Origin of the sequence: Pseudarthrobacter albicanus (assembly GCF_018224015.1) — a bacterium.
GTDB classification, from domain to species: Bacteria; Actinomycetota; Actinomycetes; order Actinomycetales; family Micrococcaceae; genus Arthrobacter; species Arthrobacter albicanus.
Map to the genome: position 1 here is coordinate 57,672 of NZ_JAGPOT010000001.1, position 83,082 is coordinate 140,753.

Below are 83,082 nucleotides of genomic sequence, written 5' to 3' on the forward strand. Positions count from 1 at the left end.
TGGCGCGGCGGCGGCCCGTCCGCGGTACAGGAGTAATGTTTTATCGACATGCAGTCCACGCAGGGAAGGGGGAACAATGTCACTGGTCCGCCGTGTCGCGTTCCTCTCCCTGCACACCTCCCCGATGGAGCAGCCCGGCTCGGGCGACGCCGGGGGCATGAACGTGTACATCCGGGCGCTGGCCGCGGCCCTGGCGGAGACCGGCGTCGAGGTGGAGATCTTCACGCGGTCCACCGCCGCCGGGCAGCCCGCCGTCGAGCATCCCTCCCCGGGCGTGTGCGTCCACAATGTCCTGGCCGGGCCGCCGCGGAAGCTGCCCAAGGAGGAGCTGCCGGAGCTGCTGCACACCATGGTGGCCGAGATCGACCGGATCCGCCAGCTCCAGCCGCACGGCCGCTACGACCTGATCCATTCGCACTACTGGGTGTCCGGGGTCGCGGGCCTGGAGCTGTCGCAGCTGTGGGGGCTGCCGCTCGTGCACACCATGCACACCATGGCCAAGGTCAAGAACCTGCTGCTGGAGTCCGGTGAGCAGCCGGAACCTCGACGGCGCGAGGAGGGCGAGCACCGGATCGTCGACGGCGCCACCCGCCTGGTCGCCAATACGGGGACCGAAGCCGCCGAGCTCGTCTCGCACTACAACGCGGACATCGACCACATCGACGTCGCTCCCCCGGGCGTGGACCTGGCCGTCTTCACGCCCGCGTTCCGCAGCCGGGCACGGGCCGGGCACGGCGTGCCGCCGGGGAAGTTCCATCTGCTCTTCGCCGGCCGGATCCAGCGGCTCAAGGGCCCGCAGGTCCTGGTCAAGGCGGCCGAACTGCTGCGTTCCCGCCGCCCGGACATCGACCTGCAGGTGACCATCCTGGGTGCCATCAGCGGCGCGAAGGACTTCAACCTCAAGTCGCTGATCAGCGCAGCCGGGATGGACGACGTCGCCACCCACCACCCGCCGGTCAGCGCACCAGAGCTGGCCGGCTGGTTCCGCTCGGCCGACGTCGTGGTGATGCCCTCGTACAGCGAATCCTTCGGCCTGGTGGCCCTGGAGGCGCAGGCCTGCGGGACGCCCGTGGTCGCCACCAAGGTGGGCGGGCTCTCCCGCGCCATCTTCGACGGCCGGACCGGGCTGCTGGTGGAAGGACACAAACCCGGCCACTGGGCCGACGCCCTCGAGGCCCTCTACGACGATCCCGCCACCCGGGAGGATATGGGCCGGGCCGCCTCGGTGCACGCCGAGGGGTTCGGCTGGCAACGCACCGCCGCCATCACGCTGGAGAGCTACCACACCGCCCTGAGCCAGCACTTTGGAAGCCTGCACATCCCGGTGGGCCACGCGCCCTGAGCCGGACCCACTGGCCGGCAGCACCGGACCGGTACACCGCCGACGCCACGAACCGAAGGACAACGATGTCTGACACCGCACCCGCTGGAAGCGCCTCGGCAACTGCCCCGGCCACGGCCCTGAGCGATCTGGAGATTGCGCAGCGGGCCACCATCCGGCCGATCGAGGAGGTCGCAGCCGCGGCCGGGATCAACGCCGAGGCGCTCGAGTTCTACGGCCGCTATAAGGCCAAGATCGACCCGGCAAAGCTGAGGGTCCCTGCTTCCGGCGCTGGCCGCGCCCCCGGCAAGGTGGTGCTCGTGTCCGCGATGTCGCCCACGCCCGCGGGTGAAGGCAAGTCCACCACCACGGTGGGTCTGGCGGATTCTTTGGCCCGCGCAGGGCATCGGGTCATGATCGCGCTGCGCGAACCGTCCCTGGGCCCCATCCTGGGCATGAAGGGCGGTGCGGCGGGCGGCGGCTACTCCCAGGTCCTGCCCATGGACGAGATCAACCTGCACTTCACCGGCGACTTCCACGCGATCACCTCGGCCAACAACGCGCTCATGGCCCTCGTGGACAATCACATCTTCCAGGGCAATGAGCTGAACATCGATCCGCGCCGGATGACCTTCAAGCGGGTGCTGGACATGAATGACCGCTCGCTCCGGGAGGTCGTGATCGGGCTGGGCGGGCCTGCGCAGGGCGTGCCGCGGCAGGACAGTTTCGACATCACGGCGGCCTCCGAGATCATGGCCGTCTTCTGCCTGGCCACGGACCTGGACGACCTTCGCGAGCGCCTGGGCCGCATCACCTTCGGCTACAGCTACGACCGCCAACCGGTCACGGTGGCGGATCTGGGCGTCCAGGGCGCGTTGACCATGCTGCTCAAGGACGCCCTCAAGCCGAACCTCGTCCAGACCATCGCGGGGACGCCCGCCCTGGTCCACGGCGGCCCGTTCGCGAACATCGCGCACGGCTGCAACTCCCTCATCGCCACCCGGACCGCGCAGCAACTGGCAGACATCGTCGTCACGGAAGCCGGCTTCGGCGCAGACCTGGGCGCCGAAAAGTACATGGACATCAAGGCGAGGGTGGCCGACGTCGCGCCGTCCGCCGTCGTGCTGGTGGCAACGGTCCGGGCGCTCAAGATGCACGGCGGCGTCGCCAAGGACCGGCTCAAGGAACCCAACGCGGAGGTGCTGGCCGCCGGCGTCGCCAACCTCCAGCGCCACATCCGCAACGTCGGGAAGTTCGGCATCACCCCGGTTGTGGCGATCAACAAGTTCGCTACGGACACCCGGGAGGAGCTGGACTGGCTGCTGGACTGGTGCGCCGCCGAGGGTGTGCCGGCCGCCGTCGCCGATGTCTGGGGCCGCGGCGGTGGCGGCGACGGCGGGGACGAGCTGGCCGCAAAGGTTGCCGCTGCCCTCGACGCCCCGCACACGTTCCGGCACCTGTACCCGCTGGAGCTGTCCGTGGAGGACAAGATCCGCACGATCGTGCAGGAGATATACGGCGCCGACGGCGTGGACTTCTCCGTCCCGGCGCTCAAGCGGCTCGCCGACATCGAGAAAAATGGCTGGTCAGGCCTTCCTGTCTGCATGGCCAAGACGCAGTACTCGTTCAGCGACGACGCCACCCGGCTCGGCGCCCCGAAGGGCTTCACGGTCCACGTCCGGGACCTCATTCCGAAGACCGGGGCCGGTTTCATCGTGGCGCTGACCGGGGCCGTGATGACCATGCCGGGCCTGCCGAAGGAACCGGCCGCGATGCGCATGGACGTCGACCCCGACGGCAATCCCGTCGGCCTCTTCTAGACCCTCCCTCACCTCCGTTGCCCTATCACTTTTGGCTGCCATTCCCCCTTCTTGACGCCCGTAAGTGATAGCGCAACGGGCTTGGGCATGGCTGTGGAGGACTGGTGCCGTCGGATTGTGGACAACTTCTGCGGGAGCGGCGGCGTTAGGGCAACAATGGTGCGCATGCGTCCATCTGCGCCTCTACCGGCCCACCTTTCCGCCGCCCCGTTCACTGTCCAGGAGGCGAGGGCTGCCAGTCTGAGCAGCGGCCGGCTCCGTTCCTCCGACCTCGTCTCAGCCGGCCGGTTGGTGTATCTGCCCGCCGGCTGGGAGTTTGAAATCCGCAGCCTGGCGAGGGCACTCTCGGCGGCAACACCGGGCGCATGGATCTCGCACGTGACCGCCGCAATACTGCTTGGGCTGTGGCTTCCGTCCTGGTTCCGTGGCTGCCGGGAACTCCATCTCAGTAAGCCCAGGGCGCTGCCCCCGGTCCGGCGCGAGGGTGTGGTCGGGCATACCGTGCTTGCTTTCGAGGACGAGGTCATGGTGCTGGACGGCACCCGCATTTCAACCCCGGCCCGGACCTGGCTTGACCTTGCCCGCGTCCTGCCACTTGAAGATCTCGTAGCGGTCGGCGACCAGCTGGTCCGTCGCCCCCATCCGGGCCTCGAGGACCGCTCGGAGCCGTGGGCAACACTTCCCCAGCTGCACGAAATGCTGAGGCGCCACCCGAAACTCAAAGGAGTCGTGAAGGCGCGCCAGGCGACGGAACTGATCCGTCCCGGCGCCGACTCCGCGCCGGAGACTTTCCTGCGCCTGGCCCTGACATCTGCCGGACTCCCGGAACCCGAACTGCAGCTGCGGATTGTCCAGGGTGACCCGTATTCACCTGCCGCGGACCTCGGCTATCGTGAGCATCGGGTTGCCATCCAGTACGACGGCGGCCACCACCTCACGCGCGAACAGCAGTCCCGCGACAACCGCCGCGACGAATCGTTCAACTCTGCGGGCTGGCGGTATTTCAAGTTCAACGCAGACGATCTGGCCGATGACTTCCGGGGTGCCGTCCGCAGAGTCCGCCGCGCCCTTCGTCCCTGTTAAACGCCGGTTGCCCTATCACTTGCAGCAGCCAAACCAGGCGTTTGGGGACCACAAGTGATAGGGCAACCGGGGGAAACGGGGTGAAAAAAGGGGGTTAGCGCTCGAGGTCGCCGCGGATGAAGGCCTCGACCTTTTCACGGGCGAGGTCGTCGTTGAACTGCTCCGGCGGGGACTTCATGAAGTAGCTCGACGCCGAGAGCAGCGGGCCGCCGATGCCGCGGTCCAGGCCGATCTTGGCGGCGCGGATGGCGTCGATGATCACGCCGGCGGAGTTGGGCGAGTCCCAGACCTCGAGCTTGTATTCCAGCGATACCGGGGCGTCGCCGAAGTTGCGGCCCTCGAGGCGCACGAAGGCCCACTTGCGGTCGTCCAGCCACTGCACGTAGTCGGACGGGCCGATGTGGACGTCGCGCGGCGCGATGTCGGCCTCGACGTTGGAGGTGACGGCCTGGGTCTTGGAGATCTTCTTGGACTCGAGGCGGTCGCGTTCCAGCATGTTCTTGAAGTCCATGTTGCCGCCGACGTTGAGCTGGTAGGTGCGGTCCAGCGTGACGCCGCGGTCTTCGAAGAGCTTGGCCATGACCCGGTGCGTGATGGTGGCACCGATCTGGCTCTTGATGTCATCGCCCACGATCGGCACGCCGGCGGCGGTGAACTTGTCCGCCCACGCCTTGGTCCCGGCGATGAAGACCGGCAGCGCGTTGACGAAGCCCACGCCGGCGTCGATGGCGCACTGGGCGTAGAACTCGGCGGCTTCCTGGGATCCGACCGGCAGGTAGCAGACCATGACGTCGACCTTGGCGTCCTTGAGGACCTGGACGACGTCCACGGGCTCCTCGGCGGACTGCTCGATGGTCTCGAGGTAGTACTTGCCGAGCCCGTCGAGGGTCGGCCCGCGCTGGACGGTGACGCCGGTCGGCGGGACGTCGGCGATCTTGATGGTGTTGTTCTCGCTCGCCAGGATGGCCTCGGACAGGTCCAGGCCCACCTTCTTGCCGTCGACGTCGAAAGCGGCAACAAAGTCAACGTCGTTGACGTGGTACTTGCCGAACTCCACGTGCATCAGACCCGGGATCGTGGCCTGGGGGTCGGCATCCCGGTAGTACTGGACGCCCTGGACCAGCGAAGTGGCACAGTTACCTACGCCAACGATTGCAACACGAATCGGATTTGAAGACACGGAACTCCTTTAGGAACAAACTTCACGCACCCGGTGGGGACGCACTCTGATGTGCGACGGCGGCAGACGGGCACGGGGCCATACGGCACCCTAGCATTGTAGTCAACGCCGCGGCGGCCGCGCTTGTTCCCGTCCTCCGCCGGCTTTTCTGTTACGTTAGCGGGTCCGGCTCTTTCTGGGCCCACAGGTTGATGTCCGACTCGACGGCGAACTCGTCAATCGAGGTGAGCTCCGCTGCCGAGAAGTCGAGCCGTTTGACGGCGGCGAGCGTGTCCTCAAGCTGCCCGACGGTGGAGGCGCCGACGAGGGCGGACGTGACGGAGGAGCCCCTGGACTGCCCGCGGAGGATCCAGGCGATGGCCAGCTGGGCCAGCGACTGGCCGCGGCCTTCGGCGATCCGGTGGAGCCCCCGGACACGGTCCAGCCTGTCCTCGGTGATGGTGGATCCGGCCAGGGATTTCGCCTGGGCGGCGCGGGAGCCGGCCGGAATGCCCTGGAGGTAGCGGTCGGTGAGCAGGCCCTGCGCCAGCGGGGAGAACGCGATGGAGCCCGCGCCCACCTGCTCCAGTGCCTCATAGAGGTTGGGTGTGCCGTTTTCGGTCCAGCGGTTCAGCATGGAGTAGCTGGGCTGGTGGATCAGCAGCGGGGTGCCCAGGTCCTTCAGGATCCGGGCCGCTTCCAGGGTCTGCTCCGGGGTGTAGGAGGAGATGCCGGCGTACAGGGCCCTGCCGGAGCGGACGGCCGAATCCAGGGCGCCCATGGTCTCCTCCATCGGCGTCTCCGGGTCGGGGCGGTGGCTGTAGAAAATATCCACGTAGTCCAGGCCCATCCGTTCCAATGACTGGTCGAGGCTCGCGAGCAGGTACTTGCGGGACCCCCATTCCCCGTACGGGCCCGGCCACATGTTGTACCCGGCCTTGGTGGAGATGATGAGCTCGTCCCGGTAGGGCCCGAAATCGTCCCGCAGGTGTCGGCCGAAGTTGGTCTCGGCGGACCCTGCCGGGGGGCCGTAGTTGTTGGCGAGGTCGAAGTGGTTGACGCCGAGGTCGAAGGCGCGGCGCAGGATGGCCCGCTGGACCTCGAAGGGTTTGTCATCGCCGAAGTTGTGCCACAGGCCCAGGGAGATGGCCGGGAGTTTCAGGCCGCTGCGTCCCACCCGCCTGTAGGGCATGGAGTCGTAGCGGGTGTCTGCTGCGGAATAAACCAAGGGTACTATCCTGTCGTAGAGGGTTACGGGGTGAGAATTGCGGCGCTGTGGCCCGGAAGGTCCAGCCGGCCGGACGGCCCGCCGGACAGCCCTGCCGGGTCAAGCCGGACGCCGTCGTCGGTGGCCAGCGCGAGCCGTGCCCCGGCGACGGCAACCCGGCGCGGTTCGGCGGAAAAGTTCATCGCCACCTGGACGGCGCCGCGCCGCAGCAGGAGCCAGCGGTCCTCCTCGCTGAAGTCCACCTCGGTGCCGTCGAAGCCGGGTCCGGCGAGCTCCGGCGTCGCACGGCGCAGCGCGATGAGTGCCCGGTAGAGCTCCAGGAGCCGGGCGTGGTCGCCGTCGGCGGCTTCCGACCAGTCCAGCTTGGAGCGGGTGAAGGTGTCCGGGTCCTGCGGGTCGGGCACGACGGCGGGATCCCAGCCCATCCGCTCGAACTCCCTGATCCGGCCCTCCGCGGTGGCCTTGCCCAGCTCCGGCTCAGGGTGCGAGGTGAAGAACTGCCAGGGCGTGGTGGCGCCGTACTCCTCGCCCATGAACAGCATGGGCGTGAACGGGGACGTCAGGGTGGCGACGGCGGCGAGCGCCAGCGGCCCGTAGCCCAGCGACGCGGACAGCCGGTCCCCGGTGGCGCGGTTGCCGATCTGGTCGTGGTTCTGGCTGCAGACCACGAGGGCGGCGGGGTGGACCAGGGCGGTGTCGATCGGCCGGCCGTGGTGCCGTCCGCGGAAGCTCGAGTAGCTGCCGTCGTGGAAGAAGCCCCTGGCCAGGACCTTGGCGAGGGCCCCCAGCGAGCCGAAGTCGGCGTAATAGCCGGTGGTCTCGCCGGTGACGTTGACGTGGACGGCGTGGTGGAAGTCGTCGCTCCACTGCCCGGTGAGGCCGTCGCCGTTGACGCCGCGCGGGTAGAGCAGGCGGGGGTTGTTCAGGTCGGATTCGGCAATCATGGCGGCCGGGCGCCCTCTTTCCGCGGCGACGGCGTCGGCGAGGGCCCCGAATTCCTCGAGCAGGTGGACCGCCCGCTCGTCCTTGAAGGCGTGTACGGCGTCCAGGCGCAGGCCGTCCACGTGGTAGTCGCGCAGCCACATGGCGGCGTTGGCCAGGATGTAGCGGCGCACCTCGTCCGAGCCCGGGCCGTCCAGGTTGACCGATTCCCCCCAGGTGTTGCCCTCGCCGGACTTGAGGTACGGCCCGAAGCGGGGCAGGTAGTTCCCGCTGGGACCCAGATGGTTGTAGACCACGTCCTGGATGACGCCCAGGCCGGCGGCGTGCGCGGCGTCCACGAAGCGCTGGTAGGCGGCGGGGCCGCCGTAGCCTTCGTGCACCGTGTACCAGGCGACGCCGTCGTAGCCCCAGTTGTGGGTGCCGTTGAAGCCGTTGACCGGCAGCAGCTCGACGAAATCGACGCCGAGCCCGGCCAGGTAGCCCAGCTTCCCGATGGCCGCGTCCAGGGTCCCTTCGGGGGTGAAGGTGCCCAGGTGCAGCTCGTAGATCACGGCGCCCTGAAGCTCCCGTCCCGCCCACTGCCCGTCCGCCCACTGGTGGCTGCCGGCGTCGAACGTCCGCGAGAGGGCGTGCACGCCCGCGGGCTGGCGCCGGGACCGCGGGTCCGGCAGTGGCGTCGGGTCCTGGTCGAGTAGGTAGCCGTAGTCCACCTCGCCCGCGGCCGGGGCGCCGGCGGCGGTCCACCAGCCGGCTCCGTCGCAGCCGCCGCGCAACCCGCTGGCGCGGCTCATCGGGTACTTATGTCCGTCGGCGAGGAGGGTCACTGCCTCGGCGTCCGGCGCCCAGAGATCGAAGCGTCCGGTTCCGTGTACTGGCAAGGTCATGGCATTTTTCCGTTCCCCATGTCGGTTGTTCAAGGAGTCCCTAGGCCGTGGGTACCAGCAGGGCGACCGGGTAGGTCGCCAAAATCTGCCCGACTTCGACCTCGCCGGGGCCAAAGGAGCGGCCCGTCAGCTCGTCCGTCATCGCGGCACCAAGAACGACGGCGGTGCCCTGCCAGCCGCCCTTCTGCTCGAGTCCGCGGGGCAGCCGGGTGGCGAGCGTGAGGGCTCCCGCCGAGTTGCCGCCCCGGTTGAAGGCCAGCAGGTGCCCTGCCGCGGCGCCCGTGGCGTGCACCGGGGAGTAGCCGGTGAACAGCTCCGGCCGGTCCCGGCGCAGGCGCAGCGCCCGCGAGGTCACCAGCAGCTTGGCCGTTTCGTCGAGGAACGACGCCGGCCGGGCGCCGGCGTCGAGCGCGGCGAGGGCCTCGCGGCGCGCGCCGAAGTCGACCGGCCTGCGGTTGTCCGGATCGGTCAGCGAACGGTCCCAGAATTCGGTGCCCTGGTAGACGTCCGGAACGCCGGGCATGGTCAGCTGCACCAGCTTGGCCGCCAGCGCGTTGGAGGCGCCATAGGGTTCCAGCAGGCCCGCGAGGGCCTCCAGTTCCGCGCGCACCCCGGCGTTGTCGAAGGCGGCGTCGACGGCGGCCGCCAGGGCCTGCTCGAAGGCCGGGTCGGGGTCCATCCAGTTGGTCGAGTTGCCGGCCTCGCGGGCGGCCTTCCGGGCGTAGGACTGCAGCCGTTCCCGGTCCGCGGGCCAGACGCCGGCAACAGCCTGCCACAGCAGGTTCGCCAGCGGCCCGTCGGGCAGCGGTGCCAGCCGCCGAAGCCGGCCCAGCGAGGCCTTCCACTCCGGCGCCAGCTCCGCGAGCACCGAGATCCGCGCCCGGGTGTCCTCGCTGCGTTTCGTGTCGTGGGTGCTGAGCGTGGTCATGGACAGCGGGAGCGCGGCCGCCCGGCGCGCCATCCGGGCGTGGAACCCCTCCGGGGTGAGCGCGAATTCGGTGGGATCGGCGCCGACTTCGGTCAGCGTGCCGAGGCGGGTGTAGCGGAAGAACGCGGTGTCCTCCACCCCCTTGGCCATGACCATGCCGGAGGTCTGCTGGAAGCGGCGCCCCAGCTCCGCCTCGGCCCCGGGACCAGCATTGAGCAGGAGCGGCAGCAGCAGCCCCACGGCCGGTCCGAGCTCGGGCCGGCGGCGGACGGCGAGTTCGCAGGCCTCCTTGAGGACCTCTTCGCCTTCCGGCAGGTAGCTGCGGTAGACCGGGAACGCGGCAATGATTTCGGCCAGCGCATCGGCGGCCGGTTCACCGCCCAGGCCCGTACCGGCGGGTACCAGGCGGGCCAGCCGGAGCATCTCCGAATGCAGGATCCCGTCCGTGATCCTGCGCTTGGTTCCGCGGATCATCTCCTCGTAGTCGGCGGGCCGGCCCCCGCGGAGTTCGGCGTCGAGCGCATCGAGCGGTGCCTGCCCGGCGGCGTCGACGAAGACCCGGTCCACGTCCGCGAGGGCGTCGTAGCCGGTGGTCCCTTCGCAGTCGAAACCGGCGGGGAGCACCTCCCCCGGTTCGAGGATCTTCTCGATCAGCAGGTAAGCCCCGCCGGTGGCCTCCCGCAGGCGGCGCAGGTAGCCTTCGGGGTCGGCAAGGCCGTCCGGGTGGTCGATCCGCAGCCCGTCGACGAGCCCTTCCCGGAACCAGCGGAGAACCTCGGCGTGGGCTTCGTCGAAGACCTCCGGGAACTCGACCCGGATCCCGGCGAGGGTGTTGACGGCGAAAAACCGGCGGTAGTTCAGCTCGTTGTCGGCCCGCCGCCAGCCGATCAGCTCGTAGTGCTGCCGGTCGTGGACCTCGCGCGGGGTGTCGGCAGTGGAGTCACCTGCAGTGTAGCTGCCGTCGGCCAGCGGGAAGCGGTGGTCGTAGTAGCGCAGCTCCCCGTCCCGGATCTGGAGCGCGTCCAGGTCCGAGTCCTCCCCCAGCACGGGAATCCGGATGCGGCCGCCGCCGAAGTCCCAGTCGACGTCGAACGTCCGGGCGTAGCGGGACTGCCGGCCTTCCTTGAGCAGCGACCACCACCACGGGTTCTGCGCCGGGGTCGCGACGCCGACGTGGTTGGGCACGATGTCCACGAGCACCCCCAGGCCGGCCTCCCGCGCCGCCCGCGACACCGCGGCGAACCCCTCGGCCCCGCCGCGGTCGGGGTCGACGGCGGCGGGGTCGGTGACGTCGTAGCCGTGGTCCGAGCCCCGCTCGGCCGTCAGGACCGGCGAGAGGTAGACCCAGTCCACGCCCAGCGACTTCAGGTACGGCACGATGTCCGCGGCATCGGCGAGGGTGAAGCCGGGCCTGATCTGCAGCCGGTAGGTGGAGACCGGCGTCCTCATGAGTCTTTCTTCTTCGATCTGGCTTTCCTGGCCGCCTTGGGTTCGGGCACGGCCGGTGTCGTCAGCGAGGCGGTTTCAGTCGTGCTGGTCTGCGACAACGCAGCCAGCGAGGCCGCCACCGAGTGGTCGGGCTCCACCTCGGGTGTGCTGTGGGCGCGGAGCACCACCAGGGACTTGGCGTCCACGGACAGGACGCCGCCGGCCTTCACCGGGCTGCTGTCCGCATTCTGGCCTGCGGTGTCGATGATGACATCCCAGGCCGGGGCGTGCTCGTCCGAGGGCAGCGTGAATTTCACTTCGTCATCATGTGCATTGAAGAACAGCACGAAGTTGACGTCGGTGATGCGCCGGCCCCGCTCGTCCCGGCCCCGGATGCCGTCGCCGTTGAGGAAGACGCCAATGGACCGCCCCAGGCCGCTGTCCCAGTCTTCCGGCTTCATGGTGGAGCCGTCCGGGTCCAGCCATTCGATGTCCGGAAGCCGCTCTCCCTCGCCGCGCAGCACGGGCCTGCCGTCAAAGAACCGGCTGCGGCGGAACGTGGGGTGCTTGGCCCGAAGGGCGTTGACGGCGGCCGTGAACTCCACGAGCGGCTGGTCGACGTTGTCCCAGTTGATCCAGGTCAGTTCAGAGTCCTGGCAGTAGCCGTTGTTGTTGCCCTGCTGGGTGCGGCCCAGTTCGTCGCCGTGGAGCAGCATGGGGACGCCCTGGGAGAGCAGCAGCGAGGCGATGAAGTTCCGCTGCTGGCGGGCACGGAGCCCAAGCACCTTGGGGTCCTCCGTGGGGCCCTCGGCGCCGCAGTTCCAGGACCGGTTGTGGGATTCGCCGTCGTTGTTGCCTTCGCCGTTGGCGTCGTTGTGCTTCTCGTTATAGGACACGAGGTCCGCCAGGGTGAAGCCGTCGTGGGCGGTGACGAAGTTGATGGAGGCCACGGGCCTGCGGCCGGAATGCTCGTAAAGGTCCGCGGAACCGGTGATCCGGGAGGCGAATTCGCCCAGGGTGGACGGTTCGCCCCGCCAGAAGTCGCGGACGGTATCGCGGAACTGGCCGTTCCATTCCGTCCACTGCGGCGGGAAGTTGCCCACCTGGTAGCCGCCGGGGCCCACGTCCCAGGGCTCGGCGATGAGCTTGACCTGGGACACGACGGGGTCCTGCTGGATGAGTTCGAAAAAGGTGGACAGCTTGTCCACGTCATAGAATTCCCGGGCCAGGGTGGAGGCGAGGTCGAACCGGAAGCCGTCCACGTGCATCTCGGTCACCCAGTAGCGCAGGGAGTCCATCAGCAGCTGGAGGGAATGGGGCTGCCGGACGTTGAGCGAGTTGCCCGTGCCCGTGTAGTCCATGTAGTGCTTCTCGTCGCCGTCCATCAGGCGGTAGTAGGCGGCGTTGTCGATGCCCTTGAAGGACAGCGTGGGGCCCAGGTGATTGCCTTCGGCGGTGTGGTTGTAGACGACGTCGAGGATCACTTCGATGCCGGCCCGGTGCAGTGACCGGACCATGGCCTTGAAGTCCTGCACCTGCTGGCCGGCGTCGCCGATGGAGCTGTAGCCGTTGTGCGGGGCGAAGAAACCGATGGTGTTGTAGCCCCAGTAGTTGTTGAGGCCCTTGTCCTCCAGGATGCCGTCGTTGACGAACTGGTGCACCGGCATGAGCTCGATGGCGGTGACGCCAAGTTTCTGCAGGTGGGAAATGACGGCGGGGTGCGCCACGCCGGCGTAGGTGCCGCGCTGTTCTTCCGGCACTTCCGGGTGCAGCTGCGTCAGGCCCTTGACGTGCGCCTCGTAGATCACCGATTTGTGGTAGGGGACACGGAGGTTGTGGTCCCCATCCCAGTCGAAGAACGGGTTGATCACCACGCCCATCATCATGTGCGGGGCCGAGTCGGCATCGTTCCGGGAGTCGGGGTCCCCCATGTTGTAGGAGAAGAGTGCCGGATCCCAGTCGATCTGGCCGTGCACGGCCTTCGCGTAGGGGTCGAGGAGGAGTTTGTTGGGGTTGAAACGGTTGCCGGAGGCCGGATCATAGGACCCGTGGACCCGGTAGCCGTATTTCTGCCCGGGCTGGGCCTGCGGAAGGTAGCAGTGCCAGACGTACCCGTCGACCTCCACGACGTCGTACCGGGTTTCCGTTCCCGTCTCGTCGAACAGGCAGAGCTCGACCTTTTCCGCCCGCTCGCTGAACAAGGCGAAGTTTGTGCCAGTGCCGTCAAAAGTGGCTCCCAGCGGGTAAGCCGATCCGGGCCAGACTTCCATGTGTACTCCTCGTGCGTGGCGGTAATCTCTAGACAGACTACTGGTAAGTAGGGTTAGTATTCCTGTTTTGGCGCATCATGGCCCTTGATGACAGCATGCTTACAGCGTGCGGATCACCTCGGGAATGCTGCCGGCGATGGCACCTGCAGTGACCGGGCCGCCCGCGGAGGCCAGGGCCCCGGCACGGCCGTGCAGGCTTGCCGCCATGGCCGCGATCGCCGCCCACCTCGCGTCGGGATCGATGCCGCGGTCGGCGAAGCGCCCGACGTCGGCACCGAGTTGCGCCAGCAGCGCACCGATGACTCCGGCCAGGACGTCGCCGCTGCCGGCCGTGGCGAGCCAGGGGGTGCCCTCGGCCTGGCTGTAGAAGTCCTGGTAGGGGGAGGCCACGAGGGTGGTCGCTCCTTTGAGCAGCACGGTGGCTTCGGTCAGGCCTGCGGCGCGCCGCACAGCGCTGAGCGTGGCGGCTTCCACCGCGGGGCGGTCCAGTTCCACCCCGAGGCGCTTCAGCAGGGCCGCCAGTTCGCCGGCGTGGGGCGTCAGGACCACCTGCGGGGCCAGCACCTCAGGCAGGGCCGGCAGCGCGCCGGCGTCGGCAATCGTCGGCAGGCCCGAGTCTGCGGCGTCGCGGGCGCGCTGCAGCTGCTGCTCATCGGATTCGTCCAGCCCGGAGCCCACGAGCCAGGCCTGGACATGCGCATCGGCCACCGCCCCGGTGCTGCAGACGATCTCGGGGCACCACCGGCGGACGAGGTCGGCGACGTCGGGGGGCCCGAGATAGCGCACCATGCCCACGCCGGCGGCGAGGGCACCCCGGCAGGCCAGCACGGCGGCGCCCGGATAGGCGGCTGAGCCTGCGACCACCCCAAGCACGCCCCGGGAGTACTTGTGCGCCCGGCGCCCGGGGTGCGGCAGCAGGGCGGCGAGGTCCCCGGCCTCCAGCCGCTGCAGGGCCGGCCACGGAAGCCCGGCCTCGATGCCGATGGGGAGCACCTGCACGCGCCCGGCAAAGTCCGCTCCCGGGTCGGCCAGCAGGCCGGCCTTGGCGGCGCCAAAGGTCACTGTCACGTCGGCGGTGAGCACCGGCGCCGGCGATTCCCCGGTGTCCGCGTCCACCCCGCTCGGTATGTCGCAGGCAACCACCAGCCGGGGGCGTGTCCGTTCCAGGGCTGCCATCAGGGCGGCCGCGGGGCCCCGCAGGCCGCCCCGGGCGCCGGTCCCGAGGACGGCATCAATCACGACGTCGGTGCGGGCCGCGGCCGCCGCCTGCTCCGCGCCGTTCCCGGCCGTGAGTGCCACGGCGCGGCCGCCGGCCTTGCGGAACGCGGCCAGCCCGGCAGCGTGGGCGTCCCCGCCGGTGAGCACCGCCGTCGTCCGCATGCCCCGGCCGGCCAGCAGCACGGCGGCGAACAGCCCGTCGCCGCCGTTGTTGCCCTTGCCCGCCAGCACGGTGACGCTGGAGCCGTAGAGCCGCTGCCCGCGGCTGCGCAGCTCGCGGATCACGGTGTTGGCAAGGCCATAGGCGGCCCGCTGCATGAGGACAGCGTCCGCGCCGGCGTCCAGGCTCGCTTGGAGAAGGCGCTTTTCAGCCTCCCGTATCTGGGTTCCGGTGTAGGCGCTGATCATGGTTTTTCCGTCCATTCAGTGCGGTCGCTGGGAAGTCCGGATCTGTTCGGGCGGGTTCGGGCCGGCGCCCCGCGGGCCTTTCTCAGCCTTCGGCGACGACCGTCGCGGTGGCGATCCCGCCGTCGTGGCTCATCGACAGGTGCCAGCGCTTGACGCCCTTGGACTCCGCCACGGCCAGCACGGTGCCCTTGACCTGGACCGTGGGACCGTTCTGGTCCAGCCCGATCCAGCAGTCCTGCCAGTTCATGCCCGCCGGAGCCCCCAGCACCTTGGCCACGGCCTCCTTGGCGGCGAACCGGGCGGCCAGGGACCGGGTGTTCAGGTCACGTTCGGCCGGGACGAACAGCCGGTCGCGCAGCCCGGGGGTGCGCTCCAGCTGCCGGCCGAACCGCTCGATGTCTACGACGTCTACGCCGATGCCAACAATCATGGCGCTATTCTACGGTGACGCTCTTGGCCAGGTTGCGTGGCTGGTCCACGTCGTATCCCTTGGCGGAGGCGAGGGCGAGGGCGAAGATCTGCAGCGGGACCGTGCTGAGCAGCGGGGCCAGGAGGGTCGGGGTCTCCGGGATGTAGAAGACGTGCTCGGCGTACGCCTTGACGGCCTCGTCGCCTTCTTCGGCGATCACGATGGTCTTGGCGCCGCGCGCCCGGACTTCCTGGATATTGGAGACCACCTTGGCGTGCAGCGAATCCCGCCCGCGGGGTGACGGGACCACCACGAAGACCGGCTGGCCCTCTTCGATCAGCGCGATCGGGCCGTGCTTGAGCTCGCCGGCGGCGAAGCCTTCGGCGTGGATGTACGCGAGCTCCTTGAGCTTGAGCGCGCCTTCCATGGCCACCGGGAAGCCGACGTGGCGGCCCAGGAACAGCACGGACTTGGCGTCGGCCATGGACCGGCCCAGCTCCTTGATCTCGCCCTCGTTGTCGAGGATCCGCTGGATCTTGGCCGGGATCTTTCGGAGGTCGGCCAGGATGTCCTTGATCTCGCCTTGGAACTTGCTGCCGCGCAACTGTGCCAGATACAGGCCCAGCAGGTAGGCGGCCGTGATCTGTGCAAGGAACGCCTTGGTGGAGGCGACGGCGATTTCCGGTCCGGCGTGCGTGTAGAGGACGGCATCCGATTCACGCGGGATGGTGGACCCGTTGGTGTTGCAGATGGAGACCGTCTTGGCGCCTTGTTCCTTGGCGTAGCGGACGGCCATGAGCGTGTCCATGGTCTCGCCGGACTGGGAGATGGAGACGATCAGGGTGTTCTCGTCGACGATCGGATCCCGGTAGCGGAATTCGTGCGAGAGTTCCACCTCGGTGGGGATCCGGCACCAGTGCTCGATCGCGTACTTCGCGACCTGCCCGGCGTAGGCGGAAGTGCCGCAGGCCAGGACAATGATCTTGTCGACGCTCTTGAGCAGCTGCGGGTCGATGCGGACTTCGTCCAGCGTCAGCTTGCCGTGGATATCGGAGCGGCCCAGCAGAGTCTGCAGCACGGCGTCCGGCTGGTCGTGGATTTCCTTTTCCATGAAGGACGGGAAGCCGCCCTTTTCCGCCGAGGCCGGGTCCCAGTCAACCTTGTATTCCTTGCCTTCGGCCGGGGCACCGTAGAAGTCCGTGATCTCCACCGAATCGGCGGTGATGGTGACGATCTGGTCCTGGCCGAGCTCGACGGCGCGCCGCGTGTAGTCGATGAATCCGGAGACGTCGGAGCCCAGGAAGTTCTCGCCGTCGCCGAGGCCGACGACGAGCGGGGAGTTGCGGCGGGCGGCCACGACGACGTCGGGCTGGTCGGCGTGCACGGCGAGCAGGGTGAAGGCGCCGTCGAGGCGCTGGCAGGCTAGCTGCATGGCCCTTGTCAGTCCGCCGTCAGAGTCCCCGCCGCCGAGCTGGTTCCGGTAGATGTCGGCCAGCAGGGCGGCGGCCACCTCGGTGTCCGTCTCGGAGAGGAACGTCACACCCTTGCCCACGAGCTCCAGCTTGAGTTCGGCAAAGTTTTCGATGATGCCGTTGTGGATCAGCGCCAGCTTGCCGCCGTCGGCCAGGTGCGGGTGCGCGTTCTGGTCCGTGGGGCCGCCGTGGGTTGCCCAGCGGGTGTGGCCGATGCCGGTCAAGGCTTCAGGCAGCGGGCTGGCCTCCAGCTCGGCGATCAGGTTGGCCAGTTTGCCTGACTTCTTGCGGGACGAAATGGTCCCGTCCGACACGACCGCGATCCCCGCCGAGTCGTAGCCGCGGTACTCCAGGCGCCGCAGTCCTTCGAGGACAACGTCCAGAGCATTGTGTCCAGTATTTACCCGGCCAGCTGAGTGGCCCACATATCCAACGATTCCACACATGGGGACCAGCCTAGCGGGTTTCCCGGACAGAGAACGTAGGACCAGCCCGGCATGACGGGCCTGTCCATTTCGCTCTCGGCCCCGTCAAGGGCAGAATCTCTAGGGTGACTTTGCAACGCAATGAAGCGAACGGCGACGGCGTCTCCCCGTTCGTGGAGCTGGACCGGCAGACCTGGTCCCGGCTCGCCGCCCAGATGGAGCAGCCCCTCAATGAAGAGGACGTGCTCCGCCTGCGCGGCCTCGGCGACCCCCTCGACATGAAGGAGGTCAGCGAGGTCTACCTGCCCCTCTCCCGGCTTCTGCACCTCTATGTGGAGGCGGCGGGCCAGTTGCACGCGGCCACCACGACCTTCCTCGGCGAGCGGACCCAGCGCACGCCCTTCGTGATCGGCGTGGCAGGCTCCGTGGCGGTGGGCAAGTCGACCATCGCCCGCGTGCTCCGGGAAATGCTCCGGCGCTGGCCCGGCACCCCCAACGTCGAACTCATCACCACGGACGGGTTCCTGTATCCGCTGGCCGAGCTGCAGCGCCGCCAGCTGCTGGAACGCAAAGGCTTTCCGGAGTCGTATGACCGCAGGGCCCTGCTGCGCTTCGTGAGCGAAATCAAGAGCGGCGCGGAAGAAGTCCGGGCCCCGTGGTACTCGCACGTGACGTACGACATCGTCCCCGGCCGGGAAGTGGTGGTGCGCCGCCCCGATGTGCTGATCGTCGAGGGGCTGAACGTCCTGGCGCCGGCCCGGCCGCGGCAGGACGGCCGCCAGGGCCTGGCGCTGAGTGATTTCTTTGACTTCTCCATTTATGTCGACGCCAAGACGTCCTATATCGAGGAGTGGTACGTGGACCGCTTCCGCAAGCTGCGGAGCACGGCGTTCGCGCAGCCGGAGTCCTATTTCCACCGGTATGCCACGCTGTCCGACTCCGAGGCGGAGCAGACCGCCCGCGACATCTGGAAGCGCATCAATGAGCCGAACCTGGAGGAGAACGTCCTTCCCACCCGGGGCCGCGCGCAGCTGGTCCTGACCAAGGATGCGGACCATTCCATCCGCCGCATGCTGCTGAGGAAGGTCTGACACCGATGCGCCACGAGCGCGGCGGTGACGTGGAAGCGGAGCAGGGACCCCGCCCGGAGGCCCCGAGCCGGAGGGCCTTCAGCCGCCTCCTGATGGCCGGGTCCGGCCTCGCCCTCGGCGTCGTGCCTTTGGCGGGCTGCTCCCCCGAACCGGGCGGCCTGCCGTCGCCGGCCGCCGGAACGCCGCCCCCCTCCGCCGGGACCGTGCCGCCGTCACCGGCGGCGCCCGCCGAAGGAACGACGCCGCCCTCCGAAGGCACGACGCCGGCACCCGTGCCGGTAACCCCGCCAGGATCCGCGCCGTCGGCCGCGGCGCCGGGCGTACAGCATTCCCTCAGCGACCCGGCGAGCCCGTGGGTGGTGGTCAACAAGCACCGCCCGCTCTCCCCCGCTGATTATGTCCCGGCCGATCTTGTCCGGCCGGCGGTGCGCCTGGCCGTCTCGGGCGAAGCGGCGTTGCTGAACAGCACGACGGCGGCAGCGGCGGAGCGGCTGTTCGCGGCGGCGGCGGCCGACGGCGTCGTCCTGACCCTGGCCAGCGGATACCGTTCCTTCGCGACCCAGACGGCGACGTATGGCGGCTATGTGAAAACGCGGGGACAGGCCGACGCGGACACCGCGTCCGCCCGGCCGGGCTATTCCGAGCATCAGACGGGATGGGCCTTCGACATCGGCGACGGCGGCGGGGCCTGCAGCTTCCAGCCCTGCTTCGCCGAACAGCCCGCGGCCCCCTGGGCCCGGGACAACGCCCGCCGCTTCGGCTTCGTCGTCCGCTATCCCCCGACGTTCGAGGGAATTACCGGGTACTACTACGAGCCGTGGCACCTGCGCTACATCGGGGTGGAGGCGGCAACGGACATGGCGAACCGCGGAATCGCGACCCTCGAGGAGTACTTCGGCCTGGAAGCCGCGCCGGGGTACCTCTGAGGCTGCGGTCCGGCGGTTGCGGCGCGGCCCTACGTCAGTCGGCGACGAGCGCCAGGGCGAGTTCGGTCCGCACAACCTGCGCCAGGCGTTCGGCAACGTCCTGGGCCGTGGCCTGCTCCGCGGCCTCGACCATCACCCGGACCACGGGTTCGGTTCCGGACGGGCGCAGCAGGACCCGTCCGGTCTCGCCCAGCTCGGCTTCGGCAGCCGCCACCGCCGCGGCGACGGCTTCGTCGCCGTTGACGCGGGTGCGGTCAACCCCCTTGACGTTGATCAGGACCTGCGGAAGCTTGGTCATCACCGTGGCGAGCTCCTTGAGGGGCCGCCCGGTGAGGGCCACCTGGGCTGCGAGCTGCAGCCCCGTCAGCACGCCGTCGCCCGTCGTGGCGTGGTCGGCAAAGATCACGTGGCCGGACTGCTCGCCGCCGAGGTTGAAGCCGCCGTCGCGCATTTCCTCCAGGACGTAGCGGTCACCCACTCCGGTTTCGCGCAGGCTGATGCCGGCATCGCGCAGCGCGATCTTCAATCCGAGGTTGCTCATCACCGTAGCCACCAGGACGTCGTCCTTAAGCTTCCCCGCTGCCTTCAGCGCCACAGCGAGGATCGCCATGATTTCATCGCCGTCCACCTCGTTGCCTTCGTGGTCCACGGCCAGGCAGCGGTCGGCGTCGCCGTCGTGCGCGATGCCCAGATCCGCGCCATGCGCCAGGACGGCACTCTTGAGCGGACCCAGGTGGGTGGAGCCGACGCCGTCGTTGATGTTCAGGCCGTCCGGTTCGGCACCAATGATCACCACGTCCGCGCCCGCATCCTTGAACACCTGCGGGGAACAGCCGCTGGCCGCACCATGGGCGCAGTCCAGGACCACCTTGAGGCCATCCAGGCGGTGCGGGAGCGTCCCGAGCAGATGCACAATGTAACGGTCCTCGGCATCGGAGAAGCGCTGGATGCGCCCCACTTCGCCGCCCACGGGACGGAACGCTTCCTTCCCCATCTGTTCCTCGATGGCGTTTTCGACGTCGTCGGGGAGCTTCTGGCCGCCGCGGGCAAAGAACTTGATGCCATTGTCCGGTGCAGGATTGTGCGAGGCAGAGATCATCACGCCAAAGTCCGCGTCCAGGTCTGCCACCAGGTAGGCCGCGGCAGGCGTGGGGAGCACTCCGGCGTCGTACACGTCGATCCCGGAGCTGGCCAGCCCGGCTTCAACCGCGGCGCCAATGAATTCGCCGCTGGCGCGCGGATCACGGGCCACCACGGCGCGTGGCCGGGTTCCGCTCGTATTGCGGGCGTGGCCAAGCACGACGGCAGCGGCCTGGGCCAGCTGCAACGCCAGTTCGGCGGTCAGCAGGCCATTGGCCAAACCCCGGACACCATCTGTTCCAAATAATCTAGACATCGGGTCAAGTTTAGTCGACGGGCTGGAGAAGTCCGGCACTTCGGCCCCGCTGCACGGGGGCCGGACCGGCAGATCCCCGTCCGATGACCAGCGTGCGCAGGTCAAGTGGCCCTGCTCCGTCACAAATCGACGGTGGACTACTTGGTTTATGCGTTTGAGTACTCTACTTTCCCAAAAAACCTCGCGTGCCAGCGAGATATCCACTTATGCTTCCGTTCATGACAGCTAGCTCTGGGGGCTTGGCGCTCGAAATCGTTGTACCGGTCTTTAATGAACAAAAGGTACTCGAAAACAGCATCAGAACACTCGAAAATTATTTGGTCCAGGAAATGCCTGCAACATGGCAAATCACCATCGCCGACAATGCCAGCACCGATAATACGGCCGTTATCGCCACGCGGTTGGCCGCACAATTGCCCAACGTGGTTTACCGCAGGCTTGAGGTCAAAGGGCGCGGCTTCGCTTTGCGGGATGCCTGGGGGGCCTCCACCGCCAAAGTCCTGGCCTACCTGGACGTGGACCTCTCGACGGATCTCGCCGCGCTGCCGCCGCTGGTGGCTCCGCTGCTTTCCGGCCATTCGGATATTTCCATCGGGACCAGGCTTGGGCAGAGTTCCCGGGTCAGCCGCGGTCCAAGGCGGGAGTTCATTTCGCGGTCCTACAATTACCTCCTCAAACGGACCATGCAGGTAAAGTTCTCGGACGCCCAATGCGGGTTCAAGGCTATCCGCGCCGATGTGGCCACGAGGCTTCTCCCCCATGTTGAGGACAACGGCTGGTTCTTCGACACGGAATTGCTGATCATCGCTGAGCGCTCCGGCCTGCGCATCCACGAAATTCCCGTGGACTGGGTCGATGACCCGGACAGCAGAGTCAATATCCGACAGACAGCGTTGGATGATCTCCGTGGCCTGGTACGCGTGGCGGTCTCGCTGTTGAAGGGGACCATTCCGGTCCAGGCGATTTATGCCGAGTTGGGCCGCAGGCCCATCATCCCTCCCGGGCGGCCGAGCTTCTTCGGCCAGGTGCTCCGGTTCGGGTTGGTCGGCGCGGCTTCCACCATCGCCTTTGCTTTGCTGTATCTGATCCTGCAGGCACCATTCGGGGCACAGCCGGCGAACTTCCTGGCGCTGCTTCTCACCGCCGTCGGAAACACCGCAGCCAACCGCCGGTTCACCTTTGGCATCAGCGGCCCGGTGAGGCTTTTCACCCAACAGTTCCAAGGGCTCATGGTCTTCCTGCTGGCCTGGATCATCACCTCGTCCTCACTGGGAGTTCTCCACGCTGTCAATGTCGATGCCCCTCCCAGCCACGAGTTGCTCGTCCTGACGGGAGCCAACATTCTGGCAACCCTTCTCCGGTTCGTCCTGCTGCGTCTCTGGGTCTTCCGGGTGCGGGGCGAGGATGACCGCGTCGCCGGGCGCACGCCCAGGCCCGTGGAAGAGCCGGCGCTGTGAGTACCACGGCAGCCCGCACCAGCGATTCAGCGCGGCGCGACGGCGCTACGGCGGGCCGCCGTGCGGCACGCCGACGGTGGACGCCACGGCGCGTCCCTGGATTCCTGCGGGGTCCGTCGGCGGATCCGGCCTGGGAACGGCCGGCGCTGGTGATCCTGCTGGCTTTCACAACGCTGCTCTACACCTGGGGGCTGGATCGCAACGGGTGGGCCAACTCGTTCTATTCCGCGGCAGCGATGTCAGGTTCCCAGGACTGGACCGCCTTCTTGTTCGGATCCTCCGATCCCGGCAACGCCATCGCCGTGGACAAGCCCCCTCTCAGCATCTGGGTGATGTCGTTGTCGGTCCGCATGTTCGGCCTGAACCCGTGGAGCGTGCTCCTCCCGCAGGCCGCCATGGGCGTCAGCTGTGTCTATCTGCTGTACCGCATGGTCCGAAAACGGCTCGATGCCACGACCGGACTCCTTGCCGGAGCATTCCTGGCGGTCATTCCCGTGGCCACGGTCATGTTCCGTTACAACAACCCCGATGCACTCCTGACGCTGCTCATGATCGGGATTGCCTACTGCACCCTGGAATCCTTGGATCGCGGCAAGCTTCGCTGGCTACTCGTGGCCGGGTTGCTGACGGGCGCCGCACTCCTCACCAAGCAGCTCCAGGTCTTGCTGCTTCTGCCCTCCATCGCGCTGGCCTATTTCGTGTTCGCCCAAACCTCAGCGTTGAAAAAGTTTTTGCATCTCTTAGCGTCGCTCGCCGCAGCCGCCGTCGCGGCCGGGTGGTGGTTCTTGTTGGTCCAGCTCACCGACCCGTCCCAACGGCCGTTCATAGGGGGCTCCCGGACCAACAGCGTCATAGAGCTCACTTTGGGCTACAACGGGCTGGACCGTCTTACCGGGGAAGACGCCACCCGGACAATGGGCGCCGGCGTCGCCGGGTCGGCTGACCAACTCGATAGCGGCTTCCAGCGATTCCTGCAGCCACAATTCTCCGGGCAGAGCGGGTGGTTCCTCCCGTTGGCCGTAGCGGGTCTTTGCCTGGGCATCTGGTGGGTGTGGCGGCGCCAGGCTCCCCGGGCGGCACGGGCCCTTCTCCTGCTCTGCTGCGTCTGGTTCGCGGGCGCCATGACGGTGGTCGCCTTCATGTCAGGCATCGTGCACCCTTACTACATCCTGACCGCTGTACCGCCCCTGTGCGCCCTGGCGGCGGTTGCCCTGGTGTATTTCCTGCGTAGGCTCCGCGAATCCCGCACACGTCTTTTCGCCGCCATCATCTTGACCGCAAGCATGATCTTTGCCTTCATCACTGTTTCCCGCTCCACGGCGGATTTTCCGGGTCTACCCCAGGCCATGCTGGTAATTTGGGGTGTTGCCATCGCCGGAGTCCTTCTACGGGCACCAAATCCCATAGTGGCGCGGGCCACCGGCGGGATCCTGGTTGCCACACTGTTTTTTGGCCCCCTTCTGTGGTCGCTGAACACGGTTCTGAGCCCTCATATCGGGGCCGGCGTAATCGGCGGCCCCAGCATCCTTGGCGCTCGCACGGACGACCGCACCCGCCCGTATGCCGACATGCCCCCGAGCTACCAGGCGGTTATGTTCGGCGACCTGCCGTCGCCCGTCGTACTTGAGAGGTTGCGCAGTCAACCGTCGTCAACGACGTGGGCGGCTGCCGTCGTCGGGTCCGAAACGGCGGCCAATTACCAGCTGGAGTCCGGCCGGGCGGTGCTGCCGCTCGGGGGCTTCGACGGCACGGACCCGTTTCCATCGCTGGAGCAGTTCAAGGTCCTCGTGGAACAGGGCCGGGTGGGCTCCATCGTGATCCAGAATCTTCCGCCGTTGACCTTGGAAGGCCGGGGCGAGTCCGCCCGAATCGTCGAATGGGTGAGGGCAGGCTTCACCGCTGAGCGCATTGGCGAGGCACAGTACTTCCGGTTAGCCGACTAGAGAGAGATATGAGCATGTCGAATTATTCTGCCCCGCCCGCGAATCGGATAAATTTCGCTAATAAGTTTCCTCTGGTGGCCCGGGCGGCAGTCATCCTGTTTTGGCTCTGGGGATTAGTCATGGCATACGTGGCCATTAAGGCTGCATTCCTCGACAATGCACTAGGGCAAGACGCCCATGCTTATTGGCTCGCCGGCCAGGGCGAACTGGTGTATGACAGAGTGCCCGGCCAGCAAGATGCATACCTCTACTCGCCGGCTTTCCTTACCGTGATCCTGCCCCTCGCCATGCTCCCTTGGCTGCTTTTCCTGCCGATGTGGATCTGCCTGGAGGCAGCGGTCCTCCTCTGGCTATTAAAACCGCTGCGAACCAGATGGTTCGTTCCAGTTTTTCTACTCTGCACGCCGGAACTCGTGGTCGGCAACATCTATATATTGCTTGCCGGCGCCGCTGTGATCGGCATGCAAAAGCCTGCCGCGTGGTCGTTTCCAATCCTGACAAAGATCACAGCTGGAGTCGGACTTCTGTGGTTTGCCGTGCGCGGCGAGTGGGGGCGACTACTGCAAGGTGTTGGCGGGCTGGCTATTGTCGTCATCGTCTCGTACGCTCTGGACCCCACGCAGTGGCATGCTTGGCTGCAGTTCTTACTCGAAAATAGGGACGGGACACCGGACAGCCGAACCAGTTTTCTGCTGCGTTGCTTCCTCGCCGTTGTTTTAGTGGTAATCGGAGCGCGAAAGCAATGGCCCTGGCTGGTCGCTCCCGCCATGGTCCTGGCTTCCCCGGTGCTCGTCGGTCTCATACCGCTAACGATATTGGCCGCAATCCCCAGACTTGGAAGGCTGGCTGCGCAAAACGCAGTCACTTCCAGTTCCCCGTTGCCCGATAAAGCGGTATTGGCGAGGAAGCCCTGACTACCAAAACGTCACTTGGTCTGCACGCATAAACAACGGAAGCCCGTCCAGCCAGAGATGGCGGGACGGGCTTCCGGGTAAGGGGGTTTAGCGCTTGGGAAGGCGCTTTTTAGCGCTTGGAGTACTGCTGAGCCTTACGGGCCTTCTTGAGACCGGCCTTCTTGCGCTCGATGACGCGGGCGTCACGGCGGAGGTAACCGGCCTTCTTCAGTGTGGCGCGGTTGTTCTCGGTGTCAATCTCGTTCAGCGAACGGGCGATGCCGAGGCGCAGGGCACCGGCCTGGCCGGAAATGCCGCCACCGTGGATGCGGGCAATGACGTCGTAGGCGCCGTCAAGATCGAGGATCTTGAAGGGCTCGTTGACGTCCTGCTGGTGCAGCTTGTTCGGGAAGTAGTTCGCCAGCTCGCGGCCGTTGATGGTCCACTTGCCGGTGCCGGGCACAATGCGAACACGGGCGACGGCTTCCTTGCGGCGGCCAACTGCTGCGCCGGCGACGGTCAGGGCCGGGCGTTCCTTCTTGGGCGCTTCTGCTTCCGCAGGACCGCTTTCCGAGGTGTAGCTGGTCAGGTTTTCCTCAGCCGGAATGGCCTCGGTGGTCAGTTCTTCGTTCTGAGCCACGATTCTCCTTGATTAAAAGTTGGTTGGTGGCCAGGACTACTGGGCGACCTGGGTGATTTCAAAAGTCTTGGGCTGCTGGGCGGCGTGGGGGTGCTCGGCACCCCGGTATACCTTCAGCTTGCCCAGCTGCTGTGCAGCGAGGGAGTTCTTCGGCAGCATGCCCTTGATGGCCTTCTCGACAGCGCGGACCGGGTTGGATTCCAGCAGCTCCGCGTAGTTCATGGAGGTCAGGCCGCCCGGGTAACCGGAGTGGCGGTATGCGCGCTTCTGCTCCAGCTTGGCGCCGGTGAGGGCAACCTTTTCAGCGTTGATGATGATGACGAAGTCGCCCATGTCCATGTGGGACGCGAAGGTGGCCTTGTGCTTGCCGCGCAGCAGGATTGCGGTCTGGCTCGCGAGACGACCAAGGACAACGTCTGTGGCGTCAATGACGTGCCACTGGCGGTTGATATCGCCGGGCTTCGGGGTGTACGTACGCACGGTGTTTGCCTCGTTCTTGTTCTGGCGTTCTTGTTTTAGGCGTCACTCGGAGGTGCACCTACTATCTATGCGCTACCGGAACAGAGGTGAGGGCTCTATGTAACCAGTCATCCTGAGGACTCGAATGTGCACGTTGAGTAGTCATCCTGCAACCGGATTCCCAAGCGGGCACGCATCATCGAGAAAGGACACGCACAACGACTACCAAGAATAGCCGAAGGCGGGTCTCTGGGTCAAAATGGGGTGTCCGGATGCATCCAGCCCGCCGCCGGCCCGTCGCATCCCTGGAGGAACCGTGTCCGATCCCGCCGCTGCCGGCTCCGCTTCGCTGCTATTCATTGCCGGAATCGGAGCCTTGGGCCTATGCCTCACACTGCTCGTCGAATTCCTCCTCCCCCGGGTGCTTCCCCGGCTGACGGTTTCGTCCGGCCCAGGGTTGAGAATCACGACGGCGGCCGCCGCCTTTGGACTCTCGGCACTCCTCGCATGGCGCTTCGGTACCTCTGCAGAGCTTCCGGCCTACCTGGTTCTGGCCGTCACCGGCGTACAGCTGGCCCGCATTGACATCCTGCACCACCTGCTCCCGAACCGGCTGGTACTCCCGTTGCTGGGTACCGGACTACTCCTTTTATCCTTCCCCGCGGCAGTAGCCGGCGAGGCTGGAAACCTGCTCCGCGGCGTCGCCGGCGCCGTAACATTGTTCGTTTTGTACCTCATCCTGGCCCTGACCAGCAGAAACGGCCTCGGAATGGGGGATGTGAAGCTCGCCGCGCCCCTCGGCCTGTACTTGGGCTACCTAGGCTGGTCCCAGCTGTTCTACGGCGGAGCCCTAGGCTTCGTTGCCGGCGGCATCGTCTCCGTGGTCCTCGTGCTGAAGAACCGCGGAAACAAGCCGAAGGAAGTCGCCTACGGACCGTCAATGCTGGCGGCCGGCCTGGCCGTCATCCTGCTGCTGCACTAGGCCGGCCAGGCGCCCCGGCGTGGGAAGCATCAGTAAGGCTGCTGAGTAAACCAAGTAGTTTGCCGCCGCACCCCGGCGCCAACTGAGTACATCACCATTTTGGCCTAAGTGGTGCCACAAATTTTCCGTATCTAAAGTCGAGTATCCGGTTTCATTGCCGGGCCGTTAATCGCCGTGCAATTGTTGTCCCAACGGAACTCCAGGGGATAGCAAACGGGGATTTGCTGGAATTCCGTAACAAATATTCGACACTCCGGAAAAGGAAATTCAAATGACTGGTCTCATGGTCTCAATGCTTGCTTTTGTCTCTGGCGTCAAGAACAAATTCGAATCCGAAAAGGGCGCGACGGCCGTGGAATACGGACTGCTCGTGGCACTCATCGCCGCCGTGATCGTCGGCGTTGTCACAACCCTCGGCACTCAGATCTTCACCGCGTTCAGCACGATCAGGAACGCCATCTAGTTCAACTAGTGGGAATGCCCAGGGGCGGGGCGGCGGCAGTCCGGGCGATAGTTCCGCTGTCACCGCTTCCGCACCTGGGCTTTTTCGATGAGCAGGGTTGTGCCAGGCCTCAAGTCTGGAGGGGTTGTGCAACGTCTCAAGGTGCCAGGGTCTCAAGGAATCCGGAGCGGCCGTGCGGCGGGCGTGGGAAGCCGGCCGAGGGAACTCCCGGGCGTGGGAAGCCGGCCGAGGGAACTCTCGAGCGAGGCGAGGGCGGCAGCCGTCGAATACGGTCTCCTGGTGGCGCTCATTGCCGTGATCATCGTCGTCACGGAGCCGTAAGCATTCGACTTTCAAAACAGGCTCTCGCAAGTCCTGAGCCATCACAGAAAGGCCTAGAAAGTGAAAACTCGCCTGCTGGGAGGCATCGTCGCATTTGTGCTGGCTATTGTCGGCACGCTGTTGTTGGTCTCATACGTTCAAGCATCCGAAGCCAGGGCCCAACAGGACCTGCAGCCCGTTGAAGTGCTCGTAGTCCAGGAGCAGATCCCGAGGGGATCCGATCTTGAAAAAATAAGATCCGCCGTCAAATCAACGTCCCTTCCCTCGGCTTCGGTCCCCAATGGAGCGCTCAAGAGCCTGGACGGGCTCAATGCGAAGGTAGCAGCTGTAGATCTGCTGCCCGGGGAGCCGCTGCTCGGGGCCCGGCTGGCGGATCCGGACACCCTGTCCGCGCCGGGGTCCGTCCCCGTTCCCGACGCAATGCAGGAGATCTCGGTGCAGCTGGAGGCCCAGCGGGTCGTCGGCGGACGCATCGCCGCCGGCGACACGGTAGGCATCGTCGTCCTCTTCGACAAGGGCGCACTGAAGGACTCCCCCGACGTCGAATCCGGCCAGCAGGTCTTTCACAAGGTCCTGGTGACCAGCGTCCAGCGGTCCACGGCCAAGGCATCGACGGGCGGCGACCCGGCCGCCCAAGCCAATACGGAACTGCCCACCGGCCAGCTGATCGTCACGTTCGCCCGGAACGACGCCGATTCCACCAAGATCGCCTTTGGTGCCCACTTTGGAAGCCTGTGGCTCACCAAGGAACCCTCAACAGCCGCCGAAGGCTCCCCGCTTGTGGTCAAGAAGCCGGAACTGTACCGATGAGCCGCTACGTACTGATCACCCCAGATCCAGGATTTGAACGCCGTGCGAGGCAGGCGGCATCCGGATTGCACGGCACCTTCCACGCGATCGCGGCCGACCACCTCCCGCCGGGTCCCGACGACCTGCTCAGGGTACTCAGCGGCGACCCCGTCGAAGTCATCCTGCTGGGACCCGGTTTACAAGTGGAAGACTCGATCCGTCTCGCCAGCCTTTTCGACCTCCAATATCCGGAAATCAGCGTCGTCCTGGTTACCGAAAGCGAAGAGGGGATTGCCCTGCCCGCGATGCGGGCCGGCATCAGGGATTTGCTCCAGCCAGGTTCCGATGTGGCCACCATCCGGTCGTTGCTGGAACGGGCCAGTCTCGCAGCCGCGGGGCGGCGTCGCGGGCTGGGCAGCTCGGTCGAGGGGTTGCCCCGGCGTGGCCGCATTATCTCGGTCATGTCGCCCAAGGGCGGGGTCGGCAAGACAACCATTACCACCAACCTTGCCGTGGGGTTGGGCAAGGAAGCTCCCATGGGCGTCGTGGTGGTGGACCTTGACCTCCAGTTCGGGGATGTGGCTACGGCGCTGATGCTGGAACCGGAAAGAACCCTCGCTGATGCGGTGGTCGGGGCCGCCGTTCAGGACAGCGTGGTGCTGAAGTCCTATTTGACGTTGCACCCATCCGGCATCTATGCGCTCTGTGCCCCGCTGCGCCCGACCGACGCCGACCAGATATCGGGCGAACAGGTAGGACGCCTCCTCAGCCAGCTCTCCAACGAATTCCAGTACGTCGTGGTTGACACGGCGCCGGGTCTGGGCGAGCACGTTCTGGCCACGCTGGAACTGGCCACCGACGCGGTGTGGATCTGTGGCATGGACATTCCCAGCATCCGCGGGCTTCGGACGGGGTTCGGCATCCTCGCCGAACTCGACCTTGTGCCTGAGAACCGTCACCTCGTGCTCAATTTTGCCGATCGACGGACCGGGCTGACGCTGCAGGACGTTGAGGCAACCATCGGTTCTCCGGTGGACGTGGTCCTGCCGCGGTCGCGGGCCGTGCCGTTTTCCACAAACAAAGGCGTTCCGCTGCTGCAGGACGGCACCAGGGATCCGGTGACAAAGGGACTGCGCCAACTTGTGGAACGGTTCAGCGCCGATTGGGAGTCCCGCCCCCACAAGAAACTTCACAGAAGGGCAGTGGTCCAATGAACCTCACCAAGCGTTTGGAATCTCTTCGCGGCGCCGACACCGGAGCGGCCCCAAGCCCAGGAGCCGCCAGCGGCCCCTGGGCCGGTGGAGCAGAGTCCGCCGGGGTTCGGTCCCTCGCACCGGAACCGAAGGCCCGCAGCACCGACGCCAGCGAAGCCTTGAATGCCATCAAGGACCGCGCCGGCACCGCCCTGTACGAACGGATGGGCAGCCGCATCACGGATGCATCCCTGGACGAGGCAGAGCTGCAAAGCTATGTCAAGGATGAGCTTCGGGCCATCGTGGACGAAGATGAAATACCGTTGACCGCCCCCGAACGGCACCGGCTCGTGCAGGAGATCATCGACGACGTCCTGGGACTCGGACCACTCCAAAAGTTCCTAAACGAGGTTGCCGTCACGGAAATCATGGTGAACGGGCCGGACAAGGTGTACGTGGAACGTGATGGCAAGCTGTTCCTGACCAATGCCAGGTTCAGCTCGGAAGACCACCTGCGCCGGATCATCGAACGGATCGTCACGAAGGTCGGGCGGCGGATCGACGAGTCATCGCCCATGGTTGATGCCCGGCTCTCCGACGGATCGCGCGTCAATGCGATCATTCCCCCGCTGGCAGTGAACGGGGCGTCGCTCACGATCCGTAAGTTCGGGCAGGTGCCCTTGACCGTGGACAACCTGATCTCCTTCGGAACGCTGACACCGGAAATGGCGGAACTACTTCACGCCTGCGTCCAGGCAAGGCTCAATATCCTGGTATCCGGAGGCACCGGCACCGGAAAGACGACCCTGCTCAATGTCCTCTCGTCGTTCCTTCCGGCCGACGAACGCATTGTCACCATCGAGGACGCCGTGGAACTCCAGCTGCAGCAGGAGCACGTCGTGCGGCTGGAAAGCCGGCCACGCAATATTGAGGGCAAGGGTGAGGTCGCCATCCGGGACCTGGTCCGGAATTCGCTTCGCATGCGGCCTGACCGGATTGTCATCGGCGAAGTCCGCGGCGGTGAATCGCTGGACATGTTGCAGGCGATGAACACGGGACACGACGGTTCCATTTCCACCGTGCATGCCAATTCGCCCCGGGATGCCATAGCGCGGCTGGAAACCTTGGTGCTCATGGCCGGAATGGACCTGCCGCTGCGCGCAATCCGCGAACAGATTGCGTCGGCGGTCAACCTCATCGTGCACATCTCCCGGCTCAGGGACGGGACCCGGCGGGTCACCCACGTCACCGAGGTCCAGGGGATGGAAGGGGATATCGTCACCCTCCAGGATGCGTTCACTTTCGACTACAGCGCCGGGCTGGATGCCGACGGGAAGTTCCTCGGACGTCCCACACCCACCGGGGTCAGGCCGCGCTTTGCCGACCGTTTTGCCGAGCTGGGCATCCAGGTGTCACCGGCTGTCTTCGGAGGCCTGCACGCGGGCGGTGGATACCGGTGACTGCTACAAGCCCTATCTTTTTCGCCCTGGGCGTTGGCCTGTGCGTCGTGGCCCTGTGCATCCTGCTGTTTTCGACGATAGGCATCGGCACGACCGGAATCGCCTTGTCCCGGCGCCGGCCGGGGATCAAGGATGAGCCTTCTCTTCTGACCCGCGTGGCCGACTCCGCCGTGGGCTTCGTGGATCGAAAGGTCGGCCGGAACGCCAGATTTGGTTCCAGGGAATCACTGGAGCAGGCCGGAATACGTCTTCGGCAGGCTGATTTCATCCTTCTGATCTGCTGCGTTGGCGTCACAGCGGGCATTGTCGGGTTCCTATTAGGCGGCGTCGCCGCGGCTCTGCTGTTCCTTGCGCTCACGCCGTTCGGTGCGATGCTCTTCCTGAAGATCCTCACCAACCGCAGACGTGCGAAGTTCGAGGACCAGCTCGCGGACACGCTCCAGATCCTGGCCGGAGGTCTGCGGGCCGGCCACAGCCTCTTGCTGTCCGTCGATGCCGTCGCCCAGGAGGCGGAATCGCCAACGTCCGAGGAATTCGCCCGGCTGGTGAATGAAACGCGGCTGGGGCGGGACCTGAAGGACTCGATGCTTGATGCTGCCAGACGCCTCAAGAGCGAGGATTTCGACTGGACGGGCCAGGCGATCGAGATCCACCGCGAGGTGGGCGGGGACCTGGCGGAGGTTCTCGATCACGTCGGTGAAACCATCAGGGAACGCTCCGAAGTCAAGGGACAGGTCCAGTCCCTGAGCGCTGAAGGCAAACTTTCCGCTTACATCCTGGTTGCCCTGCCGGTGGGCATGTTCCTGTATCTCAGCGCATCGAATCCGGCCTACATGGGCGCCCTGTACTCGAATTTTCTTGGCTGGGCAATGCTCGGCATCTCAGTGGTGCTGCTGGCCCTCGGGTCCTGGTGGCTCAGCCGCGTCGTAAAGATCAAGTTCTAGGAGGATCGCCGTGAGTGTACACGCGTGGCTGATGGTCGGACTCATCATCGTTCCGATTTCCGCAATGGTGTGGTCATTCATCTCAATCGACCGCGGCGGCCTGGCCGCGGTCCGCAGCAACCTGGGCCGGGGAATGCGCTCCGTGGAGGAACGCACCCCTGGCGCGGAGCCGCGCGGAGCCGCGCGCCTCGGCGTCCGGCTGACACCCAAGGGGTACGCGGGGTGGCTGGACAAACTGCTGGCCAGGGCGGGCCGGCCGGCAGTCATGCCCCTCGAACGCCTGCTGATCGCCAAGCCTGCCCTGGCCCTGGTGGGGGCATTCTTCAGCGCCCTGTTGGCTGCGAAGTCGCCCACCGGCGTCGTACTTCTGTTCACGATCCTCCTGCCGCCGCTCGCGTACTTTGTTCCGGACATCCTGATCCACGGCCGCGGCGCGGAGCGCCAGAAGGCCATCCAGATGGAACTGCCCAACACCCTCGACCAGATGCTGATTTCGGTCGAGGCCGGCCTGGGATTCGAAGCCGCCATGGCCCGGGCGGGTCAGAACGGTACGGGCCCCCTCGCAGCGGAGCTCGTCCGCACGCTCCAGGACCTGCAGGTCGGGCGCAGCCGCAAGGATGCCTACCTGGCCCTGGCCGAAAGGTCCGATGCACCGGACCTGCGGAGCTTCGTGCGGTCCGTGGTGCAGGCGGACAGTTACGGTATCGCCCTGGGAAGTGTCCTTCGGACCCAGGCAAAGCAGATGAGGGTCAAGCGCCGTCAACGCGCCGAAGAGAAGGCAATGAAACTGCCCGTCAAGGTCTTGTTCCCCCTCATGTTCTGCATCCTGCCCGTCCTGTTCATCGTCATCATGGGGCCGGCCGTCATCAATGTGATGGACAACATGATGGGAGCGTACTAGAGATGTTTAGGTTTCCGGCTGGAAGTCCACCGAATCGGAATGATCGGCAGCGGGGTGCCGCGGCTGTTGAATTTGCCCTCATCGTTCCCCTGCTCGTGTCCCTGGTCTTTGGGGTGATCGACTTTGGTATGGCGTTGGGGCAAAACATCAGCCTGCAGGGCGCGGCGCGGGAGGGCGCACGGCAGGGCGTAACGCAAGGCGACGTCCTCACGTCCATCAGCCAGGCGAAGGGCCTGCTGGACGATGCCAAGCTCCAGGCTGCGTTCAAAGTGGATTCCTCGGCAGGGGCTCCCGGCGTCATGGTTGTCTGTCTGCGCTATCCGCAGTCGTCCCTGTCCGGTTTCTACTCCTGGGCACTCGGCGGCTTCTTCGAGGCCAAAGCCGTCATGAAGATGGAAGGCACCGTGACTGCTACGTCCGGCGCAAAGAATGGAGGATCATGCACTCCGTAACGCCAGGATCGACCCGGGACCGCCGTCGTCACATCGAAAAGGAAGAGAACCGAATGATCCGCAAGGACCCGCACAGCCGTGCTTTCCGGGAGCGCGGGGCCGCGACGGTCATCTTTGCCCTGCTGCTTCCCGTGCTTTTTGGGTCTGTGGCCCTGGCTGTCGATTTCGGCCGGCTGGTCTACGAGCGCCAGCACCTGAGTAACGCGCTGGACGCTGCCGCGCTGGCCGGTGCCGCCTCGCTCCCGAGCGATCCGACCGCCGCCCGGAATGCTGCGGTGGCGTTTGCCAAGGCCAACGACCCTGCCGCGGACCCCACGGCCTCCTTCTGGTGCGTGGTCGCGTCCTCCGGGGCCGCCAAGACCGTGCTCAGCGGCCAGATCCCCAGCGTCTGCGACCCCGGACCGGTCACCGGGGCCAAGTGCAGCGAGACGATCTGCGCGATCCCGTGTACCCCGGCTGCCGGGCTCGCCTGCAACACGATCACCGTGACCGCTGCCAAGGATGTCCCCTTCGCCTTCGCGCCCGCGATCGGGATCAACACCGGAAACACCGGGTCGCTCGCCTCCGATGCGTGCAAGGGGTCGTGCGGCGCCCAGACCCCGAACCCCATGGATGTCGCCATAATCGCTGACCGCACCAGCAGTATGAGCACCGACGACCTTACCAATTTGAAAGCCGCGATTCAGACCACACTCAAGACCATGACCAAGGACCAACAATACGTGGCCCTGGGCACCATCGGCCGAAGCAGTGACACGCCCAGCGCTGCCTGTATCACCGACCCCTCGGGCTCCGCTACGAGTGGCCCTTGGATTCCCGTCCCGTTCTCCAACGACTACACCACAACAGGTGCACCGCCGGCGCTCAACAACGCCAGCCCCCTCGTCCAGGGCGTGCAATGCTTGCAGCACTCGGGCACCGGCACGTACCTCGCCTCGCCCATGAAGGCCGCGGCCCGATATCTGCTGGGCCTGGATGCGAACAACCTGCGGGACCTGCCGCCGCGTTCGGGGACTCCGCGCAAAGCCATTGTCCTGGAGACCGATGGCCAACCGAACGAGACAGGCATCGCGGGCGTCACCGACGTCGGCACGCCAGGGGACATCAAGAACTCAGATGGCGTGATCGCGTGCAATAACCTGAAGGCCGTCGCGGCCGACGCCAAGGCAAGGAGAATCCTGATCGTCACCGTCGGCTATAACTTGAGCCTCGCACGATGTGGGGGCACAGGCGAGTTTGTGCGGGACGTCCTCGCTGCCGCAGCCTCCGACAAGGCTCCGGGGGTACCAAGCACCGCCGGCAACGATTGTTCGTCGCCGGCGCTGATAGCTGCGGAGAACTCCGACGGAGATTACTTCTTCTGCGCCGCAAGCGGAACGGACCTCGGCCCGATCTTTGTCTCAGCGATCAATGCGATCAGCCCGAACTCCCGCCTGGTCCGGATCCCGTCATGACGGCCTGCCCTTCGCAGGCCTGCCGCAGCCTTCTCGCGGAGTACCGCAAGGTTTCCGCAGGAACCCCCGGCGTGCGGTGGGTCCGCGGGATCAGGCGATAGCGTAGGCACATGTCATTTCTTGCCACCGCCCCGGACGATGGACATGACGCTCCCCTCGTAGACCCGGCAACGCTCCAGGAGCTGGGGGCACAACTGGACAACCCCGTCGTGGCCAAGGACTTCGCGAGGGACTACGCCAGGATGTGGGACCAGCGCTACGGGTCCCTGGCTGCGGCCCTTGACCGCGGTGACGCAGCCGGATCCCTGGATGCCGTACTGAGCCTGAAAATATCCTCGGCGATGGTCGGCGGCCTCTGCCTGGCCCGCCTCGCCGGCGAGCTTGAGGATGCCATCCGAGGCGGCGACATGGACCACGCGCGGTCGTTCCTGCCCGAGGTGGCAGAGCGTGGCAGGGAAACAATGGACGAGCTGCAGGCCGGCCATGATTTCAGGGAAAGCTAATCCCGGCCGGGTGCCAGCCGGTACCCCACCCCACGGACGGTCTGGAGCCAACGCGGCTGCAGCGGATCCTCGCGCAGCTTCCGCCTGAGGTTACCGATGTGCACTTCGACGGCGCGTTCATCCGATTCGCTGATGTACGCATCCTCGCGGTAGTGCTGACCCCGGGCCACCCGGACCAGCTCGGCCTTGGAGCGGACAGCACCGCCCGCCTTCAGCAGTGCGAGAAGGAGATCGAACTCGCTGCGGGTCAGGCTGGCCGGCACACCGTCAAGGGCGACCGAGCGGGTGTCCGGATCCAGCGCGAGGCCGTTGTGGCGCAGCATCCGGTCCGGGGGCAGCGCAGGCCCGCGTCCCGCCGGGCCAGCCCCGGGGCCGGTCCCGGGGCCCGGCGTCGGGCTCCCGGCAACGGCTTCCTGCCTTGGCCGCCGCATCATCGCGGCCACCCGGGCACGCAGTTCGCGGGGCCGGAACGGTTTGGCCATGAAATCATCGGCACCGGTGTGCAGTGCCGTCAGGGTGTCCAGCTCGTCCGTCCGCGCCGTGAGCATCACGACGTAGGCGTCGCTGAACCCCCGGATCCGGCGGAGGACCTCGAACCCGTCAATATCGGGAAGGCCCACGTCCAGGGTGACGACGCTGGCTTCCCGGCGGCGGACCACATCGACCCCTTCCCGCCCGCCGGCGGCGGTGTGCACTTCAAAGCCCGCCTGGCTCAACACGGCTTCAACAAGGTTACGAACGTCCTCATCGTCCTCAACGACGACGGCGACTCCGAGCTCGCTCATGGCCCCCCTCCCATCTGGCACTGCTCCCCAACACATAGCGGACGCGCGGGTATTGTGACCGGCATCAGACCGCGCGGCTCTGTCAGAATACCCACGCCGGAGGGAAGATGCCGTTGCGGCACGGGCCGGGCCACAAAAACTTTAGTCATGTGTCAATACTCTGTGACGGGAGATGTTAAATTGAAGCGGGAGGAAAGGGCGCGGCTTCGTTGACTGAACAGCAGTGGGTCCGTCATGCGGACGGATGCTTCCGGGCCCTTGTCCCGCAGGCGAGGGTGGTGGCGTGCCAGCTTCCGTTGACCCTCATCATCGCCGGCCTCTATCTTGCCGCTCCCGGCGCCTGGCCCCAGCTTCTGGACAGCAGCCTGTTCCTGTCGGCGCTGGTCCTCCACACCGTGCTCCTCCTGGCCTGCCTCACCGTCCCCTGGCAGCGCTTCGGCCCGCTGGCTCCGCTCATCGTCCCCGTCGTGGACCTCCTGGTCATCGGCCTTACCCGCGCTGCCAACATTGAGAACCTGCCGGACCCAGGTGTGTTGTCGGTCCTCCCCGTGGTCTGGATCTCGGCCTCCCGCCTGTCGTCCCGGGCGAGCATTTCGTTGAGCTTCGCCGGCACCCTGCTGGCCGGCCTGCCGTACGTTTTCGCGCCCGGTCCCGCGCCCGCGCAGGTCCGGCTCGCCGGGGTACTCCTGCTGCCGCTGATGATGCTTGCCGTGTCCCTGGCCATGCGGTCCGCCAGGGCCCAGCTGCGCAACCAGCAGTCGCGGACGGCGTCCAAGGAGACCGAACTGCAGGCCCTGCTCGCGGACAGCCGGGATCGCGAGCGGCTGCTGAACACAATCCTGGACACGGTCGACGTCGGCATCGTGGCGGTCGATGCCGAGGGGCACCGGCTGCTGACCAACAGCTGGCAGTCCCAGCTGGAGGCCTCCGCGGCACGGTCCGGCGTGGCGGATACCATCGCGCCGGAGGCTGCGGAGGACGTGCCGGTACTGACCGGCCAGGACGGGCAGACGCCTCTCCCCCACGGGCGGCGCCCCATCCGGCGCGCGCTGAAGGGCGAATCCTTTGCCGACTATCTGGTGTACTTTGGCGAGGCGCCCGCCGGCAGGGTCCTTTCCACGGGCGGACGCCCGCTCAAGAACGACGACGGCGGCTTCCGCGGGGCTGTCATCGTGTTCAACGAGGTCACCGGCCTGGTCGAAGCCCTCGCGGCCAAGGAGGACGTGGTCTCCACCGTCTCGCACGAATTCCGTACGCCCCTGACCTCGATCATCGGCAACCTGGACCTGGTGCTCGGCGACGCGGAGGACCTGGCTGCCCCGGCCCTCCGCCGGATCGAGGTGGCCCAACGGAATGCCGAGCGGCTGCTGGCCCTCGTCTCGGATCTGCTGCTGTCCGCAAATTCGGCCGTCCACGTCTTTCCCCGCCGGACCGATCTGGCCAGCCTGGTGGAGGCCAGCCTCGGCTCGGCGCACGCCCATGCGGAGTCATCGAAAGTCGCCCTCTCCATGGACGTGCCTGCCCCGCTATGGGCCCATGTGGATCCGCTTCGGATCAGCCAGGCCCTGGACAACCTGGTCTCCAATGCCATCAAGTATTCGCCCGACGGCGGCTCCGTCAGGATCTCGGCGAGCACCGAGAACGGCTGGGTACGGCTTCAGGTGGTGGACGACGGCATGGGCATGACCGCCGCGGATGCCGGACGCGTGTTTACCCGGTTTTTCCGGAGTCCCGCCGTCCGGGAGGGCTCGATTCCGGGGGCCGGCCTCGGGCTGTCCATCACCAAGGCCATCGTGGAAGGCCACGGCGGATCCATCTCCTGCACCACGCTGCCGGGCTGTGGCAGTACGTTCACCCTGGAGCTTCCCGCCGAGGGCCCGCCGCCGGCCTTCTAGCCGCCCCGGCATCCGGCCGCCGGAGATCCGAGCTGCGGAGATCCTAGGTGCGCAGGGCCCGGGTCAGCTCGGCCCGGGCCAGCAGCTCGTTATCCGACGGATAGGCCACCTCCTCGAGCACCAGCGGATGGGGTGCCGAGAGCACGGACCTGGCGTCACGCTTCTTCGCCAGCAGCCGTTCGTACAGCCACCCCGGCTCCTCGATGCCGGCGCCCACGAACAGGGCGGACCCCACGAGGGAGCGCACCATGTTGTGGCAGAAGGCGTCAGCCTGGACGGTGGCGACAATGATGCCGTCGGAACCGCGGCCGAATTCAAAGCGCTGCAGTTCCCGGATGGTGGTGGCGCCTTCGCGGGGCTTGCAGTAGGACCGGAAGTCCTGGAGCCCGAGCAATTCCTCGGCGCCCTCGTTCAGCAGCCCGACGTCGAGCGGTTCCCTGTGCCAGAGGGTGAAGGCGCGGCCCAGCGGGTCCCACAGTGCCGGGCCGTCGGCGATCCGGTAGCTGTAGCGGCGCCAGAGGGCGGAAAAACGGGCGTCGAAGCCAACAGGGGCCAGTGCGACCCTGTGGACCTCGACAGCCCCGGTAAGGTCCCCCAGCCCCCGGCTCAGGGCGCCGCGGAGGCGGCGGAACAGGGCCACGGCCGGATCGAGCTCGACCCCTCGGTTCAAGCCCAGCCATTCCGCCTCGGTCAGGTCCAGATGGACCACCTGGCCGCGGGCGTGCACGCCGGCGTCGGTCCGGCCGGCCACGGTGACGCGGACCGGCCGGCGGACCAGCAGCGCCAGCGCTTCCTCCAGGACACCCTGGACGGTGCGGAGCGCGGGCTGCACGCCCCAGCCGCTGAAGGGGCCGCCGTCGTACGCAAGATCAAGCCGGATACGCAAAAACCCGCCGCCCCCCAGGACGGGGGCAGCGGGTTTCTGGTGGTTCATAGACTTAAGTCTACTGCGGCGAAACGGCCAGTCTTACTCAGCTTCAACTTCCTGCTCGGCGTCGCCGCCGGCAGGAACGAAGCCGGCAGCCTGTGCAGACTCAGCAGAGTCGAACCAGACTTCAGCGATCGTCGAGTCGTACCAGCGCGAGCCGGGAACGTGGTACTTCATGGAGTCCTCGTTGCCCTTGACCTCGAAGCCCTCGGGAGCCTCGTTGTCCTCGGTAGCGGCGTGCGAGCCGGCGAACTTGGCTTCAGCAGCTTCGGTCTCGGCAACCGGCGCAGCCTTGTCGGCGTCGCGCTTGGCAGCCTGGGTAGCCTCGGCTACCACGGCCTGCTTCGCGGAAACCGGCTCAAGGACCAGTTCGATGACAGCCATGGGAGCGTTGTCGCCCTTGCGGTTGCCGATCTTGGTGATGCGGGTGTAGCCACCGTTGCGGTTCTCCACTGCCTGTGCAATGTCGGTGAACAGCTCGTGGACGATGCCCTTGTTGCTGATCAGGCCGAGTACACGACGGCGGGAAGACAGGTCGCCGCGCTTGGCGAAAGTCACCAGACGCTCGGCGTACGGCTTCAGCCGCTTGGCCTTGGTCACCGTGGTGGTGATCCGCTTGTGCTCGAACAGTGCGGCGGACAGGTTCGCGAGCATAAGTCGCTCGTGAGCCGCTCCGCCTCCGAGGCGCGGACCCTTAGCGGGGGTAGGCATAATAGTTTCTCCTCATATGGAAGCCGTCGGGCTGCGCACACCATGGTGCATCCAGCCCCGCCGGCCAGGATCTGTTGGTTAGAGCTCGTCGTCGCTGAACGCGGCGTCGTCCTCTTCAATTGCTGCGGCGCGTGCTGCGAGGTCAAATCCGGGAGGCGAGTCCTTGAGGGACAGGCCCAGTTCAACCAGCTTTGCCTTGACCTCATCAATGGACTTCGCACCGAAGTTACGGATGTCCATGAGGTCGGCCTCGGAGCGCGCAACGAGTTCACCCACGGTGTGGATGCCCTCACGCTTGAGGCAGTTGTACGAACGGACCGTGAGGTCCAGGTCCTCGATCGGCAGGGCCATGTCTGCTGCCAGGGCAGCATCCGTCGGCGACGGGCCAATCTCGATACCTTCTGCTGCGGTGTTCAGCTCGCGGGCCAGACCGAACAGTTCCACCAGGGTGGTGCCTGCCGAAGCAACGGCATCGCGCGGGGCGATGGCCTGCTTGGTCTCGACGTCGACAATGAGCTTGTCGAAGTCAGTGCGCTGCTCGACACGGGTGGCTTCCACGCGGAAAGTAACCTTCAGCACCGGCGAGTAGATCGAGTCAACCGGAATGCGGCCGATCTCGGAATCGCCGGACTTGTTCTGAGCTGCCGAAACGTAGCCGCGGCCGCGCTCGATGGTCAGCTCGAGCTCGAACTTGCCCTTCGAGTTCAGCGTGGCGATGTGCAGATCCGGGTTGTGGAATTCGACGCCGGCCGGCGGAGCGATGTCCGCGGCCGTGACGACTCCCGGGCCCTGCTTGCGCAGGTAGGCGACAACCGGCTCGTCGTGCTCGGAGGAAACCGACAGGCTCTTGATGTTCAGGATGATCTCGGTGACATCTTCCTTGACACCCGGAACCGTGGTGAACTCGTGCAGCACGCCATCGATCCGGATGCTGGTTACAGCGGCACCGGGGATGGAGGAGAGCAGGGTACGGCGGAGGGAGTTTCCGAGTGTGTAACCAAAGCCCGGCTCCAGCGGTTCAATAATGAAACGGGAGCGGTTTTCGGAGACGACCTCTTCGGAGAGGGTGGGGCGCTGTGCAATGAGCACTTAGGTTTCCTTTCGGCGAGCATCCGCTATATGACGCAACACAGGTGGTGGAAAAATCGGTCTGAAGACATAACGCGGCTGGGCCTGCCCGGACCGGTGAGGGTCCGGGCAAGCTCCTGCTGCCGGAAAGACTTAGACGCGGCGGCGCTTCGGCGGACGGCAGCCGTTGTGCGCGGCGGGGGTGACATCCTGGATGGATCCAACCTCGAGGCCAGCGGCCTGCAGTGAACGGATAGCGGTCTCGCGTCCGGAACCCGGTCCCTTGACGAATACGTCGACCTTTTTCATGCCGTGCTCCTGCGCACGCTTTGCGGCGGCTTCGGCAGCCATCTGGGCGGCAAACGGGGTGGACTTACGTGAGCCCTTGAAGCCCACCTCACCGGAGGAAGCCCAGGAGATGACAGCACCGTTCGGATCCGTGATGGAAACGATGGTGTTGTTAAAGGTGCTCTTGATGTGCGCCTGGCCCAGCGCGATGTTCTTCTTGTCCTTCTTACGCGGCTTGCGAACCGCGCCACGAGTCTTCGGGGGCATTATTTCTCCTACAGAAAGTTATCGGGGAAGCCGAGTTAATCCCTCAGGGATTTAACGGGTCTTCTTCTTGCCGGCGACGGTACGCTTCGGGCCCTTGCGGGTACGGGCGTTGGTCTTCGTACGCTGTCCACGTACGGGCAGGCCCTTGCGGTGGCGCAGGCCTTCGTAGCTGCCGATCTCGACCTTGCGGCGGATATCAGCTGCTACTTCGCGGCGAAGGTCACCCTCAACCTTGTAGTTGCCTTCAATGTAGTCACGCAGCTGGACCAGTTCGGCATCGCTGAGATCCTTGACGCGGATATCAGCGCTGATGCCGGTGGCAGCCAGGGTTTCGTGTGCACGGGTCTTGCCCACGCCGTAGATGTAAGTAAGCGCAATTTCCAACCGCTTTTCGCGGGGAATGTCTACGCCAGCGAGACGAGCCATAGTGGCAGTGCTCCTTGAATAAACCGGAGGTCGTAGGCAGTACACCCGCACGTTCCGTGCGGCCCCAGCCTCCGACCGGGGGTTAGCTGTCCGGACTCGTTCCTGCTCAATGTCCCAGATCAGCTTGTGCTGCCTTTTATTTACTTGCGTGGGTTAGCAACCCAGGGTTTCCCGGAAGGGAAATTAGCCCTGGCGCTGCTTGTGGCGCGGGTTCTCGCAGATCACCATGACCCGGCCATTACGGCGGATCACTTTGCACTTTTCGCAGATCTGCTTGACGCTCGGCTTGACCTTCATGGCGTTCCTTTGCGTGTTGCAGTTGGTCAGCTGGACCGGCCTTCGGCTGTTGCCTTGGCCACCCAGTGTTTACTTGTAGCGGTAGACGATACGACCACGTGTCAGGTCGTACGGGCTCAGCTCCACCACTACCCGGTCCTCAGGGAGAATCCTGATGTAGTGCTGGCGCATCTTTCCAGAGATGTGTGCCAGAACGACGTGCTTGTTGGTGAGCTCAACGCGAAACATTGCGTTGGGCAGCGCCTCAGTCACAACGCCCTCGATCTCAATGACCCCGTCCTTCTTGGCCATACCCTCCGCTAACTGTTGTTTGCCACAGCCCTCCGGTTTGCACCGGAAATCACCGCGGACGTTTTTTGATTGATTGGCTGATGCCTCCCGGCCACAAAAGGGCACAACAGGGCAGACAACCAACAGACAACACTACGCCATAGCGGCGTGAATGTTAAATCCAGCTATCGTAGCGCACTCAGCCCCCGTATGCACCCAGGCGGCCCGCCGGCGTGCTCACCGCCTCCGCAGCGGCGATCCCGTCCAGGATGGCCAGGCGCACGACGTCGGCTGCCGCGCTCTGCAGGGTAATGAGGCTCAACTGCCGGGCAGTCTCGCTGCTGCGGTCCAGGGCGAGAGCGCCGGTGGCCAGCGCGAACACGGTGTCACCGTCCGCCAGGGTATGGCTCGGATTCAGCGCCCGGGCAATCCCGGCATGCGCGGCTGAGGCGGTCCGTTTGCATTCCGCCTTGTCCAGGACTGCGTTGGTCGCGACGACGACGAGAGTCGTGTTGAGCGGCTGCTCGCCCGCGCCGGACGGGGAATCGGGGACCCGGAAGCGCGCGTCTAAGGGAGGAACGACCGAGCGCGCGGAGGGTTCGGGATTTCCCGGCCGCCCAGGAAACGGCAGTCCCAGCGCATTCACGACTGCCAGCGCCCCGACCACTACGCCGTTTTCCAGGGTGACCGACGCCGTCCCCACTCCCCCTTTGTATGTGCCCCGGCCGATTGCGGCTCCGGTGCCGGCGCCCACGTTCCCGCGGCCGACGTCGTGCCCGTCCATTTGTGCTGCGGCGGCGGCGGTTGCCGCGTAGCCCATGTCCGCGTCCGGGCGGGCAGCGAAGTCGCCGCCGCGGCCGAGGTCGAAGATGGCGGCTGCGGGGACGATCGGCACCACGCCGCCGGGAACCGGAAAGCCCCGGCCGTTCTCCTCGCACCAGCGCTGGGCTCCGTGGGCGGACACCAGGCCGAAGGCGCTGCCCCCGGTGAGCACCACGGCGTCGACGGTCTGGCTCAAGGTGGTGGGATCCAGCGCGTCGGTCTCGTGTGTGCCCGGGCCGCCGCCCCGGACATCGACGGAGCCCACGGTGCCCGGCGGCGGCAACACCACGGTCACCCCGCTCAACCAGCCGTCGTCGGACTTCTGGACATGCCCTACCCGGACCCCGGCGACATCGGTGATGGCTCCCATGGCTCCATTGTGCCCTCCAGGCCCGACTGACTCGCACCTGTTGTCGTTCTGAGCGCTCAGAACGACTACAACTGCGAGCTACATGGGCTAAACGGGGGCATGGGACTTGTCACGGGATGGGGACCGGCACGACGCCGAGCGGCGCCAGCCTGGCCGCCCCGCCGTCGGGCGCCGAGAGCACCCAGATGCCCCTTTCGTGGACCGCGACGGAGTGCTCCCACTGGCAGGAACGCTTGCCGTCGGTCGTCACCACGGTCCAGTCATCGTCCAGGACGGCCGTGTCGATGCTCCCGCGGACCAGCATGGGCTCAATCGCCAGGCAGAGTCCGGGCCGGATCCTGGGCCCGCGGTGGCTCGTGCGGTAGTTCAGCACGTCCGGGGCCATGTGCATCTCGGAGCCGATCCCGTGGCCGACGTAGTCCTCGAGGATCCCCAGCGGCTGGCCGGGCACGGAGGACACGTAGTCGTCCACGGCGCTGCCGATGTCGCCGACGAACTTGCCGGTGGCGAGGGCGGCGATCCCGTGCCACATCGCCGCTTCGGTGACGTCCGAGAGCCGGACGTCTTCGGGATCGGCGGTGCCCACGATCACGGTCCGGGCCGAATCGGAGTGCCAGCCGTCCACTATTGCCCCGCCGTCGATCGAGATGATGTCCCCGTCCTGCAGGACACGGTCGCCCGGGATGCCGTGCACGACTTCCTCGTTGACCGAGGTGCAGACGGTGGCCGGGAAGCCTTGGTAGCCGAGGAAATTGGAGGTGGCGCCGGCCTCCTGGAGCACGGCGGCGAACACGGCGTCGAGATCCCCTGTGGTCTTCCCGGGGAGGGCCGCGGCGACGGCGGCGTCGAGGGCGCGGCTGAGGACGAGCCCGGCCTCGTGCATGGTGCGCATCTGGGCGTTTGTCTTGTATTCGATGCGGGGCTGGCCGAAGGCCATCTGCAGCTTCCTTTCGGTGGAGCATTCGGTGGAGCCGCGCTGCCTGCTGGCGTGGGCGCGGCGAAAAATGGCTGAGGCTCCCCCCGATGTTCCGGGAGGAGCCTCAAGTAACATACGCCTGGATCAGGCCAGCTTGACTTCTTTGATGGCCTGCATGACGCGGTCCGTGACCTCGTCGATACCGCCGATGCCGTCGACCCGGGTCAGGATGCCGCGCTCGGCGTACTTCGCCACCACGGCTTCCGTCTGCGTGTGGTAGAGGTCCAGGCGGTGGCGGATGACTGCTTCGTTGTCATCGCTGCGTCCGGTCTCCCGCGCACGGCCCAGCAGGCGCTTGACGAGTTCCTCGTCGTCGGCCGTGAGCTGCAGGACGACGTCGAGCTTCTGGTCGCCGTCGGCCAAAATCCCGTCGAGGTAGTCCACCTGCGCCGTGGTCCGCGGGTAGCCGTCGAGCAGGAATCCTGCCTCGACGTCGTCCTCGCTGAGCCGGTCGCGCACCATCTTGTTGGTCACGCTGTCCGGCACGAAATCGCCGGCGTCCATGTACCGCTTGGCTTCGATGCCCAGCGGTGTCTCACCTTTGACGTTGGCGCGGAAGATATCGCCGGTGGAGATCGCAACGACGCCGAGGCGCTCCGAAATGCGTTCCGCCTGCGTTCCCTTGCCGGATCCGGGAGGTCCGATTATCAACATTTTCGTCATCGCAAAAGCCCTTCGTAGTGACGTTGCTGTAGCTGCGCGTCAATTTGCTTGACGGTCTCCAGCCCGACGCCCACCATGATCAGGATCGAGGTGCCGCCGAACGGGAAGTTCTGGTTGGCGTTGATCAGGACCAGTGCAACCAGCGGAATCAGGGCTACGAAACCCAGGTAGAAGGCGCCGGGCAGGGTGATCCTGGAAAGAACGTACTGAAGATAGTCCGCCGTCGGCCTGCCGGCACGGATGCCGGGGATGAAGCCGCCGTACTTCTTCATGTTGTCCGAGACCTCTTCGGGGTTGAAGGTGATCGCGACGTAGAAGTACGTGAAGAAGACAATCATGGCGAAGTAGAGGGCCATGTAGATGGGGTGGTCGCCGCGGGTCATGTTGTTGTTGATCCACTCGACCCAGGGCTGCATCTGCTCGCCGGCCTTCGGCTGGTTGAACTGCGAGATCAGGCCCGGCAGGTACAGCATCGAGGAGGCGAAGATGACGGGCACGACGCCGGCCATGTTCACCTTGATGGGGATGTACGTGCTGGTGCCGCCCACGGTGCGGCGGCCGATCATGCGCTTGGCGTACTGCACGGGGATGCGGCGCTGGGACTGCTCCACGAAGACCACGAGGGCCACGGTCAGCAGGCCGATCGCAAGCACCATGAAGAAGGTCCCGGGGCCCTGCGACTTCCAGATCGCGCCGAGCGAGCCGGGGAAACCTGCGGCGATGGACGTGAAGATGAGCAGCGACATGCCGTTGCCCACGCCCTTTTCGGTGACGAGCTCGCCCATCCACATGATCAGGCCGGTGCCGGCCGTCAGCGTGATGATGAGCAGGATCGTCGTGATGATGGACGCGTCCGGGATGATCGGCAGCTGGCAGTTGGGCAGCAACTGGCCGGAACGGGCCAACGACACCAGCGTCGTGGCGTTCAGCAGGCCCAGGGCGATCGTGAGGTAGCGGGTGTACTGGGTCAGCTTCGACTGGCCCGAGGCGCCCTCCTCGTACAGGCTCTGGAAGCGGGGAATGACCACCCGGAGCAGCTGGACGATGATGCTTGCCGTGATGTACGGCATGATCCCGAGGGCGAAGATGGAGACCTGCAGCAGTGCACCGCCACTGAACAGGTTGACGAGCTGGTAGATCCCGCCCGAGGTCTGACCGTTCTGCAAGCATTGCTGGACATTCTGGTAGTTCACACCAGGCGAGGGAATGAAGGCACCCAAGCGGAAGATTGTGATGATTCCCAGCGTGAACAACAACTTGCGTCGCAGATCAGGCGTGCGAAAGGCCCGGCCGAATGCGCTAAGCAAGCGTCCTCCTGAGGATAAGTAGAGTCGTGTGAGAGGTCAAATAAACCTAACAACCGAGTCTAGCGGGTGGACGCGCCCCGCGGGCAATCGGCGCGGCCCGGAAAACGAAAAAAACTCCCGGTACCGGGGCCTGAGCCCCGGTACCGGGAGTTTCCACAACGGGCAGCTGCCCCGCCGCCTCCTTAGAGGGCGGTGGTGCTTCCGCCTGCTGCGGCAATCTTTTCTGCGGCGCTGGCCGAGAATGCATGGACGGTGACATCGACCTTGACGGTGATGTCGCCGGTGCCAAGCACCTTCACGGGCTGGTTCTTGCGAACGGCACCCTTTTCGACCAGGTTCTCCACGGTGACTGCGCCACCTTCCGGGAACAGCTCGTTGAGCTTGTCCAGATTGACAACCTGGAACTCGACCCGGAACGGGTTCTTGAAGCCGCGCAGCTTCGGCAGGCGCATGTGCAGCGGCAGCTGGCCGCCGGCAAAGCCCGCCTTGATCTGGTAACGGGCCTTCGTACCCTTGGTACCGCGACCGGCGGTCTTACCCTTGGAGCCTTCACCACGACCAACGCGGGTCTTGGCGGTCTTGGCACCCGGGGCGGGACGCAGGTGGTGAACCTTCAGTGCGTTCTGCTTCTCAGCAGCGGCGCCCTGTGCCTTTTCGGCGGTGTTCTTCTCTGCCATTACTTCGCCTCCTCTACCTTTACCAGGTGCGGAACCGTGTTGAGCATACCCACGGTCACGGCGTCGGCGGTGCGGACAACAGTGTGTCCGATCCGCTTCAGGCCGAGGGACCGCAGGGTGTCGCGCTGGTTCTGCTTGCCGCCAATGGCGGACTTGATCTGAGTGATCTCCAACTGAAGGTCGGAGACAAGCACGTTCTTAGCCATGGCTCAGGCACCTGCCTTCTGGTTCAGAAGGGCGCGCACCATTGCCGGCGGAGCGATCTCGTCGAGCGGGAGGCCGCGGCGTGCTGCCACGGCCGCAGGCTCTTCGAGACGCTTCAGGGCATCAACGGTCGCGTGAACGATGTTGATGGCGTTGGAGGAACCGAGCGACTTGGAGAGGATGTCGTGGATGCCCACGCACTCCAGTACTGCACGGACCGGGCCGCCGGCGATCACACCGGTACCGGCGGAAGCCGGACGCAGCATGACAACGCCTGCGGCGGCCTCGCCCTGCACACGGTGGGGAATGGTGCTGCCGATGCGGGGGACGCGGAAGAAGGACTTCTTGGCCTCTTCAACGCCCTTCGCGATGGCGGCAGGAACTTCCTTAGCCTTGCCGTAGCCGACGCCGACCATACCGTTGCCGTCACCGACGACGACGAGGGCGGTGAAGCTGAAGCGACGACCACCCTTGACGACCTTGGAAACACGGTTGATGGTTACGACGCGCTCTACGAACTGGCTCTTTTCGGCTTCGCGGCCACCGTCGCGGCCGCCACGGCCACCACGTTCGCCACGGCCCTGGCCCTGGCCGCCACGCTCGCCACGACGAGCGCCACCACGGCGGTCGTCAGCGGCAGCAGCAGGCGCAGCGGTCTCAGTTGCCGGAGCAGCTACAGCTTCAGTCACCTGAATGTCCTTTTCGTTATTTTCGGTCACAGTGAAAGCCCACCTTCACGGGCGCCGTCAGCGACGGCGGCGATCCGGCCGTGGTACTTGTTACCACCGCGGTCGAAGACAACTGCTTCGATGCCGGCAGCCTTGGCACGCTCGGCGGCCAGTTCGCCAACGCGCTTGGCCTTGGCGGTCTTGTCACCGTCGAATGCCCGAAGGTCGGCTTCCATTGTGGAGGCGCTCGCCACGGTCAGGCCCTTGGTGTCATCGACGACCTGGACGAAAATGTGGCGTGCGGAACGGTTGACGACCAGACGAGGACGTACAGCCGTACCGGAGATGCGCTTGCGGATACGAAGCTGGCGGCGGCTGCGCTGGGCAGACTTGCTCTTGTTCGTACGCTTCTTGTTAATTGCGATGGCCATGGTTACTTACCAGCCTTTCCGACCTTGCGGCGGAGGACTTCGCCGGCGTAGCGAATGCCCTTGCCCTTGTAGGGGTCCGGCTTCCGCAGCTTGCGAATGTTGGCAGCAACCTCGCCGACCTGCTGCTTGGAGATACCTGAAACAGAGAGCTTGGTCGGGGTCTCTACTGCAAAGGTGATGCCGTCCGGTGCCGAGACATTAACCGGGTGGCTGTAGCCCAGAGCGAACTCCAGGTCAGAACCCTTGGCCTGGACGCGGTAACCGGTACCGACAATCTCAAGCTTCTTCTCGTAGCCTGCGGTGACACCCTGGATCATGTTGGCGATCAGGGTGCGGGTCAGGCCGTGCAGCGAACGTGAGGCGCGCTCGTCGTTCGGGCGGGCGACAGTCAGGGTGCCTTCTTCCAGGGAAACCTCGATCGGGCTGGGCACAGTGTGGCTCAGCTCGCCTTTGGAACCCTTGACGCTGACGACAGAGCCGTCAACCTTGACCTCAACGCCGGCAGGAACGGTGATGGGGAGACGTCCAATACGTGACATTATTCTCTTCCTTTCCCGTTACCAGACGTAAGCGAGGACTTCGCCGCCCACGCCCTTCTTGCCGGCCTGCTTGTCAGTCAAGAGGCCGGAAGAGGTGGACAGGATTGCGACACCCAGGCCACCGAGCACGTGCGGCAGGTTGGTGGACTTTGCGTAAACGCGCAGTCCCGGCTTGGAAATACGACGAACGCCAGCGATTGAACGCTCGCGGTTCGGACCGAACTTGAGCTCGAGGGTCAGCTTCTTGCCGACCTCGGCGTCTTCTTCTTTCCAGGAGGCGATGTAACCTTCAGCCTTCAGGATGTCGGCAACGCGTGCCTTGAGCTTGCTGTAAGGCATAGACACGGAATCGTGGTATGCCGAGTTTGCGTTGCGCAGACGCGTAAGCATGTCTGCGACGGGATCTGTCATTGTCATGTGGGCTCTTGCCCTTCCTCATAACGGTTTCCGCCGTGCTGTCCTGAACTTGGTTCAGCACCAGCGCGGGCGGACCTTTTACGTAGCTAGATTAATCTTCGGCCTTGAACGGGAAGCCAAGCGCCTTGAGCAGCGCGCGGCCTTCGTCGTCGGTCTTGGCAGTGGTCACGACAGTGATGTCCATGCCGCGGACGCGGTCGATGGAATCCTGGTCGATTTCGTGGAACATAACCTGCTCGGTCAGACCGAAGGTGTAGTTGCCGTTACCGTCGAACTGCTTGCCGCTGAGGCCACGGAAGTCGCGGATACGCGGCAGGGCCAGCGTAACCAGACGGTCCAGGAACTCCCACATGCGGTCCCCACGCAGAGTCGCGTGTGCACCGATCGGCATGCCTTCGCGCAGCTTGAACTGTGCGATCGACTTGCGGGCCTTGGTGACCTGCGGCTTCTGGCCGGTGATCAGGGTCAGATCGCGGACAGCGCCGTCGATCAGCTTGGAGTCCTTGGCGGCATCTCCAACACCCATGTTCACAACGACCTTGACCAGACGGGGAACCTGGTTGACGTTCTGGTACTTGAATTCCTCAGTCAGCGTGTTCTTGATGGAATCGGCGTACTTGGTCTTCAGACGAGGAACGATCTTGCTTGCCGGAGTCTCGAGAGTCTCAGTCATTAGATGTCCTTCCCTGAGCTCTTGGCCACGCGGACACGCACTTCACGCTTCACGCCATCGCGCTCAACGGTCTCGGTGCGGAAACCGACGCGGGTGGGCTTCTTGGTGGACGGGTCAACCAGAGCCACGTTGGAGATGTGGATTGAAGCCTCGACGACCTCGATGCCACCGGTCTTGGTGCCGCGCTGCGACTGACCGACCTTGGTGTGCTTGGTTACGCGGTTAATGCCTTCGACCAACACTCGGTTGGTCTCGGGGAATACGCGCAGAACCTTGCCCTGCTTGCCCTTGTCGCCGCCGCGCTCAGCCTTGGCGCCAGTGATGACCTGAACCAGGTCACCCTTTTTGATCTTAGCCATGGACTAGAGCACCTCCGGAGCCAGAGAAACGATCTTCATGAACTTCTTGTCGCGAAGTTCACGACCAACCGGTCCGAAGATACGGGTACCGCGGGGGTCTCCGTCTGCCTTCAGGATCACAGCTGCGTTCTCGTCAAACTTGATATAGGAACCATCCGCACGGCGGCGTTCCTTCTTGGTACGGACGATGACAGCCTTGACGACATCGCCCTTCTTTACGTTGCCGCCCGGAATTGCGTCCTTGACGGTAGCGACGATTACGTCGCCAATGCCTGCGTAGCGACGGCCAGATCCACCGAGAACGCGAATGGTAAGGATTTCCTTAGCACCCGTGTTGTCGGCGACCTTGAGTCGCGACTCCTGCTGAATCACTATTTACTCCTTGCGTCGCGCGGGTTCTCAGACCGAAAATCTTCCTACGGAATGAGCCTTGCGGAACGGTTGATCGGGGTGTCTCTTGACCTGCCTGGATTTTGCCAGACCAGGCCTAAACGCCCGTGCCAAAAACATTTGCTTCCCAGGCGGTTCCCGACTGATCGGGGCGCGAGGGGGCACTATGCCGTGGCACGATTGTTTACGAGGTTGATGATGACGCGCGAACGGCGCCATACAAACTCAAAATCATAGCACGTTTTGGGCCCACCCCCATATCGTCGGGATGGCGCGAACGGGCACTTGAGGCCCCGAAAACCGCGATTCCGGGGCGTCAAGTGCCCGTTCGGGCGTGGGCCGGCGGTGACGTGCGGGCCCGTTCGGGCGTGGGCCGGCGGTGACGTGCGGGGCCGTTCGGGCGTGGGCCGGACACGGAGAAACCCCCGCTCCCAGAAGGGAACGGGGGTTCTCTGTACTTACAGCGAAGCTGCAGGTGTTACTTGGCCTTTTCGAGGATCTCCACCAGGCGCCACCGCTTGGTGGCGGACAGCGGGCGGGTCTCGGCGAGGAGTACCAGGTCGCCGATGCCGGCGCTGTTCTCTTCGTCGTGAGCCTTGATCTTCGTGTTGCGGCGCAGGACCTTGCCGTAGAGGGCGTGCTTCACGCGGTCCTCGACCTGGACAACGATGGTCTTTTCCATCTTGTCCGAGACCACATAGCCGCGCTTCGTCTTACGGTCACCGCGCACGTCAGCCGTAGCTGCGCCGGAAACAGTTTCCGTCACGTTCTCGTCCTTTTCACTCACTTGGCGTCCTCCTCGGTCGCAGCCTCGGCCGGCTCTTCAGCCTTCTCAGCCTTGGCTGCGGACTTCTTGGACTTCTTTTCTTCCTTGGCTTCCACAACCGGTGCGGCAACCTCGGCACGAATGCCCAGCTCGCGTTCACGGAGAACGGTGTAGATGCGGGCGATGTCCTTCTTTACCGCGCGCAGCCGACCGTGGTTCTCCAGCTGACCGGTGGCGGACTGGAAACGCAGGTTGAACAGCTCTTCCTTGGCCTTGCGGAGTTCTTCAACGAGTCGCTCGTTGTCGAAACCGTCCAGCTGTGCGGATGCAAGTTCCTTGGATCCTACTGCCATTTCTATTCACCACCTTCGCGACGCAGAATGCGTGCCTTCAACGGGAGCTTGTGGATTGCCAGGCGCAGGGCCTCGCGGGCTACCGATTCCTCGACACCGGAGATCTCAAAGAGAACCCGGCCCGGCTTGACGTTGGATACCCACCATTCCGGAGAACCCTTACCGGAACCCATACGGGTTTCGGCAGGCTTCTTCGTCAGCGGGCGGTCCGGGTAGATGTTGATCCAGACCTTGCCGCCACGCTTGATGTGGCGGGTCATCGCAATACGGGCAGATTCGATCTGGCGGTTCGTGACGTATGCCGGGCTCATGGCCTGGATGCCCCACTCACCGAAGGAGACCTTGGTGCCACCCGTAGCAGCGCCGGAACGACCCGGGTGGTGCTGCTTACGGTGCTTGACTCGACGTGGGATAAGCATTTAAGCCTGTCCTCCTTCTACTGCAGCAGGTGCAGCCTCAACTGCCGGAGCTTCGGCAGCAACAGGTGCTGCTTCAGCCGGACGGTCGGTACGACGGCGGCGGTCACCACGGTCAGCGCCACCCGGGCGGCCCGGGCGGTCGCTGGCACCACGGCCGCGGGACGGAGCAGCAGCTGCCTGCTGGGCCAGTTCCTTGGCGGTGACGTCACCCTTGTAGATCCAGACCTTCACGCCGATGCGGCCGAAGGTGGTCTTGGCCTCGTAGAAGCCGTAGTCGATGTTCGCGCGGAGGGTGTGCAGGGGCACACGGCCTTCGCGGTAGAACTCCGAGCGGGACATTTCTGCGCCGCCCAGTCGACCCGAGCAAGCGATACGGATGCCCTTGGCACCTGCACGCTGCGCGGACTGCATGGCCTTCTTCATCGCACGGCGGAAAGCCACGCGGGAAGTCAGCTGCTCAGCAACGCCCTGGGCGACAAGCTGTGCTTCCATCTCGGGGTTCTTGACCTCGAGGATGTTCAGCTGGACCTGCTTGCCCGTGAGCTTTTCGAGCTCGCCGCGGATGCGGTCTGCTTCTGCACCGCGGCGGCCGATGACGATGCCCGGACGTGCCGTGTGGATATCCACGCGGACACGGTCACGGGTGCGCTCGATTTCAACCTTGGCGATACCGGCGCGCTCCATGCCCGTGGACATGAGCTGGCGGATACGGATGTCTTCGCGGACGAAGTCCTTGTACCGCTGGCCGGCCTTGGTGCTGTCAGCAAACCAGTGCGATACGTGATCGGTGGTGATGCCGAGTCGGAACCCGTGCGGGTTAACTTTCTGTCCCACTTAGCGAGCCTCCTCTTTCTCCGGGGTAGCAACTACCACGGTGATGTGGCTCGTGCGCTTCTTGATCTGAAATGCACGACCCTGGGCTCGCGGCTGGAACCGCTTCATGGTCGGGCCTTCATCAACATACATTTCGCTGATGATGAGGTCACCTTCGTCAAACGCCACACCGTCGCGGTCCGCGAGGACCCGGGCGTTGGAGATTGCCGACTGAACTACCTTGAAAACCGGCTCCGAAGCTGCCTGCGGGGCAAACTTCAGAATTGCCAGAGCCTCATTCGCTTGCTTACCACGAACAAGGTTGACGACGCGCCGGGCCTTCATAGGCGTTACGCGGATGTGACGCGCAATTGCCTTGGCTTCCATTGCTTTCCTTCTCTCGTCTTTGACGTAAGTGCAGGCGCCTAGCGGCGCTTGCCCTTACGGTCGTCCTTGACATGGCCGCGGAATGTCCGCGTTTGAGCGAATTCGCCGAGCTTGTGCCCGACCATCGACTCGGTGACAAACACCGGAATGTGCTTGCGTCCGTCGTGCACGGCGATCGTGTGTCCGAGCATGTCGGGGATGATCATCGAACGGCGGGACCAGGTCTTGATGACGTTCTTGGTGCCCTTTTCGTTTTCCCTGGCTACCTTCACAAAGAGGTGCTGGTCAACGAAAGGACCTTTTTTCAGGCTGCGTGGCATGTGTCCAGGCTCCTATCGCTTGTTCTTGCCAGTACGACGGCGACGAACAATAAGCTTGTCGCTCTCTTTGTTGGGACGGCGGGTGCGACCTTCGCGCTTACCGTTGGGGTTGACGGGGTGACGTCCACCGGACGTCTTACCCTCGCCACCACCGTGCGGGTGGTCAACCGGGTTCATGGCGACACCACGGACGGTCGGGCGTACGCCCTTCCAGCGCATGCGGCCGGCCTTGCCCCAGTTGATGTTCGACTGCTCGGCGTTGCCGACCTCGCCGACGGTTGCGCGGCAGCGCACGTCAACGTTGCGGATTTCGCCGGAAGGCAGACGCAGCTGGGCGAAACGGCCTTCCTTGGCAACGAGCTGGATCGACGCGCCGGCGGAGCGGCCCATCTTGGCGCCGCCACCCGGGCGCAGTTCGACTGCGTGGATAACGGTACCGACCGGGATGTTGCGCAGCGGCAGGTTGTTGCCGGGCTTGATGTCAGCGTCGGCACCTGCCTCTACGGTGTCACCCTGAGCCAGCTTGTTCGGGGCGATGATGTAACGCTTGGTGCCATCAATGTAGTGCAGGAGGGCGATGCGAGCCGTACGGTTCGGATCGTACTCAATTTCGGCAACGCGGGCGTTGACGCCGTCTTTGTCGTGGCGACGGAAGTCGATCAGACGGTACTGGCGCTTGTGTCCACCACCCTTGTGACGGGTCGTGATCTTACCGGTGTTGTTACGGCCGCCCTTTTTGGGCAGCGGACGTACCAACGACTTTTCCGGCGTCGACCGCGTGATTTCGGTGAAGTCCGCTACGCTCGAGCCGCGACGGCCCGGGGTAGTCGGCTTGTATTTACGGATTCCCATAATTTATTTCCTCGTTAAAGTGGTCTCCGCTACGAGAGCGGACCGCCGAAGATGTCGATAGTGCCTTCTTTGAGGCTCACAATTGCACGCTTGGTGCTCTTGCGGGTACCCCATCCGAATTTGGTGCGCTTGCGCTTACCGGCACGGTTGATGGTGTTGATCGAGTCGACCTTGACGGAGAAGATTTTCTCCACGGCCAGCTTGATCTCGGTCTTGTTCGAGCGGGGGTCCACCAGGAAGGTGTACTTGCCCTCATCGATCAGGCCGTAGCTCTTTTCCGAGACGACAGGTGCAAGCACGACGTCGCGCGGGTCTTTGATGGTGGCTGCACTCACTTGGCGTCCTCCTCGTTCTTTGCCACTGCCCGGTCAGCAACGAATGCTTCGTAGGCAGCCTTGGTGAAGACGACGTCATCGGAAACGAGTACGTCGTAGGTGTTCAGCTGGTCTGCGTACAGAACGTGAACATCCGTGAGGTTGCGCACGGAAAGTGCCGCAACATCGTTGGCGCGCTCGATGACGACGAGCAGGTTCTTGCGCTCGGAGATGCCGCGCAGCGTTGCCAGTGCGGCGCTGGAGGACGGCTTGGTGCCGGCTACCAGTTCAGCGACAACGTGGATGCGGCCGTTACGGGCGCGGTCAGAGAGTGCGCCGCGCAGGGCAGCAGCAATCATCTTCTTGGGGGTGCGCTGGCTGTAGTCACGCGGCGTGGGGCCGTGGACTACGCCACCACCGGTCATGTGAGGAGCACGGATTGAACCCTGACGGGCGCGGCCGGTGCCCTTCTGCTTGAACGGCTTGCGACCTGCACCGGAAACCTCGGCGCGGGTCTTGGTCTTGTGGGTACCCTGGCGAGCAGCAGCGAGCTGGGCAACGACGACCTGGTGCAGCAGCGGCACGTTGGTCTGTACGTCGAAGATCTCTGCAGGCAGGTCAACCTTGACAGTGCTAGTCATTGAACTAGGCTCCCTTCACGGCGGTGCGTACGAGGACGACCTGGCCGCGGGCACCGGGAACGGCGCCCTTGATCAGGAGCAGCGACTTCTCGACGTCAACCGCGTGGACCGTGAGGTTCAGCGTGGTGTGACGGACGGCGCCCATGCGGCCGGCCATTTTCATGCCCTTGAAGACGCGGCTCGGGGTGGATGCGCCACCGATTGAACCGGGCTTACGGTGGTTCTTGTGGGCACCGTGGGAAGCTCCAACGCCGTGGAAGCCGTGACGCTTCATAACACCGGCGAAGCCCTTACCCTTGGTGGTGCCAACGACGTCGATCTTCTGGCCGGCTTCGAAGAGCTCCACGGAGAGCTCCTGGCCCAGCTCGTAAGAGTCAGCATCTGCAGTGCGCAGTTCTACGACGTGGCGGCGAGGCGTGACGCCTGCCTTTTCAAAGTGACCAGCCAGCGGCTTGGTGACCTTGCGGGGATCGATCTGGCCGTAGCCGATCTGAACGGCGACATAGCCATCAGTGTCTGCATTGCGCAGCTGCGTGATGACGTTCGAGTCAGCCTGGACCACAGTGACGGGGATGAGCTTGTTGTTCTCGTCCCAGACCTGGGTCATGCCGAGCTTCGTGCCCAGCAGGCCCTTTACGTTACGGGTTGCGGTCATAGTCTCTCAGCACCTCCCTACAGCTTGATTTCGATGTTCACGTCGGCCGGCAGGTCGAGACGCATGAGCGAGTCAACAGCCTTGGGCGTGGGGTCGATGATGTCGATCAGACGCTTGTGAGTACGCATTTCGAAGTGCTCACGGCTGTCCTTGTACTTGTGCGGAGAGCGGATGACGCAGTAGATGTTCTTCTCCGTCGGCAGCGGCACAGGGCCAACTACCGTGGCGCCTGCGCGCGTGACCGTCTCAACGATCTTCCGTGCTGAAACGTCAATGACCTCGTGGTCGTATGACTTCAGCCGGATGCGGATTTTTTGTCCCGCCATGTCGCCTGACTCTCTTTCAGTTAGTGCTGCTCTGGTTAGGGCTGCTCTGTTTACTTGCCTGTTGCATGTGGCTGCCGAAGCATTTGAAGTCTTAACTACCACCCGCCGCACAGGCTGAATCCGGATGAATCCGGGTTCCTCAACCTGCCGGCGTAACCGACCCCCGCGGTCGGGCGTGTCGCGCTTTTTCAGGCCTACACGTCCGCAGTTCCATGGGGAGGGGTTATGTTTGGTCTCCGACTTGGACCCTGACACCCGGCATTATCCGGATCGGGACGCGAAGGAGCGCTTGAACAACTCATCTAGTATGCCCGAATTACCGGGCAGAAGCGAATCAGCCCCCGCGGCGGTGCCCCCGGCGCCGGCTCCCGGGCTCCATTGCCTTCGTCCGCCATCAAACGGATGATAGGGACATGACCGTGCAGGACGCTGTATCGGTTCAGGCGCTGGCCGCGCGCCTGGGCCCCAACTTCACCCTGGGAGTCGCCTCGGCAGCCTTCCAGATCGAGGGTTCCCTCGCGGCCGGAGGCCGCGGCCCGTCCGGCTGGGATGCCTTCGCCGAGAAACCCGGCAGCATCATGCACGGCCACTCCCCCGCGGTCGCCTGCGATCACTACAACCGGACACCCGAAGACGTCGAGCTGATGCGTGCCCTCGGCATCGACTCCTACCGCTTCTCCCTCTCCTGGCCCCGGATCCAGCCGGACGGGACCGGGGCTTTCAACGGCGAGGGCCTGGACTTCTACGACCGGCTGATCGACCAGCTGCTGGCCGCCGGCATCTCCCCCATGGCCACCCTGTACCACTGGGACACGCCGCTGCCCCTCGAGCGCCGCGGCGGCTGGATGAACCGGACGACGGCGGAGCGCTTCGCCGAGTACTGCGCGGCGGCCGGCAGGCGGTTCGGTGACCGGGTGGCGCAGTGGGTGACCCTGAACGAACCGGTCTCCGTCACCCTCAACGGCTATGCCCTCGGGGTCCACGCACCGGGCCGCACCCTGCTGTTTGACGCCCTGCCCTCGGTCCACCACCAGCTGCTGGGCCATGGCCTTGCCGTGCAGGCCCTGCGCGCGGAAGGCGTCAAGGGTGCGGTGGGCGTCGCCAACCTGCATTCGCCGGTCCGGCCGGCCACGCGCAAGCTTACCGACCGGCTGCTGGCCAGGGTCTTTGACCTGATGATGAACAGGATTTATGCGGACCCGATTCTTTTGGGCCACTACCCGAAGCCGCCCCTGGTCGCGAGGCCGTGGTTCCGCTCACTGGGAAAAATCGCCGATGCCGACCTGCGGAACATCCACCAACCGCTGGACTTTTACGGGCTCAACTACTACTGCCCCGTCAAGGTGGCCACCGGGCCTGGACCTGACCACAGCCCCGTGGGCACCACGGAGGCCATGACCCGGTTGCACTTCCACACGGCAGCCTTCCCCGAGTACGACACCACCGGATTCGGCTGGCCCGTGGCGCCGGAGCACCTGGGGATATTGCTGCGCGAACTGAAGGACCGATACGGTGAGGCCTTGCCCCCGCTGTACATCACCGAGAGCGGGGCGAGCTTCCCCGAACCGGACCACGTCTCCGGCCCCATTGCCGATGCCCGGCGGATCAGCTACCTGGCGGCCCACCTGGGCCATGCCCTGGCTGCCACGGCCCCGGGCGGCATCGCCGCCGACGTTGAACTGCTGGGCTACTACGTGTGGACGCTGATGGACAATTTCGAGTGGGCGGCCGGCTACTCCCAGCGCTTCGGCCTGGTGCACGTGGATTTCAAGACCCTCAAGCGCACCCCGAAGGATTCCTACTACTGGTACCAGGCGCTCAGCCGGGCCCGCCGGCGCGGACAGACGACAGAGCCGCGCTGAACCCTACCGCTACTTGCTGCCGTTCCTGTTCGCCCGGCGGATACGCCTGGCACGCTCGATCTCGACACGGAAATGCTTCCGCGCCCAGAACACACCGGCGACGACGGCGGCCACCACCAGCAGGAAAATAAACCAGCCCATTAGGGAATCCCTTCGTATGCAGCAACGGTAACAAAGAGAACAGCCCCGCTGCAGTGCAGCGGGGCTGTTCCTTCTTCACGGCGGCCGTCAGACGGGCAAACCGATCGGAGATCTAAACACAGATCTTCAAGTATTACTTGATGATCTTGGTGACACGTCCCGAACCGACGGTGCGGCCGCCTTCGCGGATAGCGAAGCCGAGGCCCTCTTCCATGGCGATGGGCTGGATGAGCGCAACGGTCATCTCAGTGTTGTCGCCGGGCATAACCATTTCCGTGCCTTCCGGCAGGGTGATAACGCCGGTTACGTCCGTGGTGCGGAAGTAGAACTGCGGGCGGTAGTTGGAGTAGAACGGGTTGTGACGTCCGCCTTCGTCCTTGGAGAGGATGTAGACGTTGGCCTCGAAGTCGGTGTGCGGGGTGATGGAACCCGGCTTGACGACAACCTGGCCACGCTCTACGTCATCGCGCTTCAGACCGCGGAGCAGGAGGCCACAGTTCTCGCCGGCCCATGCTTCGTCGAGCTGCTTGTGGAACATCTCGATACCGGTGACCGTGGTCTTCTGGATCGGGCGGATGCCGACGATCTCGACCTCGGAGTTGATGGCGAGGGTTCCACGCTCGGCGCGGCCCGTTACAACGGTGCCACGGCCGGTGATCGTGAAGACGTCTTCGATCGGCATCAGGAACGGCTTGTCACGGTCACGGACGGGGTCCGGAACGGAGTTGTCGACAGCTTCCATGAGGTCCTCGACGGACTTGACCCAAACCGGGTCGCCTTCGAGGGCCTTCAGGCCGGAAACGCGGACAACCGGAGCCTCGTCGCCGTCGAAGCCCTGAGCCGAAAGCAGCTCGCGAACTTCCATTTCGACGAGGTCGAGGAGCTCTTCGTCATCGACCATGTCCGACTTGTTCAGCGCGACCAGCAGGTAGGGAACGCCAACCTGGCGGGCAAGCAGAACATGCTCGCGGGTCTGGGCCATCGGGCCGTCAGTGGCGGCCACCACGAGGATTGCACCGTCCATCTGTGCAGCACCGGTGATCATGTTCTTGATGTAGTCAGCGTGACCCGGAGCGTCTACGTGGGCGTAGTGGCGCTTCTCGGTCTGGTACTCAACGTGGGAAATGTTGATGGTAATGCCGCGCTGACGCTCTTCGGGAGCAGAGTCAATAGACGCGAAGTCGCGCTGCTCGTTGAGAGTCGGGTACTTGTCGTACAGCACCTTGGAAATGGCGGCCGTCAACGTCGTCTTACCGTGGTCAACGTGACCAATGGTACCGATGTTAACGTGCGGCTTAGTCCGCTCGAACTTTGCCTTTGCCACAGGTTCCTCCTAGAACGTTTTCAAATGACTTACCCTTCGGCCGCGCTTGTCGCGGCAGAAACTCAGGTAAGTCTACTTGGGGGGCTTTGGATTGGTGAAATTGCAGAGTCAGGAACTAATACTAGTGCCTAGAGCCTGTTCGTGCTGGCGGCCGGGGCCCGGCTTGACCGGACTGCATCTGACCGGGACCGGCCACCAGCACCAGGCGAATCTCCGGAACCGGAGACGCACCCGAGTTTGTCGCTTCGAAAGTCCTGGGACTACTCGCCGCGGTTCTTCTGGATGATCTCGTCGGCAAACGCCTTCGGGACCTCGGCGTAGCTGTGGAACGTCATGGAGTACACAGCGCGGCCCTGGGTCTTCGAACGCAGGTCTCCGATGTAACCGAACATGCCGGACAGCGGGACGTGAGCACGGATGACCTTGACGCCCTGGGCATCCTCCATGGACTGCATCTGGCCACGGCGGGAGTTGAGGTCACCGATGACTTCACCCATGTATTCCTCAGGGGTGCGGACCTCGACATCCATCAGCGGTTCAAGCAGGACAGGGTTCGCCTTGCGGGCGGCTTCCTTGAAAGCCATCCGGCCGGCGATCTTGAACGCCATTTCCGAGGAGTCAACATCGTGGTACGCGCCGTCAATCAGCGTGGCCCTGATGCCGACAACCGGGTAACCGGCCAGGACGCCGTCGTTCAGCGCATCCTGGATACCGGCGTCAACCGACGGGATGTACTCGCGCGGAATGCGGCCACCGGTGACCTTGTTCTCGAACAGGTACATCTCGCCGTCGGACGTGTCCAGCGGTGCGATCGCAATCTGGATCTTCGCGAACTGGCCCGAACCACCGGTCTGCTTCTTGTGCGTGTAGTCGTGACGCGCAACAACAGCCTTGATGGTTTCGCGGTAAGCAACCTGCGGCTTGCCGACGTTTGCCTCGACCTTGAATTCGCGGCGCATGCGGTCCACCAGGATGTCCAGGTGGAGCTCGCCCATGCCGGCGATGATGGTCTGGCCGGTGTCTTCGTTGAGGGAGACCTGGAAGGTCGGGTCCTCCGCGGAGAGCTTCTGGATGGCGGTGGAGAGCTTCTCCTGGTCACCCTTGGTGTTCGGTTCGATCGCAACCGAGATCACGGGCTCCGGGAAGCTCATGGACTCGAGGACGATCTGGTTGCTGGAGTCACACAGGGTGTCGCCCGTGGTGGTGTCCTTCAGCCCGATCGCTGCGTAGATGTGGCCGGCGGTTGCACCGTCAACCGGCATTTCCTTGTTGGCGTGCATCTGGAACAGCTTGCCGATGCGCTCCTTCTTGCCCTTGGTGGAGTTGACCACCTGGGATCCGGCTTCGACGTGACCGGAGTACACGCGAATGAAGGTGAGCTGACCGAAGAACGGGTGCGTAGCAATCTTGAATGCCAGGGCCGAGAACGGCTCCTCGGAGGACGGCTTGCGCGTCAGTTCCTTCTCCTCGTCGCGCGGATCGTGACCGATCATCGGCGGGACGTCGAGCGGGTTCGGCAGGTAGTCGACAACTGCATCGAGCATCGGCTGAACGCCACGGTTCTTGAAGGCAGAACCACAGAAGACCGGGTAGAGCTCGGAGTTGATCGTCATCTTGCGGATGCCGGCCTTGAGCTCATCGACGGTGATTTCTTCACCTTCGAGGTACTTCTCCATGAGCTCTTCGGTAGCCTCGGCAACGGTCTCGACGAGCGTTGCGCGGTATTCCTCGGCCTTTTCCTGGAGATCGGCGGGGATCTCCTGGACTTCGTACTTGGCACCCATGGTGACGTCACCCTTGGAGTCGCCGGGCCACACCAGGGCGCGCATCTCGAGGAGATCCACCACACCGATGAAGTCGTTCTCGGCACCGATGGGCAGCTGCATAACGAGCGGCTTGGCGCCAAGGCGGCCGATGATGGTGTCCACGGTGAAGTAGAAGTCGGCGCCGAGCTTGTCCATCTTGTTGACGAAGCAGATGCGCGGCACGTTGTACTTGTCGGCCTGGCGCCAGACAGTCTCGGACTGCGGCTCCACGCCTTCCTTGCCGTCGAACACGGCAACGGCACCGTCGAGGACGCGCAGGGAACGCTCCACCTCAACCGTGAAGTCGACGTGGCCGGGGGTGTCGATGATGTTGATCTGGTTGTTGTCCCAGAAGCAGGTCACGGCGGCAGACGTGATGGTGATGCCGCGTTCCTTTTCCTGTTCCATCCAGTCGGTGGTCGAAGCGCCGTCGTGCGTTTCGCCGATCTTGTGGTTCACACCTGTGTAGAACAGAATGCGCTCGGTGGTGGTGGTCTTGCCGGCGTCGATGTGGGCCATGATGCCGATGTTGCGGACCTTACTAAGGTCGGTAAGCACGTCCTGTGCCACGGTGTCTCCCTTTCGGATGGACTGCACGTTCGCCGCCGGCCCGGTTGAGCCGGCGGCGTCCGGGAATTATTACCAGCGGTAGTGTGCGAAGGCCTTGTTGGACTCGGCCATTTTGTGGGTGTCTTCGCGACGCTTCACAGCGGCACCGAGACCGTTGGAGGCATCCAGGATTTCGTTCTGGAGGCGCTCGGTCATGGTCTTCTCACGGCGGGCCTTGGAGTAGCCGACCAGCCAGCGGAGGGCGAGGGCAGTGGAGCGGCCCGGCTTGACCTCGACCGGGACCTGGTAGGTGGCGCCGCCGACGCGGCGGGAGCGGACCTCGAGGGAAGGCTTGACGTTCTCCATGGCCTTCTTGAGGGCTGCAACAGGGTCGCCGCCGGACTTGGCACGTGCACCTTCGAGGGCGCCGTAAACGATGCGCTCTGCGGTGGACTTCTTGCCGTCAACCAGCACCTTGTTGATGAGCTGGGTAACCAGCGGGGAGCCGTAAACGGGATCTAGAACTAGCGGCCGCTTGGGGGCCGGACCCTTGCGAGGCATATTACTTCTTCTCCATCTTTGCGCCGTAGCGGCTGCGGGCCTGCTTACGGTTCTTGACACCCTGGGTATCGAGGGCGCCACGGACGATCTTGTAGCGGACACCCGGAAGGTCCTTCACACGGCCGCCACGTACGAGCACAATGGAGTGCTCCTGGAGGTTGTGGCCTACACCGGGGATGTAAGCGGTGACTTCAACGCCACCGTTGAGGCGCACACGTGCGACCTTACGCAGAGCCGAGTTCGGCTTCTTCGGGGTTGTCGTGTAAACGCGGGTGCAGACACCGCGGCGCATCGGGCTGCCGTTAAGCGCGGGAGCCTTGGTCTTTTTGACCTTCGGCGTGCGGCCCTTGCGGACCAGCTGGTTAATCGTAGGCACTCTCGTGTTCTCCGTTTTATCCGGAGCGGCCGTTGGCAGCCGCTCTCTTGTCGCTGCACCCCGCCGCCCGAGCTTTGAAGTTCTCTCGGGAGCGGCTGAGGCGAAGCCTTAATAGTCGGACCGCACGCCGGGTTCCGGGGATTCTCATCCCGGACTGCCCCTAGGCACGCGAAAATGTGGCATACGTTGCACAAGAACCCTGCAAACCGGAAACGTCGTCCTGGTCCAGCCTTTCAGCTGCAACCGGCGCACTCATCCACTGCCACAATAACAATTAGTCTCAAGTCTAACACGGACCGTCCCGGCCCCTTAATCGGCTTCATCGGGTCCGATCCCCCAACTGACTCGCAGTTAACGTCGTTATGGGCGCCCATAACGACGTTAACTGCGAGTCAGTTGGGCAAATGAGCGAGGCCCCGCCCCCACAGCGTGGGAACGGGGCCTTCAGTCAAACAAAGGGCAGGGCGGCCGGGTCCCTACGTGGCGCGGAACGCGACACGAAAGGGCCCGCCGTGCCCGTCAGCGGAAGTCGTTGCCCAGGTCGTAGTCATCCAGCGGGATGGCGTGGAACTCGGGAGCCCCGTCGCCGCCCAGGGAATCGTAGGAGAAGTCACTGAATGCGCTGGGGCCGGTGAACAGGTTGGCCTTTGCTTCTTCAGTGGGCTCCACCGTGACATTGGTGTAGCGCGGGAGACCCGTGCCTGCCGGGATGAGCTTGCCGATGATGACGTTTTCCTTGAGGCCGAGCAGCGGATCGCTCTTGCCTTCCATGGCCGCCTGCGTCAGGACGCGGGTGGTTTCCTGGAAGGAAGCGGCGGACAGCCAGGACTCGGTCGCCAGGGACGCCTTCGTGATGCCCATGAGCTCAGGACGGCCGGAAGCCGGCGTCTTGCCCTCGGAGACAACGCGGCGGTTGGCTTCCTCGAAGCGGCTGCGCTCGGCGAGCTCGCCGGGCAGCAGGTCCGATTCGCCGGACTCGATGACCGTGACGCGGCGCAGCATCTGGCGGACGATAACCTCGACGTGCTTGTCGTGGATGCCGATGCCCTGGCTGCGGTACACGCCCTGGACCTCGTCCACCAGGAACTTCTGCGCGGCGCGGGGGCCCATGATGCGCAGAACCTGCTTGGGGTCGACCGGTCCGTTGATGAGCTTCTGTCCGACACTGACGTGCTCGCCGTCCTCGATGAGAAGGCGTGAGCGGCGCAGGACCGGGTAGGCGATCTCTTCGGAGCCGTCATCCGGGGTGATGACCAGGCGCATCTGCCGCTCGGACTCTTCGATGGTGATGCGGCCGGCTGCTTCGGCAATCGGTGCGACACCCTTCGGAGTACGGGCTTCGAAGAGCTCCTGGATACGGGGCAGACCCTGGGTGATGTCGTCGCCACCGCTGGCGGAAACAGCACCACCGGTGTGGAACGTACGCATGGTCAGCTGGGTACCGGGCTCACCGATGGACTGTGCGGCGATGATGCCCACTGCCTCACCGATGTCGACGGTCTTGCCGGTGGCCAGCGAGCGGCCGTAGCACAGGGCGCAGGTGCCGACGCTGGACTCACAGGTGAGTACGGAGCGGACCTTGACCTCGGTGATGCCTGCTGCGAACAGTTCGGCGATGACGACGTCGCCGCAGTCAGTGCCGCCGGCGGCCAGGACCTTGCCCTTGGAGTCAACGACATCCACGGCCAGGGTGCGGGCGTACGCGCTGTTCTCGACGTTCTCGTCCAGGACCAGCTCGCCGTTCGCGTCTGCCACCGCGATGGCGGTCATGAGGCCGCGCTCGGTGCCGCAGTCCTCTTCCCGGACGATGACGTCCTGCGAAACGTCCACCAGGCGACGGGTCAGGTAACCCGAGTTGGCGGTACGCAGCGCAGTGTCGGCCAGGCCCTTCCGGGCGCCGTGCGTGGCGATGAAGTATTCCAGCACCGACAGGCCCTCGCGGTAGGAGGACTTGATCGGACGCGGGATGATCTCACCCTTAGGGTTGGCCACGAGGCCACGGATACCCGCGATCTGACGGACCTGCATCCAGTTACCACGGGCACCGGAGGACACCATGCGGTTGATGGTGTTCATCGGGGACAGGCTGTCACGCATCGCCTGCGCGATTTCGTTGGTTGCCTTGTTCCAGATCTCGATCAGTTCCTGGCGGCGCTCGTCGTCGTCGATCAGGCCCTTGTCGTACTGGCCCTGGATCTTGGCGGCCATGGTCTCGTAGCCGGCGAGGATCCGCGGCTTGTCCTTGGGCACCTCGATGTCGGAGATGGCGACGGTGACGCCCGAGCGGGTGGCCCAGTAGAAACCGGCATCCTTCAGGTTGTCCAGCGTCGCCGCGACCACAACCTTCGGGTAGCGCTCGGCGAGGTCGTTGACGATCGTGGACAGTTCGCCCTTGTCCGCAACGTTCTCAACCCACGGGTAGTCCGCGGGCAGCGTCTGGTTGAAGACGACCTGTCCGAGGGAGGTCTCGACCAGTGCGATCTGGCCGGGCTCCCAGCCTTCCGGAGCTTCCCAGCCGGCGTAAGGGACGAAGCCCTCGAGCCGGATCTTGACCTTGGAGTTCAGGTGCAGCTCGCGCAGGTCGTAGGCCATGATGGCTTCCGCCACGGAGGAGAAGATCCGGCCTTCGCCCGCCGAACCGACACGCTTGGTGGTCAGGTGGTAGAGACCGATGATCATATCCTGCGAAGGCAGCGTCACCGGGCGGCCGTCGGAGGGCTTCAGGATGTTGTTCGAGGACAGCATCAGGATGCGCGCCTCAGCCTGGGCCTCGGGGCTCAGCGGCAGGTGCACGGCCATCTGGTCGCCGTCGAAGTCAGCGTTGAAGGCGCCACAGACCAGCGGGTGGAGCTGGATTGCCTTGCCTTCAACAAGCTGCGGTTCGAACGCCTGGATGCCGAGGCGGTGCAGGGTAGGTGCACGGTTGAGCAGCACCGGGTGTTCGGTGATGATCTCTTCCAGCACGTCCCAGACCTGCGGACGGTAACGCTCGACCATGCGCTTGGCCGACTTGATGTTCTGGGCGTGGTTGAGGTCCACCAGGCGCTTCATCACGAACGGCTTGAAGAGCTCCAGTGCCATCTGCTTGGGCAGGCCACACTGGTGCAGCTTCAGCTGCGGGCCGACGACGATGACCGAACGGCCGGAGTAGTCGACGCGCTTGCCGAGGAGGTTCTGGCGGAAACGGCCCTGCTTGCCCTTGAGCATGTCGCTCAGGGACTTCAGCGGACGGTTGCCCGGACCGGTGACCGGACGGCCGCGGCGGCCGTTGTCGAAGAGGCTGTCAACGGCTTCCTGAAGCATGCGCTTCTCGTTGTTGACGATGATCTCCGGGGCACCGAGGTCAAGCAGGCGCTTGAGGCGGTTGTTGCGGTTGATCACACGGCGGTAGAGGTCGTTGAGGTCGGAGGTCGCGAAGCGGCCGCCGTCCAGCTGGACCATCGGGCGCAGTTCCGGCGGGATCACCGGGACGGCATCCAGCACCATGCCGAGCGGGCTGTTGTTGGTGGTCAGGAACGCGTTGACCACCTTCAGGCGCTTCAGCGCGCGGGTCTTGCGCTGGCCCTTGCCGTTGGCGATGATGTCGCGCAGCATGTCCGACTCGGCCTGCATGTCGAAGTTCTCCAGGCGCTTCTTGATGGCCTCGGCACCCATGGAGCCTTCGAAGTACATGCCGTAGCGGTCACGGAGTTCGCGGTACAGGCCTTCGTCACCTTCGAGGTCGGCGACCTTGAGGTTCTTGAACCGGTCCCAGACCTGCTCGAGGCGCTCGATTTCGGCGTCCGCACGCTTGCGGACGTTGGCCATCTGGCGGTCGGCGGAGTCGCGGGCCTTCTTCTTGTCGGCAGCCTTGGCGCCTTCGCCTTCGAGGCGGGCAATCTCGTTCTCAAGGTCGCGCGCGATCGTGGCGATGTCCGAGTCGCGGTTGTCGATCAGCTGCTTCTTCTCGATGTCGTGCTCAACCTGGAGGTTGGGCAGTTCCTCGTGGCGGCTGTCGGCGTCGACGCTCGTGATCATGTAGGCGGCGAAGTAGATGACCTTCTCGAGGTCCTTCGGTGCCAGGTCCAGGAGGTAGCCCAGGCGGGACGGGACACCCTTGAAGTACCAGATGTGCGTGACAGGCGCGGCCAGCTCGATGTGGCCCATGCGCTCACGGCGCACCTTGGCGCGGGTGACCTCAACGCCACACCGCTCGCAGATGATGCCCTTGAAGCGCACGCGCTTGTACTTGCCGCAGTAGCATTCCCAGTCGCGGGAAGGGCCGAAGATCTTCTCGCAGAAGAGGCCGTCCTTCTCGGGCTTGAGCGTGCGGTAGTTGATGGTTTCCGGCTTCTTAACCTCGCCGTAAGACCAGCCACGGATGTCTTCCGCGGTGGCGAGGCCGATCTGCATGAGGCCGAAGGAGGATTCGCTGGACATATGGTCCCTGTTCTCTCTTGTTCTCTAAATTCTGAAGTCTTGGGTTACGGGAAGAGGGAGGTGATGTACGACGGCGGGTGGTCACCCGCCGTCGTACGCCGCCTGCTAAACCTCTTCTACGGAACTGGGCTCTGCACGAGACAGATCGATGCCCAGTTCTTCCGCAGCCGTGAAGACTGCGTCATCAGAGTCACGCATTTCAATTGTGGTTCCGTCCGTGGAAAGAACTTCCACGTTCAGGCACAGCGACTGCATTTCCTTGATCAAGACCTTGAAGGACTCAGGAACGCCCGGCTCGGGGATGTTCTCGCCCTTGACGATGGCTTCGTAGACCTTCACACGACCGTGGATATCATCGGACTTGATCGTGAGGAGTTCCTGGAGCGTGTACGCGGCGCCGTAGGCCTCGAGCGCCCACACTTCCATTTCACCGAAGCGCTGGCCACCGAACTGTGCCTTACCACCCAGCGGCTGCTGCGTGATCATGGAGTACGGGCCGGTGGAGCGGGCGTGGATCTTGTCGTCCACCAGGTGGTGGAGCTTCAGGATGTACATGTAGCCGACAGCGATCGGATCCGGGAACGGCTCGCCGGAGCGGCCGTCGAACAGACGCGTCTTGCCCGAGGCGTCGATCAGGCGGACGCCGTCGCGGGTGACGTTGGTGGAGTCGAGCAGGCCCGTGATTTCCTCTTCACGCGCACCGTCGAAGACCGGCGTCGCCACAGTGGTCTGGCCACTCTCGCGCGGCAGGTTCGGCAGCTGCTTCATCCACTCGGGCTCGCCCTCGATCTTCCAGCCGGTCTTGGCAACCCAGCCGAGGTGCGTTTCCAGCACCTGGCCGACGTTCATGCGGCCCGGAACACCCAGCGGGTTCAGGACGATATCAACGGGGGTGCCGTCGGCAAGGAAGGGCATGTCCTCGATCGGGAGGATCTTGGAGATGACGCCCTTGTTGCCGTGACGGCCGGCGAGCTTGTCGCCGTCGGTGATCTTGCGCTTGGCGGCAACGTACACGCGGACCAGCTGGTTGACGCCCGGGGGGAGCTCGTCGTCGTTGTCCCGGTCGAAGACGCGGACCCCGATGACGGTGCCGGACTCGCCGTGCGGAACCTTCAGGGAGGTGTCGCGCACTTCGCGGGACTTCTCACCGAAGATGGCGCGCAGCAGGCGCTCTTCCGGGGTCAGCTCGGTCTCGCCCTTGGGCGTGACCTTTCCGACCAGGATGTCGCCGGCTTCGACCTCGGCGCCGATGTGGATGATGCCGCGCTCGTCCAGTCCTGCCAGGACTTCCTCGGACACGTTGGGGATGTCACGGGTGATTTCCTCGGCACCAAGCTTGGTGTCGCGGGCATCGATCTCGTGCTCCTCGATGTGGATGGAGGACAGGACGTCCTCGGCCACGATGCGCTGGGACAGGATGATGGCATCCTCGAAGTTGTGGCCTTCCCAGGACATGAATGCCACGAGCAGGTTCTTGCCGAGGGCGAGTTCACCCTGGTCCGTTGCCGGGCCGTCGGCGATGATGCCGCCGACCTCCAGGCGCTGGCCTTCGTTCACCAGGACACGGTTGTTGTAGCAGTTGCCCTGGTTGGAGCGGGCGAACTTGTTGATCCGGTAGTTGGTTTCCGTACCGTCGTCGTTGAGCATGATGACCAGCTCGGCGGAGACCTCGGTCACCACACCCGCCTTCTTCGCGATGACAACGTCACCGGCGTCGACGGCGGCGGCGCGCTCCATGCCGGTGCCGACGAACGGCGCCTCGGAACGGACCAGCGGCACGGCCTGGCGCTGCATGTTCGCACCCATGAGGGCGCGGTTGGCATCGTCATGCTCGAGGAACGGGATCAGGGCGGTTGCCACAGACACCATCTGGCGCGGGGAAACGTCCATGAACTCGACCTCGGCGGCGGGAACCAGCACGGGCTCGCCTCCACCACCACGGGCGCGGACCAGGACGGTCTCCTCGGCGAACCTCTTGTTCTCATCCAGCGGAGCGTTGGCCTGTGCGATCAGGACCTCTGCCTCGTCGTCGGCCGTCAGGTACTGGACCTCATCGGCGACAACGCCTTCGGAGACAAGACGGTAAGGAGTCTCGATGAAGCCGAACGGGTTGATGCGGCCGTAGGAGGCCAGCGAACCGATCAGGCCGATGTTCGGGCCTTCAGGGGTTTCGATGGGGCACATGCGTCCGTAGTGGGACGGGTGAACGTCGCGTACTTCCATGCCGGCGCGGTCACGGGACAGACCACCCGGGCCCAGCGCGGACAGGCGGCGCTTGTGGGTCAGACCCGAGAGCGGGTTGTTCTGGTCCATGAACTGGGACAGCTGGGACGTTCCGAAGAACTCCTTGATGGCTGCCACGACGGGGCGGATGTTGATCAGCGTCTGCGGCGTGATGGCCTCGACGTCCTGGGTGGTCATACGCTCGCGGACAACGCGCTCCATGCGGGACAGGCCGGTGCGGACCTGGTTCTCGATGAGCTCGCCGACGGCGCGGATGCGGCGGTTGCCGAAGTGGTCGATGTCATCGATCTCGACGCGCAGTTCGTGGTCCTGGCCGTCGCGCTTGCCCGTGAGGGTCTTCTCGCCGGCGTGCAGGGCAACCAGGAACTTGATCATGGCAACGATGTCCTCAACGTGCAGGACGGAGGCTTCCTTGTCAGCAAGGGAGCGGTCGATGCCAAGCTTGCGGTTGATCTTGTAACGGCCGACCTTGGCAAGGTCATAGCGCTTGGAGTTGAAGTACAGGTTGTCCAGCAGGGACTGGGCAGCCTCGACCGTGGGCGGCTCGCCCGGCCGCAGCTTCCGGTAGATGTCCAGCAAGGCGTCTTCGCGGGTCTCGGTGGCGTCTTTCTCCAGCGTTGCGCGCATGGAGTCGTACTGGCCGAATTCCTCGAGGATCTGGCCTTCGGTCCAGCCGAGGGCCTTCAGCAGCACCGTGACGGACTGCTTGCGCTTGCGGTCAAGGCGGACGCCGACCTGGTCGCGCTTGTCGATTTCGAGTTCGAACCAGGCGCCGCGGGACGGGATGATCTTCGCGGTGAAGATGTCCTTGTCGCTGGTCTTGTCCGGGGTGCGCTCAAAGTAGGCGCCCGGGGAACGGACCAGCTGGGAGACGACGACACGCTCGGTGCCGTTGACGACGAAGGTGCCCTTCTCGGTCATCAGCGGGAAGTCACCCATGAACACGGTCTGCTGCTTGATTTCGCCCGTGTTGTTGTTCATGAATTCGGCCTTGACGTACAGCGGAGCCGAGTACGTGGCGTCCCGGTCCTTGCACTCGGCCATGGTGTATTTGGGATCAGCGAACTCCGGCTCGGAGAAGCTCAGGGACATGGTGCCCTGGAAATCCTCGATCGGGGAGATCTCTTCAAAGATGTCGGACAGACCGGAGGAGGTGGCGACACTCAGGTCGCCTTCTTCGGCGGCTTTCGCTACACGGGCCTGCCAGCGTTCGTTGCCGACGAGCCAGTCGAAGCTGTCCGTCTGCAGGGCAAGCAGATTCGGAACGTCAAGAGGTTCGTGAATCTTAGCGAATGAGAGCCGCCGGGTTGCACCGTCGGTGCTGTCGGCATTGATAGCGGTTGCTGCGTTGTTTACATTAGAGGTGCTCGAGGCGACCAAGAGGGATCCTTCCACAGACCTTCAGGCGTTTTCAGATCTCCCCCGCTATGGACCCTGCGGAGTGACTCCGCAGCGCTACCAATCCGGTTCCGCTATATGACCCGGGACCCGCGCTGCCCATGGTGGTGCACGTTGTAGACGGCACATTGATGGCGCAACTGCCGGGCTAAGCCCACCGCTATATGCAGGCTGAAGGTAAACAGGGAAGACGCAAATATCTACGATACGGCAAAGCAACCTCCTTGTCTACCCCAATTCCGGCGCGATTGCAAGCACCGCCCGGCCCGAAGGGAGCAAAAGGGAGCAACGGATGGAACTGCCCTGCCAGGTTGAAGCAGCGGCTGGAGCAGCAAGTGGAGCAGCAGCTGGAGCAGCAGCTGGAGCAGCGGGTGGAGCAGTGGGTGGACGCGCGATGGCTCCGTGACAGGGGTCACGATAACCTAGGAGTGTCCCGTTAATGATCGGAAGAGAAACCCCATCGGAGAGGAAATAATGAGCAACTCCGCGGACAACAATGATGTTGTCATCGTCGCCGCCGCCCGCACTCCCCAGGGCCGGCTCAACGGCCAGCTGGCCGGTTTCACGGCCGTTGAACTGGGCGCCCACGCCATCAGGGCGGCCCTGGCCGCCGGCGGGGTGAAGGCCGGACAGGTGGACTCGGTGATCATGGGCCAGGTGCTGCAGGCCGGGGCGGGCCAGAACCCGGCGCGGCAGAGCGCCATTGCCGCCGGCATCGGCTGGAACGTCCCCACCGTCACCATCAACAAGGTCTGCCTTTCGGGCCTCACAGCCGTGATCGACGCCGCCCGGATGATCCGCAGCGGTGACGCCACCGTCGTCGTCGCAGGCGGCCAGGAGTCCATGAGCCGTGCCCCGCACATCCTGCCGGGCTCCCGGCAGGGCTGGACCTACGGCACTGTCCAGGCGCTCGACGTCGCCGCCCATGACGGGCTGACGGATGCCTTCGACGGGCAGTCCATGGGCCTGTCCACGGAAAGCAGGAACGTCACCCTGGGCATCGACAGGACCTCGCAGGACGAGGTCGCGGTGCAGTCCCACCAGCGTGCAGCACGGGCGGCCAAGGACGGCGTCTTCGACGGCGAAATCGCCCCGATCAGCGTCAAGCAGCGCAAGGGCGATCCGATCGTCCTGACCGCGGACGAAGGCATCCGGCCGGACACGACCGTCGGCTCCCTGGCCGGCCTGCGGGCGGCGTTCGCCACGGACGGCACCATCACCGCCGGAAACTCCTCTCCCCTGTCCGACGGCGCCGCCGCCCTGGTGCTCTGCTCCCGGAAATTCGCGCAGGACAACGGCCTGGAGTACCTGGCCGTCGTCGGCAAGCCCGGCCAGGTTGCCGGGCCGGACAACTCCCTGCACTCGCAGCCGTCCAACGCCATCAGGAATGCCCTTCAGCGGGCCGGCTGGTCCACCGCGGACCTGGACTTCATCGAAATCAACGAGGCCTTCGGTTCGGTGGCCGTCCAGTCGCTCAAGGACCTCGGCTACCCGCTGGAGCAATGCAATATCCACGGCGGCGCGATCGCCCTGGGGCACCCGATCGGCGCCTCCGGTGCCAGGCTGGCGCTCCATGCCGCGCACGAGCTGAAGCGGCGCGGCACCGGAAAAGCCGCGGTGTCGCTGTGCGGCGGCGGCGGCCAGGGCGAAGCACTGCTGCTCTACCGCGACTGAGCGGATCATGACAGCCAGCAAGCCGGACGACGGGCCGGCCGGCGTCAACAACGGCGCCGGCCGGGAACGGTTCCTGGCCGACGCCGCCGCCCGGGGGCTCGAGGTCCGGCTGGTGGAACGGCTCGCCGCGAACAGCCTGGAGGAAGCGGCCCGGATCCTGGGCATCGAGGCCGCGGACATCGTGAAATCACTCGTGGTCAAACACAAGGACGGCAGCTTCCTGTTCGCCCTCATTCCCGGGGGCCGGCAGATTTCCTGGCCCAAGCTCCGGAAACTGCTCGGCGTCAACAAGCTCTCGCTCCCGACGGCGGAGACGGCCTTCGACGCCACCGGCTACGAGCGCGGCACGATCACGCCGCTGGGCAGCACCTCGCCCTGGCCGGTGTACGCCGACCGGAGCATCACAGGCCGCCGGATCTCGCTGGGCGCCGGCGAGCACGGCTACAGCGCGTTCGTGGAGGCGGATGCGCTCACGGCGGCGCTGGACGCCGTCGTCGCGGACATCACCGAGCCCATCTAGCTCGCAGCAGTTGTCGTTCCCGGCGCTGGGAACGACAACAACTGCGAGTTGGTTGGGCTGGGACGCACGTACCTGGGCCGGGACGCAGGAAACCCCGCCCACCGGAGTGGACGGGGTTTCCCGGAGCTGAACGGAAACGCAGGGCGCTTCCATCCGGCCCCCGGTGGAAGCGTGTTACTTGAGGGTAACGCGAGCGCCGGCTTCTTCGAGCTGGGCAACAGCCTTCTCGGCAGCTTCCTTGGTGACGCCTTCGAGGATAGCCTTGGGGGCGCTGTCGACCAGGTCCTTGGCTTCCTTGAGGCCCAGGGAAGTGATGGCGCGAACTTCCTTGATCACTGCGATCTTCTTGTCGCCCGGGTGTTCCAGGATGACGTCGAATGCCGTCTGCTCTTCTTCTTCTGCAGCAGCGCCGGCAGCGGGGCCAGCAACTGCGACAGCGGCAGCGGTAACTTCGAAGGTCTCTTCGAAGAGCTTGACGAACTCGGAGAGTTCGATGATGGTCAGTTCCTTGAAAGCTTCAATGAGCTCTTCGTTGGTGAGCTTCGCCATGGTGTGGCGTCCTTCCTATAGTGGTGCCCGGCGGCCTGGGGCGTGCCGTCGCACCGGAGTCTGGTGTAGAGAGTTAGTTCTCTTCGGGGGCTGCGGCGTCAGCCGAAGCTTCGGCCTCTGCTGCTGCATCTGCTGCGGGAGCGTCAGCCGGAGCAACAGCCTCGGCCGGGGCTTCTTCAGCGGCGGGCGCCTCGGCTTCTGCCGGTGCACCGTTCTCTTCTTCAAGCTTGAGGCGCAGTGCGTCGATGATGCGTACAGCGGCGGCAGCAGGAGCCTTGAGGATGCCTGCAACCTTGGCGAGCTGCAGCTCGCGGGACTCGAGGGCTGCCAGGGCAGCAACTTCGCTCGCGTTCAGTGCCTTGCCCTCAAAGTAACCGGTCTTGATAACCAGCTGCTTGTTGGCCTTGGCAAAATCCGTCAGGCTCTTGGCAGCGGCAACTGCGTCACCCTTGATGAACGCGATTGCAGTGGGGCCGGCGAGCTGGTCGTTGAATGCTTCGACACCAGCTTCCTTGGCTGCAATGGCGGTCAGGGTGTTCTTGACGACCGAGAACTTGGTGTCCTGGCCGAGAGAGACACGCAGCTGCTTGAGCTGTGCAACGGTGAGCCCACGGTATTCGGTCAGGACAGCGGCGTTCGATTCCTTGAAATCGTTAGTGATCTCAGCTACTGCTGAAACCTTGCTAGGCGTTGCCATAACCCTCCTTCCGGGGATAGTGCCGGTATTGCCCGGTCCCCGCTCAGATGAGCTAAAACTAAAAACGCCCCGCGCAGATGCACGGGGCTTGTCTCGACGCGGTCAATGACCGCGGAGCTTTGCTTCGTTCACCTGCGCCGGCCGCCCTATGTTCAGGGTCCTTCGTCCGGAAACCCACTGGCCCTCCCCGGCACGACTGCAGAATTGAGTCTTGCTTGGGAGAGTGGATTTCCAACAACCGACGGTCTTTGGTCCTCCCAGCCTACGGGACGCGGTGTGTGCACGCCAAATCGGGGCGGGCTGGCAGGCCTGCCCCGCCGGCGGGCTCAGCTGACCGACGGCCCGAAGTCCGGCAGTTCCTTCTCCCAGATACCCGTGACGCCGGCGGTGGTGAAGCCGAGCTGCTGGTTCACCTTGAGCAGGTAGCGGTTGTCCGGGGCATTCCAGGTATAGAGGACCCGTGCGTCCGGGAACTGTTCGCTGAGCCGTTCCATGTTGGCGACCTTGATCAGCAGGCCCAGCTTGTTGCCCCGGTGCTCCTGCAGCACCACGGTGTCGTCCTGGAAGACCACATCGGGCCGCAGGGCAAGGACACTGATGGTGGTCAGGCCCACGAGCGTCCCGCTGGCGAGGTGTTCGACGGCGGTGACCACCGTCCGGCGCCCCTGCGCGATGGTGGCATCCTCCGCCTCACGCAGGATGCCGCCGTCGAACACCATGTCCGCGGCTTCAACCCCCGGAACCCCGTCCTCCCCGGCCCGGTTTTCCAGGGCCGCGACGGCCTCGAGCCATTGGTCCGGGCACCGGTCGGTCCAGTGGTGCAGGCGGTAGCGGCCGGCGTTGGCCTCCTCGGCCTCGGTCTCCAGTTCGGCGACGAGCTTGCTGTCCAGGGGAAGGGCGCAGGCGCTGAACTGCTCAATGTGCTGCAGGGTGTAGCCGGTGAGCCGGGCGAACTCGACCTCCCGGCTGCCCAGCGGGACGAAGCCGAACCCGCTGCCGGGCACCAGTTGCTCGGCGGCACCGTCAGCCAGCGAGGCGCCGGGATGGTTGGTGTCGATCAGGATCCTGTGCCGGCCTTCGTCGCGGGCGAAGTGCTCCGCAGCCTCCAGCAGCTGCCTGCCGACACCCTGGCCCTGGAACTCCGGCAGGATGTCAAGGGTGACCTCGGCGAGGTCGAGGTCGTCCGCGAGCGGCAGGGCGATGTCCGCGGCCCCGACGATCTCGCCGTCGACCTTTGCCACGAGGATGACCTGGCGCTCATAGGGATCGGCGAGCTCGAGCAGCTTTTCCTGCGGGGCGTAGGCGAGGTCGTCGCTGCCCCACGTCTGCATGCGCACCTTGCGCCCCACTTCGACGGCGGCCAGGAAGTCGGCGGCGTCCGGCCCGTCGAGGGAATCGGGTATCCACAGCTGTTCAATCCGCACGTCACTTGCCATAGAGGGCATCATCCCAGCCGTTCTGCCACCCATCGGTGCCCGAGGCCCGGCTCCAGCCGGGACTTTCAACCGCCAGCATATGCCGGTTTCCGTCGGCGTTCCATGGGGCGCGGTCCGGAGCGGGCTGACGGGCGTAGGCGTCCGCACCCTCCACGGCGGAGCCGGGTCAGCCGACGGCGGAGCCCGCGTCACGCCCGGACGCCGCCCGCAACGGTCCTGACGGTGCGCTGCCACTCGCCGTCGTAGCCCCGGCGACGCGAACCCGAGCGGGATGCTGATGGCCAGGAATACATCGCCGGGAACGCAGAAAGACCGCCCCGCAGCGTGCGGGACGGTCTTCCTGGTGCTCCTTGCGGAACTGTTGAGGATTAGACCTCGGTCAGGACCTTGGTGACGTTGGGGTCAACCGAGATGCCCGGGCCAAACGTCGTGGCGACGGTGGCCTTCTGGATGTAGCGGCCCTTGGAAGCGGACGGCTTGAGGCGAAGGACCTCTTCGAGGGCGGCAGCGTAGTTCTCGGCCAGCTTGAGGGCGTCGAACGAAACCTTGCCGATGATGAAGTGCAGGTTGGAGTGCTTGTCGACGCGGAAGTCGATCTTGCCACCCTTGATGTCGTTGACGGCCTTGGCGACGTCAGCGGTCACGGTGCCGGTCTTCGGGTTCGGCATCAGGTTACGCGGGCCCAGGACCTTACCGAGGCGGCCGACCTTGCCCATGAGGTCAGGGGTGGCGACGGCTGCGTCGAAGTCGGTCCAGCCGGCTGCGATCTTTTCGATGAGGTCATCGGAACCCACGAAGTCGGCGCCGGCTGCGATTGCTGCGTCAGCCTTGTCGCCCGTGGCGAAGACGAGGACGCGGGCAACCTTACCGGTGCCGTGGGGGAGGATAACCGTGCCGCGGACCATCTGGTCGGCCTTGCGGGGATCAACGCCGAGGCGGAACGCAACCTCAACGGTGGCGTCGAACTTGGACGGGTTGGTGTCCTTGGCCAGCGTCACTGCCTCGAACGGCGCGTAGAACTTCTCCGCGTCGATCTTGGCTGCGGCTGCCTCATATGCTTTGCTGCGCTTTGCCATGCTGCTTATTTCTCCTTGTGCAGTTGTGGTCTGCGGACCGCGCTGGGCCCTGCCACAGTCGGGACTCCGAACGGTTCATCCGTACCGGATTTCCAACATTTCAATGTTTAGTGGTGCCGGTCGCCCGGCGGTAAAGGCTATTAGCCTTCGACGGTGATACCCATGGAACGGGCGGTGCCGGCGATGATCTTCGCTGCGCCTTCGAGGCTCGTGGCGTTGAGGTCTTCCATCTTGGTGGTGGCGATCTCGTTGACCTGGGCCTGGGTCAGCTTGGCAACCTTGACGGTGTGCGGGGTCGGTGAACCCTTGGCAACGCCTGCAGCCTTCTTGATGAGCTCCGCAGCCGGCGGGGTTTTGGTGATGAACGTGAAGGAACGGTCCTCGTAGACCGTGATTTCAACGGGGATAACGTTGCCGCGCTGGGCTTCTGTCGCAGCGTTGTACGCCTTGCAGAATTCCATGATGTTGACACCGTGCTGGCCAAGCGCAGGACCGATCGGCGGAGCCGGGTTAGCGGCACCTGCCTGGATCTGCAGCTTGATGAGGCCGGTGACCTTCTTCTTGGGAGCCAATGTAGGGTCCTTCTCTCAATAACGTCCTGGGGCACAGGAGCGTGCCTCAGGTTGGTGGCCGCCATGGCGAGGCGGCCGGCCGCTCCGGGACTGCTAAGCGGGCAGCCCGGGGCGAATTCTATGCGGAAAGCTAGATCTTGCTGACCTGGTTGAACGCCAGGGTGACGGGGGTCTCGCGCTCGAAGATGGAGACCAGCACCACGAGGGTCTGCGAATCGATCTTGATCTCGGAGATCGTGGCGGGAAGGGTCTCGAACGGACCTTCCTTGACGATGACCGACTCGCCGACCTCGAAGTCGACGTCGACCTGGGCGGCAGCGTGCTTGACCGGCTTGCCCTTCTCGGCCTGCTCCTCTTCGAAGACCGGCGCGAGCATGGAGAAGACCTCATCGAGGCGCAGCGGCACGGGGTTGTGGGCGTTGCCCACGAAGCCGGTCACACCGGGGGTGTGGCGGACGGCGCCCCAGGAGGCATCCGTCAGGTCCATGCGGACCAGGACGTAGCCGGGAATGCGGACGCGGTTGATGATCTTGCGCTGGGCATTCTTGATCTCGACGACTTCCTCCATCGGAACCTGGATCTCGAAGATGTAATCTTCCATGTCCAGGGTCTGGATGCGGGTCTCGAGGTTTGCCTTGACGCGGTTTTCGTAACCCGCGTAGGAGTGGATGACATACCAGTCACCCTCCTGGCGGCGCAGCTTGGCCTTGAACTCATCGGCCGGATCGACCTCGGCGGCGGCAGCGGCGGCTTCGAGAGCGTCGGCGTCCCCGGCGGACTCGGCGTCGGCGTCCTCGGCTTCGAGAGCGCCCGCGTCCTCGCCGGACTCGGCGTCGGTGTCCTCAGCGGACTCAGCGTCGCCCCCTTCGGCTGTCTCGGCGTCGCCGTCTTCGGTGTCCTCAGCTACGGCCTCGTCAGTGACATCGGATGCGGGCGCAGCAGACGCAGCCTCGGACTCTTCCACGGCTTCCACCGCGGCGTCCTGGCTCTTATCCAGCTCAGTCTCAGTTACCTCGAGCTCCTGCTCAGACACTTGGTCTCCTGCTTCCTCATTGCCTAACATGCCTATTTAAATGACTCAATTCCGCACACCCCGCAGAATCCCCGGTTTCCCGGGGAATCCACACAGGCTGCGGACCGGTCGCCTTAGCGGTTCGTGGCGCCCTGAGCGCCGAAGACCCAGCTCACTCCGGTCCCGAAGGCCAGATCGAGCAGGGTGACGATGAGCATCATGATGGTCACGAACACCAGCACCACGAGCGTGTAATTGACCAGTTCCTTGCGGGTTGGTGCCACGACCTTCTTCAGTTCGCCGATCACCTGGCGGACGAAGAGTGCGATTCGGGCGAAGAAGCCAGCCCTGGCGGCATTCTTCGCGGGGCGGCCTTTGGAGCTGCTCGCAGCTGTTTCGGTCACCTGGTCCTCACTCATCCTCGCAATGTCGGATTCCCGGTTCTGGACTGAACCATGGTTGCTGCGCTGGTTCCGGATTTCCCGGAACAGCATGCGCAGGGCAGACAGGACTCGAACCTGCAACCTGCGGTTTTGGAGACCGCTGCGCTACCAATTGCGCCACTACCCTATGGATTGAAACCCCGCTCCGGCCACGCGTTCCCAGACTTCACTGAGGCGCAGGCCATCATCGTGTTTTCAACACCGGAGAACCAGTCTACGCAACAACTGCGTCTACGTCGAACCGGCCTCTCCCGGACCGCTGGCGTGCCTGCGAAAGTGGGCCGAATGCCTCCGGTCACATTTGTCTGCCGGCACACCGGACGATCCGCTGAACAGCATAGAGTAGATTCCGTCGAATCCCACAACCAGCCTCCCCAGCTGCAAGCGAAGAATGGACCCGCCATGCCTGCCGCCCGCATCTCCCAGCGCATTTCCGCCATAGCCGAATCCGCCACCCTGGCCGTCGATGCCAAGGCGAAGGCATTGAAGGCGGCGGGCCGGCCTGTCATAGGCTTCGGCGCCGGCGAACCCGATTTCCCCACTCCGGGCTACATCGTGCAGGCCGCCATTGAGGCCGCCGGCCAGCCGAAGTACCACCGCTACTCCCCCGCCGGCGGCCTGCCCGAGCTCAGGCAGGCCATCGCGGACAAGACCTTCAGGGACTCGGGCTACCGGGCCGAGGCGTCACAGGTGCTGGTGACCAACGGGGGGAAGCAGGCCGTGTACAACACCTTCGCGACCCTGCTGGATCCGGGCGACGAGGTCATTGTCCCCACCCCGTACTGGACCACCTACCCGGAGGCCATCCGGCTCGGCGGCGGCGTGCCGGTGGAGGTCTTCGCCGGGCCGGAGCAGGGGTATCTGGTCACCGTGGAGCAACTGGAAGCGGCCCGCACGGACCGGACCAAGGTCCTGCTTTTCGTTTCCCCGTCCAACCCCACCGGCGCCGTCTATTCGCCGGAACAGGTCAGGGAAATCGGCCAGTGGGCGGCATCCAAGGGACTGTGGGTGGTCACCGATGAGATCTATGAGCACCTGACGTACGACGGCGTGCCGTTCACCTCGATTGCCACGGCAGTTCCCGAACTGGGGGACAAGGTGGTCATCCTCAACGGGGTCGCCAAGACGTACGCCATGACCGGCTGGCGGGTGGGCTGGATGATCGGCCCGGTCGACGTCATCAAGGCCGCCACCAACCTGCAGTCGCACGCCACCTCCAACGTCTCGAACATCCCGCAGGTCGCGGCCCTCGCCGCGGTCTCCGGCCCGCTGACCGCGGTCGATGAGATGAAGGTCGCCTTTGACCGGCGACGCAAGGCGATCGTGGCCGGCATGAACGCGATTGAGGGCGTTGAATGCCCGACGCCGAAGGGCGCCTTCTACGTATACGCTGACGTCCGCGCCCTGCTCGGCAAGGAGTTCCCGTCCGCGGACGGTCCCGTCCGGCCCTCGACGTCCGCGGAGCTGGCCGCCCTGATCCTCGACGAGGTCGAAGTTGCGGTGGTTCCGGGCGAGGCCTTCGGCCCCTCCGGTTACCTCCGCCTGTCCTACGCCCTGGGCGACGAGGACCTGGCCACGGGCGTCGGCCGTCTGCAGGACTTCCTCGGCAAAGCCAAATAGGACCCTCCCTCAGCTTTCGCAGCGGAATCCCGAACGCTCCCTCACATTTGGCAGGTAAAAGACAGACGCTCCCTCACTCGATGTGAGGGAGCGTCTGTCTTCGGGCAGCAGGACCTGCGGGAGCGTCTGTCTTTGGGCAGCAGGGTGCGGGAGGATCCGACGGCGGTCAGAGCAGGCGGCGCTCGGCTGCCCAGCGGGTCAGTTCGTGCCGGCTGGAGAGCTGGAGCTTGCGCAGCACGGCCGAGACGTGGGTTTCCACGGTCTTGATCGAGATGAACAGCTCCTTGGCGACTTCCTTGTAGCTGTAGCCGCGGGCGATCAGGCGCATCACTTCGAGTTCGCGGGCGGAGAGCCGGTCCAGTTCGTCGTCGGCGATGTCGGCCGGGGCGGTCCCGAAGGCGTCCAGGACAAAGCCCGCCAGCCGGGGTGAAAAGACGGCGTCGCCGCCGGCAACCCGGCGGACGGCGTCGGAAATTTCCGCGCCGGAAATGGTCTTGGTGACGTAGCCGCGCGCCCCGGCCCGGATGACGGAGACCACATCCTCCGCGGCATCCGAGACACTCAGCGCCAAAAACCTGGTGGTGGCCAGCAGCGGGGCGGAGCCGGCCAGCACCTCACGCCCGCCGCCGCCGAGGCCGCCGGGCAGGTGCACGTCCAGCAGCACGACGTCGGGGCGGCCCGCGGCGATGACCGCGACGGCTTCCTCCACCGTGCCCGCCTCGCCGGCAACCACGATGCCGGAATCCAGATCGGCCTTGAGGCCGGACCGGAAGATGGCGTGGTCATCCACGATCACCACCCGGATCGTCCGGGCCGGGCTGCCTGCTGCCGCGTTGTTCACGGTGGTCCCTCTCGTTTGTCGATGGATGGTGCCGCGGATGGCGCCGCGGAGGCTGCCGTCGCTCCGGCGGCGGCCGGTGCTGTCGCTGACTCCGTCAGAGACTCCGTCGGGGACACCGGCAGCCTGAGCCGCACCTCGGTGCCGTCCGGGCCGCTGCTGATGGCTGCGGTGCCGCCGTGCCGGCGCATCCGCCCCACGATCGACTCGCGGACGCCGAGGCGGTCCGCGGGGACGGAGTCCGGATCGAATCCGGGCCCGCGGTCCTTCACGAAGACCTCAGCGGCGCCGTCGGTGACTTCAAGGTACACGGACACGGCCCCGCCGCCGTGGCGCGCGGCGTTCAGCATCGCCTCGCGGGCCGCCTGGACGAGGGCCTCGTGGCGTTCGGTCATGGCGCAGTCTCCGACGCTGACCACGTCAACGGCGAGCCCCAGCGAATCCTCCACCTCCGCGGCGGCGGCCTTGATGCCGTCCGAAAGGTGGCCGGCGTCCTGGCCCGGATCCCGGTACAGCCAGGCCCGCAGTTCCCGCTCCTGCGCGCGGGCAAGCCGGAGCACATCGTGCTCGTTCCCGGCGCGCCGCTGGATCAATGCCAGGGTCTGCAGCACGGAATCGTGCAGGTGCGCGGCGATCTCGGCCCGCTCGGTGGCACGGACCCGGCCGGCGCGTTCGGTTTCCAGATCGCGCCAGAACCTCAGGGCCCAGGGAAGCAGCACCAGGGCGACGCCGCCCAGGACCGCCACTGAGGACAGTAGGGCAAGCCAGGTCTGCTGCCAGGAGCCGGATCCGGACACCATCACCAGCACGCCGGCGACGACGAGCGCCAGCCCGGCCGCGAGCCGGGCCCAGCCGCCGGCCTGGTCGGCCTTGGTCTTGTCCACGAGGCCCGCCCGGCGGGTCTCGTCCAGCTGCATCCAGGCGATCGCCGCGCCGCCCAGGATCGCCGCGACCGGAATGAGGGTGCCCAGCGGCACGTCGACGCCGAACATCCGGGCGATCAGGATTCCGGCGGCCAGCAACAGTCCGGTGCCCAGCAGGATCTCCTTGCCGAAGGGCAGTCCCGGGATCCTGGCCCGGGGGGACCCTGCCGCTGCGGCGGGCGGACCCTGCGGCGCGGCCGGACCCTGCGGCGCTGCCGGGGCCGCGGGCACGCCGGGCGCCGCGACGGGTGCGCTCACCGCCGGGGCAATGGGCGACGCCGGCCGCCGGGCGTTGCGCCTGGCGCTTTCGTCCGCGGTGGGCACCATGATCCAGAGCCAGGCGTAGAACGCGAAGCCTGCGCCGCCGGCGAGGGCGGCCACCACCATGCCGATCCGGACCATCCGCACCGGCCAGCCCAGATGGTTGGCGAGTCCTGCGCACACCCCGGCGATCACACGGTCGCTGCTGCGGACCAGCGGCGGGCGGGAAGGGGCGGTTGTCAT

Annotated in this window: 84 protein-coding genes and 1 tRNA gene (1 of these 85 cut by a window edge); 25 read left to right on the top strand and 60 right to left on the bottom strand. The window is 65.2% G+C overall.

From position 1 onward, the window contains the following. The 4 genes from J9611_RS00250 to J9611_RS00265 all read left to right on the top strand — a co-directional run. Positions 1–36 carry the final stretch of a family 4 glycosyl hydrolase gene (locus tag J9611_RS00250; protein WP_211876608.1) on the top strand. It extends 1,431 nt beyond the left edge of the window, so the window shows 36 of its 1,467 coding nt (coding positions 1,432–1,467); the start codon falls outside the window, past its left edge; the stop codon is at positions 34–36. A 40-nt stretch (positions 37–76) separates the two neighbouring features. Next, on the top strand, positions 77–1,342 hold the full coding sequence (gene mshA, locus J9611_RS00255; protein WP_211876610.1) for a D-inositol-3-phosphate glycosyltransferase: 1,266 nt from the start codon (positions 77–79) through the stop codon (positions 1,340–1,342). A gap of 65 nt (positions 1,343–1,407) precedes the next feature. Further along, complete coding sequence (locus tag J9611_RS00260; RefSeq protein ID WP_211876612.1) at positions 1,408–3,141, top strand: formate--tetrahydrofolate ligase; 1,734 nt, start codon at positions 1,408–1,410, stop codon at positions 3,139–3,141. 165 nt (positions 3,142–3,306) lie between these two features. Next, positions 3,307–4,224: a DUF559 domain-containing protein gene (locus J9611_RS00265; protein WP_211876614.1), complete on the top strand. Its 918-nt coding sequence runs from the start codon at positions 3,307–3,309 to the stop codon at positions 4,222–4,224. A 94-nt stretch (positions 4,225–4,318) separates the two neighbouring features. Here J9611_RS00265 and J9611_RS00270 read toward each other — a convergent pair whose 3' ends face one another. From J9611_RS00270 to glmS, 8 genes are all read right to left on the bottom strand, one after another. Continuing rightward, the gene (locus tag J9611_RS00270) at positions 4,319–5,404 is read right to left on the bottom strand and encodes an inositol-3-phosphate synthase (RefSeq protein ID WP_211876616.1); all 1,086 of its coding nucleotides are present in this window, start codon (positions 5,402–5,404) and stop codon (positions 4,319–4,321) included. Positions 5,405–5,555: 151 nt separating this feature from the next. Then, complete coding sequence (gene mgrA / locus J9611_RS00275) at positions 5,556–6,611, bottom strand: L-glyceraldehyde 3-phosphate reductase (protein WP_211876618.1); 1,056 nt, start codon at positions 6,609–6,611, stop codon at positions 5,556–5,558. Between the two features lie 23 nt (positions 6,612–6,634). Then, positions 6,635–8,437, bottom strand: coding sequence for a malto-oligosyltrehalose trehalohydrolase (gene treZ, locus J9611_RS00280; protein ID WP_211876620.1), 1,803 nt, complete (start codon positions 8,435–8,437; stop codon positions 6,635–6,637). Positions 8,438–8,477: 40 nt separating this feature from the next. Further along, positions 8,478–10,814 (bottom strand): malto-oligosyltrehalose synthase, encoded by a 2,337-nt coding sequence (gene treY, locus J9611_RS00285; RefSeq protein ID WP_211876621.1) that lies wholly within the window; start codon positions 10,812–10,814, stop codon positions 8,478–8,480. Continuing rightward, positions 10,811–13,063, bottom strand: a complete 2,253-nt coding sequence (gene glgX, locus J9611_RS00290) for a glycogen debranching protein GlgX (RefSeq protein ID WP_211876622.1) — start codon at positions 13,061–13,063, stop codon at positions 10,811–10,813. Before glgX ends, treY begins: the two co-directional genes overlap by 4 nt. A 99-nt stretch (positions 13,064–13,162) precedes the next feature. Continuing rightward, positions 13,163–14,704: an NAD(P)H-hydrate epimerase gene (locus J9611_RS00295; protein ID WP_246527166.1), complete on the bottom strand. Its 1,542-nt coding sequence runs from the start codon at positions 14,702–14,704 to the stop codon at positions 13,163–13,165. 67 nt (positions 14,705–14,771) lie between these two features. Then, positions 14,772–15,119 (bottom strand): holo-ACP synthase, encoded by a 348-nt coding sequence (locus tag J9611_RS00300; protein ID WP_211876623.1) that lies wholly within the window; start codon positions 15,117–15,119, stop codon positions 14,772–14,774. 4 nt (positions 15,120–15,123) lie between these two features. Next, a complete protein-coding gene (gene glmS, locus J9611_RS00305; protein ID WP_211876624.1) occupies positions 15,124–17,016 on the bottom strand; it encodes a glutamine--fructose-6-phosphate transaminase (isomerizing) in 1,893 nt (630 codons plus the stop codon). A 104-nt stretch (positions 17,017–17,120) separates the two neighbouring features. On the opposite strand from glmS, the gene coaA reads away from it, so the two are divergent. Both coaA and J9611_RS00315 read left to right on the top strand, forming a co-directional pair. Beyond that, positions 17,121–18,086: a type I pantothenate kinase gene (gene coaA / locus J9611_RS00310; protein ID WP_211876625.1), complete on the top strand. Its 966-nt coding sequence runs from the start codon at positions 17,121–17,123 to the stop codon at positions 18,084–18,086. Between the two features lie 5 nt (positions 18,087–18,091). Then, positions 18,092–19,012 (top strand): M15 family metallopeptidase, encoded by a 921-nt coding sequence (locus J9611_RS00315; protein ID WP_211876627.1) that lies wholly within the window; start codon positions 18,092–18,094, stop codon positions 19,010–19,012. A 34-nt stretch (positions 19,013–19,046) separates the two neighbouring features. On the opposite strand, the gene glmM is transcribed toward J9611_RS00315, so the two are convergent. Beyond that, positions 19,047–20,408 (bottom strand): phosphoglucosamine mutase, encoded by a 1,362-nt coding sequence (gene glmM, locus J9611_RS00320; protein ID WP_211876629.1) that lies wholly within the window; start codon positions 20,406–20,408, stop codon positions 19,047–19,049. A gap of 239 nt (positions 20,409–20,647) precedes the next feature. Between glmM and J9611_RS00325 the strand changes: the two genes are divergently transcribed. From J9611_RS00325 to J9611_RS00335, 3 genes are all read left to right on the top strand, one after another. After that, positions 20,648–21,865 (top strand): bifunctional glycosyltransferase family 2/GtrA family protein, encoded by a 1,218-nt coding sequence (locus J9611_RS00325; RefSeq protein WP_307856987.1) that lies wholly within the window; start codon positions 20,648–20,650, stop codon positions 21,863–21,865. Beyond that, positions 21,862–23,808, top strand: a complete 1,947-nt coding sequence (locus J9611_RS00330; protein ID WP_211876631.1) for a glycosyltransferase family 39 protein — start codon at positions 21,862–21,864, stop codon at positions 23,806–23,808. The genes J9611_RS00325 and J9611_RS00330 overlap by 4 nt, the downstream gene beginning before the upstream one ends. Positions 23,809–23,927: 119 nt before the next feature. Next, positions 23,928–24,722, top strand: a complete 795-nt coding sequence (locus J9611_RS00335; RefSeq protein WP_211876632.1) for a glycosyltransferase family 87 protein — start codon at positions 23,928–23,930, stop codon at positions 24,720–24,722. A gap of 109 nt (positions 24,723–24,831) precedes the next feature. Here J9611_RS00335 and rpsI read toward each other — a convergent pair whose 3' ends face one another. Continuing rightward, positions 24,832–25,341: a 30S ribosomal protein S9 gene (gene rpsI / locus J9611_RS00340; RefSeq protein ID WP_211876633.1), complete on the bottom strand. Its 510-nt coding sequence runs from the start codon at positions 25,339–25,341 to the stop codon at positions 24,832–24,834. Positions 25,342–25,377: 36 nt separating this feature from the next. Next, positions 25,378–25,821 (bottom strand): 50S ribosomal protein L13, encoded by a 444-nt coding sequence (gene rplM, locus J9611_RS00345; protein ID WP_211876635.1) that lies wholly within the window; start codon positions 25,819–25,821, stop codon positions 25,378–25,380. A gap of 295 nt (positions 25,822–26,116) precedes the next feature. On the opposite strand from rplM, the gene J9611_RS00350 reads away from it, so the two are divergent. The 11 genes from J9611_RS00350 (at position 26,117) to J9611_RS00400 (ending at position 35,262) form a co-directional block, all read left to right on the top strand. Then, positions 26,117–26,782 (top strand): prepilin peptidase, encoded by a 666-nt coding sequence (locus tag J9611_RS00350; protein WP_307856988.1) that lies wholly within the window; start codon positions 26,117–26,119, stop codon positions 26,780–26,782. A 271-nt stretch (positions 26,783–27,053) separates the two neighbouring features. After that, on the top strand, positions 27,054–27,245 hold the full coding sequence (locus tag J9611_RS00355) for a Flp family type IVb pilin (RefSeq protein WP_211876637.1): 192 nt from the start codon (positions 27,054–27,056) through the stop codon (positions 27,243–27,245). A gap of 213 nt (positions 27,246–27,458) precedes the next feature. Continuing rightward, on the top strand, positions 27,459–27,566 hold the full coding sequence (locus tag J9611_RS00360) for a Flp family type IVb pilin (RefSeq protein WP_211876638.1): 108 nt from the start codon (positions 27,459–27,461) through the stop codon (positions 27,564–27,566). A 60-nt stretch (positions 27,567–27,626) separates the two neighbouring features. Further along, the gene (gene cpaB, locus J9611_RS00365) at positions 27,627–28,376 is read left to right on the top strand and encodes a Flp pilus assembly protein CpaB (protein WP_307856989.1); all 750 of its coding nucleotides are present in this window, start codon (positions 27,627–27,629) and stop codon (positions 28,374–28,376) included. Beyond that, complete coding sequence (locus J9611_RS00370) at positions 28,373–29,569, top strand: CpaE/TadZ family protein (RefSeq protein WP_211876640.1); 1,197 nt, start codon at positions 28,373–28,375, stop codon at positions 29,567–29,569. Before cpaB ends, J9611_RS00370 begins: the two co-directional genes overlap by 4 nt. Beyond that, positions 29,566–31,008: a TadA family conjugal transfer-associated ATPase gene (locus J9611_RS00375; RefSeq protein ID WP_211876643.1), complete on the top strand. Its 1,443-nt coding sequence runs from the start codon at positions 29,566–29,568 to the stop codon at positions 31,006–31,008. The genes J9611_RS00370 and J9611_RS00375 overlap by 4 nt, the downstream gene beginning before the upstream one ends. Then, positions 31,005–31,952, top strand: coding sequence for a type II secretion system F family protein (locus J9611_RS00380; RefSeq protein ID WP_211876645.1), 948 nt, complete (start codon positions 31,005–31,007; stop codon positions 31,950–31,952). The genes J9611_RS00375 and J9611_RS00380 overlap by 4 nt, the downstream gene beginning before the upstream one ends. A 10-nt stretch (positions 31,953–31,962) precedes the next feature. Then, the gene (locus tag J9611_RS00385; RefSeq protein ID WP_211876647.1) at positions 31,963–32,853 is read left to right on the top strand and encodes a type II secretion system F family protein; all 891 of its coding nucleotides are present in this window, start codon (positions 31,963–31,965) and stop codon (positions 32,851–32,853) included. Positions 32,854–32,855: 2 nt separating this feature from the next. Continuing rightward, positions 32,856–33,305 (top strand): TadE/TadG family type IV pilus assembly protein, encoded by a 450-nt coding sequence (locus tag J9611_RS00390; RefSeq protein ID WP_211876648.1) that lies wholly within the window; start codon positions 32,856–32,858, stop codon positions 33,303–33,305. A 53-nt stretch (positions 33,306–33,358) separates the two neighbouring features. Further along, the gene (locus J9611_RS00395; protein ID WP_211876649.1) at positions 33,359–34,759 is read left to right on the top strand and encodes a pilus assembly protein TadG-related protein; all 1,401 of its coding nucleotides are present in this window, start codon (positions 33,359–33,361) and stop codon (positions 34,757–34,759) included. A gap of 110 nt (positions 34,760–34,869) precedes the next feature. Beyond that, a complete protein-coding gene (locus J9611_RS00400) occupies positions 34,870–35,262 on the top strand; it encodes an Hpt domain-containing protein (protein ID WP_211876651.1) in 393 nt (130 codons plus the stop codon). On the opposite strand, the gene J9611_RS00405 is transcribed toward J9611_RS00400, so the two are convergent. Further along, entirely contained in the window at positions 35,259–36,047 is a 789-nt protein-coding gene (locus tag J9611_RS00405; RefSeq protein ID WP_211876653.1) for a response regulator transcription factor, read from the bottom strand. The two genes, J9611_RS00400 and J9611_RS00405, sit on opposite strands and share 4 nt — an antisense overlap. A 209-nt stretch (positions 36,048–36,256) precedes the next feature. On the opposite strand from J9611_RS00405, the gene J9611_RS00410 reads away from it, so the two are divergent. Continuing rightward, complete coding sequence (locus tag J9611_RS00410) at positions 36,257–37,942, top strand: sensor histidine kinase (protein WP_211876655.1); 1,686 nt, start codon at positions 36,257–36,259, stop codon at positions 37,940–37,942. Positions 37,943–37,985: 43 nt separating this feature from the next. On the opposite strand, the gene J9611_RS00415 is transcribed toward J9611_RS00410, so the two are convergent. The 31 genes from J9611_RS00415 to rpsJ form a co-directional block, all read right to left on the bottom strand. Continuing rightward, positions 37,986–38,876 (bottom strand): tRNA pseudouridine synthase A, encoded by an 891-nt coding sequence (locus J9611_RS00415; protein WP_211876657.1) that lies wholly within the window; start codon positions 38,874–38,876, stop codon positions 37,986–37,988. A gap of 33 nt (positions 38,877–38,909) precedes the next feature. Continuing rightward, the gene (gene rplQ, locus J9611_RS00420; RefSeq protein ID WP_211876659.1) at positions 38,910–39,581 is read right to left on the bottom strand and encodes a 50S ribosomal protein L17, sunset domain variant; all 672 of its coding nucleotides are present in this window, start codon (positions 39,579–39,581) and stop codon (positions 38,910–38,912) included. 78 nt (positions 39,582–39,659) lie between these two features. Then, positions 39,660–40,670 carry a DNA-directed RNA polymerase subunit alpha gene (locus J9611_RS00425; RefSeq protein WP_136321891.1) on the bottom strand — a complete coding sequence of 337 codons (1,011 nt, stop codon included), beginning with the start codon at positions 40,668–40,670 and terminating at the stop codon, positions 39,660–39,662. 132 nt (positions 40,671–40,802) lie between these two features. Continuing rightward, positions 40,803–41,204, bottom strand: a complete 402-nt coding sequence (gene rpsK / locus J9611_RS00430; RefSeq protein ID WP_246527167.1) for a 30S ribosomal protein S11 — start codon at positions 41,202–41,204, stop codon at positions 40,803–40,805. Between the two features lie 51 nt (positions 41,205–41,255). Beyond that, entirely contained in the window at positions 41,256–41,630 is a 375-nt protein-coding gene (gene rpsM / locus J9611_RS00435) for a 30S ribosomal protein S13 (RefSeq protein WP_136321890.1), read from the bottom strand. 183 nt (positions 41,631–41,813) lie between these two features. Continuing rightward, complete coding sequence (rpmJ, locus tag J9611_RS00440) at positions 41,814–41,927, bottom strand: 50S ribosomal protein L36 (RefSeq protein ID WP_009358722.1); 114 nt, start codon at positions 41,925–41,927, stop codon at positions 41,814–41,816. Positions 41,928–41,996: 69 nt separating this feature from the next. After that, the gene (gene infA, locus J9611_RS00445) at positions 41,997–42,218 is read right to left on the bottom strand and encodes a translation initiation factor IF-1 (RefSeq protein WP_011775571.1); all 222 of its coding nucleotides are present in this window, start codon (positions 42,216–42,218) and stop codon (positions 41,997–41,999) included. 178 nt (positions 42,219–42,396) lie between these two features. Continuing rightward, positions 42,397–43,389 carry a P1 family peptidase gene (locus J9611_RS00450; RefSeq protein WP_211876661.1) on the bottom strand — a complete coding sequence of 331 codons (993 nt, stop codon included), beginning with the start codon at positions 43,387–43,389 and terminating at the stop codon, positions 42,397–42,399. 109 nt (positions 43,390–43,498) lie between these two features. Further along, positions 43,499–44,326, bottom strand: a complete 828-nt coding sequence (gene map, locus J9611_RS00455) for a type I methionyl aminopeptidase (protein ID WP_211876662.1) — start codon at positions 44,324–44,326, stop codon at positions 43,499–43,501. A gap of 123 nt (positions 44,327–44,449) precedes the next feature. Beyond that, positions 44,450–45,019, bottom strand: a complete 570-nt coding sequence (locus J9611_RS00460; protein WP_211876726.1) for an adenylate kinase — start codon at positions 45,017–45,019, stop codon at positions 44,450–44,452. Positions 45,020–45,024: 5 nt separating this feature from the next. Continuing rightward, positions 45,025–46,335: a preprotein translocase subunit SecY gene (gene secY / locus J9611_RS00465; protein ID WP_211876663.1), complete on the bottom strand. Its 1,311-nt coding sequence runs from the start codon at positions 46,333–46,335 to the stop codon at positions 45,025–45,027. Positions 46,336–46,517: 182 nt separating this feature from the next. Further along, positions 46,518–47,012 carry a 50S ribosomal protein L15 gene (rplO, locus tag J9611_RS00470; protein ID WP_058931722.1) on the bottom strand — a complete coding sequence of 165 codons (495 nt, stop codon included), beginning with the start codon at positions 47,010–47,012 and terminating at the stop codon, positions 46,518–46,520. Beyond that, entirely contained in the window at positions 47,012–47,218 is a 207-nt protein-coding gene (gene rpmD / locus J9611_RS00475) for a 50S ribosomal protein L30 (RefSeq protein WP_211876664.1), read from the bottom strand. The genes rplO and rpmD overlap by 1 nt, the downstream gene beginning before the upstream one ends. A gap of 3 nt (positions 47,219–47,221) precedes the next feature. Beyond that, positions 47,222–47,905: a 30S ribosomal protein S5 gene (gene rpsE, locus J9611_RS00480; RefSeq protein ID WP_211876665.1), complete on the bottom strand. Its 684-nt coding sequence runs from the start codon at positions 47,903–47,905 to the stop codon at positions 47,222–47,224. A gap of 26 nt (positions 47,906–47,931) precedes the next feature. After that, positions 47,932–48,315 carry a 50S ribosomal protein L18 gene (gene rplR, locus J9611_RS00485; protein WP_211876666.1) on the bottom strand — a complete coding sequence of 128 codons (384 nt, stop codon included), beginning with the start codon at positions 48,313–48,315 and terminating at the stop codon, positions 47,932–47,934. Between the two features lie 2 nt (positions 48,316–48,317). Next, positions 48,318–48,854 carry a 50S ribosomal protein L6 gene (rplF, locus tag J9611_RS00490; RefSeq protein WP_211876667.1) on the bottom strand — a complete coding sequence of 179 codons (537 nt, stop codon included), beginning with the start codon at positions 48,852–48,854 and terminating at the stop codon, positions 48,318–48,320. Between the two features lie 18 nt (positions 48,855–48,872). Beyond that, positions 48,873–49,271: a 30S ribosomal protein S8 gene (gene rpsH / locus J9611_RS00495; protein ID WP_056425243.1), complete on the bottom strand. Its 399-nt coding sequence runs from the start codon at positions 49,269–49,271 to the stop codon at positions 48,873–48,875. Between the two features lie 91 nt (positions 49,272–49,362). Then, on the bottom strand, positions 49,363–49,944 hold the full coding sequence (gene rplE / locus J9611_RS00500; protein ID WP_211876668.1) for a 50S ribosomal protein L5: 582 nt from the start codon (positions 49,942–49,944) through the stop codon (positions 49,363–49,365). Further along, positions 49,944–50,303: a 50S ribosomal protein L24 gene (gene rplX, locus J9611_RS00505; protein ID WP_024366125.1), complete on the bottom strand. Its 360-nt coding sequence runs from the start codon at positions 50,301–50,303 to the stop codon at positions 49,944–49,946. The genes rplE and rplX overlap by 1 nt, the downstream gene beginning before the upstream one ends. Positions 50,304–50,306: 3 nt before the next feature. Continuing rightward, positions 50,307–50,675 (bottom strand): 50S ribosomal protein L14, encoded by a 369-nt coding sequence (gene rplN, locus J9611_RS00510; protein ID WP_024366126.1) that lies wholly within the window; start codon positions 50,673–50,675, stop codon positions 50,307–50,309. Positions 50,676–51,171: 496 nt separating this feature from the next. Beyond that, entirely contained in the window at positions 51,172–51,480 is a 309-nt protein-coding gene (gene rpsQ, locus J9611_RS00515) for a 30S ribosomal protein S17 (protein ID WP_211876669.1), read from the bottom strand. Beyond that, positions 51,477–51,812 carry a 50S ribosomal protein L29 gene (gene rpmC, locus J9611_RS22250; RefSeq protein WP_211876670.1) on the bottom strand — a complete coding sequence of 112 codons (336 nt, stop codon included), beginning with the start codon at positions 51,810–51,812 and terminating at the stop codon, positions 51,477–51,479. Before rpmC ends, rpsQ begins: the two co-directional genes overlap by 4 nt. A 2-nt stretch (positions 51,813–51,814) precedes the next feature. Then, positions 51,815–52,231 (bottom strand): 50S ribosomal protein L16, encoded by a 417-nt coding sequence (gene rplP, locus J9611_RS00525; protein WP_211876671.1) that lies wholly within the window; start codon positions 52,229–52,231, stop codon positions 51,815–51,817. Continuing rightward, positions 52,232–53,065, bottom strand: coding sequence for a 30S ribosomal protein S3 (gene rpsC / locus J9611_RS00530; protein WP_211876673.1), 834 nt, complete (start codon positions 53,063–53,065; stop codon positions 52,232–52,234). After that, the gene (gene rplV / locus J9611_RS00535) at positions 53,066–53,431 is read right to left on the bottom strand and encodes a 50S ribosomal protein L22 (RefSeq protein ID WP_069949298.1); all 366 of its coding nucleotides are present in this window, start codon (positions 53,429–53,431) and stop codon (positions 53,066–53,068) included. It lies immediately after the preceding gene. 38 nt (positions 53,432–53,469) lie between these two features. Next, positions 53,470–53,751: a 30S ribosomal protein S19 gene (gene rpsS, locus J9611_RS00540; RefSeq protein WP_211876675.1), complete on the bottom strand. Its 282-nt coding sequence runs from the start codon at positions 53,749–53,751 to the stop codon at positions 53,470–53,472. A gap of 12 nt (positions 53,752–53,763) precedes the next feature. Continuing rightward, positions 53,764–54,603: a 50S ribosomal protein L2 gene (gene rplB / locus J9611_RS00545; RefSeq protein WP_211876677.1), complete on the bottom strand. Its 840-nt coding sequence runs from the start codon at positions 54,601–54,603 to the stop codon at positions 53,764–53,766. 29 nt (positions 54,604–54,632) lie between these two features. Continuing rightward, positions 54,633–54,938 (bottom strand): 50S ribosomal protein L23, encoded by a 306-nt coding sequence (gene rplW, locus J9611_RS00550; RefSeq protein WP_211876679.1) that lies wholly within the window; start codon positions 54,936–54,938, stop codon positions 54,633–54,635. Next, entirely contained in the window at positions 54,935–55,558 is a 624-nt protein-coding gene (rplD, locus tag J9611_RS00555; RefSeq protein ID WP_211876681.1) for a 50S ribosomal protein L4, read from the bottom strand. Before rplD ends, rplW begins: the two co-directional genes overlap by 4 nt. A gap of 4 nt (positions 55,559–55,562) precedes the next feature. Next, a complete protein-coding gene (gene rplC / locus J9611_RS00560; RefSeq protein ID WP_024366134.1) occupies positions 55,563–56,213 on the bottom strand; it encodes a 50S ribosomal protein L3 in 651 nt (216 codons plus the stop codon). Between the two features lie 17 nt (positions 56,214–56,230). Then, positions 56,231–56,539, bottom strand: a complete 309-nt coding sequence (rpsJ, locus tag J9611_RS00565; RefSeq protein WP_038464699.1) for a 30S ribosomal protein S10 — start codon at positions 56,537–56,539, stop codon at positions 56,231–56,233. Between the two features lie 413 nt (positions 56,540–56,952). Between rpsJ and J9611_RS00570 the strand changes: the two genes are divergently transcribed. Next, positions 56,953–58,401, top strand: a complete 1,449-nt coding sequence (locus J9611_RS00570; RefSeq protein ID WP_211876683.1) for a GH1 family beta-glucosidase — start codon at positions 56,953–56,955, stop codon at positions 58,399–58,401. Positions 58,402–58,410: 9 nt separating this feature from the next. On the opposite strand, the gene J9611_RS22255 is transcribed toward J9611_RS00570, so the two are convergent. The 7 genes from J9611_RS22255 to rpoB form a co-directional block, all read right to left on the bottom strand. Further along, positions 58,411–58,542, bottom strand: coding sequence for a hypothetical protein (locus J9611_RS22255; RefSeq protein ID WP_281414497.1), 132 nt, complete (start codon positions 58,540–58,542; stop codon positions 58,411–58,413). 133 nt (positions 58,543–58,675) lie between these two features. Then, positions 58,676–59,866 (bottom strand): elongation factor Tu, encoded by a 1,191-nt coding sequence (gene tuf, locus J9611_RS00575; protein ID WP_211876684.1) that lies wholly within the window; start codon positions 59,864–59,866, stop codon positions 58,676–58,678. A 260-nt stretch (positions 59,867–60,126) separates the two neighbouring features. Further along, positions 60,127–62,241 carry an elongation factor G gene (gene fusA, locus J9611_RS00580; protein WP_211876686.1) on the bottom strand — a complete coding sequence of 705 codons (2,115 nt, stop codon included), beginning with the start codon at positions 62,239–62,241 and terminating at the stop codon, positions 60,127–60,129. Positions 62,242–62,310: 69 nt separating this feature from the next. Then, positions 62,311–62,781, bottom strand: coding sequence for a 30S ribosomal protein S7 (rpsG, locus tag J9611_RS00585; RefSeq protein WP_011692813.1), 471 nt, complete (start codon positions 62,779–62,781; stop codon positions 62,311–62,313). Position 62,782: 1 nt separating this feature from the next. Then, on the bottom strand, positions 62,783–63,157 hold the full coding sequence (gene rpsL, locus J9611_RS00590; protein ID WP_011692814.1) for a 30S ribosomal protein S12: 375 nt from the start codon (positions 63,155–63,157) through the stop codon (positions 62,783–62,785). A gap of 519 nt (positions 63,158–63,676) precedes the next feature. Then, a complete protein-coding gene (locus J9611_RS00595; protein WP_211876687.1) occupies positions 63,677–67,576 on the bottom strand; it encodes a DNA-directed RNA polymerase subunit beta' in 3,900 nt (1,299 codons plus the stop codon). A gap of 105 nt (positions 67,577–67,681) precedes the next feature. Next, the gene (gene rpoB / locus J9611_RS00600; protein ID WP_211876689.1) at positions 67,682–71,200 is read right to left on the bottom strand and encodes a DNA-directed RNA polymerase subunit beta; all 3,519 of its coding nucleotides are present in this window, start codon (positions 71,198–71,200) and stop codon (positions 67,682–67,684) included. Positions 71,201–71,692: 492 nt separating this feature from the next. Here rpoB and J9611_RS00605 point away from each other — a divergent pair, with 492 nt between their 5' ends. After that, positions 71,693–72,892: an acetyl-CoA C-acetyltransferase gene (locus J9611_RS00605; RefSeq protein WP_211876690.1), complete on the top strand. Its 1,200-nt coding sequence runs from the start codon at positions 71,693–71,695 to the stop codon at positions 72,890–72,892. 7 nt (positions 72,893–72,899) lie between these two features. After that, positions 72,900–73,412, top strand: a complete 513-nt coding sequence (locus tag J9611_RS00610) for an aminoacyl-tRNA deacylase (protein ID WP_211876691.1) — start codon at positions 72,900–72,902, stop codon at positions 73,410–73,412. Positions 73,413–73,586: 174 nt separating this feature from the next. Here J9611_RS00610 and rplL read toward each other — a convergent pair whose 3' ends face one another. The 8 genes from rplL to J9611_RS00650 all read right to left on the bottom strand — a co-directional run bounded on the left by rplL (position 73,587) and on the right by J9611_RS00650 (position 79,324). Next, positions 73,587–73,961 carry a 50S ribosomal protein L7/L12 gene (rplL, locus tag J9611_RS00615; protein ID WP_211876692.1) on the bottom strand — a complete coding sequence of 125 codons (375 nt, stop codon included), beginning with the start codon at positions 73,959–73,961 and terminating at the stop codon, positions 73,587–73,589. A 73-nt stretch (positions 73,962–74,034) separates the two neighbouring features. Then, a complete protein-coding gene (gene rplJ / locus J9611_RS00620) occupies positions 74,035–74,658 on the bottom strand; it encodes a 50S ribosomal protein L10 (protein ID WP_211876694.1) in 624 nt (207 codons plus the stop codon). A 326-nt stretch (positions 74,659–74,984) separates the two neighbouring features. Beyond that, the gene (locus J9611_RS00625) at positions 74,985–76,094 is read right to left on the bottom strand and encodes a GNAT family N-acetyltransferase (RefSeq protein ID WP_211876696.1); all 1,110 of its coding nucleotides are present in this window, start codon (positions 76,092–76,094) and stop codon (positions 74,985–74,987) included. A 368-nt stretch (positions 76,095–76,462) separates the two neighbouring features. Then, positions 76,463–77,170 (bottom strand): 50S ribosomal protein L1, encoded by a 708-nt coding sequence (gene rplA / locus J9611_RS00630; protein ID WP_211876698.1) that lies wholly within the window; start codon positions 77,168–77,170, stop codon positions 76,463–76,465. A gap of 140 nt (positions 77,171–77,310) precedes the next feature. Continuing rightward, entirely contained in the window at positions 77,311–77,742 is a 432-nt protein-coding gene (rplK, locus tag J9611_RS00635; RefSeq protein ID WP_024365990.1) for a 50S ribosomal protein L11, read from the bottom strand. Positions 77,743–77,872: 130 nt separating this feature from the next. Beyond that, positions 77,873–78,775, bottom strand: a complete 903-nt coding sequence (gene nusG, locus J9611_RS00640) for a transcription termination/antitermination protein NusG (RefSeq protein ID WP_211876700.1) — start codon at positions 78,773–78,775, stop codon at positions 77,873–77,875. A gap of 113 nt (positions 78,776–78,888) precedes the next feature. After that, on the bottom strand, positions 78,889–79,173 hold the full coding sequence (gene secE, locus J9611_RS00645; protein ID WP_211876702.1) for a preprotein translocase subunit SecE: 285 nt from the start codon (positions 79,171–79,173) through the stop codon (positions 78,889–78,891). A gap of 78 nt (positions 79,174–79,251) precedes the next feature. Further along, positions 79,252–79,324, bottom strand: a tRNA-Trp gene (locus J9611_RS00650). Positions 79,325–79,599: 275 nt separating this feature from the next. On the opposite strand from J9611_RS00650, the gene J9611_RS00655 reads away from it, so the two are divergent. Further along, positions 79,600–80,817, top strand: coding sequence for a pyridoxal phosphate-dependent aminotransferase (locus tag J9611_RS00655; RefSeq protein WP_211876707.1), 1,218 nt, complete (start codon positions 79,600–79,602; stop codon positions 80,815–80,817). 166 nt (positions 80,818–80,983) lie between these two features. Here the strand turns inward: J9611_RS00655 and J9611_RS00660 are convergent, their stop codons facing one another. Further along, positions 80,984–81,658 carry a LuxR C-terminal-related transcriptional regulator gene (locus J9611_RS00660; RefSeq protein ID WP_307856990.1) on the bottom strand — a complete coding sequence of 225 codons (675 nt, stop codon included), beginning with the start codon at positions 81,656–81,658 and terminating at the stop codon, positions 80,984–80,986. Then, positions 81,655–83,082 (bottom strand): ATP-binding protein (locus J9611_RS00665; RefSeq protein WP_211876708.1); only part of this gene is annotated, 1,428 nt, incomplete at its 5' end. The genes J9611_RS00660 and J9611_RS00665, both read right to left, overlap by 4 nt.

Bases quoted from the DNA above. Each gene is read 5' to 3' on its own strand.
- rpmD (WP_211876664.1), bottom strand. From the start codon at position 47,218: ATGGCTAAGAACGTGCTTGTCTCCGACCTTCAGTTGGAGATCACTCAG.
- J9611_RS00595 (WP_211876687.1), bottom strand. From the start codon at position 67,576: ATGTCCAGCGAATCCTCCTTCGGCCTCATGCAGATCGGCCTCGCCACC.
- rpsH (WP_056425243.1), bottom strand. From the start codon at position 49,271: ATGACAATGACAGATCCCGTCGCAGACATGCTTACGCGTCTGCGCAAC.
- treY (WP_211876621.1), bottom strand. From the start codon at position 10,814: ATGAGGACGCCGGTCTCCACCTACCGGCTGCAGATCAGGCCCGGCTTC.
- glgX (WP_211876622.1), bottom strand. From the start codon at position 13,063: ATGGAAGTCTGGCCCGGATCGGCTTACCCGCTGGGAGCCACTTTTGAC.
- J9611_RS00570 (WP_211876683.1), top strand. From the start codon at position 56,953: ATGACCGTGCAGGACGCTGTATCGGTTCAGGCGCTGGCCGCGCGCCTG.
- rpsG (WP_011692813.1), bottom strand. From the start codon at position 62,781: ATGCCTCGCAAGGGTCCGGCCCCCAAGCGGCCGCTAGTTCTAGATCCC.
- J9611_RS00315 (WP_211876627.1), top strand. From the start codon at position 18,092: ATGCGCCACGAGCGCGGCGGTGACGTGGAAGCGGAGCAGGGACCCCGC.
- rplX (WP_024366125.1), bottom strand. From the start codon at position 50,303: ATGGCTAAGATCAAAAAGGGTGACCTGGTTCAGGTCATCACTGGCGCC.
- rpsK (WP_246527167.1), bottom strand. From the start codon at position 41,204: ATGCCCCCGAAGACTCGTGGCGCGGTTCGCAAGCCGCGTAAGAAGGAC.
- rplA (WP_211876698.1), bottom strand. From the start codon at position 77,170: ATGGCAAAGCGCAGCAAAGCATATGAGGCAGCCGCAGCCAAGATCGAC.
- rpmJ (WP_009358722.1), bottom strand. From the start codon at position 41,927: ATGAAGGTCAAGCCGAGCGTCAAGCAGATCTGCGAAAAGTGCAAAGTG.
- rplR (WP_211876666.1), bottom strand. From the start codon at position 48,315: ATGGCCATCGCAATTAACAAGAAGCGTACGAACAAGAGCAAGTCTGCC.
- J9611_RS00625 (WP_211876696.1), bottom strand. From the start codon at position 76,094: ATGGCAAGTGACGTGCGGATTGAACAGCTGTGGATACCCGATTCCCTC.
- J9611_RS00405 (WP_211876653.1), bottom strand. From the start codon at position 36,047: ATGAGCGAGCTCGGAGTCGCCGTCGTCGTTGAGGACGATGAGGACGTT.
- J9611_RS22255 (WP_281414497.1), bottom strand. From the start codon at position 58,542: ATGGGCTGGTTTATTTTCCTGCTGGTGGTGGCCGCCGTCGTCGCCGGT.
- infA (WP_011775571.1), bottom strand. From the start codon at position 42,218: ATGGCCAAGAAGGACGGGGTCATTGAGATCGAGGGCGTTGTGACTGAG.
- glmS (WP_211876624.1), bottom strand. From the start codon at position 17,016: ATGTGTGGAATCGTTGGATATGTGGGCCACTCAGCTGGCCGGGTAAAT.
- glmM (WP_211876629.1), bottom strand. From the start codon at position 20,408: ATGTCTAGATTATTTGGAACAGATGGTGTCCGGGGTTTGGCCAATGGC.
- rpsS (WP_211876675.1), bottom strand. From the start codon at position 53,751: ATGCCACGCAGCCTGAAAAAAGGTCCTTTCGTTGACCAGCACCTCTTT.
- map (WP_211876662.1), bottom strand. From the start codon at position 44,326: ATGGCCTTCGGCCAGCCCCGCATCGAATACAAGACAAACGCCCAGATG.
- J9611_RS00300 (WP_211876623.1), bottom strand. From the start codon at position 15,119: ATGATTGTTGGCATCGGCGTAGACGTCGTAGACATCGAGCGGTTCGGC.
- J9611_RS00395 (WP_211876649.1), top strand. From the start codon at position 33,359: ATGATCCGCAAGGACCCGCACAGCCGTGCTTTCCGGGAGCGCGGGGCC.
- J9611_RS00610 (WP_211876691.1), top strand. From the start codon at position 72,900: ATGACAGCCAGCAAGCCGGACGACGGGCCGGCCGGCGTCAACAACGGC.
- J9611_RS00605 (WP_211876690.1), top strand. From the start codon at position 71,693: ATGAGCAACTCCGCGGACAACAATGATGTTGTCATCGTCGCCGCCGCC.
- J9611_RS00370 (WP_211876640.1), top strand. From the start codon at position 28,373: ATGAGCCGCTACGTACTGATCACCCCAGATCCAGGATTTGAACGCCGT.
- J9611_RS00450 (WP_211876661.1), bottom strand. From the start codon at position 43,389: ATGGGAGCCATCACCGATGTCGCCGGGGTCCGGGTAGGGCATGTCCAG.
- rplP (WP_211876671.1), bottom strand. From the start codon at position 52,231: ATGCTTATCCCACGTCGAGTCAAGCACCGTAAGCAGCACCACCCGGGT.
- J9611_RS00400 (WP_211876651.1), top strand. From the start codon at position 34,870: ATGTCATTTCTTGCCACCGCCCCGGACGATGGACATGACGCTCCCCTC.
- rpmC (WP_211876670.1), bottom strand. From the start codon at position 51,812: ATGGCAGTAGGATCCAAGGAACTTGCATCCGCACAGCTGGACGGTTTC.
- J9611_RS00655 (WP_211876707.1), top strand. From the start codon at position 79,600: ATGCCTGCCGCCCGCATCTCCCAGCGCATTTCCGCCATAGCCGAATCC.
- rplJ (WP_211876694.1), bottom strand. From the start codon at position 74,658: ATGGCAACGCCTAGCAAGGTTTCAGCAGTAGCTGAGATCACTAACGAT.
- rplL (WP_211876692.1), bottom strand. From the start codon at position 73,961: ATGGCGAAGCTCACCAACGAAGAGCTCATTGAAGCTTTCAAGGAACTG.
- secE (WP_211876702.1), bottom strand. From the start codon at position 79,173: ATGAGTGAGGACCAGGTGACCGAAACAGCTGCGAGCAGCTCCAAAGGC.
- rpsM (WP_136321890.1), bottom strand. From the start codon at position 41,630: ATGGCTCGTCTCGCTGGCGTAGACATTCCCCGCGAAAAGCGGTTGGAA.
- J9611_RS00295 (WP_246527166.1), bottom strand. From the start codon at position 14,704: ATGGACGGAAAAACCATGATCAGCGCCTACACCGGAACCCAGATACGG.
- treZ (WP_211876620.1), bottom strand. From the start codon at position 8,437: ATGACCTTGCCAGTACACGGAACCGGACGCTTCGATCTCTGGGCGCCG.
- J9611_RS00375 (WP_211876643.1), top strand. From the start codon at position 29,566: ATGAACCTCACCAAGCGTTTGGAATCTCTTCGCGGCGCCGACACCGGA.
- rplC (WP_024366134.1), bottom strand. From the start codon at position 56,213: ATGACCGCAACCCGTAACGTAAAGGGCCTGCTGGGCACGAAGCTCGGC.
- J9611_RS00460 (WP_211876726.1), bottom strand. From the start codon at position 45,019: ATGTTGATAATCGGACCTCCCGGATCCGGCAAGGGAACGCAGGCGGAA.
- rplQ (WP_211876659.1), bottom strand. From the start codon at position 39,581: ATGCCTACCCCCGCTAAGGGTCCGCGCCTCGGAGGCGGAGCGGCTCAC.
- J9611_RS00335 (WP_211876632.1), top strand. From the start codon at position 23,928: ATGGCATACGTGGCCATTAAGGCTGCATTCCTCGACAATGCACTAGGG.
- J9611_RS00355 (WP_211876637.1), top strand. From the start codon at position 27,054: ATGACTGGTCTCATGGTCTCAATGCTTGCTTTTGTCTCTGGCGTCAAG.
- J9611_RS00390 (WP_211876648.1), top strand. From the start codon at position 32,856: ATGTTTAGGTTTCCGGCTGGAAGTCCACCGAATCGGAATGATCGGCAG.
- mshA (WP_211876610.1), top strand. From the start codon at position 77: ATGTCACTGGTCCGCCGTGTCGCGTTCCTCTCCCTGCACACCTCCCCG.
- rplF (WP_211876667.1), bottom strand. From the start codon at position 48,854: ATGTCACGTATTGGACGTCTCCCCATCACCGTTCCTGCCGGCGTTGAG.
- J9611_RS00260 (WP_211876612.1), top strand. From the start codon at position 1,408: ATGTCTGACACCGCACCCGCTGGAAGCGCCTCGGCAACTGCCCCGGCC.
- rplB (WP_211876677.1), bottom strand. From the start codon at position 54,603: ATGGGAATCCGTAAATACAAGCCGACTACCCCGGGCCGTCGCGGCTCG.
- rpsJ (WP_038464699.1), bottom strand. From the start codon at position 56,539: ATGGCGGGACAAAAAATCCGCATCCGGCTGAAGTCATACGACCACGAG.
- rplO (WP_058931722.1), bottom strand. From the start codon at position 47,012: ATGGCAGAGAAGAACACCGCCGAAAAGGCACAGGGCGCCGCTGCTGAG.
- J9611_RS00265 (WP_211876614.1), top strand. From the start codon at position 3,307: ATGCGTCCATCTGCGCCTCTACCGGCCCACCTTTCCGCCGCCCCGTTC.
- rplD (WP_211876681.1), bottom strand. From the start codon at position 55,558: ATGACTAGCACTGTCAAGGTTGACCTGCCTGCAGAGATCTTCGACGTA.
- rplV (WP_069949298.1), bottom strand. From the start codon at position 53,431: ATGGAAGCCAAGGCAATTGCGCGTCACATCCGCGTAACGCCTATGAAG.
- rplE (WP_211876668.1), bottom strand. From the start codon at position 49,944: ATGACTGAGACTCTCGAGACTCCGGCAAGCAAGATCGTTCCTCGTCTG.
- J9611_RS00415 (WP_211876657.1), bottom strand. From the start codon at position 38,876: ATGAACCACCAGAAACCCGCTGCCCCCGTCCTGGGGGGCGGCGGGTTT.